Below are 115,343 nucleotides of genomic sequence, written 5' to 3'. Positions count from 1 at the left end.
TGACCTGCCACCCCTGACCATCGACTACCAGGGCACCCTGCTGGCAGGTGTCGACGAGGTTGGCCGAGGACCACTGGTTGGCGCCGTGGTGGCCGCCGCCGTGATCCTCGACCCGGCCAGGCCCATCGCCGGCCTGGCCGACTCCAAGCAGCTCACGGCAGAGCGCCGCGAAGAGCTCGACGCAGAGATTCGCGAAAAGGCCCTGGCCTTTGCCGTGGCCGAGGCGTCAGTCACCGAGATCGACGAACTCAATATCTATCACGCCACCCATCTCGCCATGCGCCGGGCTGTGGATGCCCTGCCGCTGGCCGCGGAGTACCTGCTGGTGGACGGTAATCGCCTGCCCGGGCATCATGTTCCCGGCCAGGCGGTGGTGAAGGGCGATGCTCGCCACCCGGCCATTGCCGCGGCTTCGATACTCGCCAAGGTGGCGCGCGATGCGCAGATGGTGGCGCTCGACGGCCTCTTTCCCGGCTACGGCTTCGCCCGCCACAAGGGCTATCCGACCCGCGAGCACCTGGCCGTCCTGGAGCGCCTGGGGCCGCTGCCTGAGCACCGCCGCTCCTTCGGCCCCGTCAAGCGCCAGTTGGCGCTGTTGTAGGTAGCTCCTGTTAGCGAGGGGCGCCGGGGATAGGCCGTAGGGGAGGTCCGATTCCATGGAAGGAATCGGTAGCGTACAAGGAGGTATTCACAGCGCCTCCCCGCAGGCCTATCCCTGGATCAGCCCCGAGCGAAGCAGGATGCGATAGCCTATGCCATGCCACAGGTCCAATAGCCTGGTTTTCGTACCGACCATTTACCGCCAAGCTTCGAGCCCCTTATGACCACGCCCTTCGTACATCTTCGCGTTCACACCGAATACTCGCTGGTCGACGGCCTGGTGCGGCTCAAGCCGCTGATCAAGGCCACGGCCGAGCGGGGTATGCCGGCCCTGGCCGTCACCGACGAGGCCAACCTGTTCGGCCTGGTCAAGTTCTATCGCGGTGCCCAGGGTGCCGGGCTCAAGCCGATCATCGGCGCCGACCTGTGGCTGGCCAACCCCCAGGATGAAGGCCACCCCTACCGCCTGACCCTGCTGGCCATGAACGACATCGGCTACAGAAACCTCACCGAGCTGATATCCCGTGGCTGGATGGAGGGGCAGCGGCAGGGTCGGGCACTGCTCGACCGCGCCTGGGTGCTCGAGCAGAGCGAGGGGCTGATCGCCCTGTCCGGCGCCCGCGACGGTGAGATCGGCCGTCATCTGCTCTCCGACCACCGGGACGAAGCCCGGGCGCTGCTGGACGAGTGGAACGCCGCCTTCCCGGGGCGCTTCTATCTGGAGCTGGTGCGTACCGGCCGGCCGCTGGAGGAGGAGTGCGTGCATCTGTCGGTGGCGCTGGCCATGGAGACGGGTACGCCGGTGGTGGCCACCAACGACGTGCGTTTCCTCGAGCGCGACGACTTCTGGGCCCACGAGACCCGGGTCTCCATCGGCGAGGGCCGTGCGCTCGACGACAAGCGACGCGAGCGGCGCTACACCGAGGAGCAGTACCTCAAGAGCCCCGAAGAGATGGCCGATCTCTTCTCGGATATCCCCGCAGCGCTCGAGAACAGCCTGATGATCGCCGCGCGCTGCAGCGTCGACGTGCGGCTGGGCGAGATATTCCTGCCCGAATTCGAGATTCCCGAGGGCATGACCCAGGACGAGTTCTTCCGCAAGGTCTCCCACGATGGCCTCACTGAACGGCTCGACTTCCTCTTCCCGGCCGAGCGCTACCCGCGGGACGGGGCGGAGTATGCCGAGATCGACGCCCGCTACCGCAAGCGCCTGGATTTCGAGCTCGACATCATCATCCAGATGGGTTTCCCCGGCTACTTCCTGATCGTGATGGACTTCATCCAGTGGGCCAAGGACAACAATGTCCCGGTAGGGCCGGGGCGTGGCTCCGGTGCTGGCTCGCTGGTGGCCTACGCCCAGAAGATCACCGACCTCGATCCGCTGGAGTATGACCTGCTGTTCGAGCGCTTCCTCAACCCCGAGCGGGTCTCGATGCCCGACTTCGACGTCGACTTCTGCATGGAGAAGCGCGACCGGGTCATCGAGTACGTGGCCGACCGCTACGGCCGCAACGCCGTGTCCCAGATCGTCACCTTCGGCACCATGGCCGCCAAGGCGGTGGTGCGCGACGTAGCCCGGGCCCAGGGCCGGCCCTATTCGCTCGGCGACAAGCTCTCCAAGCTGATTCCCTTCGAGGTCGGCATGACCCTGGCCAAGGCCATCGAGGCCGAGCCAGCGCTGAAGGAGTTCATCGACAACGACGACGAGGCCCAGGAAATCTGGGAGATGGCGATCAAGCTGGAGGGCATCACCCGCGGCACCGGCAAGCACGCCGGCGGCGTGGTGATCGCCCCCACCAAGCTCACCGACTTCGCACCGCTGCTGTGCGACGAGGAGGGCGCAGGCCTGGTCGTGCAGTTCGACAAGAACGACATCGAGGAGGCCGGGCTGGTCAAGTTCGACTTCCTGGGGCTGCGGACCCTGACCATCATCGACTGGGCGCTGGAGATGGTCGACAAGGTGCGTGCGGCGGCCGGCCAGGGGCCGCTCAACATCGACACCATCCCGCTGGATGACGCCCCCACCTTCGAGATGCTCAAGCGCGCCGAGACCACGGCGGTGTTCCAGCTCGAATCCCGCGGCATGAAGGAGCTCATCAAGCGCCTGCTGCCGGACTCGCTGGAGGACATGATCGCCCTGGTGGCGCTGTTCCGCCCCGGCCCCCTGCAGTCGGGCATGGTCGACGACTTCATCAACCGCAAGCACGGCCGCGCCGAGATCTCCTACCCCCACCCGGACTACCAGCACGAACTGCTCAAGCCGGTGCTCGAGCCCACCTACGGCATCATCCTCTACCAGGAGCAGGTGATGCAGATCGCCCAGGTGCTGGCAGGGTACAGCCTGGGACAGGCCGACATGCTGCGCCGCGCCATGGGCAAGAAGAAGCCGGAGGAGATGGCCAAGCAGCGTGCCGGCTTCATGGAGGGCTGTGCCGCCAACGGCATCGACAAGGAGCTCGCGGGCAATATCTTCGATCTGGTGGAGAAATTCGCCGGCTACGGCTTCAACAAGTCGCACTCGGCGGCCTACGGCCTGGTCTCCTACCAGACCGCCTGGCTCAAGTCGCACTACCCCGGCCCCTTCATGGCGGCGGTGATGTCCACCGAAATGGACAACCTCGACAAGGTGGTGCCGCTGATCGAGGAGTGCCGCCACCTGGGGCTGACCGTGACCCCGCCGGACGTCAACGTCGGCGGCTACAAGTTCACCGTCGATATCGAGGCGCGGGTGGTCTACGGCCTGGGCGCCATCCGCGGCGTGGGCGAAGGGCCCATCGGTGCCATCGTCGAGGCGCGTGAAGCCGATGGGCCCTTCAGCGATCTGTTCGACTTCTGCCGCCGGGTCGACCCCCGGCGCATGAACAAGCGTACCCTGGAGGCGCTGATCCGCTCCGGGGCGCTGGACAACCTCGGCCCCAACCGCGCGGTGCTCAGCGCGGCGATGGAAGCCGCGCTCAAGGCCGCGGCCCAGACCCAGGCCAACCAGAACCTGGGCATGATCGACATGTTCGGCGAGGCCTTCGCCGAGGAGTCTGAGGTGGATCCCTACGAGGCCTATCGACAGACCCGCGAGTGGACCGACAAGGAGCGCCTGGCCGGCGAGAAGGAGACGCTGGGGCTCTACCTCACGGGTCACCCCATCGACGAGTACGAACAGGAGCTCAAGCGCTTCGTCTCGACGCGTATCAGCGACCTCAAGCCTTCCCGTGAGCCGCAGCGGGTCGCCGGCCTGGTGGTGGGGGTGCGTACCATGAAGTCCAAGCGCGGCGATACCATGGCCTTCCTGACGCTTGATGACCGTACCGGGCGCATCGAGGCCTCGCTGTTCGGCGAGATGTTCGAGGCGCTGCGTGGCCAGCTCGACACCGAGCAGGTATTGATTGTCGAGGGGGAGGTCTCCAGCGACGACTACTCCGGCGGGCTGCGCCTGCGCGGCAAGGAGATTACCCCCATGGTGGCGGCGCGCAGCCGCTACGGCGAGGCCGTGGAGCTTTCGCTGGACGGCGACCGGGTCAATGGGCGGCTGGTCGACAACCTCCGCGACAGCCTCTCGCCCCACTGCGACGCGAGCGGGCTGCCGGTCCGGCTGCGTTATCGCAACGGCGAGGCGGTCGGCTGGCTGGAGCTGGACGAGCAGTGGCGGGTAGCGCCCTGCGACGAGCTGCTGATCGCGCTGCGTGAGGTGCAAGGGCAGGACGGCGTGAGGTTGAAGTATCGCTAGACTCTGTCCGAAAAGTGCCTGCGCTCGGTCATACGGCGTTAAAAAACGGCTTAAAATGCTCATTTACTAAAGTAAACTCCGCTTTTTCGCCGTTTTTTGCCTTGTCTGACCATCGCTCGTCGACTTTTCAGGCAGAGCCTAAGACTCACCTCACCACCTTGGCTGCGAGCGGCGCCGGGGACAGGTCGAAGCGGAGGTCCTTTTCCAGGGATGGAAAAGGTAGCGCCCAGGGACGGGTTCACAGCGCCTCCGCATAGACCTGTCGCCGGAAAAGCCGCGTTTTCACGCCTTGCGCGACTTCGTCAGGGTGCGATAATGCCGACACTCGAATTTATGGCTTCCGGGGCAAGAAGCGGTCAATGTACCCCGGCGACAGCAATGACAAGGCGGCTTAGCCACTATGAATCCCAACTATCTCGATTTCGAACAGCCCATCGCCGAGCTTCAGGCCAAGATCGAAGAGCTGCGCCTGGTCGGCAACGACAGTCAGGTCAACCTCAGCGACGAGATCAGCCGGCTCGAAGAGAAGAGCCGCAAGCTCACGGAGTCCATCTTCAAGGACCTGAGCCCCTGGCAGGTGTCGCAGCTTTCGCGCCACCCGCAGCGGCCCTACACCCTGGACTACCTCGAGCACATCTTCACCGACTTCGATGAGCTGCATGGCGACCGTCGCTTTGCCGACGACCCGGCCATCGTCGGCGGAGTGGCGCGCCTGGACGATCGCCCGGTCATGGTGATTGGCCACCAGAAGGGGCGTGAAGTGAAGGAGAAGGTTCGCCGGAACTTCGGCATGCCCCGCCCCGAAGGTTACCGCAAGGCGTGCCGGCTGATGGAGATGGCCGAGCGCTTCAAGATGCCGGTGCTGACCTTCATCGATACCCCCGGGGCATACCCAGGTATCGATGCGGAAGAGCGCGGCCAGTCGGAAGCCATCGCCTACAACCTGGCGGTGATGTCGCGACTCAAGACTCCCATCCTCGCTACCGTGGTGGGTGAAGGCGGCTCCGGCGGAGCGCTGGCCATCGGCGTCTGCGATGAGCTGACCATGCTGCAGTACTCCACCTATTCGGTGATTTCCCCGGAGGGTTGCGCGTCGATCCTGTGGAAGAGCGCCGAGAAGGCTTCCGACGCCGCCCAGGCCATGGGCATCACCGCCGAGAGGCTCAAGGAGCTGGGTTTCGTCGACACGCTGATTCCAGAGCCGCTGGGTGGTGCCCACCGGCATCCTGTCGATACCGCCGAACGGGTCAAGACGGCGCTGCTGGACAGTCTCGAGCGCTTGGAGGCCATGGATACCGAGGCCCTCCTGGAGCGCCGGTATGAGCGCCTGATGAGCTATGGCGCACCAGCATAAGAGAGAATCTCTTCAGGCTCTGATCGATGACGCCCTGGCGGAGACCCCGTCGGGGCGTGTCGTCTGGGTGGCCCTTTCCGGCGGACTGGACTCCTCGCTGCTGTTGACCCTGGCGGCGCATGCCATCCAGCGCCATCCCCGCCCGCTCTACGCGCTCCACGTGAATCATGGCCTGCAGGCTGGTGCCGATGACTTCGAGGCCCACTGCCGGCGGCTCTGCTCCCGTCTCGGGGTGCCGCTGTTCGTTGAGCGAGTTGACGTCTCGCTGTCGGGGGGGCTGGGCCTGGAAGGGGCGGCCCGTCAGGCTCGCTATTCGGCCTTCCAGCGCCGGGTCGCCTGCGGCGAGACCCTGTGGCTCGCTCAGCACCGCGACGACCAGGCCGAGACCTTCCTGCTCGCTGCCCTGCGCGGCAGCGGCGTGCGCGGCCTGGCGGGAATGCCGCCAGGCCGCGAGTGGCAGGGAAGGTGCCTGGTGCGCCCCCTGCTGGCGCGCTCCCGTGGCGAATTCGAAGCCGAGGCCCAGCGGATCGGGCTACGCTGGATCGAGGATCCCTCCAACGCCGACGAGTCACTCGATCGCAACTTCCTGCGCCGCAGCGTGCTGCCGCTGCTGCAGTCACGCTGGCCCCATGCCGGTGAGACACTGGCGCGCTCGGCAAGACAGGCTGGTGAAGCCGATGCGTTGCTCGACGAGCTGGCTGCGCTGGATCTCCAACGGCTGGGCGGGAACCCGGGGCAGCTGCCGGTGGCGGCACTCAACGCCTTGTCGCTCCCCCGCCAGCGGCTGCTGATTCGTCACGCCTGTCGTTCTCTATCGCTACCCACCCCTCCTGAGTTGCGCCTCGCTGCCCTGATGGCGCAGCTGTCGGCACGGCGCGATGCAGGGGTGCGGATCGATTGGCCGAACGGCGAAGCGCGTATCTGGCGAGAGTGGCTCTACCTGCTTAGCCCGAGCGGCCCGATGCCGGAGGGGGGGAGGATCGACTGGGACGGGTTGGCACCCCTGGAGACTCATCTGGGGCGTTGTGATCTCACGCTGCGGCGCCGTGAGGGAGGGCCGGCCGCGCTTCGGCTCTTGCTGCGCCAGGGCGGCGAGCGTCTGCGTCTGGCGGGACGCGGTTCACGTGACCTGAAGCGCCTGCTCCAGGAAGCCGACTTGCCTCCCTGGGAGCGGGGGCGGCTGCTGGTGGCCTGGCACGGTGATGTGGTCGTGGCGGTGCTGTTGCCGGAGCAGAAACGCTGGCTGTTCGTTGCGGAGGGTTGGGACGCTGGGCCGGAGTATCACTGAAGGCGGCTCAGCTCCTGTCGCCGACGAAATCGCCATTCCGCGCCATCATGTCGTAGAGCACCCCCTCCCGCAGCGCACCATCGGCGTAACGCAGCCGAGTAAGGCCGAAGCTCTCGAAGATGGCACCAAGAATGGCTACGCCGGCAGGAAAGATACGGGTACGGTCGTGCTTGAGTCCCTCCATGGCGACGTTATCGAGATGCCTAAAGGCGATCAGCCGCTGGCGCAGTTCGAGTAACCCCCGGCGTGTGATGGTTCCCTCCTCGGCACCGTCAAGATCACCGCTTGCCGCAAGGACTGAGGCGACGGCCTTGATGGTACCGCTGGAACCGACCGGGTCGGTCCAGCCGAAGGCCTGATAGGCGCGGCTGACCCGGTTGCACGCGGCTTTCGCGGCCTGCTCGGCACAGCGCATGCTGTCTTCACTGAGAGTCCCGTCCGCAAAATGTCGCCCGGTGAAGGTCACACAGCCGATGTCCAGACTCTCCAGATGCAGTGGCGCGAAGTTCTCGCCGATGGCGAACTCGGTGGAGCCGCCGCCGATATCGATGATCAGCCGCTTGCCGTTCTCGGCCAGGGCATGTGCCGCGCCCAGATAGATCAGGCGCGCCTCCTCACGGCCATCGATGATCTCGATGGGGCAGCCCAGCAATGATTCCGCGCGTTCGACGAAGGTCTGGCGGTTGCGTGCCGTGCGCAGTGCGCTGGTGCCCACGACCCGCAGTCGGCCCGGTGCGATGTCGCCCAACAGTGGAACGAAGCGAGCCAGGGAGCGCAGCGCGCGCTGCATAGCCTCCTCGCTCAATCGATTGGCCTGATCGAGTCCGGCGGCGAGCTGGACCTTCTCGCCCAGGCGTGCCACCGCCTGCAGCCTGCCCTCCTGGTAATTGGCGACCAGCAGGTGGAAGCTGTTGGAGCCCAGGTCGATCGCAGCCAGCCGCTGTCGAGGCGTGGTAGCGAGTGGCTTTTGTGGGCGAGGCCGTTCCATTGGCTGAGTCATCGAGGCATCCTGATGGCAGAGAGTCCAAGGTTGCGGCGACTCCCTTGTCGTGTCAATTAGCAGGGTGTGTCGGGTTATGGGGTTGCGTTCGTCGCCGCCCTTGACTAACATCGAGTCGTTCGCCTGTTCCGAATGCTTTCCGACCGAGACACGACGTCCGCGTCGCGGTCCTATATCAAGTCGTCAGACAGCCCCTTTTGTCGCTCGCTATCATGTGCCCGCAAGCCATGTTGGCATTTGAAGACGCCCAGGCGATTGTAGTCCAGGCGACAATTGTGCTGCTCCCTCGAACACGATACCGTTCCGGCGACCCTTCTAGTGCTGGTTAGTGCATGAAGTTAGGTCGTGATTTGCCGGTCATCACCTGCGAGTGGATGCCTTCCCAGGCTCTGAACGCACCCAAGCGGCGTACCGTTTTATCCCCCGTCACATTCACGGCGCCGTGCCGCCACGCTGACATGAGCAACTTCCGAACACACCGATGAATCTTACCGAACTCAAGCAAAAGACCGTCCCGGAGCTCCTGGAGCTTGCCCGCGAAATGGGCATCGACAACCTGGCTCGCTCGCGCAAGCAGGACATCATCTTCGCCATCCTCAAGAAGCACGCCAAGAGCGGCGAGGATATCTATGGCGATGGGGTGCTCGAAATCCTGCAGGACGGCTTCGGCTTCCTGCGCAGCGCCGACAGCTCCTACCTGGCCGGCCCCGACGACATCTATGTTTCGCCGTCGCAGATCCGTCGCTTCAACCTGCGCAAGGGCGATTCCATTTCCGGCAAGATCCGGCCGCCGAAGGAAGGGGAGCGTTACTTCGCGCTGCTCAAGGTCAGCCAGATCAACTTCGACAAGCCGGAAAACGCCAAGCACAAGATCCTGTTCGAGAACCTCACGCCACTGTTCCCCAACGAGCGGCTGCGCATGGAGATCGGCAACGGCTCCACCGAGGATCTGACGTCGCGCATCATCGATCTCACCGCACCCATCGGCAAGGGCCAGCGTGGGTTGATCGTCTCGCCGCCCAAGGCGGGCAAGACGCTGATGCTGCAGAACATCGCCACCTCGATCACGCGTAACGACCCCGACTGTCACCTGATCGTGCTGCTGATCGACGAGCGCCCCGAGGAAGTGACCGAGATGTCGCGCACGGTGCGCGGCGAAGTGGTCGCCTCGACCTTCGACGAACCGCCGGCCCGTCACGTCCAGGTCGCCGAGATGGTCATCGAGAAGGCCAAGCGCCTGGTGGAGCACAAGAAGGACGTGGTGATCCTGCTCGACTCCATCACTCGCCTGGCGCGCGCCTACAACACCGTGGTGCCCAGCTCCGGCAAGGTGCTCACCGGCGGTGTCGACGCCCACGCCCTGGAGAAGCCCAAGCGTTTCTTCGGCGCCGCGCGTAACATCGAAGAGGGCGGCAGCCTGACCATCATCGCCACGGCGCTGGTGGATACCGGCTCCAAGATGGACGAGGTGATCTTCGAGGAGTTCAAGGGAACCGGCAACATGGAAGCCCACCTGGACCGCAAGCTCGCCGAGCGACGCGTCTACCCGGCGATCAACATTCGCCGTTCCGGCACCCGCCGCGAGGACCTGATCGCCTCCGAGGACGAGATGCAGCGTATGTGGATCCTGCGCAAGCTGCTCAACCCGATGGAAGATACCGCGGCGACCGAGTTCCTGATCGACCGACTCAAGGATACGAAGACAAACCTCGAGTTCTTCGAGGCCATGAAGAGACGCTGATTCTGGCCTGCTGCGCTCGACGATACGGCGTTGGAAAACAGCTCAAGCTGCTCATTTACTAAAGTAAACTCCGCGCTTTCGCTGTTTTCCGCCTTGTCTCGTCTTCGCTCGCGACGGCCAGTTCTCAACTCTTTGAGGACTTTGTCGAGGTGAGCGGTGCCGGGGACAGGCCGGAGAGGAGGTCATTCTTCAGGGATGAAGAATGTAGCGCCCAGGGAAGGGTTTACAGCGCCTTCTCGAAGGCCTTGTCGCCGGGTAAGCCGCGGTTGCTTGACTGGCTTGGATGACGGGACGGCGGGTAAGAGAAAGGGGCGGCATGCTATGCTGCCCCTTTCGTCGTTCGGGAAACGGGATGGGATTGGTTCATGAAATACAAGGATCTACGGGATTTTATCGCCGCGTTGGAGGCTCAGGGCGAGCTGGTTCGCGTCTCGGCCGAGGTCGATCCCTACCTGGAAATCACCGAGATCTGCGACCGCACCCTGCGCGCCGGTGGCCCGGCGCTGCTGTTCGAGAACGTCAAGGGTCACGACATGCCGCTGCTCGGCAACCTGTTCGGCACGCCGAAGCGGGTCGCCCTTGGCATGGGTCAGGACAGCGTCGAGGCGCTGCGCGAGGTGGGCAAGCTGCTCGCCTTCCTCAAGGAGCCTGACCCGCCCAAGGGCATGCGTGACGCCTGGGACAAGCTGCCGATCTTCAAGCAGGTCATGAGCATGGGACCCAAGACGGTGCGCAGCGCTCCGGTGCAGGAGGTGGTGCTGGAGGGCGACGACGTCGACCTCGGCCGCCTGCCGATCCAGCACTGCTGGCCAGGTGATGTCGCCCCCTTGGTGACATGGCCGCTGGTGGTCACCCGCGGGCCGCACAAGAAGCGCCAGAACCTGGGTATCTATCGCCAGCAGAAGCTCTCCCGCAACCGACTGATCATGCGCTGGCTGTCACACCGGGGTGGAGCGCTCGACTTCCAGGAGTTCCAGCAGACGAACCCGGGCGAGCCCTTCCCGGTGGCGGTGGCGCTGGGCGCCGATCCGGCCACCATCCTGGGTGCGGTCACCCCTGTGCCGGACTCGCTCTCCGAATACGCCTTCGCCGGACTCCTGAGGGGCTCGCGCACCGAGCTGGTCAAGTGCGGTCATGCCGACCTGCAGGTGCCGGCATCGGCTGAGATCATCCTGGAGGGCTTCATCTACCCGGACGATACCGCGCCGGAAGGCCCCTACGGCGATCACACCGGCTACTACAACGAGGTCGACGAGTTCCCGGTCTTCACGGTCACGCGCATGACCATGCGGAAAGACGCCATCTACCACTCGACCTACACCGGACGGCCGCCGGACGAACCGGCCATTCTCGGCGTGGCGCTCAACGAGGTCTTCGTGCCAATCCTGCGCAAGCAGTTTCCCGAAATTACCGACTTCTATCTCCCGCCGGAGGGCTGCTCCTACCGCATGGCGGTGGTGACCATGAAGAAGCAGTACCCGGGTCACGCCAAGCGGGTGATGATGGGGGTGTGGAGCTTCCTGCGCCAGTTCATGTACACCAAGTTCGTGGTGGTGCTGGACGACGACGTCAGCGCCCGTGACTGGAAAGACGTTATCTGGGCCATCACCACGCGGATGGACCCTGCCCGGGACACCGTACTGGTGGAGAATACGCCCATCGACTACCTCGACTTCGCCTCCCCGGTGGCGGGGCTGGGTTCCAAGATGGGCCTCGACGCCACCGCCAAGTGGCCCGGCGAAACCGATAGAGAGTGGGGCACGCCCATCGTCATGGACGAGGCCGTCAAGGCCCGTGTCAGCGAGCGCTGGAACGATCTGGGCATCGCGCTGCCTTCCAACCCTGATGACAAGAGGCATTCATGACGGCAAGGACCCTGACCTGCCAGGTGACGGCAGTGGAGGATCTCACTCCCGACGTGTTCCGCGTCCGGCTGGAGGGACGCCCCGAGGCCATGGCCCACGACCCCGGCCAGTACCTCGAGCTGGCGCTTGACGATGACACCTGGGTGCCGTTCTCCATTGCCAGCGCCCATGGCGGTGACGGCACCCTCGAACTGCATATTCAGCATTGGCCGGAGCGGGAGAACTCCGAGCGCCTGCGCAACCTGGTCGTGGTTGCCCGGCACCTGACCCTGCGCATGCCGGGAGGCGACTGCGTGCTGGACAGTACCAGCCGGCGGCCGCTGTTGCTGATTGCCGCGGGGACCGGCTTCGCCCAGATGAAAGCCATCGTCGAGGCCTCGCTGCACGAGTCCCCGCAGCGGCCCATCGACCTGTGGTGGGCGGCGCGTGAACGGCGTGACCTCTATCTCGAGAGCCTGGCGCGGCAGTGGGCCGAGAGCCACGAGAATGTTCGCTTCCATGTGGTCACCGAGGTGGCGCCGGAGACGCCGGTAGCCGGCGAGCGCGTCCAGGGGCATCGGGGACGCATCGACCAGGCGCTGGCGGAGGGGCTCGACGATATCTCCGGCCATGACGTCTACCTCTCCGGGTCGCCGGGCATGGTCTACGCCTGTGTCGACGTGCTGGCCTCGCTGGGGCTAACTGCCTCCCGGGTCTTCTCCGATGTATTCGCCTATGCGCCGCGCCAGCCGCTGGTGCCTACGGCCGGCGTGCTCAGGCGGGAGGGCGGTAGGTGAGCGCCTCGCCGATCCTGATCACCGGTGGCGCGCAGCGTGTGGGGCGCCACTGTGCCGAGCGGCTGGCCGAGGACGGGCATCCCGTGATCATCAGCTACCGCCGCGAGCGGGCCGAGCTGGAAGCACTGCGCGAGCGGGGCATCGTGGCACTCGAGGCCGACTTCTCCACCGAAGCGGGTATCCTCGACTTTATCGCCCGCCTCAAGATCGAGACATCGTCGCTGAGGGCCATCGTGCATAATGCCAGCGACTGGGCGCCGGACTCGGCCGGCGCTCAGGCGGGGGCGACCTTCGAACGGCTGTTCCGCATTCATATGCAGGCGCCCTACCTGGTGAACCTGCACTGCCGTGAGCTGCTGGACGCCTGCGGGGAGCCTCAGCGCGATATCGTGCATATCTCCGATTACGTCGTGCAGAAGGGTTCGAGGAAGCACGCCGCCTATGCTGCCACCAAGGCGGGGCTGGAGAGTCTGACGCTCTCTTTCGCGGCCATGTACGCCCCGTCGATCCAGGTCAACGGCATTGCCCCGGCCCTGATCATGCTCAATGAGGGCGATGATGAAGCCTACATCGAGAAGGTGCGGGCCAAGTCCGCCATGGGCACGGTGCCGGGACCTGGCGTGATCTACCAGAGCCTGCGTTACCTGCTCGACAACCGTTATGTCACCGGGATTACCCTGCCGGTCGATGGCGGCCGGCATCTTCGCTAGACTGTCAGTCATGGACACCAAGCCCTGCCGGCGTCGTACCATGGCAGAGAGCAAACGATCTAGCTGAGGCAAAGGAGACGAACATGGCCCCACTGAAGGAGTATCATGACGACACAGGGCTACTTTGGCTGTTGCCTCTGGCGGTAGTTCTGGCGATCAACCTGCTGCCGCTAATCATTGGTGTGATGCGCGCCGTGGCGGCCTGAATCCGGGCTTGCCAAGGTTGCCGCGATGCGGCACGATGAAAGCAGACCTCAGGGAGACAACCATGACACCGAGCCTTGCTAAGCCCAGCAATTCCTTCAACCGCACTCCCGGCGCGGTGGAATTGGGTGGCGTTGGCTTGGGTGACTTCGGTGATCAGTATTGGTACTGGTTTAGCGCCGGTGTGCCGGCGGCCGGGTCCTAGGACACCGCCGCGAAGGCACACCCTAACCGGGTTGCCTCCCACCACGAACCCCCGGTCGGCAACCCGCCCGGGGGTTTTGCGTTATGCAGCCCCGAACACTATCTTTGCAACGTAGTCTTTTGCAATGCAGCAATGAGAGGAGACGCACCATGACCGCACGCTACAGCGCCTTTGCCGCCTACGCCCGGAGCCGCCAGGATTATTTTGGCTGGGGCTATGGCTGGCGATTTAGCGCTACGCGGTCGGGCCAGTGCGCCACCTCCGACCGTGAGATGACCGGTGGCACGAACACGTCACTATGTTTACCGATCTCACGGAGTTGATGACCATGAATGCCCATGCTTCCCTTGCCGAGCGCCAGACGGACCGCCGAGCCGAGTTTGACCTTGCCGCTGAAACGAGTCGGACCGAGATGACGCTGCCCACCCCTGGCGAACTGCGACACACCCTTCCTCTGGGGCCTCAGCTGGTCGAGCGGGTCCACGCCCAGCGCCAGGCTGTCCATGACATCCTGCAGGGCCGTGACGACCGGCTGCTTGTGGTGGTCGGCCCCTGTTCGATCCATGATCCCGTGTCCGCCCTGGAATATGCGCAACGCCTGGCCGAGCTGGCACCCAAGGTGTCGGACCGCCTGCTGCCGGTGATGCGGGTCTACGTGGAAAAGCCGCGGACAACGGTGGGCTGGAAGGGGCTCGCCTATGACCCAGACTTGGACGGTAGCGGCGACATGGCCCGCGGCCTTCAGCTGTCACGTCAACTGATGCGCGATATCGCCTCGCTTGGCCTGCCGGTCGCTACCGAGCTGTTGCAGCCGATGCTGGCCCCTTACCTGGATGACCTGCTGGCCTGGGTTGCCATCGGCGCGCGCACCACCGAGTCCCAGCTGCATCGCGAGCTGGCCAGTGGCCTGGACGCGGCGGTGGGTTTCAAGAATGCCACCAGCGGCGACGTCAAGGTCGCCCTGGACGCCATGCAGGCGGCGGCGCATCCCCACCAGCACTTCGGCCTTGCCGGCGACGGTCGCCCCGTGATGCGCGAGACGGCGGGCAACCCCCACACGCACGTGGTGCTGCGCGGCGGACACGGCGGCCCCAACCACGACGCCGGTTCTGTGCAAGCCTGCCGCCAGGCGCTGAAAGCCGCCGGGCTGACACCGCGGCTGATGGTCGACTGTAGCCACGCCAATGCCTGCAAGGACCACCGTCGCCAGGGTGAGGTACTGCGTGACGTGCTGGCACAGCGCCTGGCCGGTGAAACCTCGCTGATGGGGCTGATGCTTGAGAGCTACCTGGAGGAGGGGCGCCAGGCCCTCGAGCCCGCCACCCTACGCTACGGCGTGTCGGTGACCGACGCCTGCCTGGGCTGGGAAGCCACTGAGGCGCTGCTGCTGGAGGCAGCGGAACAGCTCCGCTCGACTTGATCCGGCCGGTTGGCCATGCCGACCTGGCCTCTTTGCCTGTACCGTGGCGGTGAATGACGGGATAATCCCGTACTTTCCCGCCGCGAGCCAAGCAGAGGAGGCATCGATGCCGTTCCGTTTCGAGCACCATGACCCGGAGTCCTACCGTCGCAAGGCGCGACTGATCAGCGTGGCCATGGCCGCCCAGCTGATCGTCTTCGGCCTGGTGTTCTCCCAACTGCTGACCGCTACCTTCGGCTCCAGCCTCTGGCTCAATGCGCTGGGGGTGTTTCTGGGCCTTATCGTCACCAGCCTGACCTTTGCCGTACTGCGCGAGCGTCCCTGGATGACCGAGATGCGCTATGTCTGGCAGCTCAAGCATCACCTGTCTCGTGTGAGCGGCTATCTCTCCACCCTGCGTCGCGAGGCGGAGCAGGGCAATGACGTGGCACTCGACCTGTTGACCTTTTACCACCAGGGCATGGTTCAGCTGGCTGAGCTAAATGGCCGCACCATGGATGACGACGGCGAACTCATTGCCGAGCGACAGAAGATCAGGGGACTGCGCCAAGACAGGGGCCTGGCCGAGCGGGTAGAGGGGTTCGATCCGCACGACCTGGCCGCCTTCAAGCGGAGCTAGAAGCCAGCAGCCGGGCCGCGCGCTTGGCGAAGTAGGTGAGGATGCCGTCGGCACCGGCTCGCTTGAAGCACATCAGAGACTCGAGGATCACCTCGTCGGCCTCCAGCCAGCCGTTGTCGAAGGCGGCCATGTGCATGGCGTATTCGCCACTCACCTGATAGGCATAGGTGGGGACCTTGAGCTCGTCCTTGATGCGCCGCACCACGTCGAGATAGGGCATGCCCGGCTTGACCATCACCATGTCGGCCCCCTCGGCCAGGTCGAGAGCCACTTCGTGTAGCGCCTCGTCGCCGTTGGCCGGGTCCATCTGGTAGGTGCGCTTGTCCGCCTTCCCCAGGTTGGCAGCGGAGCCCACGGCATCGCGGAAGGGGCCGTAGTAACGGGAGGCGTACTTGGCGCTGTAGGCCATGATGCGGACGTTGTGCAGGTGTTCCTGCTCGAGTACCTGGCGTATCTCGCCGATGCGGCCATCCATCATGTCGGAGGGTGCCACCACGTCGGCCCCGGCCTCGGCATGGGAGAGCGCCTGCTTGAGCAGGGTTTCCACGGTGCGGTCGTTGAGGACATAGCCGTTGGCGTCGATGATGCCGTCCTGGCCGTGGCTGGTATAGGGGTCGAGGGCCACATCGGTCATGATCCCGAGTTCGGGGACGGCCTCCTTCAGTGCCCGGACGCTGCGCTGTACCAGTCCGCTGGAGCTGTAGGCCTCTTCGGCCAGCTCGCTCTTCAGCGACTGGTCCACCACGGGGAACAGGGCGATGGCGGGGATGCCCAGCGCATGAGCGTCCCGGGCCTCATCGATCAGCAGGTCCAGCGACAGGCGCTCGACGCCAGGCATTGATGGAACGGCCTCACGGCGCTGCTCACCTTCGAGAACGAACACGGGCCAGATCAGGTCGGATGGCGTCAGGGTCGTTTCCCGCATCAGGCGACGAGAGAAGTCGTCACGGCGCATGCGACGCATGCGGGTGGCTGGAAACTGGCGTGTGGTCATGAAGCTCAAGGTTCTTCTCCGGCTGTAGGGGTCCAGGTGGTCCCGTGTCGATGCCCTTGAGTATATCAGTGCTAACGGCTGCCGGAAGCGGAGGCTTGTCGCACCCCGCGTGACTCTCTAAAGTGTTGGCTTTCAGCTGACGTGTTGGCTTCAGGATTATAGGCAGTGCTCTTCATTCGAGGCGCCTTCATTACAAGGAGAAAGACATGAGCAAACAGGTGGCGGTCATCCTGTCGGGCTGCGGCGTCCAGGACGGCTCGGAGATCTACGAGACCACCCTGACCCTGCTGCGGCTGGACCAGTTGGGTATCGGCTATCGCTGCTTCGCACCGGATATCGAGCAGCATCATGTCATCGATCATCGCAGCGGAGAGGCTGTCGAAGGTGAGCTGCGCAACGTCTTGACGGAGTCGGCTCGGCTTGCGCGAGGCGAAATCAGCTCTCTTGAAGAGCTCGAACCATCCGAGTTCGATGCCGTGATCCTGCCAGGAGGCTTCGGGGCAGCCAAGAACCTGTCCAACTTTGCCTTGGCGGGTAACGAATTGGAGATTCACGAAGGTCTGGTGGAAGCCATTGCGCCGTTTCATGAGGCACGCAAGCCCATCGGCCTGATGTGTATCACACCCGCCCTGGTGCCGAAGCTGCTGGGGCCGGGGATCGCCGTGACCATCGGACACGACCCGGGCGTCTCCGGTGCAATCAGCGCCATGGGAGGGCTGCATCGCAGCTGCGGCGTCGAGGATATTGTGGTCGATTTCGAGAACCGCGTCGTCACCACGCCTGCCTATATGCTGGCTACCCGCATCAGCGAGGCCGCCACCGGTATCTTCAAGCTGGTCGATCGTATCGATGAAATGATGGATCTCTAGGCACTGGCGCAAGCCAATGCCCCCGCCCGATTCGATCGGGCGGGGGCTTTTTAATGCCGGTCAGGATTTGTCGTGCTCCCCGGTTTCGTCTTCCGCTTGGGAGGCCTTGCGGCGACGGTAACGCACCAGGCGGCCGAACAGAATCCCCACCTCATAGAGCAGATACATGGGCACCGCCAGCAGGCTTTGGGAGATCACATCCGGCGGCGTGAGCAGCATGCCCACCACGAAGCAGCCCAGGATCACATAGGGGCGTTTCTTCGACAGACTTTCCACGGTAGTGGCGCCAGAGGCAATCAGCAGGAAGGTGGCGATGGGGATCTCGAAGGCCACTCCGAAAGCGAAGAACAGCTTGAGGACGAAATTGAGGTACTGGTTGATGTCGGTCATCACCGCCACGTTCTCCGGCCCGGTCTGGGTGAAGAACTGGAACAGCAGCGGGAACACCGCATAGTAGGCAAAGGCCGCACCGGCGTAGAAGAGGCCGACACTGGAGGCCAGTATCGGCATGGCCAGGGCCTTCTCATTATCGTACAGCCCCGGTGCGACGAAGGCCCAGGCCTGGTGGAGCACATAGGGGATGGCCACGAATACCGCCACCACCAGGGTCAACTTGAAGGGGGCGAGAAAGGGCGAAGCCACCTCGGTGGCGATCATCTGCGAGCCTTCCGGCAGCAGCGCCATCAGTGGTTGTGCCACGAAAGTGTAGATTTCGTTGGCGAAGGGGTAGAGTCCGAGGAAGATCACGAAGATCGCCACCACCGAGCGCAGCAGACGCGATCGCAGTTCGATGAGGTGTTCGATCAAGGGTGCCTGGCCGAGATCCTGCTTGTCACCGGAGTCGCTCATCGGGAAGCGGCATCCTTCTTGTCATCGTCGGGAGGAGTGGAGCGCTCGTCGGCAGGCCGCTCGTCGGGTTGACGGGCATTGGCCAGGGCGTCGTCGAGCCGGGCGGCGGCCTGCTGCGGCGGAGGTTCGTCAGCTGGGCTGTCGGGTTCGGCTTTTTCGTTGGCGTGACGGCTGGGCGTCGAGGTGGAGTAGGGCTTGGCGATACTCTCCACGTCGCGCTTTGCCCTGTCGAGGCTCTCATCGAGCTTCGACTGCTGCTCCTTGAGTTTCTGGCGCAGCTCTTCCGCCTCGAGCTGCGAGCTGATCTCCCGCTGCATGCTCGAGACGGAGCGCTTGATCTTGCCCACCCACAGGCCGACGGTGCGTGCCGCCTTGGGCAAGCGTTCCGGGCCGAGCACCAGCAGGCCCACGACACCGAGGATCAGGAGTTCGAGAAAGCCGATATCAAACATGAGGGCTTATTTGCGCTCTTCCTGATTATCCACCTTGTCCGCTGCCGCTTTTTCTTCGGCACGTACGTCATAGGTATTGGGCTGTTCGTCATGGGCGACCTTGGCCTGTGCCTTGTCCTTGTCGTCCTTCTCTTCCTCGTTCACGGCCTGCTTGAAGCCTTTCACCGCGCCACCCAGGTCGGTGCCGACATTGCGCAGCTTCTTGGTGCCGAAAATCAGGATGATGATGCCGAGTACGATCAGCAGTTGCCAGATACTGATGCCACCTAACATGAATAATTCCTCTGATGCGGGCTTCCGGTCGATCCGGAGCACCTGTTTACTTGGACCTTGCCGCCTTCTCTTCGTGCCCGGAGATACCGAAGCGACGGGCCAGTTCATCGAGTACGTCCTGGTGATCGAGCCCGAGATGCGACAGCATCACCAGGCTATGAAACCACAGGTCAGCGGTCTCGGCGACTAGCGCTTTGCGCTCTGCCTCACCGCCGGCCTCGGCATCCTTGGCTGCCAGCACTGTCTCGGTGGCTTCCTCGCCGACTTTCTCGAGTATCTTGTTCAACCCCTTGTGATGCAAGGCTGAAACGTAGGAATCGTCGGGATCCGCGGCTCTGCGTTGCTCCAGCACTTCGAAGAGTTGATCCAGAATATCACGCATGACAGGGCTTCCGTTTGCGGTGGGTCAAGTTCATTGCCAGGCCAGCAGCAGCAGGCCGATGACGGCGATCAACAGCACGGGCCATGGCTGGCCGGCGGCCCATTCGCTCAGCGGTTGCCAGGCCAGCGCCAGCCCCGCCAGGAGTACGCCCAGCCGTAGCCGACGACTACTGCGGCTGCCGTCTTTCAGCTGTCGCCGTATGCCGTCCAGGGCGAGGGCCTGGCGGTGGCGCTGGCGATGTTCATGCTCAATCCGACTAAGGGCGTGGTGCGCCACCGACGGCAGCTCGGGCAGTTGGCGTGCCAGCTCAGGGGCCTGGCGCTTGAGCGATTCCCAGAAGCCGCTGGCGCCGGCGCGTTCCTTCATCCACTGCTCCAGGTAGGGCTTGGCGGTGGTCCACAGGTCCAGGTCGGGATAGAGCTGGCGCCCGAGCCCCTCGATGTTGAGCAGGGTCTTCTGCAGCAATACCAACTGCGGCTGCACCTCCATGTTGAAGCGCCGGGCGGTCTTGAACAGCCCCAGCAGCACCTGGCCGAAGGAGATGTCCTTGAGCGGCTTCTCGAGGATCGGCTCGCATACGGTTCGAATGGCGGCGGCAAACTCGTTGGCCCGGGTGTTCTCGCCGACCCAGCCCGACTCGATGTGCAGCGCGGCGACTTCATAGTAGTCCTGGTGGAAGAAGGCGAGCAGGTTCCGCGCCAGGTAGTCCTGATCCTCTCGGGTGAGGCTGCCGACGATGCCGCAGTCTATGGCGATGTACTGCGGGTCGTGAGGGTGTTCACGGGACACGAAGATATTGCCGGGATGCATGTCGGCATGGAAGAAGTTGTCACGAAACACCTGGGTGAAGAAAATCTCCACGCCGCGCTCGGCAAGGCGCTTGAGATCTGTGCCCTGGGCCTTCAATGCTGCCAGGTCGGCGACCGGGATGCCGTAGATACGCTCCTGTACCATGACCCGACGACGAGTATGGGACCAGTGGGTCGCCGGTACGTAAAGTAGCGGTGAATTCTTGAAGTTGCGCTTCAGCTGCGAGGTATTGGCAGCCTCCTTGTGGAGATCCAGTTCGTCGAACAGCGTTGATTCGTAGTCGCGTACCACTTCCACCGGGCGCAGGCGACGGGCCTCGGGAATCCGGGCCAGTACGCCGGCCACCCGATACATCAGCGCCATGTCCTGGCGCATGATGTGCTCGATGCCGGGACGGATGATCTTGGCCACAACATCCTCGCCGGTATGCAGGCGGGCGGCATGTACCTGGGCAATGGAGGCAGAGGCCAGTGGTTCGGGCTCGAAGTGGGCGAATGCCTCGTCGATCGTCATGTGCAGTTCCGCCTCCACCAGCTCACGGGCTTCGCGACCGGGGAAGGGGGGCACCTGATCCTGAAGTCGCCGGAGTTCGTCGGCGATCTCCTCGGGTAGCAGGTCGCGACGAGTGGAGAGCAACTGACCGAACTTGACGAAGATAGGGCCGAGAGCTTCCAGCGCCAGGCGCAGGCGCTCGCCAGGCGCGCGCTTGCCGACAGGCACCAGGCGCAGTGGCGATAGGATGAACATCAGCCTGAGGTACCAGGGGAGACGCTCCAACGGCAACAGTGTGTCGAGACGGTAGCGGGTGATCACCCAGATGATGCGCAGCAGCCGAAGACTCATCACAGCGCGGCCTCGCGGTCGAGTTGTCGATGCAGCCTCGCCAGGCGCGCTTCGAGGCGGTCGGTGGTCATTTCCAGTTCGGTGAGGTGGTCACGCAGATTCTCGAGTTGGTACTTGCCAGGCAGCAGCTTCGCTTCCTCGAAAACGTACTCGGCAATATCGTTGCGCATCTCGCCACGGGCACGGCGCCCCCAGCGAGTGGCACGGCGCAACCCTTCGGCCAGGCCGTGGGCGGGTACATCGCCCAGCCAGCGGGCCATCTCACCCTCCCAGTCCAGGTCCAGATCCAGCAGCAGGTCGCGGGTTGCCTCCAGCAGATGGACCTGCCCACGTACCGAGAGCTTGCCCTGGAACATCAGCCGTTCGATGCTCTCCCCGCCCAGCAGCTTGCCCAGGGTTTCGGCATTAAGCGTGACCACGGCATCGATGGCGTCTTCGTCTTGTGCTTCCGGGCGCAGCAGGTCCAGGCCGGCAGGGTGGAAGTGAATCGCCAGCGACAAATCGGGGCGCTCGAGGCGAAGCAGCAGACGGTTTCCGCTCAGGCGGGCCAGTCGCGAAGGCGCTGCGGGGTCTTGCGCCAGCAGGGCATTGAGCGTTCTTTCTATGCCGGCCAGCAGCAGGGTGGGGGTCAATGTCATCACCGCCTCAAAGCTTGATACCGCGATGCAGGGCAACGATGCCCCCGGTGAGATTGGTATACTCGACCCGCTCCAGCCCGGCGGCCTCCATCATCTCCTGCAGCGTCTCCTGGTCGGGATGCATGCGGATGGATTCGGCGAGGTAGCGATAGCTGTCGGCGTCGCCGGCAACCATCTGACCCATCCGCGGCAGCAGGCGGAAGGAGTATTCGTCGTAGGCCTTGGAGAGCAGCGGATTGACCGGCTTTGAGAACTCCAGTACCAGCACGCGGCCACCGGGCTTGAGGGACCGGGTCATGGAGCGCAGTGCGGAGGCCTTGTCGGTGACGTTGCGCAGGCCGAAGGCAATGGTGATGCAGTCGAAGGTATTGTCGGGGAAGGGCAGGCATTCGGCGTTGGCCTGCACGTATTCGACATTGCCCCCGACGCCGTTGTCCAGCAGCTTGTCCCGGCCGACCCGTAGCATGGATTCGTTGATATCGGCCAGAACCACCCGGCCGCGTGGGCCCACCATGCGCGAGAATTTCAGCGTCAGGTCGCCGGTGCCGCCGGCGATATCCAGCACGCTATGGCCTGGACGAACGCCGGAGCGCTCGATGGTCAGGCGTTTCCACAGCCGGTGGATGCCGAAGGACATCAGATCGTTCATGACATCGTAGCGGGCCGCCACGGAGTGGAAGACATCGGCCACGCGGGAGGCCTTTTCGTCGACCGGGACTTCCTGGTAGCCGAAGTGAGTGGTGTGCTTGTCACCGGGGCTGGAAAGAGGGCTCATGCGAAAAAGGCTCCCGAATCGCTGCAGTGAGAGGAGGCCGGGGTGATTCGGCCTCGAATGGGCGCCATTGTAGCCTTGCACGACCGTACTTGTCTTGACGTCGGTCCCCTACAACTGCTTGATCTCGATGCCCAGCGGCTCTCTTGAAGCACCAGCTTCCTCCAGGCGTCGCAGGTAGTCGGCCCAGTAGGCGTCGCGATTCTCGATCAGGTCGTGAAGGTACTCCCAGCTGTACAGGCCGCTGTCGTGACCGTCGTCGAAATGCAGTTTGACGGCATAGCGGCCGACAGGCTCGATGTTCTGCAGGCCGACATCCTTCTTGCCCACCTGCAATACCGCCTGACTGGGGTTGTGGCCGCGCACCTCGGCGGAGGGGGAGTAGACGCGCAGGTACTCGACCGGGAGGCAATGGGTCTGGCCGTCGGCGTAGGTGAGCTCCAGCTCGCGGGCCTTCTTGCGGTAATGGATCTTGCTGGGGGCGGGGGTAGTCATGTGGGTGTCCTTCGCAAGAATGGGCGTCAGGCGCCGGGCCGAGCGATTTGCGACAATCAAGAGCGAAACCCTGGCCCTGCGCTTGCAGCTTGCGCGTCGGACAGGAACAAGGTCCCTCTTGCCTGTCCTCGATCGACATCCCTGTCGATCGCCGCGCGCTGCTGCGCTTGAGCCAGCGCTCTTGCTAAGGTCGCGTCACTGCTCGCCCGACGCCTTCATGACAGCTCAGATCATACGTTACCGCATCTCTTACGCTACAGAATATACCGCGACAGATCCTCGTCCATGGCCAGTTCGCCGAGCTGGGAATCCACGTAGGCGGCATCGATCTCCAGCGGCGTGCCGATATCGGCCCCCTTGAACGAGGCCTCTTCCAGCAGCCGCTCCATCACGGTATGCAGGCGGCGCGCGCCGATGTTCTCGGTGCCCTCGTTGACCTTCCAGGCGATCTCGGCGATGCGCACGATACCGTCTTCGGTGAAGCTGATATCCAGCCCTTCGGTGGCCAGCAGCGCCTTGTACTGCTTGGTCAGCGAGGCCGACGGCTCGGTGAGGATGCGCTTGAAGTCCTCCGGCGTCAGCGCATTGAGCTCGACGCGGATCGGCAGGCGCCCCTGCAGCTCGGGGATCAGGTCCGATGGGCGCGACAGGTGGAAGGCGCCGGAGGCGATGAAGAGGATATGGTCGGTCTTGACCATGCCGTACTTGGTCGAGACCGTGGAGCCCTCGATCAGCGGCAGCAGGTCGCGCTGGACCCCCTCGCGGGAGACCTCCCCGCCGCTGGACTGGCCGCTGCCCTTGGTCACCTTGTCGATCTCGTCGAGGAAGACGATGCCGTTCTGCTCTACCGCGTCGATGGCGCGGTGCTTGATCTCTTCCTCGTTGACCAGCTTGCCGGCCTCCTCGTCGCGCAGCAGGGCGAAGGCGTCCTTCACCGCCACCCGGCGAGTCTCGCTCTTCTGCCGGCCCATGTTGGAGAACAGGCTCTGCAGCTGGCTGGTCATCTCCTCCATGCCCGGCGGGGTCATGATGTCGATACCCGGCCCCTGGGGGGTGATCTCGATATCGATCTCCTTGTCGTCGAGCTGGCCCTCACGCAGCTTCTTGCGGAAGATCTGGCGCGTCGAGCTGTCGCTGCGGGCGCTCTCTTCCTGGCCCCGGGGCGGGGGCAGCAGGGCGTCGAGGATGCGGTCCTCGGCGGCGTCCTCGGCGCGGTGACTCACCTCCTCCTTGGCCTGTTCGCGGACCAGCTTGATGGCCGCTTCGGTCAGGTCGCGGATGATCGATTCGACGTCGCGGCCCACGTAGCCCACCTCGGTGAACTTGGTGGCCTCGACCTTGATGAAGGGCGCCCGGGCCAGCTTGGCCAGGCGGCGGGCGATCTCGGTCTTGCCGACGCCGGTGGGGCCGATCATCAGGATGTTCTTGGGGGTGACTTCGTGGCGCAGGTCGTCGTCGAGCTGCATGCGCCGCCAGCGGTTGCGTAGCGCGATGGAGACGGCGCGCTTGGCATCCTGCTGACCGATGATGTACTGGTCCAGGGCGTGGACGATCTCGCGGGGTGTCATCTGTGTCATGGTGGCGGCCTTAGCGTTCCTGTGAAGCGTCTTTGGCAGACAGCTCTTCGAGGGTGACGTGGTGATTGGTGAACACACAGATATCACCGGCGATCTCGAGTGACTTGCGGGTGATTTCGCTGGCAGGGAGGTCGGTGTTCTCGAGCAGGGCCCGGGCGGCGGCAAGGGCATAGTTGCCACCGGAGCCGATGGCGATGATGCCGCGCTCGGGTTCCACCACGTCACCGTTGCCGGTGATGATCAGCGATGCCTCCTTGTCGGCCACGGCAAGCAGCGCCTCCAGGCGGCGCAGGGCGCGATCGGTGCGCCAGTCCTTGGCCAGCTCCACGGCGGCCTTGACCAGGTTGCCCTGGTACTTTTCCAGCTGCGCCTCGAAGCGCTCGAAGAGGGTGAAGGCGTCAGCGGTGCCACCGGCGAAGCCCGCCAGTACCTGGCCGCGATAGAGGCGGCGCACCTTGCTGGCATTGCCTTTCATCACCGTATTGCCCAGCGAGACCTGGCCGTCACCGGCAAGGGCAACCTGGTCGCCGCGGCGCACGGATACGATCGTGGTCATGGAGAGAACTCCGTAACGGGGAGCGAGGGCTCCCGGTGACTTTCGGCGCCGCGGCGGTGCCGGGTGCCGTGAACGAGCATTCAAGGAAAGTGTGGGCGTGATCTCTCGAATTCAACCGGCAGCGTCGTTGCAGCTGGCAATTACCGTCTGTCAGTTACTGGCCCGGTGCCGCAGCGGCGTGATGCCCTGGGTGGTCATCAGGTCCTCGGCGCGGTTGAGTTCACGGGTATCATCATAAGGACCCACCATGACCCGGTGCCAGGTATCGCCATCGGCTGACTGGACCTGGCTCACCTGGGCCACCAGGCTGAGGTTGCGCAAGCGCTGTTGCAGCGCTTCGGCGTCGGCCGGCTGGCGGAAGGACGCCGCTTGCAGCATATAGCGCGTACCGTCGGGCACCGCCGTCTCACGGGCGGCTTCGCTGGCCGTGGCGTTGGCATCGTCCTGCAGGTTGGCGGCGATGACCTGGGCGATCGGGTCATCGACTCTGTCACCATCGGCAGGTGCCTCGGTGACGTCGGGCACGGGTGTGACGACCTCGGGCGGGGAGGCCGTCGAGGCGATGTCACGGGGAGCAACGACCTCTTCGGGCAGCAGCGTATAGAACTCGAAGGTCGGCATACGCGGCTCGCTGGGTTCGACCGTCGGCGTGGGAGGCACCTGCTCCGTCGTCGGCGTTCGAGGTATCAAGCTGGCCAGCGGTGAGTCGTGCCCCTCCTGCCAGGGCGCCGTACCGTGCTGATGCTGTGCCAGCAGGAAACCCGCCGCCACACCGCCCAACCCCCACACCCAGCCGGGCAGGCGGAAGCCCTCACGACCTCGTGCGGTGCGGCGCCGGGCGGTGGTGGCGCCACGTTTCTTCGGTGGGGGGCGACGGGTTGCCATGGTTTACATCTCCTCCGGGGCGCTGACGCCCATGAGGTCGAGGCCGTTGCGCAGCACCTGGCGGGTGGCGAGCCCAAGCGCCAGCCTGGCGTTGCGCAGCTCGTCGTCCTCGACCATGACCTTGACGGCGTTGTAGCAGGAGTGGAACTCGGCAGCCAGGTCCAGGAGATACTGGGCCACCTGCTGCGGCTCCCGCGACAGGGCCGCATGGGATACGACCTCCGGGAAACGAGCCAGGCGGTTCATCACTGCCTTCTCCTGCTCCGCATCCAGCCTTGCGAGGCTGACCATGGCCAGGTCGTGGTCGAAATGCAGGGATTCGGCCTCGGCGCGGCGCAGCATGCTGCAAACCCGGGCATGGGCGTACTGGACGTAATAGACCGGGTTGTCGTTGGACTGCGAGCGCGCCAGGTCGATGTCGAAGGTGAGCTGGGAGTCCGCCCTGCGGGCGGCCAGGAAAAAGCGGGTGGCGTCGCGACCTACCTCGTCGATCAGGTCGCGCACCGTGACATAGCTCCCGGCACGTTTGGACAGCTTCACCTCGACGCCGGATCGGGTCACCATCACCATCTGATGCAGCACATAGTCTGGCCAGCCCACGGGAATTCCGGCCTCCAGGGCCTGAAGACCGGCCCTTACCCGGGTGACGGTGGAGTGATGGTCGGCGCCCTGCTCGTTGATCACCGTGGTAAAGCCGCGCTGCCACTTGTTCAGGTGATAGGCCACATCGGGCAGGAAATAGGTGTAGTTGCCGTCCGACTTGCGCATCACCCGGTCCTTGTCGTCACCGAAGTCGGTGGTGCGCAGCCACAGGGCGCCGTCCTGCTCATAGGTGTGGCCGTTGGCAATGAGTCGCTCGACTGCCTCCTCGACCTTGCCCTGGTCGTAAAGCGAAGACTCCAGGAAGTAGACATCGAACTCCACCCCGAAGGCCTTGAGGTCCAGGTCCTGTTCGCGGCGCAGCCAGGCCACGGCGAATTCGCGGATCGCCTCCAGGTCGTCGGGGTCCGCCTTGGCAGTGACATGGCGGTCGTCGGCGTGGACCGTCTCGCCAGCCAGGTAGTCCTTGGCCACTTCCGCAATGTAGTCGCCACGGTAGCCGTCGGCGGGCCAGGCGGCGCTGTCTGGCTCGATGCCCTTGACCCGGGCCTGGACTGACAGCGCCAGATTGCTGATCTGGGCGCCGGCGTCGTTATAGTAAAACTCCCGGGTGACGTCGAAGCCGGTGGCTTCCAATAGGCGGCAGATGCTGTCGCCGATGGCTGCGCCGCGACCGTGGCCCACGTGGAGCGGGCCGGTGGGGTTGGCGGAAACGAATTCCACCTGCACCTTCTGGCCCTTGCCCTTGAGGCTGCGACCGAAGGTGTCGCCGGAATCGAGTACCTGGCGCACCACCTGGGCGGCGGCATCGGTGGCAGCGAAGAAGTTGATGAAGCCGGGACCGGCGATTTCGACCTGCTGTACGGCGTCGCTGTCGGGCAAGGCCGCCAGGAGCTCTTCGGCCAGCTCGCGGGGCTTCCTGCCGGCCGGCTTGGCCAGCATCAGCGCCAGGTTGGTGGCGTAGTCACCGTGGGCCTTGTCCCGGGTGGGATCGACCTTGATGGTGGGAGCGGCATCCGCGGGCAGCACACCCTGCTGCTTGAGGTTGTCGAGGGCAGTCTCGAGCAGGGAAATGATCGTTTCTTTCATGAAGTCTGTTGTCCTGTAGCGCCGGGCCCGCATCGGGTAAGGGTGACTGTGCGACTGGCGGGCGGACGCTGGCATGAAAACTCGCCCGGTGGGGCATGATCGCCCATTATCGGCAATTGTGCCTCGGCTTTAAACCCCGCGCAGGCAGGCTGTTCGCGGGGTGCCCTGACCCAGTGGCTTGAATCGTCGCCAGGAGCCTGTCGGATTTGACCGATCGTCACGAGAGATTTGGATTTCGAGACAAGTTTATCGATCTGATGAGGCGAATAGCCCGCTATTTAACGAATCAGAGCGAATGAAATTGGCCGAAAGACCGGATCTCGCAGTAGATCAGCGTTAAGTCCGACAGGCTCCTAGGATAGCGTCTGAGGGTCGATATCCAGTGACCAGCGTGCCTTGCGTGCCTCGGGCGCCGCTTCCAGCCAGGCAGTGAGCTGGGCGCAGGCCTCATGGAGCTGGCTGCGCTTGTTGCTGGCCAGCATCAGCTGCAGGTGGTAGCGATTCTGGCGCCGCTCCATGGGTGCAGGCACCGGTCCCAGGCAGTCCACGCCCGGCCCGCGTGCCTGCAGCCACTCGCGCAGAGCCGCCGAGGCAGCGGAGGCCAGGGCGTTGGCCGCCTCTTCCCGCGGGCTCTCCAGCCGCAGCAGGGCGAGGAAGCGGAAGGGGGGGAGGCCGGCTGCGTGGCGCTCGGCCAGCAGCTGTTCGGCAAGGGCATCATAGCCGGTCTCCGCCAGCAGGCGCAGGTGCGGGTCATCGTCGTGCAGCGTCTGCACCAGCACTCGTCCAGGATGGGAGGAGCGGCCGGCACGGCCAGCGACCTGGATCAGCAGCTGGGCGCTGTGCTCCAGGGCGCGAAAGTCGCTGGCGTAGAGGCCGGCGTCAGCATTAACGACCACCACCAGGGTCACATGGGGCAGGTGATGTCCCTTGGCGAGCATCTGAGTGCCCACCAGCAGGCAGGGCTCGCCGCGCTTCACCTCGCTCAGGATCGCCTCGAAGGCGTCGCGGCGTCGGGTACTGTCGCGGTCGATGCGATGCACTGGAACCCGTGGAAAGAGAGCGGCGAGGGTCTCTTCGGTGCGCTCGGTGCCGCTGCCGAGAGGGCGAAGATCGCCGCTGCCGCAGGCCGGACAGATCCCGGGTATCGGGCGTCGCTTGTCGCAGTGATGGCAGGCCAGTACGGGGGGCTGGCGATGCAGGGTCATGCGGGCATCGCAATGGTCACAGTCGGCCAGCCAGCCGCAGGCGTGGCAGGCCAGGGTGGGGGCGAATCCCCGTCGATTGATGAACACCAGCACCTGATGGCCGGCATCTAGGGTGCCCTGAATCGCCTCCAGCACGGGGGGGATCAGGCCGCCCTGGCGGGGGCGGCCGCGCAGGTCGACCAGCTCTAGCCGGGCCGGGGCGTGACGGCTGGCGCGCTGTGTCAGCCGCAGGTGGCGATAGGCGCCGCTGCGGGCATGGTGCAGGCTCTCCAGTGACGGGGTGGCAGTGCCCAGTACCAGCGGGATGCCATGGTGGTGGGCGCGGGCCACGGCCAGGTCGCGGGCGTGGTAGCGCAGCCCCTCCTGCTGCTTGAACGAGCCGTCGTGCTCCTCGTCGACGATGATCACGCCCGGGCGGGACAGCGGCGTGAAGATGGCCGAGCGGGTGCCGATGACAATGGGCGCCCGGCCGCTGGCGGCGGCTTCCCAGGCATCCAGGCGCTCGTTATCGGTCAGCCCCGAATGCAGCGCCACCACCGGTACCTGAAAGCGCTGACGAAAACGGGCCAGGGTCTGGGGGGTGAGGCCGATCTCGGGCACCAGCAGCAGTGCCTGTCGGCCGCGGTTCACCACGGCTTCAATCAACTGAAGGTAGACCTCAGTCTTGCCGCTGCCGGTGACTCCGTGCAACAGGCAGGGGTGGAAGTGGTCCAGCCGCTCGTGGATTGCCGCCAGGGCTGCCGCCTGTTCCTGTTTCAGCGGTAGGGACGGTTCCGCCAGCAGGTGGCTGCTGGCTGGCTGGGGGGAGGCCGCCACCGGGGTCTCGTGGCGCTGGATCAGCCCCTTTTCCACCAGCGCCAGCAGCTGTTCGCGGGTAAAGGATTGGGCCAGGATTGCCTGGGTCGGCAGTCCGTGAGGGTGCTGGCACAGCATTGCCAGCAGTTCGGCCTGCCGAGGGGCGCGCTTGAGGCGTTCGTCGTCCTTGTGCCGGCTTATGTCAGTGGCCTGCCACTGCTCGCGTACCCGGCCCGCCAGGGGGCGCCCTTGGCGCAGCAGCACCGGCATTGCCTGATGCAGGGTGTCGCCCAGCGAGTGCTGATAGTAGCGGGCAGTGAAGCGGCAAAGCCACAGCCAGTCGGCCGGCAGCGGTGTCGCGTCCAGCCACTCCTCTACGGCCTTCAGCTTGGCCAGTGGCAGATCACTGTCCTGGTGACAGCTCTCCACCACGCCCACCATCTGTCGCCGGCCGAACGTCACCCGAACGCGAATGCCGGGTTGCCAGCCGCCGGGCGGTGGCGTCTGGCTGGGACGGTAGTCGAACAGTCGTCGCAGCGGCGTGGGGATAGCCACGCGCAGGACGCGGGGGATGCTGCAAGATGAGTCGAGCAATTGGCCTCCGGCCTCGGTTCTGCTAGAATGCTCCGCCGTCGTGGCGCCTGGCGCACCCGGCGGCAACCGGTTAGAGACGACAGACAACCCGTATGCGGTGCCTGGCAATGGATCAGGTGGCGGCATACCGCTCCATGAGGCTCAAGATGAAACAAGGTATCCACCCCGATTACAAGATGGTCACTGCCACTTGCTCCTGCGGCGCGACCTTCGAGGTCGGCTCCACGGTCGGCCATGACCTGTCACTGGACGTCTGCTCTCAGTGCCACCCCTTCTATACCGGCAAGCAGAAGCAGGCCACCACCGGTGGCCGCGTCGAGCGCTTCAACAAGCGCTTCGGTGCCGCCATCAAGCGCGGCTGATGCGTCCGTGCCTGCGGCTGCGGCCGAGAGGAAACCCGCCCAGGTGGCGGGTTTCTTTTTGTCAGTACGCTGGGGACTGCAGCGATAAGTAATGGCTTATGACTGGCATCCTGAGCATAAGTTACAGCAAATAGCTGCGAATGGTCATGATCAGGTGATGAAAATGCGCGAACGCGCCGGTCATTGAGAAATGGAAGGTTTTTCTATATTCTGTTTTTCCATGTTCACGTTACACGGATACCGGATCACAGCATGACAGACGCCAAGAAGCAGGCCGCGCTGGACTATCACGCCAAGCCCATTCCCGGAAAACTCTCGGTGGAGCTGACCAAGCCTACCGCGACGGCTCGTGATCTCTCCCTCGCCTACAGCCCCGGTGTCGCCGAGCCGGTCCGTGAAATCGCCCGTGACCCGGAGAACGCCTATCGCTACACCGGCAAGGGTAATCTGGTCGCGGTGATTTCCGACGGAAGTGCCATTCTTGGGCTGGGTAACCTTGGGCCGCTGGCAAGCAAGCCGGTCATGGAGGGCAAGGGGGTCCTGTTCAAGTGTTTTGCCGGTATCAATTCGGTGGATATCGAGGTCAATGCCGAGAGTCCACAGGCCTTCATCGACACCGTGGCGCGTATTGCAGACACATGGGGCGGCATCAATCTTGAGGATATCAAGGCGCCCGAGTGTTTCGAGATCGAGCAGGCGCTGATCGAGCAGTGCAGTATCCCGGTGTTCCACGATGATCAGCACGGTACCGCCATCGTCACTGCGGCGGGCATGCTCAACGCGCTCGATATCGCCGGCAAGCGGCTCGAGGATGCCAGGATCGTTTGCCTGGGCGCCGGTGCGGCAGCCATCGCCTGCATGAAACTGCTGATTTCCTGTGGCGCCCGCTCCGAGAATCTGGTGATGCTCGATCGCCGTGGCGTCATCCATGCGGGTCGCGAGGGGCTCAATCCCTACAAGGCGATGTTCGCGGTGGAAACCGACAAGCGCACCCTGGATGATGCCATCGACGGTGCCGATGTCTTTATCGGGTTATCGGGTCCCAACCTGATGACGGCCGACCATATTCGCAAGATGGCACCCAACCCCATCGTCTTCGCCTGCACCAATCCCGACCCCGAGATCAATCCCGAACTGGCCCGCGAGACCCGCCCGGACGTGATCATGGCCACCGGTCGTTCGGACTATCCCAATCAGGTGAACAACGTGTTGGGCTTTCCCTTCATCTTCCGCGGCGCGCTGGACGTGCGAGCCACGCGCATCAACGAGGAGATGAAAGTGGCGGCGGTGCATGCGCTGAAGGATCTTGCTCGTGAGCCGGTGCCCCAGGCGGTGCTCGATGCCTATGAGCTCGACCACATGACATTCGGCCCCGAGTACATCATACCCACCCCGGTGGACGTTCGCCTGCTGGAGCGGATCACCTCGGCAGTGGCCCAGGCGGCAGTGGACTCCGGCGTGGCACGCCGGCCCTATCCGGCGCACTACCCGCTCAAGACCGTGGATGACGTCTACGGCAGTTGATGCGCCTGCTTGCCTCTTGTCGTCTCTTGTCCCTGTCACTGCGCCGGCCCCTTGGGGCCGGCGCAGTGCGTTGAAGTGTAGCGACTACCAGGTGTAGAGCAGCGTGACGTTGGTGGTATTGTCGGTGTCTGCCACGGCCGTCTCGGGAGGGCTGGAATTGTGCTTGACCTCATGCGAGAGCCTCAGAGAGAGACGAGAATTGAGGCGGGCGGTGAGCGACGAGAGCGAGCGTGAAGTGGTGTTCTCGTCGGTGGACTCCACCGACATTTCCTGGCGCAGGCTGGCGAATCGAGAGAGCGTCCAGTGGTAGTCAAGGGCGCTGTAGATGACGCCGAGTCCTCGGTTCTCTTCTTCATCGATACGGTCATGGCGGTACCCTGGTCCGGCTTCGAGGGACAGGCGGTGGCGTTCGCCATCGAGGATATCTCGTCCGTAGCCGCCGATGAGGGTGGACTGCTGGTCGTAGCCACTGAAACGATCCTTTTCCCAGCGGGCAAAGCCAAAGGCATAGTGGGGGCCGTCAAAATCATAGCGCTCCCGTCCCGACAGCAGGTATTGCTCCGCGCTGGTATCGCCATCACGTGTCACGTTTCGCACTTCGCCACGCAGGGTGTGGGTCCAGTTGCCGGTCAGCCAGGAGAGACGGCTCTTGCCGATCAGTGTCTGGCTGTCGGTATTGCCGGAGAGGTGGGTGTAGCCAAGCTCGGCTTCGCCGCCGAAGGTGGGGGCTTCTTCATCCGGAGGCGGTGGGGCATAAAACAGGCCGCTCGCCTGGGCGATACCGGGAACTACCAGAAAGAGGAGGGCGAGCCGGCAGGGGGCGATAGGGTGTGGCATAACAAGGCGTTCCTGCTTTTCCGTAAGACTGGGCCGCACAGACGTGCGACAGACGCGGTCGGCAAGACGGAAAGGGCGGCGTCCTTGCCGCCCGACGAAGCGACCGTGTCAGAAGATCGCTTCGTAGCTCCCACTGCCCTGGGAGCCACTGCTCTGCTCGACTTCCTGCTCGATTCGGCGCGGTTCCATGTCCGGCAGGTAGTCGGGGTGAAAGATTTCGTTGATGCCGCCAGACTGGCCATCGGCAAGTCGGCGGCCGGTCTGGCCGTCGACCCTTGCCTGCACCAGGCCCGAGGGTCTTTCTGGCCTGGCTTCGGGGCGCCCATCGAGAGCGTGTTCCATGAACTCGATCCAGATCGGCAGGGCGGCGTTACCCCCGTACTCGGCGATCGTTTCGTTATTGTCCTTGCCGATCCATACGGTGGCCACCAGGTCGCGGTTGTAGCCGGCGAACCAGCCGTCGCGCTGGTTGTTGGTCGTACCGGTCTTGCCGACCACGTCGTTGCGGTTCAGGCTGAGGGCGGCGCGGCCGGTGCCGGACTCGATCACGTCACGCAGCATGTCGGTAAGGATATAGACCGCGGTGGGGTCGGCTACCCGGTTGGCAACCTGGTAACGCCTGCCGTCTATCTCCACTTCGGTCTGGTCCTCGCGACACTCCCGGCAGGCAATCATCGGGCTTGCCTCTTCGATCAGGTTGTCGTCGCTGATGCGAGTGACGCGATCGATGAACCAGGGCGAGACCTGATAGCCGCCGTTGGCCAGCACGGCATAGGCGTTGGTCATCTCCAGCGGGGTCAGGTCGGCGCTGCCCAGCGCCAGTGACAGTCCGCGAGGGAGCCGGCTCGAGGCGAAGCCGAAGCCTTCCAGGTAGTTGATGGTGGCGTCCAGCCCCAGTGTCTGCAGTATCCGAATGGTCACCAGGTTGCGTGAACGTGCCAGGGCGACGCGCAGCCGTGTCGGGCCGAGGAAGTCACCGCTGGCATTTACCGGGCGCCAGATCTCGTTGCTGCCATCCTGCAGCACCACCGGGGCATCGTTGACCACGCTCGAGGCGGTCATCAGGCCGGTATCGAGGGCCGCCAGGAAGACGAACGGCTTGAAGATCGAGCCCGACTGCCGCTGGGCCTGCACCGCCCGATTGAACTTGCTGGCATTGAAGCTGAAGCCGCCCTGCAGGGCGAGGATGGCACCGGTGTCGGGCTCAAGCACCACGATCGAGCCTTCCGCGTCGGGGCGCTGAGAGAGTCGGAGGCTGCCGTCCTCCCGCTCCAGGAGGCGAACCAGGTCACCGGTGTTTGCAATCTCGGAGGCGGTGCTCGGCTCGGGGCCGCGCGCGCGCGGGTTGCGGTAGGCGCGAGCCCAGCTAAGGCCGTCCCACTCCACGGTGCGCAGTTCGCCGCCGCGGGTCATGACCTGCATCTCGCGCCCTTCGCTGGCAACGACGATGGCGGGTTGCAGCGGGCCGAACCCGGGGGTGCGTTCCAGCACCCTCAGCCAGTTGCTGACATCGCCATCGACACCCTCGACTTCGGTCTGGCTGCGCTCTGCCGCCTGACGGGCCGTCTCCAGTATCTCGGGGGATTCGGACAGCTCCTCCTCCAGGCCGCGACGTTCGGTGCGCGCCTGGGCCTCGGCAAGGCTGCCCGGGATGTCGGTCTCTTCCGGGCCGCGCCAGCCGTGGCGGGTATCGTAGGCGATAAGCCCGTTGGCCAGTGCGTTGCGGGCAAATGGCTGGAGCTCGCTGTCAAGCGTGGTGTGAATGCGATAGCCGCCGGTATAGGCCTCCTCGCCGAAGCGCTCGATGGCGTACTGTCGCGCCATTTCGGCGACATAGTCGGCGTCTACCTCGACCTGGGCCACATGACGGCGGGCGGTGATGGGCTCCTGCACGGCGGCTTCATAGCTGGCCTGGTCGATATTGCCGAGCTGGCGCATCCGGTAGAGGATCCAGTTGCGCCGGATCAGCGAACGCTCCGGATTGGCCAGCGGGTTGAAGGCGGAGGGTGCCTTGGGCAGGCCGGCAATCATCGCCTTCTGAGCCAGGCTGAGCTCCTCGAGGGGCTTGTCGTAATAGACCTCTGCCGCTGCCGCAATGCCGTAGGCGCGATTGCCGAGGAAGATCTTGTTGACGTAGAGCTCGAGGATTTCTTCCTTGGTCAGGATCCGCTCCATCTGCAGCGCCAGCAGGATCTCGCGAATCTTGCGGGTGAAGGTCCGGTCCAGGGTCAGCAGGTAATTCCGTGCCACCTGCATGGTGATGGTGGAGCCCCCGGTCTGGATCTCGCCACCGCTGGAGGCAAGCTCCAGCGTAGCCCGCGCCAGGCCGCGAGGATCGACGCCGCGGTGTTCGAAGAAGGAGGCATCCTCGGCGGCAAGCAGCGCCTGGATGAAGTCCTGTGGAATCTCGTCGAAGTCCACCGCCATGCGGCGCTCCTCACCATATTCGCCGATCAGCTTGCCGTCGCGGGTGAAGATGCGCAGGGGGGTGTGCAGCTCGAAATCCTGGAGCTGGCGCACGTCGGGCAGGCCGGGTGTGAAGTAGAGAGCTGCGCCGGCCACGCTGAGCAGGGCCGTGGTCGACAGCGCTATCAGCAGCCAGAAGGCCGAAAAAATCAGGGTCTTGATCCACTTCATGAAAAGGCGGTTTCCGTGATGAGGGCAGGAAGGAAAGGGCGATGATGGAACGGGCCTTCACTGGCGATAATCATTATATGAATCCAGGCCGTCGGCCACCAGCGTTGAGGTGTCAGAAGTCCAACTTTGTGTGATAAGGGCCAATATCATGTAACCTCGATCCTACAGTACAAGGTATTATCAATCTGAGCCTTGTCGTTTAGACGATCTAAGGCGCACCGATAACAAGCGGGATACCGCGACTGATTACGCAGGTATATGAATTGATACGACTCAGAGCCTCTGGCAAGGGGTTGATCGGCGTCGATATCACCTCGGCGACGGTCAAGCTGATCGAACTCAAGCGGGCGGGCTCCCATCACCAGATTGACAGCTATGCCGTCAGACCCTTGCGGGAAGGGGCCGTGGTGGAAAGACGCATTCGTGACATGGGCGAGGTGGCCGATGCCTTGCGTCGTGCCGTGGAGAGTGCGAAACCCTCCTCCAAGCTCGCCGTAGCCGCCGTTCCGGCCAGCGCCGCGATTACCAAGACACTGACGATGCCAGCTTCTCTCAATGACGATGAGATTGAGGCACGCATTCAACTTGAGTCAGACAAGCACATTCCGTTTCCGTTCAGTGAAGTGGCCTTTGACTTCCAGCGGCTGGGCCTGAACGCTCGCTATGGAGACCAGCAGGACATCCTGTTGGTCGCCTGCCGCCAGCAGGATGTCAACCAGTTGACCGACGCCCTGGTTCAGGCGGGGCTGACGCCGGCGGCGGTTGATGTCGAGACTTTTGCCATGGAGCGCGCCTTCACGGAGCTGCGCCATCAGCTGCCGTCTGTCGGCGCGGGAGACGATTGCGTGGCGTTGGTTGATATCGGGGCCACCATGAACGCCTTTCACGTCGTGCGTGAGGGGCGCATCACCTACAGTCGGGACACCGTATTCGGCGGGCGGCAGCTCACCGAGGAGATCCGCGTCCGCTATGGCTTGACCCTGGAAGAGGCTGGGCTGGCCAAGAAACGTGGCGGCCTGCCCGAGGATTACAAGACCAGCGTGCTGGCTCCCTTCCTGGATACCCTGGTCCAGCAGGTTGGCCGCTCGCTGCAGCTCTACTATACCGCCGGCCGTAAGCACGAAGTCCGGCGCATGGTATTGGCCGGTGGGTCCAGCGTGATCCCCGGCTTGGCGGAGCGGCTGGCACAGGAGAGTGGAATGGAGGTCGTGATCGCCAATCCCTTCCTGCGCATGCGGATCAATACGCGTATCGATGTCCAGACCCTGGCCAGTGATGCGCCCGCCATGCTGACGGCATGTGGTCTGGCAATGAGGTCGGTGTCATGACGATCGAGATCAACCTGCTCCCCTGGCGAGAGCGGCAGCGAGAGCGTCGCAGCCGCCGCTTCTATGTCGCCATGGCGTTAGTGGCGGTACTGGGCATGACGGGTGGGTTCGGCATGACCTACCACTACCAGGAAGCGCTGTCGGCTCAGGAGAAGCGCAATGCGCATATTCGAGAGGAGATGCAGCGCCTGGAGGGGGACATTCGTTCGATCAGTGAGTACGAAGCCATTCGTGAGCGCATGATCGGCCAGATCGAGGTCTTCAGTGAGCTGCAGCGGGGCCGCTCCCAGACGGTAGAGGTCATTCGCGACCTGGCCACCAGTCTGGTCGACGGCGTGCATTATACCGAGTTGAGTCGACAGGAGAGCCGCCTGAGGCTCTCCGGGCGCGCGGAAAGCAATCATCAAGTGTCGGATCAACTGCGAGGGTTGTCCGCTGCACCATCGCTTTCCGAGCCGGTGCTGTCCGAAGTCGAAGCCGATGGCGGCGCCAGGCGACGCTTCAGTCTCAGCGTGAACCAGCTGGTGGGCCAGCCATCGGGCTCGGATGAGGAGGCGCCATGAGTCTACAGGCTGAACTGCGTCGCTTGCGTGAACTCGACTGGCGAGAGCTGGACATCAAGGAGGCGGGCACCTGGCCGTGGTTACTGCAATTGATCTGTTGCGTGCTGATATTCGGCCTGACTTTTGCCGGTATGCATTGGTATCTCGCCAGCCCCAAGGCGCAGGAGCTGCAGCAGATGGAGGCCGAGGAGCGCCAGCTGTTGCGCGACTATCGCAACCGTGCCGCCCAGGCAGCCAGGCTGCCGGACATGCTCGAACAGATGACGGTACTCGAGTCCCGCATGGATCGACTCATGGCCATGTTGCCTTCGGGGGCCGAGATTCCGTCGCTGATCGACAGCATCAGCGAGATAGCCATCGACAATCAGCTGTCGATAGATTTCATCCGCCTGCGCGGCACCGTGGAGCGTGATTTTTATATCGAGCGGCCTTTCGATATCCAGGTGGAAGGCCAATACCACCATATCGCTGCCTTCCTGGCAGGCATTGCCTCGCTGCCGCGTATCGTGACACAGCATGACTTTACCTTGGTGCCGGTTGAGGGGAGCGATCGCTTGAGGCTATCAATGCTGGCGCGGACCTACAGCTATCTTCCAACGGCCCAGGAGGCGTCGCCATGAGCGTGAGACGACACCGCTGGCTGGCGGTTGGGGGTGCCCTGGTACTGGCGCTTGCCGGCTGTGCGGATCCGCAGTTGGCGTCGCTCGACCGCGAGCTCGCAACCATTCGAGCCAATCCCGGGATGCCGGAGCCGCTGGCGCTGCCAGAGGTGCCGCGCTACGAGCCGACGCCTTATACAGAGGGGGACCGGCGCAGCCCCTTTCGGCCTCAACTGCCGGAGCCAGAGGCAACGCCGCAAGGGGATGACGGGGTGGCGCCGGATGCCGACCGGCCTCGCGAGCCATTGGAAGACTATTCGCTGGAGGAGTTGGAGCTGGTTGGTGTGCTGTCCATGGGCGGGCAGTCCAACGCCCTCATCAAGGCGCCCGACGGTGAAGTGCATCGCCTGCAGATCGGGCGTCATATGGGGCGCGATCACGGCAGGATCGTCAGTATCACAGGGTCTTCGGTGCAGCTGGTGGAGCTGGTGCCAACGGGCGGTGGCGGTTGGGTAGAGCGCAACACGCGTATCGCGCTGGATAATGACTAGACTAGAAGGCTGCATCGCCGCGCCCCAGCAGGGGCGTGGTCTCAGGCGGGGGGAAGGGGAACCATGAAACAGATGATTCGCGCATTGGCAGGGCTCTGCCTGCTGGCAGTGTCCTCGGCGGCGCTGGCGACGACGACATTGACCGACCTGGATTTTCGGCAGGGCGAGAGCGGGGAGCTCCAGGTGGATCTCACCTTCAGTCATGGGGTGCCGGAGGTGCGTGGCTATCGGCTGGACGACCCTGCGCGATTGACCATTGACCTGGTCGATACTGCCAACCAGCTCGATCAGCGCAGGATGGAACTGGGGATCGGGGGCGTCGAGCAGGTCACCGCCCTTGAGGCCGGCTCGCGGACACGGCTGGTCTTCAATCTGGAGGGGCCGCTGCCCTATGACACCACGCAGCAGGGTGATCGGCTCAGGCTCTCCATCGGCGGTAGTGCCGCCGCGCCGACGACAGCGGTCGCGCAGCAGCCGGCGGCTCGCCAGGAGGCACCCGCGCCGGCACCCGCACCCGTCAGCGGCAGGCCGACCATCGAAGACATCGACTTTCGCCGCGGCGAAGGCGGCGCGGGTCGACTGATCGTCACCTTCGACCGCGCTGGCGTCGATGCGCGGGTGCGCGAAGAGGGTAGCAACCGTATCGTTGCCGAAATGCGCGACGTGGAGCTTCCCGCTTCCCACGACCAGGTGCTCGACGTCACCGATTTCAATACGCCGCTGCGCCGCATTACCCCGCGGACCAGTCGTGATGGCGTGACCTTCGATATCGAAGGCAGCGGTGAATTCGCCATGCTCTCCACCCAGAGTGGCCGGCAGCTGACCATCGAAGCGCAGCCGGTTACCCAGGCCGAGCGCGACCAGCGAGTGCGCCAGCAATTCCCCTATACCGGCGAGCGTATTACGCTCAATTTCCAGGATATCGAGGTCCGCTCGGTGCTGGCGGTCATCGCCGATTTCACCGGCCTCAATCTCGTCGCCAGCGATAGCGTGACCGGGCGCGTCACCCTCAACCTTCAGGACGTGCCCTGGGATCAGGCCCTCGATCTGGTGCTCAAGAGCCATGGCCTGGCCAGTCGCCAGGAAGGCAATGTCATCGTCGTGGCCCCTGCCAGCGAGCTTGCCAATATCGAGCGCCAGGAGATCGAGGCCAGGGCGCAGGTGGAGACGCTGGCGCCGCTGGTCTCGGAGTATGTGGAGGTCAAGTACGCCCGGGCCGAGGATCTGGCCCAGCTGCTACGCGGTGGCGACGGCTTCGGCCTGCTCACCGAGCGTGGTCGGGTCGCGGTGGACCAGCGTACCAACATGCTGCTGATTCAGGACACGGCCGACCAGGTGCAGGAGATTCTACGCACCCTCGACCGGCTAGACGTGGCGGTGCGTCAGGTGCAGATCGAGGCGCGCATCGTGATCGCCCGCGATGGTGTAACTCAGGAGTTGGGCGTCAACTGGGGGGCATCGTCCCGGGGCAGCAGCCGCCTGAATCTGGAGGGTGCCTCCTCGGGGAGCATGATTTCCGGGACCGGCGATGGGCTGGGCGGGCAGCGCGACAGTCGCGGCGCCTTTACCGGAGGGTTCGACGACCCGAGTGGCAGTCGGTTCCAGCGTGGTGGGCTCGCCGTCGACCTGGGTGGGGCCAACCCCATGACCAGCTTCGGCTTTGGCTACCTGTCCGGAGACATCCTGCTTGACCTGGAGCTTCGCGCGCTGGAGACCGAGAGCAGGAGCCAGACGATCTCCCAGCCCCGCATCATCACGGCCAATCAGCGCACGGCCGTTATCCGTCAAGGGGAGGAGCGTGCCTTCCAGACCATCAGTGACAACGTGCCGCAGATCGAATTCAAGGAGGCCGTACTCTCCCTTGAGGTAACACCGCAGATAACCCCGGACAACCGCATCATCATGGACCTGGTGGTGACCAATGACAGCTTCCGTGACGTGGCAGCTGGGCAGGAGCCGCCTATCGATACCAGCAGCATCGAGACCCAGGTACTGGTCGATAACGGTGAAACCGTGGTGTTGGGCGGCATCTTGACCACCGAGCAGTTGAGCCGGCTGGCGAGGACGCCCTTCTTCGGTGACCTGCCTGTGCTGGGAAGGCTTTTCCGTTATAATGAGGAGAGCAGCCAGAAAGTCGAGCTGCTGGTTTTCATTACTCCACGAATACTCGAAGACGGCCTGGCCATTCGCTGATGCAGGACTTGCCCAATCTCATACTGGTCGGCCCCATGGGGGCCGGCAAGAGTACCATCGGCCGCCTTCTGGCGGCCGAGCTGTCACGTGAGTTCTATGACAGCGACCACGAGATACAGGCTCGGTGCGGCGCCGATATCCCCTGGATCTTCGACGTCGAGGGCGAGGCCGGCTTTCGCCAGCGTGAAGCGCATATGATCGATGAGCTGACTCAGCTCGAGTCCGTGGTTATCGCGACGGGCGGTGGCGCCGTGCTGCGCGAGGATAATCGTCGCCGGTTGCGTGAACGGGGTACCGTGGTCTACTTGTTTACCACCGTCGAGCAGCAGCTCAAGCGAGTGGCCAAGGATCGCAATCGTCCCCTGCTGCAGCGTCCCGACCGGGAAGCGACGCTGCGCGAGATGTTCGAGTTGAGAGACCCGCTCTACCGCGCTACCGCCGATGTCGTGGTACGTACCGACCGGCGCAGCCCTCGCGCCGTGGTCAACGAGATCGTGCGTCGCATCCAGCGGCTGGTCGATCCCCTTCAAGCCAAGGCCTGATCCCCCATGACCCTGACGCAATCCCCCGCCCCCCAGCGCAGCCTCCAGGTCGCGCTGGGCGAGCGCAGCTACCCCATCCATATCGGCCCCGGCCTGCTGGGCGATGCCACCTGGCTGTCGCCCTATCTCGCCGGGCGTCAGGTGATGATCGTGACCAACGAGACGGTGGCGCCCCTCTATCTGGCACGCTGTCGCCAAGGGCTTCCCGAAGGGCTCGAGGTGGAGGAGCTGGTGTTGCCCGATGGGGAGGCGACCAAGACGCTGGAAAGCGTGAGTAGGATCTGGGATGCCCTGCTGGCGGCGGGATTCAATCGCCGCTGTACCTTGATTGCCCTGGGCGGGGGAGTGATCGGCGATATGGTCGGCTTCGCGGCGGCCTGCTACCAGCGTGGGGTGGCCTTCATCCAGGTGCCGACCACCCTGCTTTCCCAGGTCGACTCCTCGGTGGGCGGCAAGACCGGCGTCAACCATCCGCGTGGCAAGAACATGATCGGCGCCTTCTGGCAGCCGCAGGCGGTGCTGATCGACACCGACACCCTGCTGACCCTGCCGTCGCGGGAGCTGTCGGCGGGCCTGGCCGAGGTGATCAAGTACGGTCTTATCCGTGATGTCGGCTTCCTGGGCTGGCTTGAAGAGAACATGACGGCGCTGCGTGACCTGGATGCGTCAGCGCTGACCCAGGCCATCGAGCGCAGCTGCACGATCAAGGCGGAGATAGTCGCCGAGGACGAGACCGAGCAGGGGGTTCGTGCCCTGCTCAATCTGGGCCACACCTTCGGCCATGCCATCGAGGCGCACCAGGGCTACGGCAACTGGCTTCATGGCGAGGCGGTGGGTGTCGGCATGCTGATGGCGGCCGAGCTGTCGCAGCGCCTCGGCTGGCTCTCCGTGGCGGAGGTAGCGCGTACCGCCGCCATTATCGAGGCTGCCGGCCTGCCGCTGCTGGCGCCTGCCGACATGACGGCCGAGGACTTTCTCGATCGCATGCGGCTCGACAAGAAGAACGTCGACAGCCGCCTGCGCCTGATCCTTCTGCGTGGCCTGGGTGACGCCTGTCTCCATGACGAGACCCCGTCTGGTTTGCTGACGGAACTGCTGGCTTCCTTTCCCCGCCGCTGACTGCCCGGGGACATGCCGGCCTGCTCCTCCAGCCGGCATAAAGACGCAACAAACCGCAGGTTTTGAGTACGGCGACCCCCGTCAGCGACGGGGGTCGCTTTTTTGTGGACTGGCGGTTATGCACCGAGCCGATAAATTTGCATGCCTCATGCCGTATCGGTATGGGAGAAAATGGCCATATTAGACTAAAGTCTAAATCATGGACTCATGCCGTTTGAAAATCGTTTATGGCGAGTGCAAGTTATTGAACTACAGGATGTTTTCTTGGGGATTGATTAGGCAAGTTGCGGATTTGGCGGGAGTTTTCATGAGGCGCGGAGAGGGGTGGAATTGCGCGTAATGCCTTGGGGTGTCTATGCTGGGCGTCCTTTTTCTCACGGCAGCAGCGCGTCGATTTTTTAATCGATACAAATAAAAAACATAATAGAATATAAATTATCTGCTGCTGAGTCAATAGTCTTTTTTGAGGCACGCCCATGAACAGAGGCCTTCATCACCCCGGTGAATTTCGCGATAACTGTGGCTTCGGCCTGATCGCCCATATGGAAGGACAGGCCAGCCATGACCTGCTCCGGACTGCCATCGAGTCGCTGACCTGCATGACGCATCGCGGCGGCATCGCTGCCGATGGCAAGACCGGCGATGGCTGTGGCTTGCTGCTGAAGATGCCAGGCGCCTTCATGCGTGAAGTGGCAGCAGAGACGCTTGACGTCACCCTGGGCGAGCGCTTTGCCGTCGGCGCGATCTTCCTCCCCGACGATGATGCCAAGGAGGCGCGTGCTCGCGGGATCCTCGAGGGGGAGCTGCGTGCCTGCGGCCTGGTCATACGGGGCTGGCGCGACGTGCCGGTAGATCCCTCATTCTGCGGTCCCATGGCGCTGGCTTGCCTGCCACGCATCCGCCACCTGTTTGTCGAGCCCGGCAAGCTGAGCGATCCGGAACGCTTCGACGTCGACCTGTTCATGGCGCGTCGTCGTGCCGAGCAGATGCTGCGCGACGAGGAAGATTTCTACGTCTGTTCGCTCTCCGCCGAGGTGGTTTCCTACAAGGGACTGGTGATGCCGGTGGACCTGCCGGCCTTCTACCATGATCTCGGGGACGAGCGGCTGGAAACGGCCATCTGCGTCTTCCATCAGCGCTTCTCGACCAACACGGCGCCGCGCTGGCCGCTGGCGCAGCCGTTCCGCATGCTGGCCCACAATGGCGAAATAAACACCATCGAGGCCAACCGCGGCTGGGCCAATTCGCGGAAGGAGAATTTCGTCAACGAGCGCCTGCCCGACATCGCCGAGCTGGACGAGATCGTCAATACCGTCGGCTCCGACTCATCGAGCATGGACAACATGCTCGAGGTACTGCTGATGGGTGGCATGGAGCTGCACCGGGCGGTGCGCATGATGGTGCCGCCGGCGTGGCAGAACGTGGAGACCATGGGCGGTGAGCTGCGTGCCTTCTACGAGTACAACTCCATGCACATGGAGCCATGGGACGGCCCCGCCGGCGTGGTGATGACCGATGGCCGCCAGGCGGTCTGCATGCTCGATCGCAATGGGTTGCGCCCGGCGCGCTGGGTGATTACCAAGAATGGCTATATCACACTCGCCTCCGAGATCGGTACCTACAGCTACAAGCCGGAAGACGTCGTCGCCAAGGGGCGCGTGGGTCCGGGACAGATACTCGCCGTGGACACCCAGACCGGTGAAGTGCTGCATACCAGCGATATCGATGAGCGACTGAAGTCGGCCTACCCCTACAAGCGCTGGTTGAAAGAGGAAGCGCACTACCTGGAGTCGGCGTTGACCGAGCTTGCCAGCTTCCAGAACATGGACCAGCAGGCGGTCAATACCTGGCAGAAGATGTTTCAGGTCAGCTTCGAGGAGCGCGACCAGGTGCTGCGTCCGCTGGCGGAGAGCGGCCAGGAGGCAGTGGGCTCCATGGGCGACGACACGCCCATGGCGGTGCTTTCACGAAAGCATCGGCTACTGACCGACTATTTCCGCCAGAAGTTTGCGCAGGTCACCAATCCGGCCATCGACCCGCTGCGTGAAGCGATCGTGATGTCGCTGGAAACCTGCATCGGCCCGGAGCTCAACGTCTTCAAGGCCACGCCGGAGCATGCGCACCGTATCATCCTCACAACCCCGGTGCTGTCACCGCGCAAGTTCACCGCGCTGCTCGAGCAGGATGATCCGACCTTCGCCAGTCATGCTCTCTCGCTGGGCTACGATCCCGAGCAGGTCGGGCTCAAGGCGGCGCTCGTCGAGCTGTGCCGTCAGGCCGAAGCCGCGGTGCATGACGGCAAGGTGATCCTGGTGCTGTCGGATGCCAACCTGGAAAAGGGGCAATTGCCGATCCATGCGGCACTGGCGGTCGGCGCCGTGCATCACCACCTGGGCAAGCTGGCACTGCGCCCAAGGGCCAACATCGTGGTCGAGACCGGCTATGCCCGGGATGCTCACCAGATGGCGGTGCTCTTCGGCGTGGGTGCCACTGCGGTCTTCCCGTGGTTGGCCTATCAGGTCATGGCGGACATGCACCGTACCGGCGAGCTCACCGGCAGCCCGGCTGACGCCCGCGAGAACTATCGCAAGGGGATGCAGAAGGGTCTCTACAAGATTCTCTCCAAGATGGGCATCTCGACCCTGGCCTCCTATCGTGGCTCCCAGCTGTTCGAGGCGGTGGGGTTGCACTCCGAGGTGATGGACCTCTGCTTCAGCGGCATGGCATCGCGTATCGAAGGTGCCGGTTTCGCCGAGCTGCAGCTGCAGCAGGAGCTGCTGGCCCGGGACGCCTGGACGCCGCGCAAGGGCATCTCCCAAGGCGGCCTGATGAAGTATGTACACGACCACGAGTATCACGCCTACAACCCGGACGTGATCAAGGCACTGCAGGAGGCCGTGCAGGAGGGCGACTACGCCAAGTGGAAGAAATTCGCCGCGTTGGTCAACGAGCGCGAGCCCGCCACCCTGCGTGACTTGCTCAAGCTCAAGTCGTCCGAATCCCCGCTTTCACTGGAGGAGGTGGAAACGGTCGAAGAACTGATCCCGCGCTTCGACAGCGCCGGCATGTCGCTGGGGGCACTATCGCCCGAGGCCCACGAGGCCCTGGCCCAGGCCATGAACGAGGCCGGTGGACGCTCGAACTCCGGCGAGGGCGGGGAGGATCCCGCGCGCTACGGCACCATTCGCAGCTCCAAGATCAAGCAGATCGCTTCCGGTCGCTTCGGCGTCACTCCGGCCTACCTGGTCAACGCCGACGTACTGCAGATCAAGGTGGCACAGGGTGCCAAGCCCGGCGAGGGCGGCCAGCTGCCCGGTGGAAAGGTCAACGACCTGATCGCCCGGCTGCGCTACTCGGTGCCTGGCGTGACCCTGATTTCGCCGCCGCCGCACCATGATATCTACTCCATCGAGGACCTGGCGCAGCTGATCTTCGACCTCAAGCAGGTCAATCCTGAGGCCCAGGTGTCGGTCAAGCTGGTCTCCGAGCCCGGCATCGGCACCATCGCCACCGGCGTGGCCAAGGCCTACGCCGACCTGATCACCGTCTCCGGCTACGACGGCGGTACCGCGGCGAGCCCGCTCACCTCGATCAAGCACGCCGGCTCTCCCTGGGAGCTGGGCCTGCCGGAGGTGCATCAGGCGCTGCGCATCAACGGCTTGCGCGACAAGATCCGTCTGCAGACAGACGGCGGCCTCAAGACCGGTCTCGACGTGGTCAAGGCGGCCATTCTCGGCGCCGAGAGCTTCGGCTTCGGTACGGCGCCCATGGTGGCGCTGGGCTGCAAGTACCTGCGCATCTGCCACCTCAACAACTGTGCCACCGGTGTCGCTACCCAACACCAGTACCTGCGTGACGAGCACTTCCGCGGCACCGTGGACATGGTCAAGAACTACTTCCGCTTCATCGCCGATGAAGTGCGTGAGCTGCTGGCAATGCTGGGTGTGCGCAGGCTGACCGACCTGATCGGCCGCACCGATCTGCTCGAGGCCCTGGAAGGCGCGACTGCCTCCCAGCGCAAGCTAGACCTGAGCCCCCTGCTGACCAATGACTTCGTGCCGTCGGATGCACCGCAGTATTGCCAGGTGAGCCGCAACGTACCCCATGATCCGGGTGCCAAGAACCAGGAGGTACTCGGCGCCATCGATCAGGCCATCGCCGACAAGAGCGGCGGCGAGTTCGAATTCACCATCACCAACTGCGACCGCTCGGTGCCGGCGCTCTCCTCCGGCGCGGTGGCTAAGCGCTACGGCGAGGCCGGGCTCGAAGACGCCCCGATCACGCTGCGCTTCGAGGGCGTGGCCGGGCAAAGCTTCGGCGTGTGGAATGCACGAGGCCTTCACCTCTACCTGGAAGGTGATGCCAACGACTACGTGGGCAAGGGCATGAACGGTGGCAAGGTGGTGATCACCCCGCCGAAGGGCAGCCGCTTCGCCAGTCACGAGACCGCGATTATCGGTAACACCTGCCTGTACGGGGCGACCGGCGGCAGGCTGTTCGCCGCGGGTACGGCCGGCGAGCGCTTCGCCGTGCGCAACTCCGGCGCCCATGCGGTGATCGAGGGGGCTGGCGACCACTGCTGCGAATATATGACCGGCGGTCTGATCTGCGTGCTGGGAGAGACCGGCGTCAACTTCGGTGCCGGCATGACCGGCGGTTTCGCCTACGTGCTCGACGAGGATCGCTCCTTCGTCGACCGTTACAACCATGAACTGGTGGAGATCCACCGCGTCAATACCGAGGCCATGGAGGCCTATCGGCGTCACCTGCGGGAAATCATCGAGGAGTTCGTTGCCGAGACGGGGTCTGCCCGGGGGCGCGAGATACTCGACGATTTCAGCGACTACGTGCGTCATTTCTGGCTGGTCAAGCCCAAGGCGGCGAGCCTGGGCAGCCTGCTCGACGAATCCCGCAGGCGCCCCGAGTAAGCCGGACTTCCCAGGAGACAAGACATGGCCAATCGTTTGACCAATAACGACTTCCAGTTCATCGACGTGGGCCGCCAGGACCCGCAGAAAAAGGATGCCCGCACCCGTGCGCGGGAGTTCGGCGAGATCTACGAGCCGTACAAGCCCCAGGAGGCGGCCAGCCAGGCGCACCGCTGCCTGCACTGTGGCAACCCCTACTGTGAGTGGAAGTGCCCGGTACATAATTACATTCCCAACTGGCTGCAGCTGGTGGCGGAGGGCAATATCCTCGAGGCGGCGGAGCTGTCCCACAAGACCAACACCCTGCCCGAGGTGTGCGGCCGGGTATGCCCGCAGGATCGCCTGTGCGAAGGGGACTGCACCCTCAACGACGGCTTCGGTGCAGTGACCATCGGCTCGGTGGAGAAGTACATTACCGACACCGCCTTCGCCATGGGCTGGCGTCCCGACATGTCCCAGGTGGAGTGGACCGACAAGAGGGTCGCCATCATCGGCGCAGGCCCGGCTGGGCTCGGCTGTGCCGATATCCTGGTACGCAACGGCGTCAGGCCGGTGGTCTTCGACAAGTATCCGGAAATCGGCGGTCTGCTGACATTCGGCATTCCCGAGTTCAAGCTCGAGAAGACGGTGATGGAGCGCCGTCGTGCGGTATTCGAGGAGATGGGCATCGAGTTCCGGCTCAATACCGAGATCGGCCGTGATATCGACTTCGAGGCATTGCTGGCGGAGTACGACGCGGTGTTCCTCGGCATGGGCACCTACAAGTACATGACTGGCGGGTTCCCCGGCGAGGAGCTGCCCGGGGTGCACAAGGCGCTCGACTACCTGATCGCCAACGTCAACCACTGCCTCGGCTTCGAGAAGGATCCGGCCGACTATGTCTCGCTGGAGGGCAAGAAGGTGGTGGTGCTGGGCGGCGGTGATACTGCCATGGACTGCAATCGCACGGCGATTCGTCAGGGCGCCTCGATGGTGACCTGCGCCTACCGCCGCGACGAGGAGAACATGCCGGGCTCCAAGCGCGAGGTGAAGAATGCCCGCGAGGAGGGGGTGGAGTTCCTCTTCAACCGCCAGCCGGTGGCGGTGGTGGGCGAGGGCAAGGTGGAAGGCGTGAAGGTGGTGCGTACCCGGCTTGGCGAGCCCGATGAGAACGGTCGCCAGCGTCCCGAGGTGGTGCCGGGCTCCGAGGAAGTCCTGCCTGCCGATGCCGTGGTTATCGCCTTCGGCTTCCAGCCGAGCCCCTCGTCCTGGTTCGAGCCCGCGGGCATCGAGCTCGACGAGCGCGGCCGGGTGCTGGCGCCCGAGCATGGTACCTACGCCTTCCAGACCGCCAACGAGAAGATCTTCGCCGGTGGCGACATGGTCCGCGGCTCCGACCTGGTGGTCACCGCCATCCATGAAGGACGCCAGGCCGGCGAGGGCATCCTCGACTATCTGGGCGTATAAGCGACGAGCCACGGGCTACGAGCCTCGATACCATTCTGCTCGAGGCTCGAAGCCACCCGTGAGGGTGAGCGGCGCCGGGGACAGGTCGAAGCGGAGGTCCGATTCCAGGGAAGGAATCGGTAGCGTACAGGGAAGTATTCACAGCGCCTCCGCGAAGACCTGTCGCCGGGCAAGCCGCGGGTCAGGCTCAAGGCGGCTGAAATTGAGCCATTGGTCGTAATCTGCTAGTCTGTCGTCCCATCCTGGCGCAGCTTCCTGCCGCGCCTCATGATCACGTTTCGACAGGTTCTCCATGACACGATATATCTTCGTGACCGGCGGCGTTGTGTCCTCTCTAGGCAAGGGCATCGCGTCGGCCTCGCTGGCGGCGATTCTCGAGGCGCGCGGCCTCAAGGTCACCATGCTCAAGCTGGATCCGTACATCAACGTCGACCCCGGCACCATGAGCCCCTTCCAGCACGGCGAGGTCTTCGTCACCGAGGATGGGGCCGAGACCGATCTGGACCTGGGCCACTACGAGCGCTTCATTCGTACCAAGATGACCCAGGGCAACAACTTCACCACCGGCCGCGTCTACGAGCACGTGCTGCGCCGCGAGCGCCGTGGCGACTACCTGGGCGGCACCGTGCAGGTGATCCCCCACATCACCGACGAGATCAAGCGCCGCGTGTATGCCGGCGGCGAAGGCTTCGACGTGGCCCTGGTGGAGATCGGCGGCACCGTGGGTGACATCGAGTCGCTGCCGTTCCTGGAGTCGATCCGTCAGATCCGCAGCGAACTGGGCATGAGTCGGGCGATCTTCATGCACCTGACGCTGGTGCCCTACATCAAGACGGCGGGGGAGACCAAGACCAAGCCGACCCAGCACAGCGTCAAGGAGCTGCGCTCCATCGGTATCCAGCCCGACATCCTGATCTGTCGCAGCGAAGTCGAGCTGGAAGAGAGCGAGCGGCGCAAGATCGCCCTGTTCACCAACGTCGAGGAGCGTGCGGTCATCCCGTTGCAGGATGCCGATACCATCTATCGCATACCCCTGATGCTCCATGAGCACGGCCTCGACGAGATCGTCTGCGACAAGCTGCGCCTGGAAGCGGAAGAGGCGGACCTCAACGAGTGGGTCCATGTGCTGGATGCCAAGCTCAACCCGCTCAAGTCGATCAATATCGCCATGGTCGGCAAGTACATGGAGCTGCTGGACGCCTACAAGTCGCTCAATGAAGCGCTGATCCACGCGGGTATCCAGACCCGGGTCAAGGTCAACGTCGACTACATTGACTCCGAGGATATCGAACGCCACGGTACCGAGCGACTGGCGGGCAAGGACGCCATCCTGGTGCCGGGTGGCTTCGGCGAGCGTGGCGTCGAGGGCAAGATCGCCACCGCCCGCTTCGCTCGTGAGAACGGTATTCCGTATCTGGGCATCTGCCTTGGCATGCAGGTGGCGGTGATCGAATATGCCCGGCACGTGGCCGGCTGGGAAGACGCCAACTCCACCGAGTTCACCCACGACACCCAGCATCCGGTGGTGGGCCTGATCACCGAGTGGATCACCCCGGAGGGGAAGATCGAGCTGCGCGATGCGGCCTCGGATCTGGGCGGTACCATGCGTCTTGGCGGACAGGTCTGTCACCTGAGGACCGGCACGAAGGCCCGCGAGGCCTATGGTGCCGATGAGATCGTCGAGCGTCATCGGCATCGCTTCGAGGTCAACAATCAGTTCATCGACGAGCTGGAACAGGCGGGTCTGGTCATTTCCGGCAAGAGCGTGGACAACTCCCTGGTGGAGATGATCGAGCTGCCCGACCATCCCTGGTACGTGGCCTGCCAGTTCCACCCGGAATTCACCTCCACCCCCCGCGATGGCCACCCGCTCTTTACCGGCTTCATCAATGCGGCGCTGGAGCACAAGAACACCCGTGCCCGCCAGCAGGCCCAGGCCCAGCCGCAGGGCTGAGGGTCGAAGGAGTGTTCATGACAGACGCACAACGCATCATCACCATTGCCGGCCTTCAGGCCGGCAATTCTCTGCCCCTCATGCTGCTGGGCGGCATGAACGTGCTGGAGTCCCGTGAGCTGGCCCTGGAAGTGGCTGAGACCTATGTCGAGGTCACCGCCCGTCTGGACATCCCCTTCGTGTTCAAGGCCAGCTTCGACAAGGCCAACCGTAGCTCTATTCACTCCTTTCGCGGCCCGGGGCTGGAGAAGGGGCTGGAGATTCTGGCTGAGATCAAGTCGCGCTTCGGCGTGCCCATCATTACCGATGTGCATGAGCCCTGGCAGGCTGCACCGGTGGCAGAGGTGGCCGACATCATCCAGTTGCCGGCCTTCCTTGCCCGCCAGACCGACCTGGTGGTGGCCATGGCCGAGACCGGGGCGGTGATCAACCTCAAGAAGCCGCAGTTCCTGGCGCCTCATGAAATGCGTCATATCATCAGGAAGTGCGAGGAGGCCGGGAACGCAAGGTTGTTGCTTTGCGAACGCGGATCCAGCTTTGGGTATAATAATCTGGTGGTTGATATGCTCGGTTTTGGTGACATGAAGCGGACCGGCTATCCGGTCTTCTTCGATGTCACGCACTCCCTTCAGCGGCCCGGCGGCCGCGCGGACAGCGCCGGCGGCCGCCGCGAACAGGTTGGCGAGCTGGCCCGTGCCGGCGTGGCCGTTGGCCTGGCCGGGCTCTTCCTGGAGGCGCATCCGGATCCGGACAACGCCAAGTGCGATGGCCCCTGTGCCCTGCCCCTGGACCGGCTCGAGCCCTTCCTGGCGCAGCTCAAGGCCATCGATGACATGGTCAAGGGCTTCCCTGCGCTGGATATCACCTGATACTCACTGACTCACTCAACGCTGATTCATAAGACTGATTCATAAGAATAGGACGACACACGATGACCAAGATTGCCGATATCCTTGCCCTCGAGGTGCTCGACTCCCGCGGCAACCCCACCGTGCAGGCCGAAGTGCGCCTGGAGAGCGGTGCGGTGGGCGTGGCCTGTGCGCCCAGCGGTGCCTCCACCGGTTCCCGCGAGGCCCTCGAGCTGCGCGACGGCGACAAGGCACGCTACCTGGGCAAGGGCGTGCTGAAAGCCGTCGAAGCGGTCAACGGTGCGATTCGCAGCAAGCTCGTGGGTATGGATGCCCGGGATCAGCGCGGCCTGGACAATGCCATGCTGGCGCTGGATGGCACCGACAACAAGGCCTCGCTCGGCGCCAACGCCATTCTGGCGGTGTCGTTGGCCGCCGCCAAGGCAGCCGCGAACGCCAAGGGTGTGCCACTCTACGCGCATATTGCCGAACTCTACGGTCAGCCGGGCCGTTTCAGCATGCCGGTGCCGATGATGAATATCCTCAACGGCGGCGAGCATGCCGACAACAACGTCGACATCCAGGAGTTCATGATCCAGCCGGTGGGCGCAGCGAACTTCCGCGAAGGCCTGCGCATGGGGGCCGAGATCTTCCACGCTCTCAAGAAGGTGCTGGCCGCCCGGGGGCTCTCCACGGCAGTGGGTGATGAAGGCGGCTTCGCTCCCAATCTGGCCTCCAATGCCGAGGCACTGGCGGTAATCAAGCAGGCCGTGGCGGATGCCGGCTATACCCTGGGGGATGACATTACCCTGGCGTTGGACTGCGCCTCCTCCGAGTTCTACAAGGGCGGCCAGTACAACCTCGCCGGTGAAGGCAAGCAGTATGACGCTGCGGGCTTTGTCGACTACCTGGCCGGGCTGTGCGATGACTACCCCATCGTCTCCATCGAGGATGGCATGGATGAGTCCGACTGGGCTGGCTGGAAGGCGCTGACCGACAAGCTGGGTGACAAGATTCAGCTGGTCGGCGACGATCTCTTCGTCACCAACACCCGGATCCTCAAGCGCGGCATCGACGAGAAAATCGGTAACTCCATCCTGATCAAGTTCAACCAGATCGGTTCGCTCTCCGAGACCCTGGATGCGATCAAGATGGCCCAGGATGCCGGCTTCACTGCCGTCATCTCGCATCGTTCCGGCGAGACCGAGGACACCACCATTGCCGATCTGGCCGTTGGCACTGCGGCAGGCCAGATCAAGACCGGCTCGCTGTGCCGCTCCGACCGTGTGGCCAAGTACAACCGGCTGCTGGTGATCGAGCAGCAGTTGGGTGGGCAGGTCGACTATCCTGGGCGTGCCGCCATCAAGGGGCAGTGAATCGTTGTGACAGTACTCACTATTGAGTAGCTGGCCGACGACATTGACTACACGGCTTGTAGGAGATTGCCTACACAGTGCCGACGATCTAAGCTTAGTTTTATGCAGGAAGGCCGGCGATTTTTGTGCCGGTCTTTTTTTATGTGTCTGTTTTTACTTTGTATTTTCCTTGTGAGTAAGCAAAAGTAAAGTTAGGATCAGTCGTGGGAGGGAGTTGCGCTGTTCTGGGGAAATGCCACAATGCACGTGGGACAAGGGAGAGCGGGATGGCTCTCCGGCAGGATGCAAAACGGGATGCGTTAAAGATGGTGCGCCAGGTGCGACAGGATGTGGCTACCGGGCAGGGACGTTACCAAAAGGAATTCGGACGGAGGGATCCGTCCAAGGATGAGCTGGGAGCCGGGCGGCCTGAGGGTCGCCTTTCAGCTGTGCATGATACTTGAATATGTATGACGCATGAAGGCAAAACGCCGGACGTTATCGACGTCCGGCGTTTTCTTGTTCGCTCGATGCACTCGAATCAGCGTTCCAGATGCTGCAACTTACCCGGCTTGCCATCCCACTCTTCGGCATCGGCGGGCGGGTCTTTCTTCTCGGCAATGTTGGGCCAGACCTCTGAGAGCTCGGCGTTGATGGCGATGAACTCCTCCTGCCCCTCCGGCAACTCGTCCTCGGCGAAGATGGCCTCCGCCGGGCACTCCGGTTCGCACAGGGCGCAGTCAATGCATTCGTCCGGGTGGATGACCAGGAAGTTAGGACCTTCATAGAAACAGTCCACCGGGCAGACTTCGACACAGTCGGTGTACTTGCACTTGATGCAGTTCTCGGTGACGACAAATGTCATGCCTGTCTCCCTCCTCGGGGCCGGGGTGTGCGGTGCCCGGTCTGGTGATGATTGAGCATCAGGCTGATAGGCCTGATAGTTATAAAAAAATCCGTTTATATAATCTGCTTTCGGAGAAACGCTTCATTCTAGTCATGCGCCACCGCGGGGGCAAGCCGGCTAGACGCGTTCGCGCCATTCATAGAGTAGCTCCAGCGCCTGCCGCGGGGTCAGCGCATCGGGGTCCAGCCCCGCCAGCGCCTCGAGCAGCGGGTGCGGTGCCGTGGCGAACAGGTCGGTCTGCAGCGGGGCCGGCTCGCCGTTGCTGCGCAGTGGCAGGCGGCTGCCCTGGTCGACCTCCTGCTGCTCCAGCTGCGCCAGCTTCTCCCGAGCCCGGGCGATCACTCCCTGGGGGACACCGGCCAGTTGGGCCACCTGGAGGCCGTAGCTCTGGCTGGCGGGTCCGTCTTCCACCCGGTGCATGAAGACGATGCCGTCCCTGTGCTCGGCGGCGGTGAGGTGGACATTGGCCACCCCTTCGGCCTGCTCGGCCAGGGCGGTCATCTCGAAGTAGTGGGTGGCGAATAGCGTGAAGGCCCGGCTCCGGGTCAGGTGCTCGGCGCTGGCCCAGGCCAGCGACAGGCCGTCGAAGGTGCTGGTGCCCCGCCCGATTTCGTCCATCAGCACCAGGCTCTGCTCGGTGGCATTGTGCAGGATGCTGGCGGTCTCGGTCATCTCCACCATGAAGGTCGAGCGCCCCCCGGCGAGATCGTCGCTGGAGCCGATGCGGGTGAAGATGCGGTCCACGGGGCCGACGCGGGCCGCATCGGCGGGGATGAAGCTGCCGGTATGGGCCAGCAGGGTGATCAGGGCCGCCTGGCGCATGTAGGTGGACTTGCCGCCCATGTTGGGGCCGGTGATGACCAGCATCCTGCGGCTGTCGTCCATGATCAGGTCGTTGGGCACGAAGGGGGTGTCGCTGACCTGCTCCACGACCGGGTGCCGGCCGCCGCGGATCTCGATGCCGGGGGTGTCGAGCAGCTGTGGGCGCTCGAAGCCGAGCGCCTGGGCGCGCTCGGCAAAGGTGGCCAGCACATCCAGCGACGCCAGTGCCTGGCCGGTGGCCTGCAGCGCGCCCAACTCGGCATTGAGCGCATCGAGCAGGCTCTCGTAGAGCAGCTTCTCCCGGGCCAGGGCGCGGGACTTGGCCGACAGCGCCTTGTCCTCGAACTCCTTGAGCTCGGGAATGATGAAGCGCTCGGCATTCTTCAGCGTCTGGCGGCGGACATAGTCGACCGGGGCGTCCTGGGCCTGGGCGCGGGGGATCTCGATATAGTAGCCGTGTACCCGGTTGTAGCCCACCTTGAGGCCGGGCAGGCCGGTGCGCTCGCGCTCCCGGAGTTCCAGCTTGATCAGGTAGTCGCCGGCGTGTTCGGCCAGGCCGCGGTACTCGTCGAGTTCGGCGTCGTACCCGTCGCGGATCACGCCGCCATCACGGATCACCACCGGCGGGTTGTCCATCAAGCCGCGGCTCAGGGTGTCGGCCAGTTCGGGATAGGGGCGGATATGGTGCTGAAGATCGTCCAGCGCGGTGCCATCGCTGAAGGCACTGAGCTCCTGCTGCAGTGCCGGGAGCGCGAGCAGGGCGTCACGCAGCCGGGCGAGATCCCGGGGCCGGGCGCTGTAGAGTGCCACCCGGGCCAGGATGCGCTCCACGTCGCCGATGGCCTTGAGCAGCTCGCGCAGCGTGACGAAGGCCTCCTGGTCGAGCAGCAGGGCGACCGCCGCCTGGCGATTCTGGACCAGGGCGCGGTCGCGGAGCGGACGGTTGAGCCAGCGCTTGAGCAGTCGCGAACCCATGGCGGTGGCGGAAGTATCGAGTACGCTGGCCAGGGTGTTGTCGGCTGTGCCACCGAGGTTGGTATCGATCTCCAGGTTGCGCCGGCTGGCGGCATCGATCACCACGGCATCGTCCCGGCTCTCCACGCCCAGCGCGGTGACATGGGGCAGGCGCGAGCGCTGGGTGTCACGGGCGTATTCGATCAGCACGCCGGCGGCGGTGATGGCGGCCTCGAGATGGGCGCAGCCGAAGCCGCGCAGGTCCTGGCACTGGAACTGGTCGCACAGGGTGCGGGTGGCACCGTCGTGGTCGAACAGCCAGTCGCTCTGGCGGCGCAGGCCGCGGCGCCCGTCCAGGGCCGGTGGCAGGGTCAGGCTCTCCGGCACCAGCAGTTCGGCGGGGTCGAGGCGCTGGAGCTCGGCCAGCATCTCGCTCTCGCCTTCCACTTCGAGCACGCTGAAGCGGCCGCTGGAGAGTTCCAGCCAGGCCAGCCCCCAGCAGATACCCAGCGGATGTACGGCCACCAGCAGGTTGTCGCGGCGGGCATCGAGCAGCGCCTCGTCGTAGAGGGTCCCGGGGGTGACGATTCGCACCACCTTGCGCTCGACCGGACCCTTGCTGGTGGCCGAGTCGCCGAACTGCTCGCAGATGGCCACCGACTCGCCGGCCTTGACCAGGCGGGCGAGGTAGCCTTCGGCGCTATGGTAGGGCACCCCGGCCATGGGAATCGGCTTGCCCGCTGACTGGCCGCGCTGGGTCAGGGTTATGTCCAGCAGCGCCGCGGCGCGCTTGGCGTCGTCGAAGAACAGCTCGTAGAAATCGCCCATTCGGTAGAAGAGCAGCACCTCCGGATGCTCGCGCTTGATCCTGAGATATTGGGTCATCATGGGCGTATGCTGGGCGCTGGCCTGTGACATGGTGGTCCTGTGCTGAGCGGTCGGTTCCGGATCTCTGACGCGGCGATGGTGCCACGGCCTGCATATCGCAGACAAAGGCGCTATTGTACGCAAAAGTCTATCCCTGCGCGCGGCCGGCGTCAGGGGCCGGCCACCACTCTTGAAGGAGCGATACCATGGCTCATCGTGCGGCCAGCCTGGCCAATCTCGACCTGATCACCCTTGCCGAGCGCCTGGGACGCCGCTGCCGGGAACATGGCTTGAGCGTTACCGCTGCCGAGTCCTGCACCGGCGGGGGCGTTGCCAGCGCCATTACCGCCGTTGCCGGCAGCTCCGACTACTTCGAGACCGGCTACGTGACCTACTCCAACGCCGCCAAGACTCGCCTGTTAGGGGTGCCGGAGGCGACCATCCTCGAGCATGGTGCGGTGAGCCGCGAGGTGGTCGAGGCCATGGTCGCTGGTGCCTGCCGCGAGAGCGGCGCGAGGCTTGGCGTGGCGATCAGCGGCGTGGCCGGCCCGGGAGGTGGTTCGCCGGACAAGCCGGTGGGCACCGTGTGGCTGGCCTGGGGCAATGCCGAGGGGCAGCAGGCCGAGCAGTTGCACTACCCCGGGGACCGCCGGGCGGTACGCGAGCGCGCGGTGCGCGATGCCATCGTCGGCCTGATCCGTCATATCGAGGCCAATCACGCCAAGGACACGTAGGCGCCACGCTTGGCGTGGGGCGATTTTTTCGCCATACTACTGTCCAACCATACAGTGTCCGGGCGACCCCTTATCGGTTTCGTCCGCCATTCCGATTGTTTGGCAAGCGAACGGCACCTTGCGCCGTAAGCCCAGCAACCGAATTTCTGCCGACGAGTTCTACGAGGAGCGCCACATGGCACAGGAAGACAACCGTTCGAAGGCATTGAATGCCGCCCTTTCCCAGATCGAGCGCCAGTTCGGCAAGGGCACCGTGATGCGGCTGGGCGATACGCCCCGGGTGATCATGCCCTCGGTGTCGACTGGCTCCCTGGGCCTGGATATCGCCCTGGGCATCGGTGGTCTGCCGCTGGGGCGGGTCGTCGAGATCTTCGGGCCGGAGTCCTCGGGCAAGACCACCCTGACCCTCTCGGTGATCGCCCAGGCCCAGAAGCAGGGCAAGACCTGCGCCTTCATCGATGCCGAGCACGCGCTCGACCCCAGCTATGCCGAGAAGCTCGGCGTCAACCTCGACGACCTGCTGGTCTCGCAGCCCGATACCGGTGAGCAGGCGCTGGAGATATGCGACATGCTGGTGCGCTCCGGCGGCGTCGACGTGATCGTCATCGATTCCGTGGCCGCCCTGACCCCGCGGGCCGAGATCGAGGGCGAGATGGGCGACTCCCACGTCGGCCTGCAGGCGCGCCTGATGTCCCAGGCGCTGCGCAAGATCACCGGCAACATCAAGAACGCCAACTGCATGGTGATCTTCATCAACCAGATCCGCATGAAGATCGGCGTGATGTTCGGCTCGCCGGAAACCACCACCGGCGGCAACGCACTCAAGTTCTACGCCAGCGTGCGCCTGGACATTCGCCGTACCGGCTCGGTCAAGTCGGGCGACGAGGTGACCGGCAACGAGACCCGGGTCAAGGTGGTCAAGAACAAGGTGGCGCCGCCGTTCCGCCAGGCCGAGTTCCAGATCCTCTACGGCAAGGGCATCTACCATGCCGGCGAGGTGGTCGACCTGGGCGTGCAGTGCAACCTGGTCGACAAGGCCGGCGCCTGGTACAGCTACAAGGGCAACAAGATCGGCCAGGGCAAGGCCAATGCCGCCCAGTTCCTCGAGGACAACCCGGCGGTGATGGAGGAAATCGAAAGCCAGATCCGTGGCCAGCTGCTGGCGACGGTAGAGCCCCGGGAGAAGGAGGCCACCGCCGAGCTGGCCGATGACGCCGACGAAGGCAGCCTGCTCTAAGCCATGCTGGGCCAGCCGGCGAGCGATCGCGAGACCTCCCCCAGGGAGGATGCCATTCGCCTGCTGGCTCGGCGCGAGTATTCTCGCGCCGAGCTGGCGGAGCGGCTGGTCGCGAAGGGCCACGACTCGGCCGCCATTGGGGACTGCCTGGACGCCCTGGCCGAGCAGGGACTGCAGTCGGATAGCCGTTTTGCCGAGAGCTTTCTGCGCTCGCGGGTGGCCCGGGGCCAGGGCCCGCTGAAGATTCGTGGCGAGCTTTCCCGGCGCGGTATCGACCGCGCCACCCTGGAGGCCGCTTTTGCCGAGGCGGAGACCGACTGGTTTGCGCTGGCCTGTGATTCTCTGGCCCGGCGCTTCGACGGTCCCGGCGACTCGCCCCGCGAGCGCGCGCGGCGGGAGCGCTTCCTGGCCAGCCGAGGGTTCGATTTCGAGCATCTGCGTCACGCCCTTTCCCATGCCTGGAACTGCCATTGAAACGGCCGCTTCGGCTCGCACTCTTCAGTCGCTTGACAACTACGCTATAATACCCCCCTTTGCGAACGCCCCGGGTGGCGCTTCGGCGCGCCACGGCGCCCCTGCAGCGGCCTTTTTTCGACGGCCGCACCCGCTTTCCCGCCCGTCGGGTCATCATGCTCATCGCCACGGATATTCCATGAAAAGCGCAGACATCAGACAGGCCTTTCTGAGTTACTTCGAGGAGCACGGACATACCGTCGTGCCGTCGAGCTCCCTGGTGCCGGGCACAGACCCGACCCTGCTGTTCACCAATGCCGGCATGGTGCCATTCAAGGATGTCTTCCTGGGGCGCGACCCGCGTCCCTATGTGCGGGCCGCATCTTCCCAGCGCTGCGTGCGCGCCGGCGGCAAGCACAACGATCTCGACAACGTCGGCTACACCGCGCGCCACCACACCTTCTTCGAGATGCTGGGCAACTTCAGCTTCGGCGACTACTTCAAGCGCGATGCGATCCGCTTCGCCTGGACCTTCTTGACCGAGACGCTGGGGCTGCCCAAGGAGAAGCTGTGGGTCACGGTCCATGTCAGCGATGATGAAGCCGAGCAGATCTGGAAGGAGGAGATGGGCATCGACCCGGCGCGCTTTTCCAAGCTCGACGAGGACAACTTCTGGCAGATGGGCGATACGGGGCCCTGCGGTCCCAGCTCGGAGATCTTCTATGATCACGGCCCAGAGGTGTGGGGCGGACCTCCCGGTAGCCCGGAGGAGGACGGCGATCGCTACATCGAGATCTGGAACCTGGTGTTCATGCAGTTCGACCGCGATGCGGCGGGCAACCTGAACCCGCTGCCCAAGCCCTCCATCGATACCGGCATGGGCCTGGAGCGCATCGCTGCGGTGATGCAGGGCGTGCATTCCAACTACGAGATCGACCTGTTCCAGAACCTGCTCGGGTCGGCGGCCCGCCATACCGGCCATGCAGACACCACCACGCCTTCGCTGCGCGTGATCGCCGACCATATCCGCTCCTGCGCCTTTCTCATTGCTGATGGTGTGCTGCCCTCCAACGAGGGACGCGGCTATGTGCTGAGACGGATCATTCGCCGGGCCGTACGTCACGGCAACAAGCTGGGCGCCAAGGGCGACTTCTTCCACAAGCTGGTCGGGGCGCTGGACGCCGAGATGGGCGATGCCTACCCGGAGCTGCGCGAGGCGCGCCATCAGATCGAGCGTGTCCTGCTCAAGGAGGAGGAACAGTTCGCCCGTACCTTGGAGCATGGCATGAGCCTGCTGGAGGAGGCGCTGGAGGACCTGGAAGGCGACTTGTTGCCCGGCGAGACAGTATTCAAGCTCTACGATACCTTCGGCTTCCCCTACGACCTGACGGCAGATGTCTGCCGCGAGCGGGGCGTGACCCTCGACGCTGAGGGCTTCGAACGGGAGCTCGAGGCCCAGCGCGAGCGGGCCCGGGCAGCCAGCCAGTTCGGCGCCGACTACGGTGCCGCCCTGGAGCTCGAGGGTGAAACCCAATTCACCGGCTACGACCGGCTCGAGGACCGCGCCAACGTCACCGCCATCGTGGACCGTGAAGGCAACGCCCTGGCCAGCCTCGAGCCAGAGCAGCGTGGCCTGGTGGTGCTCGATCGCACGCCGTTCTACGGCGAGTCGGGCGGGCAGGTGGGGGATACCGGCTATCTCCACGTCGAGGGCGGCCGCTTCCTGGTCACCGATACTCAGAAGCAGGGCGGACACCACGTCCACCATGGCGTTTTACTCGAAGGCAGCCTGGCGGTTGGTGCCGAGGTCCATCCCCAGGTCGACGCCAGGCTGCGTGGCGCCACCATTCGCAACCACTCCGCCACCCACCTGATGCACAAGGCGCTGCGCCTGGTGTTGGGCGATCACGTCCAGCAGAAGGGCTCGTTGGTCACGCCGGAACGGCTGCGCTTCGACTTCAGCCACTTCGAGCCGATGACGCCGGAGCAGCTGGCGGAAGTGGAGCGACTGGTCAACGAACAGATCCTGGCCAACGCGTCCACCCGAATCGAGCAGATGACCCTCGACCAGGCCAAGGAACGGGGCGCGGCAGCGCTGTTCGAGGCCAAGTATGCCGACAGCGTGCGCGTGCTGACCATTGGCGCCGACGACTTCTCCATCGAGCTCTGCGGCGGCACCCACGTGGCGCGCAGCGGCGATATCGGCTGCTTCCATATCGTCAGCGAACAGGGTATCGCCAGCGGCGTGCGCCGCATCGAGGCGATCACCGGCGAGGGGGCACTCGCCTGGTTCCGCGAGCAGGAGGCCAGGGTCAATCGCATCGGCGAGCGGCTCAAGGCCAGGCCTGAGCAGGTGGAGGAGCGGGTCGAATCGCTGGTCGAGCGCAACCGTGCGCTGGAAAAGGAGCTCGAGCGGCTCAAGGCCAAGCTGGCCAGCGCCGCCGGCAGCGACATGCTGAGCGAGGCCCGCGAGATCGGCGGCATCAAGGTGCTTGCCACCCAGCTGGAGGGGGTTTCCGGCAAGGAACTGCGCGGCGTGCTCGATCAGCTCAAGCAGAAGCTGGGTTCCGGCGTCGTGGTGCTGGGCGTGGCCGACAGGGAGGCCGGCAAGGTGAGCCTGATCGCCGGCGTCACGGACGACCTGACCTCCCGCGTCAAGGCCGGAGAGCTGGTCAACCATGTCGCCTCCCAGGTAGGCGGCAAGGGCGGCGGGCGGGCCGATATGGCCCAGGCAGGGGGGAGCGACGTCGCAGCCCTGCCTGGAGCCCTGCAGAGCGTGTCGGCCTGGCTTGAGCAGCGTCTGCAGTAATATCCCGGGCCGGCAACAGCGAGCCCGGCCCTTTCACGCATACGAGCGCTTACACTCGAAGAACGAGGGAAAACCGCATATGGCACTATACGTTCAGAAATTCGGCGGCACCTCGGTGGGCTCCGTGGAGCGCATCAAGGCCGTGGCCGAGAAGGTCAAGGGCTTCCGCGACCAGGGCCACCAGATTGTCGTCGTCCTGTCCGCCATGAGTGGCGAGACCAACCGCCTGATCGGCCTGGCCAACGAAATCAACGACGAGCCGACGCCCCGGGAGATGGACATGCTCGTCTCCACCGGCGAGCAGGTCACCATTTCGCTGCTGGCCATGGCGCTGCACAAGCTGGGCGTGCCTGCGACCTCCTATACCGGCTCCCAGGTGGGCATTCTCACCGACAGCTCTCACACCAAGGCACGCATCCAGCGCATCGAGACTGACGAGATGCGTGAGGACCTGGACGACAACAAGGTGGTGGTCGTCGCCGGCTTCCAGGGCGTCGACGAGGAAGGCAACATCACCACGCTCGGCCGCGGCGGTTCCGATACCACCGGTGTGGCCCTGGCGGCGGCACTCAAGGCCGACGAGTGCCAGATCTACACCGACGTGGATGGCGTCTACACCACCGACCCCCGCGTATGCTCCAAGGCCCAGCGCCTGGACACCATTACCGTCGAGGAGATGCTCGAGCTGGCGAGCCTCGGCTCCAAGGTGTTGCAGATCCGCGCCGTTGAATTCGCCGGTAAATACAATGTGCCGCTGCGCGTGCTGTCCAGTTTCCAGGATGGCCCCGGTACCCTGATCGTTGCTGACTCCGACCAAGACGAGGACTCCATGGAAGAACCGCTTATCTCCGGTATCGCCTTCACCGCCAACGAGGCCAAGCTCACCCTGCTCAATACCCCCGATGTGCCCGGCGTGGCGTCACGGATTCTGGGCCCGATCGCCGATGCCAACATCGAAGTCGACATGATCGTGCAGAACGTGGCGCCGGCAGGCGACTACACCGACTTCACCTTCACCGTGGCCAAGGGCGACTACAAGCAGACGATGAAGATCCTCCAGGAGCAGGTGCTGCCTGACCTGGGCGAGGGCGAGGTGAAGGGCGACGACAACATCGCCAAGGTGTCGCTGGTGGGGGTCGGGATGCGCTCCCACGCCGGTGTAGCTTCCAAGATGTTCCGCGTGCTGGCCGACGAGAACGTCAATATCCGCATGGTTTCAACCTCCGAAATCAAGATTTCGGTGGTTATCGACGAGAAGCACATGGAGCTTGCGGTCAAGGCGCTGCACAAGGCCTTCGGCCTGGACAAAAGCGATATTGAGAGCGAATAGCTCAGAAAGCATCGAGCTTAACCTGTATCTTCTACGCTGGAGGGAGGTCGATGACACCACAACAAATCGACTTCCCTTCAACGCATCCATGGTGTCATGGTGCGCGTCGGTGGTGCATAGTGGTGTCATGCCACATAATATGTTTAGTTTAATGGCGTCGATTGGATCGTCGCGTATCCCGTTGCTAGTCGTCTGAGAAGGAGATCAGTCATGCTCATCCTGACCCGCCGTGTCGGCGAAACCCTGATGATCGGTGATGACATCACCGTGACAGTCCTTGGCGTCAAGGGCAATCAGGTCCGTATCGGTGTCAATGCACCCAAGGATGTTGCTGTACACCGTGAGGAGATCTATCAGCGCATACAGCGCGAGAAGTCTGACGAAGGGGGTGGCGGCGCAGCATCTTGAGAGAGCCATAACGAGACGCTGGCGATTCAGCCCGGAAGAAACAAATCCCTGAATACGCTAGACAAAGCGGCGCAGAGGCGATAGAGTATGCGCCGTGTCGTGAGGGAGAGGTGGCCGAGTGGCTGAAGGCGCTCCCCTGCTAAGGGAGTATGGGGTTTATAGCCCCATCGAGGGTTCGAATCCCTCCCTCTCCGCCATCGCGGCACGTGCCAAGGTATAAGTGGTAGATCGAGCAAGAAGCGTTGGAGAAAGCAACGCGCCCGTAGCTCAGCTGGATAGAGTACCTGACTACGAATCAGGGGGTCGGAGGTTCGAATCCTCCCGGGCGCGCCATGTTGCCAGAGCGCATGATGGCGACATCATCATCGAGTCCTTCGCGTAGAGCTAGTGTTCATGGCCCTGGAGCTGGTGTTCATAGCCCTAATTGGTTTAACGATAAGTGGTTTAGCGATAAGAGACGTAGCACTTATTGAATAGTGCCAAGTAATATCGTGCAAAGCGGCATGAATGTAACAGCACGGTACTACGTGTAACGTTTCAAGTATCAAGGCAAGTCACGGTTATACCGTTCGCGCCCGTAGCTCAGCTGGATAGAGTACCTGACTACGAATCAGGGGGTCGGAGGTTCGAATCCTCCCGGGCGCGCCAGATTCAGACCCGCCCTCCATGTGAGGGCGGGTCTTCTGTTTGTGGCCATTGAGCCAGCCCGCTTCTGCTAGTGGCATCGGCCTGTTCAGGGATGATTGCGCCGGCTGCGATCGTTTGGGGTGACGTTGCCTGTCGACGTCCACCCCTTTTTTATGGTTCGGCTTACACTCACGACTCAAGAGAGACGAGCCCGGACTCAAGCGGGTTCGAGAGCGGTCCTTGCGCCGGGGTCGCCGCAAGCCCGGCGAGCAGAGTATCGAGGTCGGTAATGCGCTTGAGTTGCTCGAAGCGCTGAGCCGCCATGGCATCCCGGTAGCGCATCTGGTTCAGCCACTGCTTGACCAGTGATACCACTACCCGAGCTTGCAGTTTTTCGCGCTGCGTTGCAGCATAGGCGACAAGCATCGCTGCACGGGCCTGCCAACTGGTATCGAGGAGGCGTTCGCCGGTGCATAGCCAATGACGAATGCGGGGTGCCAGCCAGGGGTCCGCAAGGGCGCCACGACCCAGCATGACATCCTGGCAGCCAGATAACGTTCTCGCTTTCCAGTAGTCTTCCAGGCTCCAGATATCGCCATTGGCGACCACGGGTATGCTCAGGTGTCGGCGTATATGTCCGATCCATTCCCAGTGGGCCGGTGGCCGATAGCCTTCGTCGCGGGTGCGGGCATGCACCACGAGCTGTGACGCGCCGCCGTCTTCGGCTGCCCCGGCGCAGGCCAGGGCGAGGCGGCGGTTGGAAAAGCCGAGACGGATCTTGGCTGTTACCGGTATGGCGTGGCCAACCGTGTCATGTACGGCAGCTACCGCCGCGTAGACCCGGCGGGGATCGCGCAGCAGCGAGGCGCCGCCATCATGGCGATTGACCAGCTTGGCCGGGCAGCCGAAATTGAGATCGATGCTGCGCACGCCCAGCTGCAGGGCCTGCCGGGCATTGGCAGCCAAGGCGCTGGGATCGCTGCCCAGCAGCTGCAGATGCACCGGTACACCAGAAGGGGTGCGGGCCGGGAGTCGGGCGAGCTCGGGGCAGATCTTGTGGTAGACCCGTGGCGGCAGGCGGGCATCGACAACGCGCACGAATTCGGTGACCGTCCAGTCGAAGCCGGGCAGTCGCGTTAGCAGGTCGCGGGTGACGGAGTCGATCACTCCTTCCATGGGGGCGAGCCCGATACGGCCCATCTCACGGCCTCCTTGTAGTAAATTAACAACGCTGGCTTCCACCATGGGGCGCTTGCAATCTGTCCTGAGTGTGGCAGTTTAGACGACCGGATTTCTACGCTATACGACCTGATGGCGGCTGTTCGTGGTCAGGTTACGGGAGAAGGCGAATGCAGGATCTGCAGCTGTTACATGACGGTCTGGCCTTGATGGGCGTCGGCATGGGATTTGTTTTTGTTTTTCTTACCGTGCTCGTGCTGACCACAAGCTTGATGTCGCTGGTCATTCGCCGCCTGGCCCCCACACCGCCTGCCGTGCAGCCCGCCGCCGGGAAAGGCGTGGCGCCCACCGCTGACAGGACCGATGATGCCGAACTCATGGCTGTCATCAGCACCGCCGTCCATCGTTACCGCCATCGCCGCTGACTCGCTACTGGCTGAGAGTGCGGCGAGGGCGCGCCATATTACTACATAACTACACTGCCATCTCTACGGGGTCATCGTCATGAGTGAGACCAAGCGCCCGCTGGGCATCACCGACGTCGTGCTGCGCGACGCCCATCAGTCGCTGTTCGCGACCCGCATGCGCCTGGACGACATGCTGCCGATCGCCGAGAAGCTCGACCGTGTCGGCTTCTGGTCGCTGGAGTCCTGGGGCGGAGCCACCTTCGACGCCTGTATCCGCTATCTCGGTGAAGATCCGTGGGAGCGGATACGGGCGTTGAAGGAGGCCATGCCCAATACGCCACAGCAGATGCTGCTACGTGGACAGAACCTGCTGGGCTATCGGCACTACGGCGACGATGTGGTCGACCGTTTCGTCGAGCGGGCCAAGACCAACGGCGTCGATGTCTTCCGCGTGTTCGATGCCATGAACGATCCGCGCAACCTGGAGCGCGCCATCAAGGCAGTGCGCGACGTGCAGGGCCACGCCCAGGGCACGATCTCCTATACCGTCAGCCCGGTGCATACCCTGGACAGCTGGGTGGAGCTCTCCGAGACCATTGCCGACATGGGGGCCGATTCCCTGTGCATCAAGGACATGGCCGGCCTGCTGACCCCCTATGACGCCTTCGAGCTGGTCTCGCGACTGAAGAAGGCGCTGTCGATCCCGATCCACATGCAGTGCCATGCCACCACCGGGATGTCCACTGCCTCGATCCTCAAGGCCGTGGAGGCCGGCATCGACAATGTCGATACCGCCATCTCTTCCATGTCGATGACCTACGGCCATAGCCCCACTGAATCAGTGGTCGCCATCCTGCGGGGCACCGAGCGCGACACCGGCCTGGACCTCGAACTGCTCGAGGAGATCGCCGGCTATTTCCGCGAGGTGCGCAAGAAGTACGCCGCCTTCGAGGGTTCTCTGAAGGGCATCGACTCCCGCATTCTGGTGGCCCAGGTGCCCGGCGGCATGCTCACCAACATGGAAGGCCAGCTCAAGGAGCAGGGTGCCGGCGACAAGCTCGACGACGTGCTGGGCGAGATACCGCGTGTCCGCGAGGATCTGGGCTATATCCCGTTGGTGACGCCGACATCACAGATCGTTGGTACACAGGCGGTAATGAACGTGATGATGGGCGAGCGCTACAAGTCGATCTCCAAGGAAGTCCAGGCGCTGCTCAAGGGTGAATACGGTGCTGCCCCCGCTCCCTTGAACAAGGAACTGCAGCAGCGCGTGCTGGAGGGTGGGGAGCCGATTACCTGCCGTCCTGCCGACCTGCTCGAGCCGGAAATGGAGAGGCTCGCCGCCGAGCTCAAGGAGAAGGCCAAGGCCGAGGGTATCCGCCTCGCTGAGGGCGAGCGCGAGATCGATGACGTTCTCACCTACGCGCTGTTCCCGCAGATCGGCCTCAAGTTCCTCAAGAATCGCGACAATCCCGATGCCTTCGAGCCGGTGCCCCAGGCGGCGGAAGCCCAGCCCGCGGCCAGCCTGCCTGCCACGACGCAGGCCAAGGTGCCGGCGCAACAGGGCGCTGCCCCGGGCGGTCCCGAGACCTACACCGTCAAGGTGAACGGCAAGGCCTATGTAGTGGAAGTGGCCGAGGGTGGCGAAATCGGCGAGGTGTCGGAGCAGGCGGGCGCAGCCCCGGCGCCGGCCACACCGGCCGGGCCCAGCGGCGCGACCATCGCCGCACCCTTGGCAGGCAACATCTTCAAGGTCAACGTCAAGCCGGGTGACGCGGTAAAGGAAGGTGATGTCGTCATCATCCTCGAGGCCATGAAGATGGAAACCGAAGTGCGTGCCTCAAGCGACGGCACTGTCTCCACGGTCAAGGTCAGCGAAGGCGACAGTGTGTCCGTCGGCGACGTGCTCATCGAGCTTTAAGGGTCCACCATCATGGAACATTTATTGACCCTGTGGGAGGGCTCGGGCCTATACAACCTGACCCTCGGCCAGGCGGTAATGATCGCGGTGGGCCTGATCCTTCTTTACCTGGCCATCGCCAAGAAATTCGAGCCGCTGCTGCTGGTGCCGATCGGCTTTGGCGGCATTCTCGCCAACATTCCAGAGGCGGGCCTGGCTATCTCCGCACTGGATCAGGCCATCGAGGTGGCGCGCCCCGCGGTGCTTCACCAGATCGCCTCGGCGCTGGGGGCAACGCTTGACCCGTTGGCCGGCGAAGAAGCCTGGCGGGCCACTCTCAAGGCGCTTATCGACAACGGCGCCGCGCCCGACCAGCTTCGTGCCGCCAAGGACGTGGCGATCAATGTCGGCTATGGCGACGGCCTGCTTTACACGTTCTATACCGTGGCCGTTGCCTCGGGGATCGCGCCGCTGCTGATCTTCATGGGCGTGGGGGCCATGACCGACTTCGGTCCGCTGCTGGCCAACCCGCGTACTCTCTTCCTGGGGGCTGCAGCGCAGTTCGGCATCTTCGCCACGGTGTTCGGCGCGGTGGGCTTGTCGGCGATGGGCTGGATGGACTTCTCCCTGGAGCAGTCGGCCGCCATCGGCATCATCGGCGGGGCCGACGGACCCACCTCGATCTATGTCTCCAGTGTGCTGGCCCCGGAGCTGCTGGGTGCAATCGCTGTGGCCGCCTACGCCTACATGGCGCTGGTACCCATGATACAGCCGCCGATCATGAAACTGCTGACCAGCAAGAAGGAACGCGAGATCACCATGACCCAGCTGCGGCCGGTGTCGAAGCTGGAAAAGATCGTCTTCCCTCTGTTGCTGTTGATGCTGGTGGCGGTGTTCCTTCCAGACGCAGCACCGCTGCTGGGCATGTTCTGCTTCGGCAACCTGATGCGTGAGTGTGGCGTGGTTGAGCGGCTTACCGACACCGCGCAGAACGCACTGATCAACATCGTCACCATCGTGCTGGGGCTCGCAGTGGGCTCGCGACTGATGGCCGAGACCTTCCTTGCCCAGGAAACGCTGGGGATCATGGCGCTTGGCATGGTGGCGTTTGCCATCGGCACTGCGGCGGGGGTGCTCATGGCCAAACTGATGAACGTCATGAGCAAGATGCCTATCAACCCGTTGATCGGTGCCGCAGGGGTCTCTGCGGTGCCCATGGCGGCTCGTGTCGCCAACAAGGTGGGCCTTGAGTCCAACCCGCACAATTTCCTGCTGATGCATGCCATGGGGCCCAACGTGGCCGGAGTCATCGGCTCTGCGGTGGCGGCGGGGGTGATGATCAAGTATCTGGGCTGATTCGTATTCTACGCATGGTGCACCAATGCCAACGGCGCCTCTTCGGGCGCCGTTGGCGTTTCATAACGTCAGCTTGGACTCTACCAGGGCAGTACGGCACCATCCGTGCGCGGCTCGGTGCCGCCGCATAGCACGCCGGTGGCATTATCGCGCAGGATGATCTGGCCACGCCCAAAGCTTAGGGTATCCGCCATCTTGACGATGTCATGGCCGCGCCGCGCCAGCGCCTGGGCGAGGTGGTCGGGAAAGTGCGGCTCTACTTCCACTGTCCTGCCCTTGGTCCATTTCCAGCGAGGCAAGTCCAGCGCTGCCTGGGGATTGAGGTGGTCGTCGAGCATGGCGGTGATCACCTGGACGTGGCCCTGGGGCTGCATGTAGCCGCCCATCACGCCGAACGGCCCCACCGCCTGGTCATCCTTGGTGATGAAGCCGGGAATGATGGTGTGGTAGGTGCGTTTGCCGGGCGCCAGTGCATTGGGGTGCGCCGGGTCCAGGGAGAACCCCCAGCCGCGGTTCTGCAGGCTGATGCCGGTGCCGGGTACTACGATACCCGAACCGAAGCCCTCGAAATTGCTCTGGATGAACGACACCATGTTGCCCTCGCCATCGGCAGTGGCGAGGTAGACGGTGCCGCCCTTGATCGGGTTGCCGTGCTTCGGGTCGAGCGCCTGCTCGCCGATCAGGCCTGCGCGTTCGGCGAGATAGTCGTCGGCCAACAGCTGGTCCACGCTCGGCCCCATGGCATCGCGCTCGGTAACGTAGCGAAGGCCGTCGACGTAGCCCAGCTTGGTGGCTTCGATTCGGCGATGCAGGGTCTCTACTGGGTCACGGCCTTCCTCGCCCATGCGCTCGAGCATGCCCAGCGCCTGCAGGGCGATCAGACCGCTGCCATTGGGCGGTATTTCCCAGATGTCGTGGCCGCGATAACGGGTGCTGATGGGGGTGACCCATTCTGGCTGGAAGGCGGCGAGATCGTCTCGACGCAGGAAGCCCCCGTGCTTGCGAGAAAAGGCATCCATACGGTCCGCCAACTCGCCATCGTAGAAGGCGCGCCCGTGGGAGGAGGCAATTGCCCGGAGGGTGGAGGCCATCTCGCCAGAGCGCCAGACCTCTCCGGCGGCGGGAGCATGGCCGGCTGGTGCGAAATGCTCGAACCAGGGGGCGAACTCAGCGCCGGCGTACTGACCGTATCGCTTGACGGCTGCATGCCATAGTTGGCTGGCTACGGGAGTCACTGCGTAGCCTTGTGTGGCGAACTCGATGGCCGGGGCAAGCAGTTCATCAAACGGTAGCCTGCCGAATCTCTCGGAGAGTTCTGCCCAGGCAGCGGGGGCGCCGGGAACGGTTACCGGAACCAGCCCATGGGCTGGCATCTTGTCGTGGCCAAGCGCCTTGACGGCCTCTGGCGAAATCCCGCCAGGGGCAGGGCCGCTGGCATTGAGGCCATGGAGCTTGCCGTTTACCCACACGATGGCGAAAGCATCGCTTCCGATGCCATTGGAAGTCGGCTCGACCACGGTCAGTGCCGCTGCGGTGGCAATCGCAGCATCCACAGCGTTACCGCCGCGCTTTAGCATGTCCACGCCGGCCTGGGCGGCAAGCGGCTGGGATGTGGCGACCATGCCGCGATGGCCGTAGGTCAGCATGCGTTGCGAAGCCGATGGGTAGAGGTGCGGATCGATATTCATGGTGTCTCCTATTCGAGTGAGGTGTTGATTCGAGAGGAAAAAGCTTTGCGCTGCCTCAAGTAGCTGAGGATGCTGTACACGATGGAGACGACAGCCAGGGTCAGGAGGATGGCGGATATGGGACGGGTAAAGAACAGCGTCCATTCATCGCTGGTCTGAAAGGCACGCCTGAGATTGGTTTCAGCGATAGGGCCTAGCACGACCCCGAGGACAAGTGGAGCGAGCGGATAGTCGAGCTTCCTGAGTACATAGCCAGCCACGCCGACGCAGGCAAGCAGGTATAAATCGGAAATGCGATTGTTCAGGGTATAGGTCCCGATGGCACAGCAGGCCAGTACCACTGGTACCACAATGTACTTGGGGACATTGAGGAGTCGCAGGAAGGCACGCATCAGGATCAGGCCGATGAACAGCATGAATACCGATGCGACTGCCATGGAGATAAACATCCCATAGACAAGGTCCGGGTTGTCGAGAATGAGTCGCGGTCCGACACTGATGCCATGCACCATGATCGCGGCCATCAAAACGGCGTCGGCTGGGGAGCCGGGAATTCCCAGGGCGATAAGGGGAATCAGGCTGCCTCCAACTGTGGAGGAGTTGCCAGACTCCGAAGCCACGACGCCTTCGGGCTCACCGTTACCGAACGTTTCGGGGTGTTTGGATGCACGCTTGGCTTGATCATAGGCCAACAGGTTGGAAATCGAACTGCCTGCCCCGGGCACCGCACCGATGAAGACACCGATCAATGATGAACGCACCACATTGACCGGTTTTAGAATCACGCGCTTCACGGTTTCGAGCAGGTGGGGGCGCATATCGCCGCTGATCAGCGAGCCTGACTGTGTTTTCCCGCCCCGGGCTGGCTCCAGTTCGGAGAGCAGCTGGCTCATGGCGTACATGCCAATCAAAACGACCAGAAAAGGAATGCCGGCAGCCAGGAATTCATGGCCGAATGTGAAGCGTTCACGTCCCATGATGGGGTCAGGGCCGACAGTGGCAAGGCCGATACCAATCAGCCCTGCAATAAGCCCCCGCAGCAGTGAATCTCCCACCAGGCTGGCAATAATCGTCAGGGCGAACACGATCAACGCGAAATACTCCCAGGGCCCCAGTTTGACTGCCATCAGCGCCAGTGGCGGAGCCGCAATGATGAGTATGACGATGGAGATGAGCGACCCCACAAAGGAGGCGAACAGGCCCAGGGAAAGCGCCTTGCCGGGATGACCCTTGCGCGCCATGGGAAAGGCATCAAAGGTGGTCGCAACTGCCGAAGGCGTCCCCGGGATGCCGAGCAATGCGGCACTGAACAGTCCGCCGCTTAGTCCGCCCACGTAAACCGAGAGCATGACCGCGACACCCTGCATTGGCGGCATGGCGAAGGTCAGCGGGAGGGTGAGGACAATGGCCATGGTGATCGTGAAGCCGGGGATAGCAGCTGACACGATACCGGCAAGGGTGGCGACTGCCATGAGGCCCAGGGTGTAGGGGGTCATGATACCACCCAGCGCCAACAGGAAAGCGTCTGTCATGATTTCACCTGATTACCATCTTGCTCTGGGTAGGTAGATGTTGAAAACCTCGGAAAAGAGGTAGTAGGGGCCGGCTGAAAAGACCGCAGCGACAATAAGTGCCAGAGCGAGGGTGGCCAGGCGTTTCGGCGCCATCATGATCTGGGCAGTCGACAGGTACAGGAAGGTGCTGGTCATGAAGCCGAGCCATGGCAGGGTGGCCATGTAGGCAATGAACAGTGCCAGGTTGGCGATGACCATTTTCAGTCTAAGAGTTCGTGCCAGATAGGTTGACCACGTGGTTCTGGGCAGGCCGTGCTTGAAGAGTTCAGTGATGAAGGCAATGGTGCAGAGTACGGCAATGGATAGAAAAATGATGCGAGGAAAGGCGCCTGCACTCATGGGCTCCCAGCGAGAGGCCGGCAGCGAGCCGGCCTTGAGGGACATGAACAGTGCGATAGAGGCTATGACGGCATAGGAGAGAAGCTGCAGCGTGGGCAGCAAGGCTTCCTCTGGGGTTCTTCGTTCCATGCGGGCCTCCCGGAAACGCCCTGCCTCAGTCGAGGAGATGGGCATTGGCCTCAATGGCCTGGTTCATGTTGTGCATGTAGTCGGCATAGTCGGCTCGACCCATGTAGCGAACGGTACCGCCGACATTGGTGACCTGGTTTTGGAAGGACTCGCTTTCGGCAATCTCGGCCAGTGCGCTTTCGAGTGTATCGAGAATCGCCTCAGGTGTGCCCTTGGGAGCCACGAGACCGCGAGTCACCAGGAACTCCAGGTCGTAGCCCAGTTCCTGAAGTGTCGGAGTATCCGGCAGTTCATCAATGCGCTCGGTAGTGGCCACGGCAAGGATGTTGATGTCGCCGTTTTCCACTAAGGAGCTGGTGGACGAGTAGTCCTCGATGGCGACGGTGATGTGGCCGCCGGCCAGTGCGCGCAGCCGCTCACCTGTGCCTTCGTAGCCGACATAGCCGAATTCGGTGCCGGTTGCTTCCTCGAACTGGACGGCCCACAGATGGGGAATGCCCCCCATGGTCACCCCCATACGGTATTCGCCCGGGCTAGCCGTGACATCCTCAAGCAGGTCGTCAAGGGTTTCCCATCCGGTATCGGCATTGACGGCAATGACGGAGTTGATGCTGGTCATCATGGAGATAACGTCGAAGTCATCCCAGTTCAGGTCCGTTACGCCAGAGTGGTGTGCGATCAACAGGCCTTCGTGTATCTGGGTGATGGTGTAACCGTCATTGTCACGTCGAGTGGCTTCTCGCAGGCCAATCGTGCCGCTCGCCCCCGGCATGTTGATGATTGGCACCGCTTCATCCAGAGTTTCCTCGAGGTGCTGCCCGACGATGCGCATCAAGAGGTCGCTACCACCGCCTGGGCCCCAGGGTACGATGAACTCGATGGGCTTTTCGGGATAGCTTTCGGTGGCCATGGCAAAGGGGGATATGGCCAGTGTGACAGCAGTCGTGGATGCTGCGATAAAGGTGTTGAGTTTCATGAAAACCTCGATTTGTCTTTGTTGTGGAACGGTTGATGTCGAGTGGCGGAAAACCGCTAGGTGATGAATAGCCCTCCATAGATCAGTGCGGCCACGATGACGAAGGCCGGATGGGTCTTGAATCGCAGCAGGGCGATGGCAGCAGCGGTGGCGATCAGGCCGGTGTGAAACGCCCCCGAGCTGTGGAGCCCCTCGAACAGGAAACCAAGGGTCAGCGCGGCCATCATCAGCGCTATGACGGGTCTGACCCACTGGCTCATGCGCTGGACGCGGGGTGAATGCCGATGGCGGTAGAGCAGACCCAGCGCGCCCAGCATCAGCAGCAGCGAAGGCGCCACTGTGGCCAGTACCGCGACTGTGGCGCCGCCCACACCGGCCACCTCAAAACCCACGTGGCCTGCCATCTTGGTGGCGATGGGGCTTGGCAGGGCGTTGCCCAGCGCCAGGGTCTCGGCGAATTCCTGGGCATTCATCCAGCCATAGCGGCCGACGACCTCGGCTTCGATCAGCGGAATGATCGCCGGTCCACCGCCGTAGCCGATGATGTTGGGGATGAAGAAGGCCAGGAACAGCTCCCAGTAGACCATCATCCTGCGGCCTCCCGCTTGGGGTTCGGGCGCAACAGCGCCGACGCCAGGATGCCGCCGATTACCCAGCCGGGATGCACGCCGAGCAGGTAGATCGTGACGCCGGCTACTCCCATCATCACGAGGCTCACCGTCCAGCCCAGGGCCAGGCGAGACTTGTTCATGAAGTCCATGGTCAGTTGACCCATCATGACCATGACCACGGGGACGACGGCCTGGCCCATGCCGTGGATCCAGGTCACGTGGCGATAGTTGCTGAAGAGGGTCAGCAGCGCGATCATTGCCACGATCATGGGCAGGATGACGGCGGCAACGGCAATCACACAGCCGGGCACTCCGGCTACCCGATAGCCGATATAGCCGGGCATTTTCGTTGCAATGGGGCCTGGAAGGGTGTTGCCGATGGCCAGGATGTCGGCAAATTCTTCATCGCTCAGCCAGGCATGGCGTTTGACCACCTCCTGCTGCACCAGGGGTATCATTGCGGGACCGCCGCCAAAGCCAAGCAGACCAATGCGGGTGAAGGCCCAGAGCAGGTCCCGAAGCGGCGGCGCGGCGGCGCTCAAGTCAGGCTCCTGGTCAGATGGATCCAAAGAATCAAAATTGATTTTCTCATGGTTAATCTTGTTTTGATAAAAAATCGATTATTGGTCAGGAAATATAGATTGCAAGCCGAAGATGGGTCAAGCTTGCAATAGATTTCGTTTCAGTCACTGGGGAAGGTGAGATGGCGATACCCGAGCGAGCGGGGCGAGAGACGACGTCCAGCCGTATCTACGACATCCTGCGTCAGGACTTGGTAAATGGCCGTTTCGAAGCAGGCGAAAAGCTGGCGATCAGCGCACTGAAAGAGCATTACGCCGTTGGCCTAAGCCCTTTGCGTGAGGCACTCAATCGCCTGGCGGCCTACGGGTTGTTGATTCAGGAGAACCAGCGAGGGTTTCGGGTGCCGAAGATGGATCGTCAAGAGCTCGATGACATAGCTGGCATGCGTCGCGAACTCGAGGGGATGGCGCTGGAGCGGGCGATTGGCCGGGGTGATGCGGAGTGGGAGTCGGAGCTATTGGCGGCAGCCCACCGCCTCAAGCGTGCCGACTTGGCAACAGGCCAGATTGATGAGTGGGAGCAGTTGCATGCACGCTTTCACAGGACCCTAGTGGCTCCCTGTGGTTCGGTGTGGTTGCTGCGCTTCATTGAACAGCTACATGACCAGTTTGACCGTTATCGGAGGCTGGCACCCGAAGCGCCCGATGTGCGTCGTATCCTGGATGCCCAGCACGAAGAGTTGGTGGAGCTGGCGCTGAAACGCAACACTCGGGCTGCACGGGCGGTGATGGAGGATCATGTGCAGCGCTCTTACGAGGTGGCGCTGCAAAGCTTTGCTGAACTCAAATAAGCGCTCTAGAAAACATCATGCGATACGCTCACTCCCATGAGGCTCGGGGCAACCTCCGCCCACCTATTCGGTAGCGGTATCTCGAACCGCTGGCAGGGTCAGATGTACAACGCGCCCGCGCAGCCGGGCTTCGAGCGGCCCGAGGTCGACAGCGGTGTCCCGGGGCCAGCCGACGGTGAGTATGACGCCATCGGCGGCGTACTCTGCGGCGGTTACGGGAACCGCCAGGCTCTCGAGCCAGGTGCGGGCCTCGGCTTCGCCGGCGAAGCCGACCTTGAGTCGAAGCGGGCTGCGTTCGGTGACCTGGTGCAGGGGCAGCTCGACCAGGGCCTGGCTCACTGCCTGTGCATAGGCACGGGCCAGGCCGCCGGTGCCGAGCTTGGTGCCGCCGAAGTAACGTATGACCACGCAGCCGACCTGGCCGAGGCCGGCGCCTTCGAGCACCTGAAACATCGGCCGACCCGCAGTGCCGCCGGGTTCGCCGTCATCGGAAAAGCCAATGGCATTCTGCTCGCCCGGTGGGCCGGCGATAAAGGCGCTGCAGTGATGGCTGGCATTGGGGTGGGCCCGGCGGGCTTCGGCAAGCAGGGCGGTAAAGCTTCCCACCCGGGGTGCATGGCAAATCCAGGTGATGAAACGACTCTTCTCGACCTCGGTCTCGGCTTCCCGGTGGGTACCGGCGGGCAGGTCGGGGACCGGATAGCGCATCAGTGAGTGATCTCGTGCTGGCGCACCACGCCCATGACCATGCCCAGCACCTGGATGTCGCTGTTCTTCAGGTAGATGGGGGGCATGCTCTCGTTGGCCGGCTGCAGGCGGACCCCGTTCTTCTCGATATAGAGTTTCTTCAGGGTGACCTCCTGCTGGTTGATCAGCACCACGGCGGTTTCGCCATTCTCGGCACTCTCCTGGCGCTCGATGATGATCACATCGCCGTCGAAGATGTTGCAGTCGATCATGGAGTCGCCGCGTACGCGCAGAGCATAGGTGTTGCGGCGTACCATGCAGGAGGGCGCATGAATGGCGCCGATGGTAGGGCAGGCCTCGATGGGCATGCCGGCCGAGACGTCGCCCAGCAGTGGTATCTCGACGAGGTCCTCGCCTTCGACGCGGATCCAGGCCTCGGCCATGGGCAGGTTGGGGCGTCGGTGCAGATAGTGCGTGGAAGCCTGTGGCATGTGGCGTTTCCCCCTCTGATCGACCCTGTGGAAATGTACAGGTATCAAGCATCATAGCAGGCGATGCCTCTCAGGCAAGTTCCCCGGTCAGGAGCAAGCCTTGACCTGCGGCAAGAGTGGCGCCGTGACGCAGGCGGATTACTAGTAGCAAAAGGCCTTTCCGTGTAGCATTTCCAACGAATTTACCATTCCTGGAGAGTGCCGTTGAGCCTGCGTCTGCAAGCGCAAAATCTCGCATGTGAGCGTGATGATCGTTGGCTGTTCCGGGGCCTGGACCTGGACATCCGCGCCGGCGAGATCGTGCGGGTGGAGGGACCCAACGGCAGCGGCAAGACGACCCTGTTGAAGATCCTGTCCGGGCAGCTTGCCGACTACGAAGGCGACCTGTTCTGGGATGATCGTCCCATGCGACAGTCGCGGGACTCCTTCCTGTCGAACCTGCTCTACCTGGGGCATGCCCCGGGGGTCAAGGCGGCGCTGACGCCGCTGGAAAACCTCACCTGGTACCAGGCCATGGCGGGGCAGCCAAAGGATGAGGCGGCACGCTATGCGGCGCTGGAGGATGTCGGCCTGGCCGGTTTCGAGGACCTGCCGGCTGGCCAGCTCTCCGCCGGACAGCAGCGCCGGGTGGCGCTGGCCCGGCTGGTGCTCACGCCGCGCCCGCTATGGGTACTGGACGAGCCCTTCACTGCCATCGACCGCGACGGCGTTGCGGCACTGGAGCAGCGACTTGTCGCCCATGCGCGCCGGGGCGGCTGTGTGCTGGTGACCACTCACCACGAGCTGACGCCCTGTGCCGAGCTGCGCCGTATCCGCCTTGGCGGGGGAGGTCTCGATGCCGGCAACTGAAGGGCTGTTGAACAAGGAGATCCCGGTGGACTTTCACGGGGAACCTGGCGGCGGGTTAGCTGTCGCATTCTGGGCAACGCTCAAGCGCGACCTGGTGCTCCTGCTGCGGCGGCGCAGCGAGGTGATGAACCCGCTGGTGTTCTTCGCCATCGTGATCACCCTGTTTCCGATCGGAATCTCCCCCGACCCACAGCTGCTTGCGGCCATTGCCCCGGGCCTGCTGTGGGTGGCTGCGCTGCTCGCGGCGCTGCTGTCCCTGGACAGCCTTTTTCGGGCCGATTACGACGACGGCTCGCTCGAGCAACTGCTGCTGACACCGCAGCCCCTTGCCTTGCTGGCCCTGGCCAAGGTGGCCGTACACTGGCTGCTGACCGGCTTGCCCCTGGCGCTGATGGCGCCAGTGCTGGGCATCATGCTGGCGCTGCCCGCGGGAAGCTATGGCGTGCTGGCGGTATCACTGGCACTGGGCAGTGCCAGCCTCAGCCTGATTGGTGCCATTGGAGCGGCGCTGACGGTGGGGTTGTCCCGCGGCGGTGTGTTGCTGTCGCTGCTGGTCCTTCCCCTATATATTCCGGTGCTGATCTTCGGTGCCGGAGCCGTACAGGCCGCCATCTTCGGCGACGGTGTCATGGCGCATCTGGCAATTCTCGGCGCGCTGTTGGCGCTCGCCCTGATTCTTGCGCCCCTGGCAATCGCGGCATCGCTGCGCATCAGTATCAACGGTTGAGAGGTTGACTAGGCATGTGGGCCTTCATAAACAAGCTGCGTTCCCCCAAGTGGTTCTATGACATCAGCGCCAGGCTCCAGCCCTGGTTCTGGGCGGCGGCGCTGATTCTCATCCTGGTGGGTAGCGTCTGGGGGCTGGCCTTCGCCCCGGCGGACTACCAGCAGGGCAACAGCTTCCGCATCATCTACGTCCATGTGCCGGCCGCCTTCCTGGCGCAGTCGATCTTCGTGTCCATGGCCATCTCGGCGCTCGCCTTCATGGTCTGGAAGATCAAGATCTGCGACATGGCGGCCGCAATGATGGCGCCGCTGGGGGCGGCCATGACCTTCATCGCGCTCTTTTCCGGCGCCGTCTGGGGCGTCCCCACCTGGGGAACCTGGTGGATGTGGGATGCGCGCCTGACCTCGATGCTTATCCTGCTGTTCCTCTACCTGGGCGTCATCGCCCTGCGCGGCGCCTTTACCAGTCGCGACAGCGCCTCACGGGCGGCCTCCGTGCTGGCCATGGTGGGGGTCATCAATATCCCCATCATCAAGTATTCGGTCGACTGGTGGTACACCTTGCACCAGCCGGCGACCTTCACCATTACCGGCCGTGCCGCCATGCCCATGGAAATGTGGCTGCCGCTGCTGATCATGGTGCTGGGTTTCTACAGTTTCTTCATCGCCCTGACGCTGATGCGCACCCGTAGCGAGATACTGCGCCGGGAAGCCAACAAGCGCTGGGTGCGCGAACTGGCCGGGGAGGCGCCGTAATGTTCTTCGACAGTTTTTCGGAACTCTTTGCCATGGGTGGCCATGCCCCCTATGTCTGGGCAGCCTGGGGCGTTACTGCCGTACTGCTCTTGGGAGCCGTGATACATGCTCGCGCCGAGCGCCGTCAGCTGCTGAATCAACTGCAGCGTCGCGTCCGTCGCGAAAGTCGCCTGGCGGGCCGTTCCGCCGAGGCGCAACCGATTCAAACTAGCAGGGGTGGAGGCACCAATGAGGCCTAAGCGTAAGCAGAAACTGTTCATGGTACTGGGGCTCGTGTCGCTCTCGGCGATCGCCATAGGGCTGACGCTCTATGCGCTTCGAGCCAATATCAACCTCTTCTTCAGCCCGATCGAGATCGCGGCGGGGGACGCGCCCTTTGAGCGCCAGATCCGTGCCGGCGGCATGGTCAGGGAGGGCAGCGTGGAGCGTAACCCGGATAGCCTGGACGTGGAGTTCACTGTCACCGACTATGTCGAGGACCTGCGTGTCTCCTACAGTGGTATCCTTCCCGACCTGTTTCGCGAGGGCCAGGGTGTGGTAGTCGTCGGTCAGTTGAAGCAGGATGGCATGTTCCGTGCTGACCAGGTGCTCGCACGCCACGACGAGAACTACATGCCGCCCGAGGTGGCCGACGCGCTTGAGGCGGCCGGCTATTCTCCCGCCGACTTCCAGACCAAGGCCGCCAAGGTGGCAAAGCGCGTCGAGGAACAGGAGTCAGGCGAAGGCGATAGCCAGAGTCAAAGCCAGAGCCAGTACTGATCCGGAGTAACCATGTCGATCCAGATGATTCCCGAAATCGGCCATTTCGCCCTGGTCATCGCCCTGTTGCTGGCGGTGGCCCAGACGGCAATGCCTCTGGCCGGTGCCACGCTGCGCCGGCCGCTGCTGATGGCCTATGCCCGCCCCATGGCAAGCGGACAGTTCCTGTTCGTGGCGATTGCCTATGCCGCACTCACGGCGAGCTACATGCTGGACGATTTCAGCGTGGCCAACGTGGCCAACAACTCCAACTCCATGCTGCCCTGGTACTACAAGTTCAGCGCCGTATGGGGCAACCATGAAGGTTCGGTGCTGCTGTGGAGCCTGATGCTGGCCGGCTGGGGCTTCTTTGCCGGCCGCTACTCCCGTGAGCTGCCGCGCGATATGGTGGCCCGGGTCCTCGGTGTGCTGGGGGCGGTCTGTGTCGGCTTCCTGCTGTTCATCCTGATCACCTCCAACCCCTTCGAGCGGCTGCTGCCCCACGTGCCCCAAGATGGCGCCGACCTCAATCCGCTGCTGCAGGACATCGGTCTGATCCTGCATCCGCCGATGCTTTACATGGGGTACGTCGGTTTCTCGGTGGTCTTCGCCTTTGCCATCGCTGCACTGCTGGGTGGTCGCCTGGATGCCGCCTGGGCCCGTTGGGCGCGGCCCTGGACCAATCTGGCCTGGGCATTCCTGACCATCGGTATTGCCCTGGGCAGCTGGTGGGCCTACTACGAACTCGGCTGGGGCGGCTGGTGGTTCTGGGACCCCGTCGAGAATGCCTCGCTGCTGCCATGGCTGACGGGCACCGCCCTGATGCACTCCCTGGCGGTGACCGAGAAGCGCGGCTCCTTCAAGAGCTGGACGCTGCTGCTGGCGATCACCACCTTTTCGCTGTCGCTGCTGGGCACCTTCCTGGTGCGCTCGGGGGTGCTGACGTCGGTACACGCCTTCGCCAACGATCCGTCCCGCGGCTTCTTCATCCTGGTGTTGCTGGGTATCACCGTGGGGATATCGCTGCTGATCTTCGCCCTGCGCGCGCCGCGGGTCAGCCACAAGACCAGCTTCAACTGGCTTTCCCGTGATGCCCTGCTGCTGATCAACAACATCATGCTGGTGATCATCACCGTCACCGTACTGATGGGTACCGTCTATCCGCTGCTGCTCGACGCCCTCAACCTGGGCAAGATCAGCGTGGGCCCCCCGTACTTCAACGCCCTGTTCGTGCCGCTCACGGTGATCATGTGCATCTTCATGGGACTCGGCCCCATCGCACGCTGGAAGCAGACCGAGGTCCGCTCGCTGGTCAAGCGGCTCTGGCTCGCCGGTGTCGCAGCGCTGGTGATCGGCGTCACCATGCCCTTCATCTTCGGGCAGGAGTGGAACGCCTGGGTCGCTATCGGCCTGGTAACCGCCATGTGGATCGTGCTGCCGATGTTCCGGGACATCTATGAAAAGACCCGGCATGCATCGACGCGCATCGCCGGACTCAAGAAGCTGTCCCTGGCCTACTGGGGCATGCAGCTTGGCCACCTTGGCGTGGCGGTGACCATCATCGGCGTGGCGGTGGTCTCCAACTACAACATCGAGCGCAACGTGCGCATGGGCGTGGGGGACAGCGCCCAGGTCGCGGGCTACACCTTCACCATGACCGAGCTCACCAGCCGTCGCGGCGCCAATTTCCTGGCCGACCGGGCGGTGATCGAGGTTCAGCGTGATGGCAGCAGCCGCAGCTTCACCATGAACCCCGAAAAGCGCCTCTACATCGCCCGCGGCATGCCCATGACCCAGGTCGCGCTGCGCCCCGGCCTGTTCCGTGACCTCTACGTGGCCATGGGCGAGGACCTCGGCGACAACACCTGGGCGATGCGGGTGCAGTACAAGCCCTTCGTGCGCTGGCTCTGGCTGGGTGGCCTGCTGATGGCCGGTGGCGGCATCCTTGCAGTGGCCGATCGCCGCTATCGGCGCCTGGCCACGTCGGAGGATCCGGAAATGGCACCGGGGCCCGCGGCGTCGAAGGAGGCCACGGCATGACGCGGCGCCTGATACTGCTGTTGCCACTGATCGGCTTCCTGGTGCTGTCGGTGTTTCTCTACCAGGGGCTGTCGCTGAACCCGTTCCACCGCGACTCCGCGCTGATGGCCCGGGACTTCCCGGCCTTCAACAAGGAAACCCTGAAGGATCCGGAGCAGCGGGTGGATGAGTCGCTGTTCCTAGGCCAGGTCACCCTGGTGAACGTCTGGGGCGAGTGGTGCCCGGAGTGCAAGCGCGAGATGCCCCAGCTGCTCGACCTGGCCGATCGCGGCATCCGCCTGGTGGGGATCAGCTACAAGGACACCCGTGAGAAGGGCATGGGTTTCCTGCAGGACTTCGGCGACCCCTTCGAAGTCAATATCTTCGATCCGGAAGGCGACCTGAGCTTCGAGCTCGGTGTCTACGGGGCGCCCGAGACCTTCCTGGTGGATCGCGACGGTATCATCCGCTATCACCACACCGGCTATATCTCGCCGGAAGACATTCGTAAACACATCCTGCCGGAGGTGGGAAAATGGCAGTGATTCGACTGACCCTCACTGGTTTCTTTTTGCTGCTGATGGCCGGCATGGTGCATGCCGGAGCCATCGAGGTAAGAGAATTCGACGACCCGGTCATGGAGCAGCGCTATCGTAGCCTGACCGCCTCGCTGCGTTGTCCGACCTGCGAGAACCAGGCCATCAACGACTCCGACGCGCCGGTCTCCCGGGACATGCGTGACCGGGTCTACGAAATGCTGATGGCCGATAGGGCAGACATGGAAATTCGCGACCACATGGTCGAGCGTTTCGGCAACTATGTGCTCTACAACCCGCGCCTGGAAGGCCGTACCTACCTGCTGTGGGGGCTGCCGGCCGGGCTGGTGGTACTGGGCGGCATTCTGGTGGTGCTGGTGGTGCGCGCCCGGCGCAATGCCTCGGCCCGTGCCCTGAGCGACGAAGAGCGTGCGCGTCTCGACGCCCTGATCAACCGCGGGAGAACCCCATGAGTCTGTTGTGGCTTGCCTTTGCTCTTCTCCTGCTGCCGGCGCTGTGGTTTCTGGTGGCTCCTCTGCGGCGGGCGCGCCTGGTATACGATGCCCAGGTCAGCTTCGAGGAAAACGACAAGTCCGCGGAACAGAACGTGGCGATCTATCGCCGCCGCCTGGCCTCGCTGGAAGCGGCGCTGGAGCGGGGCGATATCGACCAGGCCCGTTTCGAGGAGGATCGCCTGGAGCTCGATCGCAGCCTGCTGGAGGATACCGAGGACCTTAAGCGTTCTCCGTTGCACTCGCCCGCCTCCGGCCGTCTTGTCGTCCCGCTGGTGGCGGTGGCGGTGGTGATCGGGTCGGTGGCCTGGTACCTGCAGCACGGCGCCGAAGGCGACCTGGCAATCTACGAGGCCTTCCAGGAGAGCGACTCCATGCCGACGCTGGTGGAGCGCCTGGAACAGCAGGCAGAGCGCCAGCCGAACAACCCCAATGTCTGGGCCTCTCTCTACCCCATCTACCGCGATTCCGGTCAGGGCACCGCGGCACTGAATGCGCTGGAGAACCTGATCGAACTCGAGGGGCGGCAGGCCTCGCTGCTGGCGCAGAAGGCCCAGTTGAAGTTCTTCATGGCCAACCGCAGTGTCACCGGCGAAGTGCAGGCACTGGTCGACGAGACCCTGGAGCGTGACCCCCGCGAGCCCACCATCCTCGGCATGCTTGGGGTCCAGGCGTTCGACGGCGGTGATTACGAGCTGGCCATCGATCGCTGGCGTCGCGCTATCGCCGGCATGTCAGACTCCAGCTCCTCGGAAGCCCTGCGGGAAGGCATTCGCATCGCCCAGCAGCGCCTCGGCGTTGCCCCGGAAGAGCAGGAGCCCATCGCCCAGGGGCCCGGCATCCACGTCAGTGTTCGCCTGGACGAGAGCCTGCAGGGAATGCTCGATGACGATACTCGTGTCTTCATCATTGCCCGCGACATGGCAGGTGAGCTACCCCCGCTGGCCGTGGCCCGTGTCACGCTCGGCGACCTGCCCACGAGCCTGGTGCTCGACGACCGCCATGCCATGTCCGATGAAGCGAGCCTGTCGCAGGTGAGCGAGGCCAGGCTGCTGGTACGCGTTACCTCCAGCGGCGACGCCACGCCGGCACCCGGGGACATGTTCGGTGATCTCGATGGGGTCGCCGTGGGCAGCGTCGACGGTGAACCCACGGAGGTTGTCATCGACCGTCTCGTCGAGTAGTCGGGATGCGACTCACCTCGATTCGCCTGAGCGGGTTCAAGTCCTTCGTCGACCCGGTCACGGTGCCCTTCGATGGAAACATGACCGCCATCGTCGGGCCCAACGGCTGCGGCAAGTCGAATATCATCGACGCCGTGCGCTGGGTCATGGGCGAGTCCTCGGCCAAGACCCTGCGCGGCGAATCGATGACCGACGTCATCTTCAACGGCTCCACCGCGCGCAAGCCGGTGGGGCAGGCCGCCATCGAGCTGCGCTTCGACAACAGCGACGGCAGCATGGGCGGCCTCTACGCCCAGTACGCCGAAATCGCGGTCAAGCGTCAGGTCTCCCGCGACGGCCAGTCCGCCTACTTCTTCAACGGCCAGAAGTGTCGTCGCCGTGATATCGCCGACCTCTTCCTGGGCACCGGCCTGGGTCCGCGTTCCTACGCCATCATCGGGCAGGGCATGATCTCGCGCTTGATCGAGGCGCGTCCCGAGGAGCTGCGCGCCACCCTGGAAGAGGCCGCCGGGATCTCCAAGTACAAGGAGCGCCGCCGGGAGACCGAGAACCGCATGCGGCGCACCCGCGAGAATCTCGAGCGGCTGGACGACATTCGCGAAGAGCTCGACAAGCAGCTGGAGCGCCTGCGGCGGCAGGCCGAGGCGGCGCGGCGCTACCAGACCCTCAAGACGCAAGAGCACCGGCTCAAGGGTGAGCTGGCGCTCTTGCGTGGCCGCGCGCTGCGCGCACGGCAGGGCGAGGAGGAGGGCCGTGTCCGCGAACTGGAAACCGCGGTGGAGCGCGAGATCCTCGGCATGCGCCAGTGCGAGACCCGCCTCGAGGAGGCTCGGGCCGGCCATGACCGCCTGGCCGAAGAGCTGGAAGCGTGTCAGGCGCGGTTCTTCGAGACCACCGGCGCCATCGCCCGGCTGGAGCAGAACCTGGAGCACGCGCGCAGCCGGGAAACCCAGCTGGGGCGCGACCTGGAGAGTGCCCATCGCGAGCTGGCCGAGCTGGACCGGCTGGGTGAAGAGGACCAGGCGCGGCTGGCAGGGCTTGACGAGCGGCTCGAGCGCCTGGGCCCCGAGCAGGAGGAAGTCGCCGAACAGTTGGCCGAGATGGAGGCGATGCTGGAAGACGCTGAGCCGGCTGCCGAGGAGGCCGAACTCGCCTATGAGGCCTTCAGCGAGGGCTGGCGGGAGGCCAGCCGCGCAGCCGAGCGCGCGCAGGATCGCCTGCGCGAACTGGAAGAACGTCTGGCACGGCTGGACGCCGACGAGCAGCGCCGCCGCCAGCAGCAGCAGGAGCTGCCGGACCTGGCCGAGCTGCAGGCCCGGCGGGGCGAACTCCAGGAGCGACTTGCCGAGTTCCAGCTGGAGCAGGAGAGCGCCGAGGCGCGGCGCGAGCAGCTGCAGGAACAGCGCGACACGGCCCGCGCCGCCGCCGCCGCGCTGGAGCAGGGACGCGAAGAACAGCGTGCCCGGCGCAGCGTGCTCCAGGGTGAGCTCGCCTCGCTGGACGCGCTGATCCAGGCCGCTCTGACCGATCCGGACGAAGCGCTGGCAAGCCACCTGGCCGACCACGGCCTGGGCGATGCCCCCCGGCTGGGGGAGTCCCTGACGGTCGACCCCGGTTGGGAAGCCAGCGTCTCCTGGGTGCTGGCGCCGTGGCTCAAGGCGCGGCTGGCCACACCCGACACCTTTCAGGCCGCAAGCGCTGCGCCGCCCGCCGAACTGGGTGCGCTCTCCCCTGATACCGTTGGTGAGCCGCAGTCCCATAGCCTGGCGGCAAGGGTGCGTGGCGCCGGAGCCGCTACGGCCTGGCTGGAGGCGATTCGCTGCGTGGAAAGCGATGCCCAGGCCTGGGGGGAACGCGAAGGCCTGGCCGCAGGCGAGAGCCTGATCACGCCGCAGGGGCTATGGCTGGGGCGTGACTGGATACGCCACCGCGGCCAGGGCGCAGGCCCTGACGCACTGCTGGTCAGCCGGCGGCGTCGGGAAGAGGTCGCCGCGGAGCTGGACGAGGTCGAGACCCGACTGGTCGCCCAGGACGCCGAACTGGCCGTCGAGCGCGAGCGGGTCGAGCAGGCCGAAGGCGCCCTGGAAGGCGTACGCCACGATGAGCGCCGCCTGGCCACTGAGCATCAGCAGCTGGCGGTCCAGGACAGCGGCCTGGCCAGCCGGCTCGAGCATCTGCAGGGGCGTGCCGCTGAACTGGTCGAAGAAGTCGAGCGGCTGCGCGAGAGCGGTGAAGAGACGCGGCTGGCCATCGAGGAGGCCCGTGAACAGTGGCAGCAGGCCATGGCGAGCCTCGAAGAGGGCGCCGAGCAGCGCGAGCGGCTGGAGCGCGAGCGCAGCCAGAGCCGAGAGCGGCTTGCCTCGCTGCGTGCCCGCCAGCGCCCGCTCAACGAGCGCGCACAGCAGCTGGCACTGGAACACCAGCGGCTCTCCACCGAGCGGGCGGGCCTGGCGGAACAGCAGGGGCGTGCCGGCGATGTCCGCCAGCGCCTTGCGGACCGCTGTAGCGAACTGAGCGATGCGCTGGAACAGCTGCGAGAGCCCGACGAGGAGCAGCGCGAACGCCTCGACGACCTGCTGCACCGGCGTGAAGGCGACGAGCGAGCGCTCAATGAAGTGCGCGGCCGTGCCGCCGAGCTGGCCGAACGGCTGCGCGAAGACGAGCAGGCTCGCCAGGGGCACGAACGCAACCTGGAAGGGATCCGCGAGCGCCTCCAGGAGTCACGCATGCAGGTCCAGGCCCTCGCCCTCAAGGCGGAAACCCAGGACGAGCAGCTCAAGGAGCTGGGTCATGAGGTTGCTGCCCTGCTGGAGGTGCTGGACCCCGAGGCCACCGAATCCGCCTGGCAGGCCCGGCTGGAGGAGGTCGCCGAGCGAGTCCGCCGATTGGGTGCGATCAACCTCGCCGCCATCGAGGAGTACGACCAGCAGGCCGAGCGTCGCGACTACCTGGAGGCCCAGCAGGCTGAATTGAACGAGGCGCTGGAGACGCTGGAGAAGGCGATCCGGCGTATTGACCAGGAAACCCGTACCCGTTTTCGCGACACCTTCGAGCGGGTCAACCAGGGACTGCAGACGCTTTTCCCCCGAGTCTTCGGCGGTGGAACCGCATGGTTGACGCTCACCGGGGATGATTTGCTGGACACCGGCGTGGCGATCATGGCACGCCCTCCCGGCAAGAAGAACAGCACCATTCACTTGCTCTCGGGGGGCGAAAAGGCACTGACTGCCCTGTCCCTCGTCTTCGCTATCTTTCAGCTCAATCCTGCCCCTTTCTGCATGCTCGACGAAGTGGATGCACCGCTGGATGATGCCAATGTGGGACGCTATGCCAAGTTGGTGAAGGACATGTCGGATTCGGTGCAGTTTATCTATATCACCCATAATAAGATCGCCATGGAGGCGGCGGAAAGGTTGATGGGTGTTACCATGCAGGAGCCCGGCGTTTCACGTCTGGTTGCGGTAGGTGTCGAGGAGGCCGCCGCGCTGGCCGAGGCCTGACAGGGCTTGCAAGCGTGGAAGAAACGCGATATCAGAATGTATATCATGGTCTGATCACACTATCGAAGTGTGAAATGACAGGGAAAGGCGCAGGGTCGATTGGACTCTCAAGCGATAATGCCGGGGCTTGACAAATAAAAAAAGTGGCCCTTTTTTAGGCAATCGCGCTATGCTGTTGACGGACATCCATCCGGCATGGCGCCCTAGTGATAGGCAAGACGACCCATGGAACTTAGAGAATGGCTGATCATTCTGGGGCTGGCACTGGTGACTCTCATCGTAGTTGATGGGGTACGTCGCCTGAAACGCCAGCGCCGAGTGCCCCGCCTGGACCAGGTAGGGGAACAGAGCAACCACGGTATCGATGACGCAACAGCATCGTCCGAGGCTGACACCAATTGGGAACTGCCCAACGGTGGGGCGCGTGTCATCAGCCCTGCCAGCTATGACCAGGGGCAGAGCAAACCCAAGCCCAAGTTGAAGCGCCAGGAGCACCCCGGCCCTTCTCGGGTGCTGTCTGGCCTGAAGGCTGCGAGGCACGCGCCCGAACGGCCCGTGGCAAGCCCGCCGCCGGCAGCGGCGTCGCCACCGCGTGACGACGTCCAGACGCCCGCTCGGGCCGAGTCATCGCTCGATGCGACAAGCACCAGGGGTGCGTCGCCGTTGCCCAGCGAGCCCACTCGTCGCGACACTGCACTCACACGCGATCAGCACGAACGAACGCCTGCCGCCAGCACCGAGCCCACGCTCGGTGAACCTGCGCCCAAGGAAGTGGAAGCGCCAGCCGAGCCCAGCGTGCAACCGACCATGCAGGCGCGTCAGCCAGATCCTGCTGCCGCTACGTCGCAGCCCTCTGACGGTGCCGAAACGGATGTGCCGCGTCGCGAGCCGACGCTCTCGGCGCTGGACGATGCCGAGCCCCCCGCCGCCATGGCAGCCGAACCGCTGGCAGCCGATCCTCACGATCACGAAGCGTTGCATGATGACGACGAGCGCTACCGCCTTGTCGACCTGGAGGGCATGACGGATTCGCTCAAGAGCCGCTCGCGGCGCATGGGTCATTCAATGCAGCGCTTCGGCGCGTCCATGCAGCAGCGCCTGGCCAAGCGGCGGGAAGAGAAGCAGCTGGAAAAGTCGCGCCGTGAGCAGGCGCGTGCAGAGAAGGCCGCCCAGGATGCCCAGCGTCGCCGTGAGGCCGAGGCCGAGCAGGCCGCCAGGGACGCCGAGCGCCGCCGCCTCGAAGCCCAGGCGATCGAGATGGCCGACGACGACGATCCACTGTTCGCACCCCCGCGGGCGCGGCAACAACAAGTGGCAGAGCGTGACGATCTCACCTTCGAGCCGCAGCCGTCCGCTGCCGAGCAAGACTGGAACGGCGAGCCGGATGGTGCCATGTTCGACGATGACGTGGTGCGAGCCCACCCGACCCTGGCCAAGGCCCTGCGGCACGACGTCAATGCCGAGCGCGCCCGGGAAACCCTCAGCCATTCCGATGAGGTTATCGTCATCAGCGTGCTTTCCCGTGACGAGCAGGGCTTCTCCGGCGAGGCGCTGCTGGACCTGATGCTGGCCTGCGGCCTGCGCTACAGCAGTGAGATGGGTATCTTCCATCGTTTCGAGACCGAGGACCCGGAGAGCGAGCTGCAATTCTCCATGGTCAACGTGATCAAGCCCGGGACCTTCCCCATCGAGGCCATGGATGCGTTCCGCACGCCTGGCGTCACCCTGCTGATGCCGCTTCCCGGCGCGCTGGACACGGCGGCAGCCTTCGAAGCGATGGTGGAAACCGCCATGGTTATCGTGCGCAACCTGGGTGGCGAGCTGAAGGACGAGAATCACAGCGTCATGACGGCCCAGACCGTGGAGTTTGCCCGCCAGCGCGTGCAGGAGTTCGAGCGCCGCAACCGCCTCAATCGCTACCAGGTAAATTGACGCCTGACCGAGTACCATGCCGCACCCACCGACAACCCCGTGAGCAATCACGGGGTTGTCGTGTTCACGGCGGCAGGAAATCAGCTTCGAGATACAGAGACGCATGAACCAGCCCGAAAAGAAAATCCTTGATGAAGTCGCCACGCTGCGCGCCGAACTCGACGACGCCAACTATCGCTACTACGTGCTCGATGAGCCGCGCATGACCGACGCCGACTACGACCGTCGGCTGCGTCGGCTCCAGGAACTTGAGGAGGCCTACCCCAAACTGGTCAGACCCGACTCGCCCACCCAGCGAGTCGGCGCTGCCCCCGCTGAAGGCTTTCCTAAAGTGGCGCACGCCGTGCCTATGCTGTCGCTGAACAATGCCTTCGCCGAAGCGGAACTCAAGGCCTTCGTCAAGCGCCTTGGCGATCGCCTGGAGAGGGACGGCGACGAGCTGGCCTTCTGCTGTGAGCCCAAACTGGACGGCGCCGCCGTGTCGCTGGTCTACGAGCGGGGCCAACTGACCTCGGGTGTCACCCGGGGCGATGGTCGTACCGGTGAGGGCATTACCTCCAACCTCAAGACTTTGAAATCAATCCCCCAGAAGCTGCGTGGCAAAGAGTGGCCCGAACGACTGGAAGTCCGTGGCGAGGTCACCATGCGCCACGCCGAGTTCGAGGCCATGAATGACAAGGCGAGGGAAGAGGGCGGCAAGGTCTTCGCCAACCCGCGCAATGCCGCCGCCGGCAGCCTGCGCCAGCTCGACCCGCGTATCACCGCCACCCGCCCCCTGGAGTTCACCGCCTATCAGCTTGTTCAAGAGATGGCGAGCCTTGCTAATATCGATACTCCTACTCACAGTGAGCAAATGTCGCTTCTCCGTGAGTGGGGGTTCCGTGTCAATCCCGAGTTCAAGGTGGTGAAGGGCGCCTGCGGGGTGATCGATTACTGCCGGGATCTCGGCGAAAGGCGCGATGCCCTTGGCTACGATATCGACGGAGCGGTGATCAAGGTCGACAACCTGCGCCTGCAGCGCGAGCTGGGCTTCGTCGCCCGGGCGCCGCGCTGGGCGATCGCCTATAAGTACCCGGCTCAAGAGAAGCAGACCACCCTGAAGGATGTGAAATGGCAAGTGGGGCGGACTGGTGCATTGACACCGGTGGCTAAGCTGGAACCTGTAGAAGTGGGTGGTGTTACGGTCAGTAACGCCACCCTGCACAACATGGGAGAAATCCTTCGGCTCGGCCTGCGGATAGGTGATGTCGTCAACGTTTACCGGGCCGGTGATGTTATTCCTAAAGTTGTCCGTAAAGTGTCGCCTTCACGTGATATTTCCCGGAATCTACAACGGCGTGGGACTTCGCTTCGACGGCAGGGCCCTTCGCTACGCCGGAGTCGGCCCGCTTTGCGGCGCTGGCTGAAGCATGGCTCTCGAAAGCCCCCCGTTATTGCCGGTTTGATGCGTATCACATCGCCCTCAAGGTGCCCGGTGTGCCATTCGCAAATCGAACGTCTCAAGGGCGTAGCAGTGGCACGCTGCTCCGGTGGGCTCTACTGTAGTGCCCAGCGCAGGGAGGCGCTGAAGCATTTCGCCTCGCGTCGGGCAATGGATATCGACGGCCTGGGCGAGAAGCTGATCGATCAATTGGTCGAGCTCGATTGGGTCAAGACACCGGCTGACCTTTTCCGGCTCAAGGCCGAGGATCTGGCAACGCTTCCTCGCATGGCGCAGAAATCCTCCGACAACCTGGTGGCGGCGTTGGAAAAGGCCAAGCAGACCACTCTGCCGCGTTTCATCTTCGCCCTGGGCATTCGCGAGGTAGGCGAGGCCACCGCCGCCAACCTGGCGCGCCACTTCGGCACCCTGGATGCCCTGATGGAGGCCGAGGTTGCCGACCTGGAGGCCGTCGAGGACGTGGGCCCCGTGGTTGCCTCCCACGTGTACACCTTCTTCCGGCAGCCCCACAATCGCGAGACCATCGAGGAGCTGCGCTCCCTGGGCCTGACCTGGAAAGAGGAGGTGGTCGGCGATCGTCCCCAGCCCCTGGCCGGCCAGACCTGGGTGCTGACCGGCACACTGGAAAGCATGACCCGCGATGAGGGCAAGGAGCGCCTCCAGGCGCTCGGCGCCAAGGTGGCCGGCAGCGTCTCGAAGAAGACCGCCGCCGTGGTGGCAGGACCCGGCGCCGGCAGCAAGCTCGCCAAGGCGGAACAGATGGGGGTGCCGGTGCTCGACGAGCAGGGCTTCCTGGAACGCCTCGAAGCCTGGGAGAGCGGCAAGGAGGCAGCGCAATGAACGACGGCCGCTTCATCGAGGTGCCTTACCGCATGCTGCCGCCCGAGACCCTGGAGGCCCTGCTCGAGACCTTCGTCACCCGGCAGGGCTACGACACCACCGACACTGGCGAGGGCATGCGCGGCTGGGTCGGTGAACTCAGGCAGCAGCTGGAGCGGGGCGAGTTGCTGATCGCCCACGACCTGCAGACCGAAACCACCGAGGTGATGACCCTGGCCCAGTGGCGCGCCTTCGGCCGCGACCTGGCGGATGACGAAGAGGAGGGGTGACGTCTTGCGACCATTGTTCAGTCTCGGTGGGCGAGAAATGTAACAGGGAATTGATCCAAATCATTTGATCAATATTCTCAACACCTCGGATGATATTTCTAGTACTTCAGCCGAAATCTCTCAACTAGGGTAGTGGTTTGCTGGCTCCTGTCTCGAAGGATGGGTTTGCAATGCTGACCATGGCTCGATCGCTTTTCACCTGCTTCAGGACCCTCAAGGGGTTCGTGCTGATGGCCATCCTGTCGGCCTCGCTGGCGGTTTTCCTGGGGGTGACCCTGGTGGCCACGCTGCTCTACGAGGATATCCTGGCCCGTCAGGCCGAACAGACTTCCGAGACCCTTGCTCGACAGAGCTTCAATGCCATGCTGCAGGTCATGCGGCAGGGCTGGAACCGGGAGCAGATGGAAGCCTTCGTCGAGGAGACCCGGCGTGCCCACGAAGGCTCCGGCTATCGCTTCGAATTCTATCGTGGCGACCGGGTCGCGGAGCGTTACGGCGAAGTCGAGCAGCCCGACATGGATATCGTCATTCTTTCTGCGCTGGCTTCGGGCGGCGAGCGGGTATGGCGTGAAGATGGTACGGTGCGGCGTATCATGCCGCTGATCGCCCGCTCCGACTGCCTGACATGCCACCAGAACGCGGCCAGCGGCGATGTACTGGGTGTCATCGACATCCAGCACGACATGGCACCAATCAGCCGTGAGATGCGCCAGAACTACGTGGCCATGTTCATCGTCGCCTCCCTGCTGATCCTGCTGCTGGCGGCGGCGATCTCGACCCTTTTCGCCGGTCGCATCCGTGACTCCCTGGATGCCTTCCGCTCACGCCTGGCGGCGGTCAATTCCGTGGAGGATTTCCGACAGCTGGATGTCAGCGATATCGACGTCCACTTCCGCGAACTCGATAGCGCCTACCAGCACGTCAATGCCCTGGTCGGCCGGCTCAAGGACGTGGCTGTCGACAAGGATATCCTCGAGTTCGAGATTCGCCTGCTCAGCAAGTTCATCATCACCTCTGAAGTCGTGCGCGACTGGCGCGAGTTCATCAAGGAGCTGCTGGCGGAGATCAATACCATCATGCCGGCCCACACTCTGGTGACGATATTCCAGGTGGAGGAGGAGGGCTATGAGCTGGAGGTCTTCTGGTATCACGAAGTCGTGGTGGAAACCCGCGAGACCTTCGAACGGATCCTCACACAGCTGGTGGAAGCCAAGCCCCACGGTGTGGGACCCACCGTACTCAAAGTGATTCACCATTCCGTTCACCCCTGTGGTGAAGGGGTTCCCTTGGCGGCGGAACTCACTGCCGAGGATATCCGGCTTCAGACCAAGTCGCTGTTACTGGAGGCACCCAAGATCGGCGGCATCGTGGGTATTGGCGTGCAGTCCGACCTGGCACAGGACCCGATCCGCCACATCGTCATCGAAGGCATCCTGTCGACGCTGCTCAACCTGGTCGGCTCGGTCAAGGCGATCTACAAGTACACCAGGGATCTGGAGTTCTACGCCACCCGCGACCCGCTCACCCAGCTGCACAACCAGCGCATCTTCAAGGACATGCTCAACTACGAGGTGGGCCGCTCGACCCGGCACCAGGATCATTTCAGCCTGCTGATGCTCGACCTCGACAACTTCAAGCACGTCAACGATCGTCACGGGCATGCCTTCGGCGATCAGTTCCTGCAGGCCGTTGCCGAGACACTGTCGGCATCGGTGCGCCCCGGCGACTTCCTGGCCCGCTATGGTGGCGACGAGTTCACCATTATCCTGCCCGAGACCGAGCAGCAGCAGGCCTACTCCGTGGGGCTGCGTATCGCCGACAGTCTGACCAGCCAGGTACTGACCGCCCCGGACGGCTCCACGGTCAGGGCGACCACCTCGATCGGCATCGCCAGCTACCCGAACCATGCCAGCAATCCCCATGACCTCTTCCTGATGGCCGACAACATGATGTACAAGGCCAAGCGGAAGGGGAAGAACTGCATCGCACTGCCGGACAGCGAGGAGGTGGCGGCGGTGTTCCGCGAAGTGGGAGAGAAGAACCAGATGGTGCTCAGTGCGCTCGAGGAGCAGCGCATCGTGCCCTATTTCCAGCCCATCGCCGACGTACGCACCGGCGAGGTGAATATCCACGAGCTACTGATGCGAATCCAGGTCGATGATCGCATCGTGCCTGCCGGGGAGTTCATCGATATCGCCGAGAGCATCGGCGTCATCCACAAGATGGACTACCTGCTGATTGAGAAGGCCTTTGCCCAGATCCATGAGCAGGGCTACGAGGGCATGCTGTTTATCAACTTGTCGCCCAAGTCACTGATAATAGGTGAGTTCATTGGTCATATTCACCAGTTGGCCATCGACTACGACATCCTGCCAGAGCGCATCGTCTTCGAGCTGACCGAGCGCGAGACCGTCAGCAACCTCAAGCTGCTGGAGAAGTTCGTACTCGACCTCAAGCTCGAGGGCTTCAATTTCGCCATCGACGATTTCGGCTCGGGCTATTCGTCCTTCCGCTACCTGAAGCAGTTCCCCATCGATATGATCAAGATCGAAGGGGAGTTCATTCGCAACATGCTCAATGACGAGAAGTACATGGCCTTCGTCAAGAGTATCGTGACCCTGGCCCAGAGCCTGGGAGTCAGCACCGTCGCCGAGTTTATCGAGGATGAGGAGGTGCTGGCCGCCGTAGCGGCGCTGGGTATCGACTTCGGTCAGGGCTATCACCTGGGGCGCCCCGCACGGGACTTCGCCAGGACCTGCCAGGTCCGGGACAGCACCCACGCTGTGGGAACGCCCGGCAATGATGTCATGGACCAGGCTTGCCCTGGATCAGGTCGCGAATGACGCGCCGCCCCGGATGCAGGTGATCCACCAGCGGCCACTCCAGCGGCAGCGGCTCGTCGCAGATTCGCGAGGCGATCAGCTCGGCACACAGCGGCGCGCTGGCCAGGCCGCGTGAGCCGTGGGCAGCGCTGATCCACAGCCCCAGGTGGTGGCGCCCGGGAGTGTCCGGCACCCGAGTGGCGTCCTTGGCCATGGTGGCGTAGTCCTCACTCCAGGCGGCGGCATCGGGCACCGGGCCGCAGTAGGGCGACTTGTCGGGGCTTGCCGCCCGCACCCCCACGCGGCCGGCGAGCCGCTGGGGCGACAGGTCGGCACCGGCCTCGCGTAGCGCCGCCACGAAGTGGGGCAGGCCCCGCTCCAGCTCCGCCAGGTTGGCGGCGTGGTCGGCCTCGCGCTCTGCCGGTTCGGTATCGCCGGGCCCGAAGGTGGCGCCGAAATTGAGCACCCCATCCGCCGCCGGTGGCACATAGCCGCCGGCGCACACCACGCGACCCAGCGCAGGGGCCCCTTCGGGCAGCGCCAGCTGGCTGACCTGGCCGCGTACCGGCTGCAGCGGCAGCGCCGATGTCTGGGGAAACCTGCCAGCCTCGCTGGCGGTGGCGACCACCACCTGGTCGGCCTCGATGCGCTCGCCGTCGGCCAGGGTCAGCGTCCAGCCCGCATCAGAACCCACCAGCTCCGTCACCTCGCCGCGGCGAAAGCCGATGCCGGGTGTCCTGGCCAGCTTCACACACAGTTCCAGCGGCTTGACCCAGGCGGCACCGGGGTAGTCCAGCGCAGGAGTGTCGATCCTGATGCCTGCGGCGGCGCTGGCCCCCTCGGCATCGAGCCCGCGCACCACGCTTTCCGGCAAGGGGTGGTTGTCCAGGAAGCGTGCCTGGCGGGCCTGCTCCTTCTCGCTCAGCGCCAGCTGCAGCACGCCACTGGGTCGCCACAGCGCCTGCCGCGGGTCGAGATTGGCCAGCCAGCGCCGGCTGTGGAGCAGGCCGGCCAGGTAAGCGCGACTCTGCAGGTTGGTCTCCACGGCCAGCTTGACGTAGAGCGCCCCCTGCAGGTGAGTAATGCCCAGCTCGGCCCGGTCGAAGCGGTCGATCAGCGTGACCGAAATGCCGCGCCGAGCCAGGGCGGCGGCGGTGCTGGCGCCGGCGATACCGGCACCGATCACCGCCACGTGGCGCGTCGGGTGTGGCGGCGGGGGAGTGAACCAGGGGGCAGGCTCCCGGCGGGTGTCGACGGGCGGCAAGGCGATCTCGCCGGCGAGCATTTCCCGCTTGCGCCCGATGCCCGGCACCTTGCGCCAGGCGAAGCCGGCATCAACCAGCCCGCGCTTGACGACACCGGCACAGGTGAAGGTGGCGAAGGTCGCCCCGGGCCGGGAGCGTGCCGCCATGGCGGCGAACAGCTCGGGGCGCCACATCTCGGGGTTCTTCGACGGCGCGAAGCCGTCCAGGAACCAGGCGTCTATCCGGCCCTCGAGAAGCGCCAGGCGCTCGGCAGCGTCGCCGAAGTGCAGGTCCAGCGTGACCCGTTCGTCGAGCCAAAGCCGATGCACGCCGGCCACCGGCTCGGGCCATTGGCGAATCAAGCGCTCGGCGCGCCCGGCCAGGTCCGGCCAGGCGGCCAGCGCCCGTTCCAGCTCGCCACGGCTCAGCGGGTAGCGCTCGGTGGACACCAGGTGCAGCCGTGCTTCGGCCGGGGCGTGGGCATCGAAGCAGGCCCAGGCGCAGAGCATGTTGAGCCCGGTACCGAAGCCCGTCTCGCCGATGACGAAGGGCCTGCCGGCGGGCCAGCCGGCGAAGCGGCGGGGCAGGTCGTTGCCGGCGAGGAAGACGTGCTCGGTTTCCGCCCGGCCGTCGTGGCGGGAAAAATAGACATCGCCAAACCGGGTCGACAGCGGGCTGGCTTCGCCGTCCTCGTTGGTCGTCCAGTCGAGGTGGGCGGTCTCGAGACCGGCGAGAGGGGGGAGGGTGGACACGGCATCTCCTGACCAAGCGGGCAGCGCGCCAGGCCTGGCCCGCGCTGCTCAATATGTGATCGATTTCATTTCAGCGGGCTGCCATGGGGGATAGCGGCAGGCATCCGCGGCGTTTCAACAGTGTTATCCACAGGAGCTGTGGGTAATGCGCTGTGGGTAAGCGCTGTGGATAGCACCGCCTCTGTACGTCAGGAGACGCTCATGTCGTTATTGGATGCGGGTCAGGGCATCACCTTCTTGAACGGCTTGACGGTCACCTTGGCGTAGACGCCGGCGATCATGTAGGGGTCGGCGTCGGCCCAGGCCTTGGCCGTCTCCAGGCTGTCGAATTCGGCCACCACCAGGCTGCCGGTGAAACCGGCTTCGCCGGGGTCTTCGGCGTCTACGGCTGGGTGGGGGCCGACCAGTACCAGGCGACCTTCGTCCCGCAGCTTCTCCAGGCGTGCCAGGTGGTCCGGGCGGGCGGCCAGCCGGCGTTCCAGGCTGTTCTTGACGTCTTCACTGATGATTGCGTAGAGCATCGCCGTGTTTCCTCGGTCGTGCGCGGCGTGAGCCGCAGGTCTCCAACGGGGTGCTGACGTTGACCGGCTATCGTCGGGCGCGCACCATGGGACCATTATTCTGACAAAGTCGCCCCTCCTCGTCATGCCCATGCTTTCATTACCTGCCAGTTTCTCGGGCGACCCCACGCCACTCGGGGTCGACCTGCATATGCATTCCACCGCATCCGATGGCGCCCTGGCGCCCGCCGATGTGGCCACCCTGTGCGCCGAGCGCGGCGTTCGGCTGATGGCGCTTACCGATCATGACAGCATGGCCGGCATTGCCGAGGCCCAGGCGACGGCCAGCCGGCTGGCCGTTCGCCTGCTGCCGGGGACCGAACTCTCGACCCTGTGGTCCGGCATCGGTATTCATGTGGTGGGCCTGCTGCCGCGGGGCGCCAGTGGTGCCCTGGCCGAGGGGCTGCTGGCACAGGCTGAGGCCCGGGAGAACCGGGCCGTGGTGATCGGTCAGCGGCTCGAGAAGATCGGCCTGCCCGACGCCCTGGCCCGCGCCCGGGAGCTTGCCGGGCCGCACCGGCCGCTGGGGCGGCCCGATTTCGCTCGCGTACTGGTGGCGGCGGGCGTGGTGCCGGACATGGCGACCGCCTTCAAGAAATACCTGGGTAGCGGCAAGGCCGGCGACGTCAAGGCGCACTGGCCCGCCCTGGCCGAGGTCGTGGACTGGATTCTCGAATCCGGCGGTGTCGCGGTGCTGGCGCATCCGCTGCGCCACGGGCTGACCCGCCGCAAGCGGGGGCTGTTGCTGGACGCCTTCGCCGAGGCTGGCGGCCAGGCGGCGGAGCTGGTCAGCGGCTTCCAGAACGCCGACGTGACCCGCGACCTGGCCCGGCAGCTCGCCGACCGTGGGCTCTTCGCCTCGGTGGGAAGCGACTTCCACTTTCCCGGCGGCCACCTGGCGCCGGGCAGCATGAGCCCGGTACCGCGTACCGCGGTGGCGCCGGTATGGACCCACCCGCGGATCGCGGCCTTCATCGAGGCATCCCCTGGCGACGACGTCCCGCCCGTCGGCAGCGTTGCCGCGCCGTGAGTCGCACAGGCCCCGGTCGCAGGATAAACTGATGGTTTGAGCGATCGGGTGAAGCCCGCTTTGAACGCAGACCAACAGGGAGTGACCATGAGCCAGTATTTCCAGCTGCACCCGGAGAACCCCCAGAAGCGTCTGATCGACCAGGCCATTCAGATCATTCGCGATGGTGGTGTCGTGGCCTATCCCACCGACTCCGGCTACGCCCTGGGCTGCCACCTGGGCGACAAGAAGGCCGTCGAGCGGATCAAGCGACTGCGTTCGCTGGACGACAAGCACAACTTCACCCTGGTGTGCTCCGACCTTTCCGAGATCGGCACCTACGCCAAGGTGGACAACGCCGTCTTCCGCCTGCTCAAGGCGCACACGCCCGGGGCCTATACCTTCATTCTCAACGCCACCAACGAAGTGCCGCGGCTGCTGCTGCATCCCAAGCGGCGCTCCATCGGCGTGCGCGTGCCGGACCATCGCATCACCCATGCGCTGCTCGACGCCCTGGGCGAGCCGCTGATGAGCGTGACGTTGATTCCGGTAGGCGAAGAGCTGCCGATGACCGATGCTGAAGAGATCCGGGACCGTTTCGGTAACCAGCTCGACCTGATCATCGATGGCGGCGCCTGCCACCTGGAGGCCACCAGCGTCGTCGACCTGCGCGAGCTGCCGCCGACCATCGTGCGTGAAGGCCGGGGCGACCTGACGCCGTTCAGGACGTGACGGGCGGTGGAATCCGGTTCGCCGCTAGTCATCCGTCTCTGGCGCATTGGGGTCCTGCGTTTCTTCGTCCAGCCAGGTGCCGCATTTCAGGCAGTACCGGGCGCGTTTCTCGTGGCGGTCGTGTCCGCAGCCGGGGCAGGCCTGCTCGGAGTAGCGGTCCTCGCGTAACGAGCGGATCACCTGGGCCGAGAACACCCCGGTGGGCACGGCGATGATCGAATAACCGGTGAGCATGAGTATGACCGTGATTGCCTGGCCTAGAGGTGTGGCAGGGACGATATCGCCATAGCCTACCGTGGTCAGGCTGACGATGGCCCAGTAGATGGCGGTAGGAATGCTGGTGAACCCCGCCTCGGCGGACTCGATCACATACATCACCGAGGCGAAGATGGTGACCAGCATGAAGATGCTGAACAGGAACAGGAAAATGGGACGCGTGCTGCGCTTCAGGGCATCCAGCAGCAGCTGTGCTTCACCGACGAACTGCATCAGCCTCAGCACGCGAAAGATGCGCAATATCCGCAGTAGACGCACCACTACAAGGGTCTGGGCGCCGGGGATCAGCAGCAGCAGCCAGGTGGGCAGCACGGCGATGATGTCGACGACACCGTAGAAGCTCCTCAGGTAGCGCAGCGGCTTGTCCAGAATGTAGATGCGCACGGCTAGTTCGATGGTGAAGGCGATGGTGAAGCCCCACTCCAGCCAGTAGAAGAGGTCGCCATAGGCGGCGTGCCAGCCCTCCACGCTATCCAGCATCACCACCAGTACGCTGATCAGGATCACTGCCATGAGGGCGATATCGAAGCCCTTGGCCAGCGGGGTGTCCGACTCGAAGATGATCTGGAACAACCGGGTGCGCAGGCCTCCGTCGGCGGGCTGAAGAGGTTCGTTCACGGTGAGGCTCCTTCGGTGCTATCGAGGCGACGAGCAAGGCGCAGGGCGGCCTGACCGAAGGCAGGGGTTAGCCAGCAGGGGTCCGCCAGGGCCGCGCCGAGTTCGGCAGCGTCGCCCTCGCCGGTATCATCGGCGGCCAGCCGCTGCATGGCCTCGGCGGCCACTGGGCGCCAGGCCTCGTCCCGGGTGTCGGCCAGGGCATCCAGCGCCATGATGGCACGGTGTAACCACTCCGCGGGGGTATTGCCTCGGGGCAGTCGCCAATGGCCGCTCAGCAGGGCTCCACCCCGGGCGGCCTTGCTGGTATCGGCGGGGCGCAGCGGAATCGTCCCGGCCAAGGCCTGCGCCAGGTCCCACAGCGCCGCAGGGGCGCCCGCCTTGAGCTCCAGTTCCAGCTCACGGATCGGCACTGCATGGCCGGCAGTGCGAATCTCGCCCTGGTCGAGTGCCACCTCGATGGTGGCCCCGGCGTGGTCGAGCAGCCAGAGGCGGCGCTCGAAGTCCGTGGTGAAGCGGGCCTCCAGCCGTTCGAGTACACCGTCGCCCAGTTCGGCCATGGGCGGCAGGGCGGCAAGCCCTTGCCGGTCCAGCGCGGCCTCATCCGGCACGCCTCCATCCACGACACCCACAGTCACCGGCCACTCCCACTCGCCGCGCCGGCTCATGCCGCCACTGCCTTCGCCGCTGGTCTTCAGGGTCTGTACCCAGGTGTCGTCGGATCGGCGCAGCCGAAGTGCCATCCTGGCGGCTTCAAGCTCACCCCGGGGCGTGTCGAAGTAGGTGTTGGCGAGCCGGTGTGTCGCTGCCGGCCGGCCTTTCAGCAGCGGGTGGCGGCAGAGTCGTTCGGGGCCATCCCTGCCCAGTGCCAGCTTTAACTCGACCTCTTGGCTCATGTCGCACACTCCTTGTTCACGCCGTCGTCCGGTGGCGAGTGTAATTTTTTCATGACGTAACAGCTTGCCAGTCTTTATACTGGCGCCGCCATTTCACAAGCGCATGATACGCCATGGTAAAGCCCAATCCGTTTTCCGCGATGTTCGGCCGCTCGCCGTTCCAGCCGCTGCTGGCCCACATCGTCAAGGCCCACGAGTGTGCCGGGCAGTTGCTGCCCTTCTTCGAAGCCAGCCTCATCGGCGACTGGGAGGACGCCGCCAGGATTCGTGAAGAGGTCACCCGGCTGGAGCATGAGGCCGACAGCCTCAAGACCGAGCTGCGTCTCAACCTGCCCAATACGTTGTTCCTGCCCGTCTCGCGCAGCGATCTTCTCGACCTGATCACCGTCCAGGACAAGATCGCCAACAAGGTGCGCGACATTACCGGCATCATGCTGGGTCGCAAGATGCAGGTACCCAGCGAGCTGGCCCAGCCCATGCGCGACTACATGCGCACCGCCGTGGCCTGTGTCGCCCAGGCCCGCCAGGCCCTGGAAGAACTGGAAGACCTGCTGGAGTCCGGCTTCGGCCGACACGTTTCGGACGTGATGCATAACATGATTCGCGAGCTCCACACCCTCGAGCAGCAGGCGGACAACCAGCAGATCGCCATTCGCCGTGAACTCTTCGATCTCGAAGACCGACTCAAGCCGGTAGACGTGGTCTTTCTCTACAAGATCATCGACTGGGTAGGTGAACTCTCCGATCGTGCCGAGCGCGTTGGCAGCCGCCTGCAGATACTCACTGCTCGGTAGGGCAGCGTCCTGTCCGGCGATCCCGGACTAATGACTCCTTTCTGACAGCCACATAGGAACCACCCCCTATGTCGATCATCGCGCAGCACGGTGAAATCTTCATCATCCTTGCCTGCCTTTTCGGGTTCTTCATGGCCTGGGGTGTCGGCGCCAACGATGTCGCCAACGCCATGGGTACCTCGGTGGGGTCCAAGGCGATCACCATCAAGCAGGCGATCATCATCGCCGTGATCTTCGAATTCCTTGGCGCCTGGCTGGCCGGTGGCGAGGTGACCGCGACCATTCGCGGCGGGATCGTTGACCCGGACCTGCTCCAGGCCGACCCCCAACTGCTGGTCTACGGCATGCTCTCGGCATTGCTGGCGGCGGCCATCTGGCTGTTGATCGCCTCGGCCAAGGGCTGGCCGGTCTCCACCACCCATTCCATCGTCGGCGCCATCGTCGGCTTCGGTGCGGTGGGGCTGGGCATGGAGGCAGTGGCCTGGGGGCGGGTCGGCACCATTGCCTCGAGCTGGGTCATTTCGCCGCTGCTGGCGGGCACCATCGCCTTCGTGCTGTTCAAGTCGGTGCAGTACCTGATCTTCGAGGCCCGCGACCCGCTCCTGGCCGCCAAGCGCACCGTGCCGTTCTATATCTTCCTGGTCGGCTTCATCATTGCCATGGTGACCCTGACCAAGGGCCTGACCCATGTGGGCCTCAACTTCACCTTCGGCCAGAGCCTGCTGTTCTCGGTGCTGCTGGGCATAGGGGTCATGGGCATCGGTATCATCCTGGAGAACCGGATCAAGATCGTGCGTCGTGCCGACGACCAGTTCGGCTACGACAACGTCGAGCGGGTCTTCGGCGTCCTGATGATCTTCACCGCCTGTGCCATGGCCTTCGCCCATGGTTCCAACGACGTGGCCAACGCCGTGGGGCCATTGGCCGCGGTGATCAGCGTGGTGCGCAGCGACGGCGTCATCGACGCCTCGGCCCTGGTGCCCTGGTGGGTGCTGGTGCTGGGCGGCGGCGGCATCGTTGCCGGCCTGGTCACCTATGGCCACAAGGTGATCGCCACCGTGGGCACCGGCATCACCGAGCTGACCCCCAGCCGGGGGTTTGCCGCCACCCTGGCGGCCGCCACCACCGTGGTGCTGGCCTCGGGCACCGGCCTGCCGGTCTCCACCACCCACACCCTGGTGGGGGCGGTGCTGGGCGTGGGCCTGGCCCGCGGCATGGCGGCGCTCAACATGCGGGTGATCGGCACCATCGTCATGTCCTGGCTGATCACGCTGCCGGCCGGTGCCGGCCTCGCAATCATGTTCTTCTTCCTGTTCAAGGCGATCTTCGGCGGCTGACGCAGATACAACGGCCCGGCAAGACGGCGGCAGAGTGCCGCCGTTTTCCCGGCTCTGATATAGTCGAAGGCGAATACACCCTCCCTTTCACCTGCTGCCGGAGAGCGGCCTTGGATACTCGTTTCCCGTTCGTCGACTGGTTCCGCAACTCATCGCCCTATATCAACGCACACCGTGGGCGAACCTTCGTGATTCTCATCGAGGGCGAAGCCATGGCGCGCGGACGAGGCGAGCAGCTGATCCAGGACCTGGCGCTGCTGCATACGCTCGGCGTTCGTCTGGTCGTTGTCTTCGGCATTCGCCCCCAGGTACAGCTGGCCCTGGACGAGGCCGGCATCGAACCGCTGCGGCACGACGGCCGCTGGGTGGCGGATGCAGACATCATGCAGTGCGTCCAGCGTGTCGCCGCCGAGCAGCGGCTGTGGCTGGAGGCGCGGCTCTCGTTGGGGCTGCCCAATACGCCGCTGCATGGTGTCGAACTGACCGTGGTGTCGGGCAATCTCGTCATGGCCAAGCCGCTGGGCGTTCGGGAAGGCATCGACTTCGACCACAGTGGCGAGGTGCGCAGGGTGCGTACCTCCGCCGTCCAGGGGTTGCTGGATCGCAACTCCCTGGTGCTATTGCCGCCGCTGGGCTTCTCCAGCACCGGGGAGGTATTCGACCTGGATGCCTCCGAAGTGGCACAGCATGCGGCCATGGCGCTGGGCGCCGACAAGCTGATCCTGCTGGGCGAAGCCGACGGCCTCTACGACGAGAGCGGCGCGCTTCAGCGCCAGCTTACCCCCGGCGAGGCCGAGCCCTTGCTGGCGCAGGCCGTGCCCGGCAGCGAATCGGCACGTCACCTGGCGGCGGCCTGTGCCGCCGCCCGCCACGGCGTGGCACGTACCCACCTGCTGTCATGGCATAACCACGACGCCCTCCTGGGTGAGCTATTCACCCGGGATGGCGTAGGCACCATGATCACCCAGCACCGCTACGAGCAGCTGCGCCCTGCTGAACTGAGCGATATCGGCGGCCTGCTGGAACTGCTCGAGCCGCTGGAGCACCGTGGCATGCTGGTGCCTCGCTCCCGCGAGCGCCTGGAGCACGAAATCGACGACTACCTGGTGATCGAGCGCGACGGCATGGTCATCGGCTGTGCCGCACTGCACTGCTTCGGCGAGGCCGAGATGGGCGAACTGGCCTGCGTGGCGATCCATGTGGACTACCGTGGCGGTGCCCGCGGCGCGCTGCTGCTGTCCGGCCTGGAGCGTCGTGCGCGCAGGCTAGGGCTCACATCGCTGTTCGTGCTTACCACCCACACCGCCCACTGGTTCGTCGAGCACGGGTTCCGCCCCTCTGATATAGAGGCGCTGCCTCCGCTGAAGCGCGACACCTACAATCACGCCCGCAAGTCCAAGATTCTCGTCAAATCCCTCCCTTGATTGCCCCTATAGCCGCGCCGGCATTTCCTGTCGGTAGCGGCCTGTCGCTTCGTAGCTACGTCGCGGAAAAAGTTGTCTCAAAAAGGATACGAAGCAAGTAATTGATTTTTAGAGACCTTCTCTAGGGATCCAGTTTTGGTGTCGTCAAATGGTGACACCTTTGCGAGTGAAGACCTCGTTTTTCGACCGATATTTCGATCCGCTGGGCATTCGCACGCTCTTTCTTCATTGCAAGCGATTGTTTTTGCTTAATTAGCAAGATTTCTGGCACGACTCTGGCAATGTACAGGGTGAGCAACGGAAGTGGTTCAAACGGCTCGAACCACTTTTGATCATCGGGAAGCTCGGGTACCCCCCCCCATGCCCTGTGCATCCGGGCCAACGATGATCGGCGTCTGCTCCGCGATGTGTAACTTAGGTTGCGATGAGACGGGTACCGCCAACAGGCAAGGAATGGTACCGGAAGGGCAAGGATGCCCCGGCAAGGAAGCCTCATCCCCTTCGGGGGATCGAACAGAACGGCATCGCCAGCGGTACGATTCACGGCGGTGACGACACGGTAAGCGAAGTCGGGCGGTTCGCCGCCCCCCGTGCCGAACGCTCCTGGTAGCCAAGGGTCGGTACGGTGCTTCGGGGCCCCCAGGCCCATGGAAAATATGGACATGGTTCGACCAGGTGATCGATGCCCATATTTTTCAATCCCTTCAGTTCCCTGCGTACTTGGGCCGGCTATGCCGGCCTCTTTTTTTCTTTGACCTGATACGTACTGAGGACTGGCCAGGCGCGGTTGGAGCGTGGAATCTGTTATCCTGCAGGCATGAACCAATGACGGTCCCCTCTCTACTGAATAGAACACTGGTCATGACCAAACGGGTCTCGCGCCGTTGGCGCCCGCGCTCCCTGCCTCAGTTGGTGATGTTGGCATTTCTTGTGGTGATGCTGCCGCTGGGTATCCTGATGTTTCAGGCCGGTCAGGCACTCTCAGAGCTGTCTCGCCTGGCCGATGTCAGCGCCCGGCAGGCCATCGAAGAAACGCGCCGCGCGCGCCAGCTCAGCAGCCTTGCCCTGGAGATGGAGCGCAGCGCACGCCAGTACGCTGTGGTGGAGCAGGAGAGCCTGCTCGACATCTATGCCGAACGTCACGCCGAGTTCGCTGAGCTGTTGGCCCAGCAGCGCCGCCTGTTGCCCGGCAACAGCGATGTGCTGGCGCTGGAAGAGCAGATGCTGCTGCTGTCTCAATTGCCGGTTCTGGAGCCGGAGGCGCTGGACGTCTGGCTTTCCCTGTTCGTGCCTTTCGCCGAGCACACCAATGCCATGCGCCAGGCAACCAACCAGCACATCGATGACCGTATCGAGATGATTCGTTACCAGGCCGAGGCCGTTCAGTCCCGGCTCTGGCTGCAGACCGGTGCGCTGGTGTCGGCCAGCCTGCTGCTGATGATGCTGTTCAGCTGGCTGATCATTCGCCCGGTTCGCCAGCTCGAGCGGCGTATCCTGAGCATCGGCAGCGGTGTCGAGGGGCCTCTGGTAGAGGATATCCAGGGGCCTGCAGAGCTGGTCCAGCTGGGTGATCGGCTCGACTGGCTGTCAACCCGGTTGAGCGACCTGGAGGCACAGAAGCAGCAGTTCCTGCGCCATATGTCCCACGAACTCAAGACCCCCCTGGCCAGCGTCCGCGAAGGCTCCGCTCTGCTCTCCGATGGCGTGGCGGGCGAACTCAGCCCGCGCCAGCGCGAGATCCTCTCGCTGATCGACAGCAGTGGCCGTGAGCTGCAGCGGCTTATCGAACAGCTGCTCGATTACAATCTGCTGCAACACAACCAGCGCGTTGCCCTTGCCCAGGTGGACGTGGCTACACTGGTCATGAACACCCTCACCAAGCATCGCCTGGCACTGGAGCAGAAGCGCATGCGAGTGACGTCCTTCGAGGGCCCCCTGGAGTGGGTGATCGACTCCAAGGCGGTAGGGCGCATTCTCGATAACCTGGTGTCCAACGCCATCGCCTATGGCCAGGACGGCGGCGATCTGCTGATTCGCGCCCACGCCGGCCATGATCGGCTGGTACTGGATGTGGCCAATAGCGGCGATCCCATTGCGGAGGATGACCGGCCCAGGCTATTCGAACCTTTCTACCAGGGACGTTCCCGACGCAAGGGGCCGCTGAAGGGCTCCGGCATTGGACTGTCGGTAGCCGCGGACTGTGCCCGGCTGCACAACGGCCAACTGCAATTGGTTGAGGATCGGGAGCTGGAGGTGTGCTTTCGGCTGACGCTGCCGCGCCAGTCTCTGCCCCTCTACAGCAGCGATAGAAATAGGAGGCCCGTGGAAGCGGGCATGGACGCAAGGAGCGACTAACCATGAAGGTCAGAATTCTATTCGCCTGTGCCGCTGCGCTATGGATGGCAGGCTGCGAGTTTCTGCCCGAGCAGGGGCGTGCCGAAGCCACGGAGGAGGAGGAGGTCATAGCGACCGTGGACTGCCCCGGTGGTGTACCTACCTTCGAGGCGGATGCTTGCCTGCTGCCCGACTGGATCGCCCTGGGGCTGGCGTCCCAGCGTGGTGACAGTGATTGGCGCAGTGCCAAGCTGACCGAGCTGGAGCAGGCGCTGGCGGATAATGAGGATGAACACCATCTGGCCCGCGCCATCACACTGGCCTGGGGCAGCGAGCGCCAGTGGACCCAGGCCGCCGAACTGTTCGAAACGCACCTGCGTGCTGCGCCGGAGCAGCTACAGCCACTGCTTCGCTACTGGCGTAATGAACTGGAGGGGCGTCGCGCCATGTCGGGCCGACTGACTCGCACACAGGGCGAGCTCGTCGCCCAGCGCGAAGAGAACGAGCAACTTGCCGAAAAGCTCGAGGCGCTCACGGCCATCGAGCAGAACATCAACCTGAGGCAGCAGTCGCCCTGAGCGACATGGGAGGCTTGACGTGATGGATGTGGCCCGACAAACGGAAACCCGTAGCCCGGAGGTTCGCAAGGCCGGTTCGCGGACGGCCGGCAGCAAGGTGACCGGCGCTCACATTCTGCTGGTGGACGACGATGTCAGCCTGCTGCGTCTGCTGGGAATGCGTCTGGAGAGCCGTGGCTTTCGGGTGACCACGGCAGAGAGCGGCCAGGAAGCGCTGCGCTGCCTGGATGCCGAGTGCCCCGACCTGGTGTTGTCCGACCTGCGCATGGACGAGATGGACGGCATGGCGCTGTTCCAGGCCATTCAACGGCAGATACCGGGCCTGCCCGTCATCATCCTCACCGCCCATGGCTCGATACCCGATGCCGTCAGTGCCACTCAGCAGGGGGTCTCCAGCTTCCTCACCAAACCGGTGGATCGCGACCAACTGTTCAGCGCCATCGACGAGGCCCTGGCTCAGGGCGCACCCACGGGGGGTGGAGAGGGCGACGACGCCTGGCGCGCCAGCATCATCACCCGCAGCCCGGACATGGAACGGGTGCTGGAGCAGGCACGCATGGTGGCCTCGTCCGATGTCAGCGTGCTGGTCACCGGCCCTTCCGGCTCGGGCAAGGAGCTGCTGGCGCGGGCCATTCATGACGCCAGCCCCCGGGCCGACAAGCCCTTCGTGGCGATCAACTGTGGCGCGCTGCCGGAACAGCTGCTGGAAAGCGAGCTCTTCGGCCACGCCAAGGGAGCCTTCACCGGCGCGGTCAGCGATCACAAGGGTCTGTTCCAGGCCGCCGACGGCGGCACCCTGTTTCTCGACGAGATCGGCGACATGCCGCTGGCGCTGCAGGTCAAGCTGCTTCGCGCCCTGCAGGAGCGCCAGATACGGCCGCTGGGCTCCACCACCTCGTTCCCGGTCAACGTGCGGATCCTCTCGGCCACCCATCGCGATCTGAGCCAGGCCATGCAGCAGGGCGAGTTCCGAGAAGACTTCTTCTACCGCCTCAACGTGGTGAACCTTCGCCTGCCACCGCTCAAGGATCGTGCCGAGGATGTTCCGCTGCTGGCGCGCCACCTGGTTGCCCAGGCGGCGGCCCGGCACAAGCCGTTCGTCAAGGGGTTCTCGCCGGAGGCACTCAATGTGCTGGCGACCAGCGCCTGGCCGGGTAACGTGCGCCAGCTGGTCAACGTGGTGGAGCAGTGCGTCGCCTTGACCCGTTCGCCGATGATTCCCGAGGCCCTGGTGTCCCAGGCGCTGGCGGCGGAGGAGAGCGCGCTGCCCACCTTCAACGATGCCCGGGCCACCTTCGAGCGCAGCTACCTGGTCAAGGTGCTCAAGATCACCGAGGGCAACGTGACCCAGGCGGCACGCATCGCCGGGCGCAACCGCACCGACTTCTACAAGCTGCTCTCCCGCCACGAGCTGGAGCCGAGCACCTTCAAGCCCGTCTCCTAGGAGCGGGCTCCTGGTTGGATTGGGCTCCTGGGTGAAATGCCTATTCCAGGCGCTTTTTGACTTCCACGCGCAACTTGCCTTTACCCAGGCGGGCGGTCAGCGCCTGACCGGGCTGGGTATCTGCGGCGCGACGCACCACCTGCCCCTGATCGTCTTCCAGAATCGCATAGCCCCTTCCCAACACCGCCAGCGGGCTGACCGCCTGTAGTTGTCGCACCAGGCCGGCCAGTCGCTCTCGCTGCCGGGTTTGGGCGTGCTGCATGGCCTGTTCGAGCCGGCCCCGGGCGGCGGCGAGCCTTATCCCGGCCTGCTCCACTTCGCGGCGCGGCGGGCGTGCCACCAGCCGCTGGCGCAGCTGGGCGAGGCGGCGTTGATCGTCTGCCAGGCGGCGCTGCATGGCCCTGGTCAGCCGGGCATCGATCTCACCCAGGGTAATTCGCTGGCGATTCAGCACCTCGCCGGGGTGGCGCAGCCGTGCCCGCAGGTGGTCCAGCCGCTGGGCCTCGCGGTTCAGGCGGGCCTGGGTGGTGCGCTGCAGCTGGCGCTCCAGGCTCACCAGGCGGCGCAGCAGGTCCTGTCGGTCCGGTACCAGCTGCTCCGCGGCGGCGGAAGGGGTCGGCGCCCGCACGTCCGCGGCCAGGTCGGAGAGGGTGGTGTCCACCTCATGCCCCACCGCCGACATCACCGGCAGTCGCGAATGGAAGATCGCCCGCGCCAGATGCTCGTCATTGAAGGCCCAGAGGTCCTCCAGGCTGCCGCCGCCGCGGGTGATCAGGATCACGTCGCGGGCCGGGTCCAGCGCCTGCTGACGATTGAGCAGCCCGAGGGCAGCGATAAGTGCCGGGGCGGCCTCGCGGCCCTGGACCGGCACCGCAATCAAGGTGACCTTGGCCAGCGGCCAGCGCGCCGCCAGCACGGCCATGACATCGCGGATCGCCGCGCCGGTAGGGGAGGTGAGAACCAAGAGGTGGCGGGGCGGGTAGGGTAGCGGACGCGCGTTGGCGAAAACCCCCTCGGCGGCCAGGCGCTGCTTGAGCCGCTCCAGCGCCGCGAGCAGTTCGCCTTCGCCCACCGCCTGCACCGCCTCGGCGATCAGCTGATAGTCGCCGCGGGCTTCGAACAGGGAAACCCGGCCACGCATCTTGACCCGGTCGCCGTCGCGCATGGGGGAGGCGACAAAGCGTGCCCGGTTGCGAAACAGGGCGCCGCGCAGCTGGGCAGAGGCATCCTTCAGGGTGAAATAGATGTGCCCCGAAGCGGGCCGCGACACCCCGGACAGTTCGCCCTCCACCCAGACTTCGCCGATGCCCTGCTCCAGCAGCGAGCGGGCACGGCGGTTCACGTCGCTGACGGACAGGGTGGGGCTATCGGCTGGCGGCATGGCGGTATGTTCCTGATCAATCCCTGGCTTCTGGTGAAACGAGGTTCGGGTGCAACTCTGGCGCTACTCTAGCATGGCCATATTGCGGACTAGAAAAGGATAACTGTCGAACAACAAAAGGCGCCGAGCCCTGTCAGGGCCCGGCGCCATTCACCTCTTGCATTTACGTCATGCAATCACGATCAATCGAAATCGTCCTCGATATCCTCATCGGTGTACTCGGCATCGTTATCGTCGCGATCACGGTCGTCGTCGGTCATGCCGTCGCCATCACCGACAGTGCCGGTGCCGGCTGTGCCAGAGGTTCTCCAGGCGCTTTCGCGGTCGCCATGCTCTTGAGCGCGGCGGTCACGTTCGGTGGTGAACCACTCCTCCTCATACTCCGGGAAGGTCTGGAGCTCATCTTCGGTGGCATTGACCAGGATTCGATGGCTGACGTCATCCTGACCGAAGATGCCGCCGTCATCACGATGCGTTTCCATGGTGAAATGCTCGATGCCAACGACAACATCGTCGCCGCCCATGCCCCACAGGCCGCCAGCGCTTACGATGAGAGCGGCCACCTTGCCTTCTTCATCCAGCAGGATGTTCTCGACGGTGCCGACTTCCTCATCAGGGTCTGCGGCGTGATACACATCGGCGCCGATGATGTCATTCGCAGAGTAGAGGCCTTGTGCGGCGCTTGCGTCCTGATCCTGTTGAGCATGGGCACCGAAGGTGAGACCACCGGCGATAGCTGCAACGGCAATAGTCAGAATATGTTTTTGCATGGTTCAATCTCCTTAAACCTGTCCATAGACTTAGGATCTTGGCTTGCTGTCGACATCAGATAATGGGATCTGATAGTGAAACAGCGGATCAGAGCCCCTTGGCCCAATCGTCGGCCTGGCGTTCTGCTTCCTCGCGCTCCAGGCCATATTTTTTCTGAATCTTGCCGACCAGCTCGTCCTTCTTGCCGCCGACCTGATCCAGCTCGTCGTCGGTGAGCTTGCCCCAACTGTTGCGGGCCTTGCCCTTCATTTCCTTCCACTGGCCTTCGATCTGGTCCCAGTTCATGTCTTCACTCCTATCCTTAGAGCGTCTTCGTAACGCACTCTTCAAGCTAGTTCACCTTTGGAGGGTTGTAAGTAACATCTAGGTATTCTTATGTGTCCAAGTGTGCGGGATCGGTCAGAGCGCCGACCCGCACGGGTGCCCGACACGCATTGCCCCACCCCGAGCCGGCCCGTTATAATGGTCGATTAACTTCGCTCCCCTCCCACCAGCGCACTGGGTGTTGCCGATTATGCTACGTATGGCACAAGAAGCTCTTACGTTCGATGACGTCTTGCTCGTACCCGGCTACTCGGAGGTCCTGCCCAAGGATGTCAGCCTCCGGACCCGCCTGACCCGCGATCTCTACCTCAACATTCCGCTCATCTCCGCCGCCATGGATACCGTGACCGAAGCCCGCCTGGCCATCGCCATGGCCCAGGAAGGCGGCATCGGCATCATCCACAAGAACATGACCATCGCCCAGCAGGCGGCAGAGGTACGCAAGGTCAAGAAGCACGAGAGCGTCATCGTCAAGGACCCGGTCACCGTGAGCCCCAAGGCCAAGCTGGAAGACCTGCTGGCCATGGCCCAGGAACACGGCTTCTCCGGCTTCCCGGTGGTGGAGGGCGAGACCCTGGTGGGCATCGTCACCGAGCGCGACATGCGTTTCCAGCCCAACCACGGCGACAGCGTGGCCGACATCATGACCTCCCGCGAGCGTTTGGTAACGGTGCTGGAAGGCACCCCGCTTTCGCAGATCAAGGCCAAGATGCAGGAGCACCGCATCGAGAAGATGTTGGTGGTCAACGACAGCTTCCACCTGCGCGGCCTGGTCACCTTCCAGGACATCGAGAAGGCGCGCACCTTCCCCAACGCCGCCAAGGACAGCGACGGCCGCCTGCTGGTCGGCGCCGCCGTGGGCACCGGCCCCGAGACGGTAGACCGCGTCACCGCCCTGGCCGAAGCCGGCGTCGATGCCATTATCGTCGACACCGCCCACGGCCACTCCCGCGGCGTGATCGACCGCGTGGCCTGGGTCAAGGAGCACTTCCCGCAGATCCAGGTGATCGGCGGCAACATCGCCACCGCCGATGCCGCCCGTGCCCTGGCCGAAGCCGGCGCCGATGCGGTGAAGGTCGGTATTGGCCCCGGCTCCATCTGCACCACCCGTATCGTTGCCGGCGTCGGTGTGCCGCAGATCACCGCGGTCTCCAACGTGGCCGAGGCGCTCAAGCCCTATGACATCCCGCTGATCGCCGACGGCGGCGTGCGCTTCTCCGGCGACCTGGCCAAGGCCATTGCCGCCGGTGCCAGCTCGGTGATGGTGGGCGGCCTGCTGGCCGGCACGGAGGAAGCTCCCGGCGAGATCGAGCTCTACCAGGGCCGTACCTACAAGGCCTACCGTGGCATGGGCTCCATGGGCGCCATGTCCCAGAGCCAGGGCTCCTCCGACCGCTACTTCCAGGACAAGTCCGAGGGCGCCGAGAAGCTGGTGCCGGAAGGCATCGAAGGCCGCGTGCCCTATAAAGGTGTGATGAGCGCCATCGTCCACCAGCTGATGGGCGGCCTGCGCGCCTCCATGGGCTACACCGGCTGCACCGACATCCTGCAGATGCGCACCAAGCCGGAATTCGTGCAGATCACCGGTGCCGGCTTCGCCGAATCCCATGTGCATGATGTGCAGATCACGAAAGAAGCGCCCAACTATCGAGCGGGATGACCGCTCGCTGAGTATCGACCGCGGCGGAGGCTAACTCCGCCGCTCGTCTTTTCAGACGACTTGCCCTTGGCCCGCCGCATTACGTTGCCAGCAGAGACGCCCAGATGACCGACATTCACGCCCACAAGATCCTGATCCTCGACTTCGGCTCCCAGTACACCCAGCTGATCGCCCGCCGCGTTCGCGAAATCGGCGTCTACTCCGAGGTTCGCGCCTTCGACATCACCGAGGAGGAGATCCGCGAGTACAAGCCCAACGGCATCATCCTCTCCGGCGGGCCGGAGTCCACCGTGGCCGAAGGCTCGCCCCGGGCGCCGCAGTGCGTGTTCGAGCTGGGCCTGCCGGTGCTGGGCATCTGCTACGGCATGCAGACCATGGCCGAGCAGCTTGGCGGCGCCGTGGAAGGCTCCAACAAGCATGAGTTCGGCTACGCCCAGGTCACCATCGACAGCAGCGACGACATGTTCCGCGACATCAAGGACCATGTGGACCACGACGGCAAGGCGCTGCTCGACGTGTGGATGAGCCACGGCGACAAGGTCGCCCGTGCGCCGGACACCTTCACCGTGACCGCCTCCACCCCGAGCTGCCCCATCGCCGCCATGAGCTGGGCCGAGAAGCACTTCTACGGCGTGCAGTTCCACCCCGAAGTGACCCACACCCTGCAGGGCCAGCGCATCCTCGAGCACTTCGTCGTCGGCATCTGCGGCGCCGAGAAGCTGTGGACCCCGGCCAAGATCATCGAAGACCAGATCGCCCGGGTGCGCGACCAGGTGGGCGACCGCCACGTGCTGCTCGGCCTCTCCGGCGGCGTCGACTCCTCCGTGGTGGCAGCACTCCTGCACCGCGCCATCGGCGACCAGCTGACCTGCGTGTTCGTCGACAACGGCCTGCTGCGCAAGAACGAAGGCGGGCAGGTGATGGAGACCTTCGCCAAGCACATGGGCGTGAAGGTGATCCGCGTCGACGCCGAAGCGCTGTTCCTCGACAAGCTCAAGGGCGTTGCCGACCCGGAAGCCAAGCGCAAGGCGATCGGCAACACCTTCATCGAAGTGTTCGACGACGAGGCCAGCAAGATCGAAGGCGTCGACTTCCTGGCCCAGGGCACCATCTACCCCGACGTGATCGAATCCGCCGCCAGCAAGACCGGCAAGGCCCACGTGATCAAGTCGCACCATAACGTCGGCGGCCTGCCCGAGACCATGAAGCTCAAGCTGGTCGAACCGCTGCGCGAGCTGTTCAAGGACGAAGTGCGCCGGCTCGGCGTCGAGCTCGGCCTGCCCTACGACATGGTCTACCGCCACCCCTTCCCGGGGCCGGGCCTGGGCGTGCGCATCCTCGGCGAAGTGAAGAAGGAGTACGCCGACATCCTGCGCGAAGCCGACGCCATCTTCATCGAGGAGCTGCACAACGCCGACTGGTACCACAAGACCAGCCAGGCCTTCGCCGTCTTCCTGCCGGTGAAGTCCGTCGGCGTGGTCGGCGACGGCCGCCGCTACGAATGGGTCATCGCCCTGCGCGCCGTGGAAACCATCGACTTCATGACCGCCCGCTGGGCGCACCTGCCCTACGAGCTGCTGGAGAAGGTCTCCAACCGCATCATCAACGAGATTAGCGGCGTATCGCGCGTGACGTATGACGTGAGCAGCAAGCCGCCGGCGACGATTGAGTGGGAGTAGTTCTGAATGCTCAAATCACTCGGTAAACGCATATATTCTGAGGTTTGTAGGCAACGAAATTGCCCAAGTATCGTCGAGAGGGAGCTGAACCCTTCGGCTCATACTACTTGTCAATTTTGCTGCAATTTTTGTGCAGAATATTGAAAACACAGCGCCACGGCGCAACAGGACCTAGCCATGGAATTTGATTTCGAGACAGAGCTCTCCAAGCTCTCTCGTGAAGAGCTCGAGCGGCTTGTGAAAAGCATGATGACCAGCGGCGTGGCTCTTAGTTTTCACGGAAAGCGCTCGGCTTTACAGATTGCGAAAAAGGTTCGTCCTAGGCAAACTCGTCGCGAACCTAAGTTGCACGTTGGCTCGTCTGATGAGCAGTCCAAGAACATGCTCATCGAGGGGGAAAACCTTCAGGCGATGGTGACCCTCTATAAGTATCGCGGGCAGGTTGATCTTATCTTAACTGACCCACCATACAATACGGGACAATACTTTCGCTACAATGATCGTTGGGATGTCGATCCGAACGACCCAGAGCTAGGTGTAGGGTTCCGGATGATCGGATCGCCTATAGAAGTTATCCTCTGCTAG

General features: G+C 64.1%; 95 protein-coding genes, 3 tRNA genes and 1 pseudogene (1 of these 99 running past the window's edge). 64 read left to right on the top strand and 35 right to left on the bottom strand.

What is annotated here, in order from left to right:
• The 4 genes from rnhB to tilS form a co-directional block, all read left to right on the top strand.
• Positions 1 to 601 carry the 3' portion of a ribonuclease HII gene (rnhB, locus tag KZO25_RS07590; protein WP_223136489.1) on the top strand. It extends 11 nt beyond the left edge of the window, so 601 of the gene's 612 nt are visible here — the last part of the coding sequence; the start codon falls outside the window, past its left edge; it ends in the stop codon at positions 599 to 601.
• Between the two features lie 219 nt (positions 602 to 820).
• Positions 821 to 4,321 carry a DNA polymerase III subunit alpha gene (gene dnaE / locus KZO25_RS07585; RefSeq protein ID WP_223136488.1) on the top strand — a complete coding sequence of 1,167 codons (3,501 nt, stop codon included), beginning with the start codon at positions 821 to 823 and terminating at the stop codon, positions 4,319 to 4,321.
• Between the two features lie 400 nt (positions 4,322 to 4,721).
• Entirely contained in the window at positions 4,722 to 5,675 is a 954-nt protein-coding gene (gene accA / locus KZO25_RS07580; protein WP_066450955.1) for an acetyl-CoA carboxylase carboxyl transferase subunit alpha, read from the top strand.
• Positions 5,659 to 6,963, top strand: coding sequence for a tRNA lysidine(34) synthetase TilS (tilS, locus tag KZO25_RS07575; protein WP_223136487.1), 1,305 nt, complete (start codon positions 5,659 to 5,661; stop codon positions 6,961 to 6,963). Before accA ends, tilS begins: the two co-directional genes overlap by 17 nt.
• Positions 6,964 to 6,997: 34 nt before the next feature.
• Here the strand turns inward: tilS and ppx are convergent.
• A pseudogene (gene ppx, locus KZO25_RS07570) lies at positions 6,998 to 7,963 on the bottom strand (exopolyphosphatase); the annotation flags it as partial.
• Positions 7,964 to 8,444: 481 nt separating this feature from the next.
• On the opposite strand from ppx, the gene rho reads away from it, so the two are divergent.
• From rho to KZO25_RS07540, 7 genes are all read left to right on the top strand, one after another.
• Positions 8,445 to 9,704 carry a transcription termination factor Rho gene (gene rho, locus KZO25_RS07565; protein WP_066450947.1) on the top strand — a complete coding sequence of 420 codons (1,260 nt, stop codon included), beginning with the start codon at positions 8,445 to 8,447 and terminating at the stop codon, positions 9,702 to 9,704.
• A gap of 365 nt (positions 9,705 to 10,069) precedes the next feature.
• The gene (gene ubiD / locus KZO25_RS07560) at positions 10,070 to 11,569 is read left to right on the top strand and encodes a 4-hydroxy-3-polyprenylbenzoate decarboxylase (RefSeq protein WP_223136485.1); all 1,500 of its coding nucleotides are present in this window, start codon (positions 10,070 to 10,072) and stop codon (positions 11,567 to 11,569) included.
• The gene (locus KZO25_RS07555) at positions 11,566 to 12,345 is read left to right on the top strand and encodes an NAD(P)H-flavin reductase (RefSeq protein WP_223136484.1); all 780 of its coding nucleotides are present in this window, start codon (positions 11,566 to 11,568) and stop codon (positions 12,343 to 12,345) included. The genes ubiD and KZO25_RS07555 overlap by 4 nt, the downstream gene beginning before the upstream one ends.
• Entirely contained in the window at positions 12,342 to 13,055 is a 714-nt protein-coding gene (gene folM / locus KZO25_RS07550) for a dihydromonapterin reductase (RefSeq protein ID WP_066450938.1), read from the top strand. Before KZO25_RS07555 ends, folM begins: the two co-directional genes overlap by 4 nt.
• Positions 13,056 to 13,138: 83 nt before the next feature.
• A complete protein-coding gene (locus KZO25_RS19965) occupies positions 13,139 to 13,261 on the top strand; it encodes a hypothetical protein (RefSeq protein ID WP_256379981.1) in 123 nt (40 codons plus the stop codon).
• 531 nt (positions 13,262 to 13,792) lie between these two features.
• Entirely contained in the window at positions 13,793 to 14,884 is a 1,092-nt protein-coding gene (locus KZO25_RS07545) for a 3-deoxy-7-phosphoheptulonate synthase (protein ID WP_223136483.1), read from the top strand.
• 106 nt (positions 14,885 to 14,990) lie between these two features.
• The gene (locus KZO25_RS07540) at positions 14,991 to 15,503 is read left to right on the top strand and encodes a DUF3087 family protein (protein WP_066450935.1); all 513 of its coding nucleotides are present in this window, start codon (positions 14,991 to 14,993) and stop codon (positions 15,501 to 15,503) included.
• Here KZO25_RS07540 and hemB read toward each other — a convergent pair.
• On the bottom strand, positions 15,490 to 16,497 hold the full coding sequence (hemB, locus tag KZO25_RS07535) for a porphobilinogen synthase (RefSeq protein WP_410505379.1): 1,008 nt from the start codon (positions 16,495 to 16,497) through the stop codon (positions 15,490 to 15,492). The two genes, KZO25_RS07540 and hemB, sit on opposite strands and share 14 nt — an antisense overlap.
• A gap of 206 nt (positions 16,498 to 16,703) precedes the next feature.
• Here hemB and elbB point away from each other — a divergent pair, with 206 nt between their 5' ends.
• A complete protein-coding gene (elbB, locus tag KZO25_RS07530; RefSeq protein ID WP_223136482.1) occupies positions 16,704 to 17,366 on the top strand; it encodes an isoprenoid biosynthesis glyoxalase ElbB in 663 nt (220 codons plus the stop codon).
• A 60-nt stretch (positions 17,367 to 17,426) separates the two neighbouring features.
• Here elbB and tatC read toward each other — a convergent pair whose 3' ends face one another.
• From tatC to KZO25_RS07465, 13 genes are all read right to left on the bottom strand, one after another.
• Positions 17,427 to 18,215, bottom strand: coding sequence for a twin-arginine translocase subunit TatC (tatC, locus tag KZO25_RS07525; protein WP_066450923.1), 789 nt, complete (start codon positions 18,213 to 18,215; stop codon positions 17,427 to 17,429).
• Positions 18,212 to 18,667: a Sec-independent protein translocase protein TatB gene (gene tatB / locus KZO25_RS07520; protein WP_223136481.1), complete on the bottom strand. Its 456-nt coding sequence runs from the start codon at positions 18,665 to 18,667 to the stop codon at positions 18,212 to 18,214. Before tatB ends, tatC begins: the two co-directional genes overlap by 4 nt.
• Positions 18,668 to 18,673: 6 nt before the next feature.
• Positions 18,674 to 18,940 (bottom strand): Sec-independent protein translocase subunit TatA, encoded by a 267-nt coding sequence (gene tatA / locus KZO25_RS07515; protein ID WP_043513931.1) that lies wholly within the window; start codon positions 18,938 to 18,940, stop codon positions 18,674 to 18,676.
• A 46-nt stretch (positions 18,941 to 18,986) separates the two neighbouring features.
• Entirely contained in the window at positions 18,987 to 19,322 is a 336-nt protein-coding gene (locus tag KZO25_RS07510; protein WP_223136480.1) for a phosphoribosyl-ATP diphosphatase, read from the bottom strand.
• 30 nt (positions 19,323 to 19,352) lie between these two features.
• On the bottom strand, positions 19,353 to 20,975 hold the full coding sequence (ubiB, locus tag KZO25_RS07505) for a ubiquinone biosynthesis regulatory protein kinase UbiB (RefSeq protein ID WP_223136479.1): 1,623 nt from the start codon (positions 20,973 to 20,975) through the stop codon (positions 19,353 to 19,355).
• Positions 20,975 to 21,613 carry an SCP2 domain-containing protein gene (locus KZO25_RS07500; RefSeq protein WP_223136478.1) on the bottom strand — a complete coding sequence of 213 codons (639 nt, stop codon included), beginning with the start codon at positions 21,611 to 21,613 and terminating at the stop codon, positions 20,975 to 20,977. Before KZO25_RS07500 ends, ubiB begins: the two co-directional genes overlap by 1 nt.
• 7 nt (positions 21,614 to 21,620) lie before the next feature.
• Positions 21,621 to 22,388 carry a bifunctional demethylmenaquinone methyltransferase/2-methoxy-6-polyprenyl-1,4-benzoquinol methylase UbiE gene (gene ubiE / locus KZO25_RS07495; protein ID WP_223136477.1) on the bottom strand — a complete coding sequence of 256 codons (768 nt, stop codon included), beginning with the start codon at positions 22,386 to 22,388 and terminating at the stop codon, positions 21,621 to 21,623.
• Between the two features lie 108 nt (positions 22,389 to 22,496).
• Entirely contained in the window at positions 22,497 to 22,880 is a 384-nt protein-coding gene (locus tag KZO25_RS07490) for a gamma-butyrobetaine hydroxylase-like domain-containing protein (RefSeq protein ID WP_223136476.1), read from the bottom strand.
• Between the two features lie 254 nt (positions 22,881 to 23,134).
• Positions 23,135 to 24,457: an ATP-dependent protease ATPase subunit HslU gene (hslU, locus tag KZO25_RS07485; RefSeq protein ID WP_066450898.1), complete on the bottom strand. Its 1,323-nt coding sequence runs from the start codon at positions 24,455 to 24,457 to the stop codon at positions 23,135 to 23,137.
• Between the two features lie 10 nt (positions 24,458 to 24,467).
• Entirely contained in the window at positions 24,468 to 25,013 is a 546-nt protein-coding gene (gene hslV, locus KZO25_RS07480; RefSeq protein WP_043513922.1) for an ATP-dependent protease subunit HslV, read from the bottom strand.
• Positions 25,014 to 25,163: 150 nt separating this feature from the next.
• Positions 25,164 to 25,898 carry an SPOR domain-containing protein gene (locus KZO25_RS07475; protein ID WP_066450896.1) on the bottom strand — a complete coding sequence of 245 codons (735 nt, stop codon included), beginning with the start codon at positions 25,896 to 25,898 and terminating at the stop codon, positions 25,164 to 25,166.
• Positions 25,899 to 25,901: 3 nt separating this feature from the next.
• Complete coding sequence (argS, locus tag KZO25_RS07470; protein WP_223136475.1) at positions 25,902 to 27,587, bottom strand: arginine--tRNA ligase; 1,686 nt, start codon at positions 27,585 to 27,587, stop codon at positions 25,902 to 25,904.
• Positions 27,588 to 27,940: 353 nt separating this feature from the next.
• Positions 27,941 to 30,307, bottom strand: coding sequence for a primosomal protein N' (locus KZO25_RS07465; RefSeq protein WP_223136474.1), 2,367 nt, complete (start codon positions 30,305 to 30,307; stop codon positions 27,941 to 27,943).
• 20 nt (positions 30,308 to 30,327) lie between these two features.
• On the opposite strand from KZO25_RS07465, the gene rpmE reads away from it, so the two are divergent.
• Both rpmE and KZO25_RS07455 read left to right on the top strand, forming a co-directional pair.
• A complete protein-coding gene (gene rpmE / locus KZO25_RS07460) occupies positions 30,328 to 30,543 on the top strand; it encodes a 50S ribosomal protein L31 (protein WP_043514107.1) in 216 nt (71 codons plus the stop codon).
• Positions 30,544 to 30,795: 252 nt separating this feature from the next.
• On the top strand, positions 30,796 to 32,067 hold the full coding sequence (locus KZO25_RS07455) for a malic enzyme-like NAD(P)-binding protein (protein WP_223136473.1): 1,272 nt from the start codon (positions 30,796 to 30,798) through the stop codon (positions 32,065 to 32,067).
• Between the two features lie 84 nt (positions 32,068 to 32,151).
• Here KZO25_RS07455 and KZO25_RS07450 read toward each other — a convergent pair whose 3' ends face one another.
• Together KZO25_RS07450 and KZO25_RS07445 are read right to left on the bottom strand one after the other, a co-directional pair.
• Positions 32,152 to 32,904 carry a YdiY family protein gene (locus tag KZO25_RS07450; RefSeq protein WP_223136472.1) on the bottom strand — a complete coding sequence of 251 codons (753 nt, stop codon included), beginning with the start codon at positions 32,902 to 32,904 and terminating at the stop codon, positions 32,152 to 32,154.
• A 108-nt stretch (positions 32,905 to 33,012) separates the two neighbouring features.
• A complete protein-coding gene (locus tag KZO25_RS07445; protein WP_223136471.1) occupies positions 33,013 to 35,541 on the bottom strand; it encodes a penicillin-binding protein 1A in 2,529 nt (842 codons plus the stop codon).
• 266 nt (positions 35,542 to 35,807) lie between these two features.
• Between KZO25_RS07445 and pilM the strand changes: the two genes are divergently transcribed.
• From pilM to eno, 12 genes are all read left to right on the top strand, one after another.
• Complete coding sequence (gene pilM / locus KZO25_RS07440; RefSeq protein ID WP_223136553.1) at positions 35,808 to 36,869, top strand: type IV pilus assembly protein PilM; 1,062 nt, start codon at positions 35,808 to 35,810, stop codon at positions 36,867 to 36,869.
• Positions 36,866 to 37,432 carry a PilN domain-containing protein gene (locus KZO25_RS07435; protein ID WP_223136470.1) on the top strand — a complete coding sequence of 189 codons (567 nt, stop codon included), beginning with the start codon at positions 36,866 to 36,868 and terminating at the stop codon, positions 37,430 to 37,432. The genes pilM and KZO25_RS07435 overlap by 4 nt, the downstream gene beginning before the upstream one ends.
• The gene (locus KZO25_RS07430) at positions 37,429 to 38,052 is read left to right on the top strand and encodes a type 4a pilus biogenesis protein PilO (protein ID WP_223136469.1); all 624 of its coding nucleotides are present in this window, start codon (positions 37,429 to 37,431) and stop codon (positions 38,050 to 38,052) included. Before KZO25_RS07435 ends, KZO25_RS07430 begins: the two co-directional genes overlap by 4 nt.
• Entirely contained in the window at positions 38,049 to 38,582 is a 534-nt protein-coding gene (locus KZO25_RS07425; protein WP_066450862.1) for a pilus assembly protein PilP, read from the top strand. Before KZO25_RS07430 ends, KZO25_RS07425 begins: the two co-directional genes overlap by 4 nt.
• 63 nt (positions 38,583 to 38,645) lie before the next feature.
• Positions 38,646 to 40,775 carry a type IV pilus secretin PilQ gene (gene pilQ, locus KZO25_RS07420; protein ID WP_223136468.1) on the top strand — a complete coding sequence of 710 codons (2,130 nt, stop codon included), beginning with the start codon at positions 38,646 to 38,648 and terminating at the stop codon, positions 40,773 to 40,775.
• Positions 40,775 to 41,317, top strand: a complete 543-nt coding sequence (aroK, locus tag KZO25_RS07415; RefSeq protein ID WP_066450858.1) for a shikimate kinase AroK — start codon at positions 40,775 to 40,777, stop codon at positions 41,315 to 41,317. The genes pilQ and aroK overlap by 1 nt, the downstream gene beginning before the upstream one ends.
• A gap of 6 nt (positions 41,318 to 41,323) precedes the next feature.
• Positions 41,324 to 42,436: a 3-dehydroquinate synthase gene (gene aroB / locus KZO25_RS07410; RefSeq protein ID WP_223136467.1), complete on the top strand. Its 1,113-nt coding sequence runs from the start codon at positions 41,324 to 41,326 to the stop codon at positions 42,434 to 42,436.
• A 476-nt stretch (positions 42,437 to 42,912) separates the two neighbouring features.
• A complete protein-coding gene (gene gltB, locus KZO25_RS07405; protein ID WP_223136466.1) occupies positions 42,913 to 47,364 on the top strand; it encodes a glutamate synthase large subunit in 4,452 nt (1,483 codons plus the stop codon).
• 24 nt (positions 47,365 to 47,388) lie between these two features.
• A complete protein-coding gene (locus KZO25_RS07400; protein WP_316935573.1) occupies positions 47,389 to 48,810 on the top strand; it encodes an FAD-dependent oxidoreductase in 1,422 nt (473 codons plus the stop codon).
• 292 nt (positions 48,811 to 49,102) lie between these two features.
• The gene (locus tag KZO25_RS07395; protein WP_223136465.1) at positions 49,103 to 50,764 is read left to right on the top strand and encodes a CTP synthase; all 1,662 of its coding nucleotides are present in this window, start codon (positions 49,103 to 49,105) and stop codon (positions 50,762 to 50,764) included.
• 17 nt (positions 50,765 to 50,781) lie between these two features.
• Positions 50,782 to 51,633, top strand: a complete 852-nt coding sequence (kdsA, locus tag KZO25_RS07390) for a 3-deoxy-8-phosphooctulonate synthase (protein ID WP_223136464.1) — start codon at positions 50,782 to 50,784, stop codon at positions 51,631 to 51,633.
• A gap of 62 nt (positions 51,634 to 51,695) precedes the next feature.
• Complete coding sequence (eno, locus tag KZO25_RS07385; protein WP_223136463.1) at positions 51,696 to 52,988, top strand: phosphopyruvate hydratase; 1,293 nt, start codon at positions 51,696 to 51,698, stop codon at positions 52,986 to 52,988.
• Positions 52,989 to 53,508: 520 nt separating this feature from the next.
• Here the strand turns inward: eno and fdxA are convergent.
• Positions 53,509 to 53,832, bottom strand: a complete 324-nt coding sequence (fdxA, locus tag KZO25_RS07380; protein WP_043514074.1) for a ferredoxin FdxA — start codon at positions 53,830 to 53,832, stop codon at positions 53,509 to 53,511.
• Positions 53,833 to 53,991: 159 nt separating this feature from the next.
• Positions 53,992 to 56,568 (bottom strand): DNA mismatch repair protein MutS, encoded by a 2,577-nt coding sequence (gene mutS, locus KZO25_RS07375; protein ID WP_223136462.1) that lies wholly within the window; start codon positions 56,566 to 56,568, stop codon positions 53,992 to 53,994.
• Between the two features lie 155 nt (positions 56,569 to 56,723).
• Here mutS and KZO25_RS07370 point away from each other — a divergent pair, with 155 nt between their 5' ends.
• The 9 genes from KZO25_RS07370 (at position 56,724) to KZO25_RS07330 (ending at position 64,136) form a co-directional block, all read left to right on the top strand.
• Positions 56,724 to 57,251: a CinA family protein gene (locus KZO25_RS07370; RefSeq protein ID WP_223136461.1), complete on the top strand. Its 528-nt coding sequence runs from the start codon at positions 56,724 to 56,726 to the stop codon at positions 57,249 to 57,251.
• 175 nt (positions 57,252 to 57,426) lie between these two features.
• Positions 57,427 to 58,488 (top strand): recombinase RecA, encoded by a 1,062-nt coding sequence (recA, locus tag KZO25_RS07365; RefSeq protein ID WP_066445047.1) that lies wholly within the window; start codon positions 57,427 to 57,429, stop codon positions 58,486 to 58,488.
• A gap of 3 nt (positions 58,489 to 58,491) precedes the next feature.
• Positions 58,492 to 58,962, top strand: coding sequence for a regulatory protein RecX (locus KZO25_RS07360; protein ID WP_066445044.1), 471 nt, complete (start codon positions 58,492 to 58,494; stop codon positions 58,960 to 58,962).
• A 178-nt stretch (positions 58,963 to 59,140) separates the two neighbouring features.
• Positions 59,141 to 61,750, top strand: a complete 2,610-nt coding sequence (gene alaS, locus KZO25_RS07355; RefSeq protein WP_223136460.1) for an alanine--tRNA ligase — start codon at positions 59,141 to 59,143, stop codon at positions 61,748 to 61,750.
• A gap of 79 nt (positions 61,751 to 61,829) precedes the next feature.
• Positions 61,830 to 63,080, top strand: coding sequence for an aspartate kinase (locus KZO25_RS07350; protein WP_066450799.1), 1,251 nt, complete (start codon positions 61,830 to 61,832; stop codon positions 63,078 to 63,080).
• 210 nt (positions 63,081 to 63,290) lie between these two features.
• A complete protein-coding gene (gene csrA, locus KZO25_RS07345) occupies positions 63,291 to 63,488 on the top strand; it encodes a carbon storage regulator CsrA (protein ID WP_066450796.1) in 198 nt (65 codons plus the stop codon).
• 104 nt (positions 63,489 to 63,592) lie between these two features.
• Positions 63,593 to 63,685, top strand: a tRNA-Ser gene (locus tag KZO25_RS07340).
• 59 nt (positions 63,686 to 63,744) lie between these two features.
• Positions 63,745 to 63,821, top strand: a tRNA-Arg gene (locus KZO25_RS07335).
• A gap of 238 nt (positions 63,822 to 64,059) precedes the next feature.
• Positions 64,060 to 64,136, top strand: a tRNA-Arg gene (locus tag KZO25_RS07330).
• Positions 64,137 to 64,304: 168 nt separating this feature from the next.
• Here KZO25_RS07330 and KZO25_RS07325 read toward each other — a convergent pair.
• Entirely contained in the window at positions 64,305 to 65,315 is a 1,011-nt protein-coding gene (locus KZO25_RS07325) for a tRNA dihydrouridine synthase (RefSeq protein ID WP_262488894.1), read from the bottom strand.
• A 149-nt stretch (positions 65,316 to 65,464) separates the two neighbouring features.
• Between KZO25_RS07325 and KZO25_RS07320 the strand changes: the two genes are divergently transcribed.
• The 3 genes from KZO25_RS07320 to KZO25_RS07310 all read left to right on the top strand — a co-directional run bounded on the left by KZO25_RS07320 (position 65,465) and on the right by KZO25_RS07310 (position 68,957).
• The gene (locus KZO25_RS07320) at positions 65,465 to 65,719 is read left to right on the top strand and encodes an OadG family protein (protein WP_066450788.1); all 255 of its coding nucleotides are present in this window, start codon (positions 65,465 to 65,467) and stop codon (positions 65,717 to 65,719) included.
• 79 nt (positions 65,720 to 65,798) lie between these two features.
• Positions 65,799 to 67,622 carry a sodium-extruding oxaloacetate decarboxylase subunit alpha gene (gene oadA, locus KZO25_RS07315; protein ID WP_223136459.1) on the top strand — a complete coding sequence of 608 codons (1,824 nt, stop codon included), beginning with the start codon at positions 65,799 to 65,801 and terminating at the stop codon, positions 67,620 to 67,622.
• 12 nt (positions 67,623 to 67,634) lie between these two features.
• On the top strand, positions 67,635 to 68,957 hold the full coding sequence (locus KZO25_RS07310; RefSeq protein WP_066450782.1) for a sodium ion-translocating decarboxylase subunit beta: 1,323 nt from the start codon (positions 67,635 to 67,637) through the stop codon (positions 68,955 to 68,957).
• An 80-nt stretch (positions 68,958 to 69,037) separates the two neighbouring features.
• Here the strand turns inward: KZO25_RS07310 and KZO25_RS07305 are convergent, their stop codons facing one another.
• From KZO25_RS07305 to KZO25_RS07280, 6 genes are read right to left on the bottom strand one after another with little or no spacing between them, the layout of a single operon-like run.
• The gene (locus KZO25_RS07305; RefSeq protein WP_223136458.1) at positions 69,038 to 70,645 is read right to left on the bottom strand and encodes a gamma-glutamyltransferase family protein; all 1,608 of its coding nucleotides are present in this window, start codon (positions 70,643 to 70,645) and stop codon (positions 69,038 to 69,040) included.
• An 8-nt stretch (positions 70,646 to 70,653) separates the two neighbouring features.
• A complete protein-coding gene (locus KZO25_RS07300; protein ID WP_223136457.1) occupies positions 70,654 to 72,177 on the bottom strand; it encodes a tripartite tricarboxylate transporter permease in 1,524 nt (507 codons plus the stop codon).
• A gap of 12 nt (positions 72,178 to 72,189) precedes the next feature.
• Positions 72,190 to 72,687 carry a tripartite tricarboxylate transporter TctB family protein gene (locus tag KZO25_RS07295; RefSeq protein ID WP_223136456.1) on the bottom strand — a complete coding sequence of 166 codons (498 nt, stop codon included), beginning with the start codon at positions 72,685 to 72,687 and terminating at the stop codon, positions 72,190 to 72,192.
• Positions 72,688 to 72,712: 25 nt separating this feature from the next.
• Positions 72,713 to 73,663 carry a tripartite tricarboxylate transporter substrate binding protein gene (locus KZO25_RS07290; protein WP_223136455.1) on the bottom strand — a complete coding sequence of 317 codons (951 nt, stop codon included), beginning with the start codon at positions 73,661 to 73,663 and terminating at the stop codon, positions 72,713 to 72,715.
• A gap of 56 nt (positions 73,664 to 73,719) precedes the next feature.
• Complete coding sequence (locus KZO25_RS07285; protein ID WP_223136549.1) at positions 73,720 to 74,250, bottom strand: chromate transporter; 531 nt, start codon at positions 74,248 to 74,250, stop codon at positions 73,720 to 73,722.
• A complete protein-coding gene (locus KZO25_RS07280; RefSeq protein WP_262488893.1) occupies positions 74,250 to 74,816 on the bottom strand; it encodes a chromate transporter in 567 nt (188 codons plus the stop codon). The genes KZO25_RS07285 and KZO25_RS07280 overlap by 1 nt, the downstream gene beginning before the upstream one ends.
• A 161-nt stretch (positions 74,817 to 74,977) precedes the next feature.
• Here KZO25_RS07280 and KZO25_RS07275 point away from each other — a divergent pair, with 161 nt between their 5' ends.
• Complete coding sequence (locus KZO25_RS07275; RefSeq protein ID WP_223136454.1) at positions 74,978 to 75,646, top strand: GntR family transcriptional regulator; 669 nt, start codon at positions 74,978 to 74,980, stop codon at positions 75,644 to 75,646.
• Positions 75,647 to 75,709: 63 nt separating this feature from the next.
• On the opposite strand, the gene KZO25_RS07270 is transcribed toward KZO25_RS07275, so the two are convergent.
• On the bottom strand, positions 75,710 to 76,354 hold the full coding sequence (locus KZO25_RS07270; RefSeq protein ID WP_223136453.1) for an IMPACT family protein: 645 nt from the start codon (positions 76,352 to 76,354) through the stop codon (positions 75,710 to 75,712).
• On the bottom strand, positions 76,354 to 76,824 hold the full coding sequence (locus tag KZO25_RS07265; protein WP_066450727.1) for a LexA family protein: 471 nt from the start codon (positions 76,822 to 76,824) through the stop codon (positions 76,354 to 76,356). Before KZO25_RS07265 ends, KZO25_RS07270 begins: the two co-directional genes overlap by 1 nt.
• Positions 76,825 to 77,028: 204 nt before the next feature.
• Between KZO25_RS07265 and ccmA the strand changes: the two genes are divergently transcribed.
• The 14 genes from ccmA (at position 77,029) to KZO25_RS07190 (ending at position 94,969) form a co-directional block, all read left to right on the top strand.
• Complete coding sequence (gene ccmA / locus KZO25_RS07260; protein ID WP_066450726.1) at positions 77,029 to 77,673, top strand: cytochrome c biogenesis heme-transporting ATPase CcmA; 645 nt, start codon at positions 77,029 to 77,031, stop codon at positions 77,671 to 77,673.
• The gene (gene ccmB / locus KZO25_RS07255) at positions 77,660 to 78,400 is read left to right on the top strand and encodes a heme exporter protein CcmB (protein ID WP_066450724.1); all 741 of its coding nucleotides are present in this window, start codon (positions 77,660 to 77,662) and stop codon (positions 78,398 to 78,400) included. Before ccmA ends, ccmB begins: the two co-directional genes overlap by 14 nt.
• Positions 78,401 to 78,414: 14 nt before the next feature.
• Positions 78,415 to 79,155, top strand: a complete 741-nt coding sequence (locus tag KZO25_RS07250; RefSeq protein WP_223136452.1) for a heme ABC transporter permease — start codon at positions 78,415 to 78,417, stop codon at positions 79,153 to 79,155.
• Complete coding sequence (gene ccmD / locus KZO25_RS07245) at positions 79,155 to 79,394, top strand: heme exporter protein CcmD (protein ID WP_066450721.1); 240 nt, start codon at positions 79,155 to 79,157, stop codon at positions 79,392 to 79,394. The genes KZO25_RS07250 and ccmD overlap by 1 nt, the downstream gene beginning before the upstream one ends.
• The gene (gene ccmE / locus KZO25_RS07240; RefSeq protein ID WP_066450719.1) at positions 79,384 to 79,914 is read left to right on the top strand and encodes a cytochrome c maturation protein CcmE; all 531 of its coding nucleotides are present in this window, start codon (positions 79,384 to 79,386) and stop codon (positions 79,912 to 79,914) included. The genes ccmD and ccmE overlap by 11 nt, the downstream gene beginning before the upstream one ends.
• 12 nt (positions 79,915 to 79,926) lie before the next feature.
• A complete protein-coding gene (locus tag KZO25_RS07235; RefSeq protein WP_066450717.1) occupies positions 79,927 to 81,933 on the top strand; it encodes a heme lyase CcmF/NrfE family subunit in 2,007 nt (668 codons plus the stop codon).
• Complete coding sequence (locus KZO25_RS07230) at positions 81,930 to 82,457, top strand: DsbE family thiol:disulfide interchange protein (protein ID WP_223136451.1); 528 nt, start codon at positions 81,930 to 81,932, stop codon at positions 82,455 to 82,457. Before KZO25_RS07235 ends, KZO25_RS07230 begins: the two co-directional genes overlap by 4 nt.
• On the top strand, positions 82,448 to 82,921 hold the full coding sequence (locus tag KZO25_RS07225) for a cytochrome c-type biogenesis protein (protein ID WP_223136450.1): 474 nt from the start codon (positions 82,448 to 82,450) through the stop codon (positions 82,919 to 82,921). The genes KZO25_RS07230 and KZO25_RS07225 overlap by 10 nt, the downstream gene beginning before the upstream one ends.
• Positions 82,918 to 84,144, top strand: a complete 1,227-nt coding sequence (ccmI, locus tag KZO25_RS07220; protein WP_223136449.1) for a c-type cytochrome biogenesis protein CcmI — start codon at positions 82,918 to 82,920, stop codon at positions 84,142 to 84,144. The genes KZO25_RS07225 and ccmI overlap by 4 nt, the downstream gene beginning before the upstream one ends.
• A gap of 5 nt (positions 84,145 to 84,149) precedes the next feature.
• A complete protein-coding gene (gene smc / locus KZO25_RS07215) occupies positions 84,150 to 87,644 on the top strand; it encodes a chromosome segregation protein SMC (protein WP_223136448.1) in 3,495 nt (1,164 codons plus the stop codon).
• Between the two features lie 225 nt (positions 87,645 to 87,869).
• Positions 87,870 to 89,576, top strand: coding sequence for a cell division protein ZipA (gene zipA / locus KZO25_RS07210; protein ID WP_223136447.1), 1,707 nt, complete (start codon positions 87,870 to 87,872; stop codon positions 89,574 to 89,576).
• 103 nt (positions 89,577 to 89,679) lie between these two features.
• Entirely contained in the window at positions 89,680 to 91,857 is a 2,178-nt protein-coding gene (ligA, locus tag KZO25_RS19960) for an NAD-dependent DNA ligase LigA (RefSeq protein WP_262488892.1), read from the top strand.
• Positions 91,854 to 92,126, top strand: coding sequence for a YheU family protein (locus KZO25_RS07195; RefSeq protein ID WP_066449532.1), 273 nt, complete (start codon positions 91,854 to 91,856; stop codon positions 92,124 to 92,126). Before ligA ends, KZO25_RS07195 begins: the two co-directional genes overlap by 4 nt.
• 170 nt (positions 92,127 to 92,296) lie before the next feature.
• Positions 92,297 to 94,969, top strand: coding sequence for a putative bifunctional diguanylate cyclase/phosphodiesterase (locus tag KZO25_RS07190; protein ID WP_223136446.1), 2,673 nt, complete (start codon positions 92,297 to 92,299; stop codon positions 94,967 to 94,969).
• On the opposite strand, the gene mnmC is transcribed toward KZO25_RS07190, so the two are convergent.
• Both mnmC and KZO25_RS07180 read right to left on the bottom strand, forming a co-directional pair.
• Positions 94,932 to 96,944, bottom strand: a complete 2,013-nt coding sequence (mnmC, locus tag KZO25_RS07185) for a bifunctional tRNA (5-methylaminomethyl-2-thiouridine)(34)-methyltransferase MnmD/FAD-dependent 5-carboxymethylaminomethyl-2-thiouridine(34) oxidoreductase MnmC (protein WP_223136445.1) — start codon at positions 96,942 to 96,944, stop codon at positions 94,932 to 94,934. The two genes, KZO25_RS07190 and mnmC, sit on opposite strands and share 38 nt — an antisense overlap.
• Before the next feature lie 221 nt (positions 96,945 to 97,165).
• Positions 97,166 to 97,465 (bottom strand): YciI family protein, encoded by a 300-nt coding sequence (locus KZO25_RS07180; protein ID WP_066449520.1) that lies wholly within the window; start codon positions 97,463 to 97,465, stop codon positions 97,166 to 97,168.
• Between the two features lie 124 nt (positions 97,466 to 97,589).
• Here KZO25_RS07180 and KZO25_RS07175 point away from each other — a divergent pair, with 124 nt between their 5' ends.
• Positions 97,590 to 98,534, top strand: coding sequence for a PHP domain-containing protein (locus tag KZO25_RS07175; protein ID WP_223136444.1), 945 nt, complete (start codon positions 97,590 to 97,592; stop codon positions 98,532 to 98,534).
• A gap of 87 nt (positions 98,535 to 98,621) precedes the next feature.
• Positions 98,622 to 99,245 carry an L-threonylcarbamoyladenylate synthase gene (locus KZO25_RS07170; protein ID WP_066449512.1) on the top strand — a complete coding sequence of 208 codons (624 nt, stop codon included), beginning with the start codon at positions 98,622 to 98,624 and terminating at the stop codon, positions 99,243 to 99,245.
• A gap of 24 nt (positions 99,246 to 99,269) precedes the next feature.
• On the opposite strand, the gene KZO25_RS07165 is transcribed toward KZO25_RS07170, so the two are convergent.
• On the bottom strand, positions 99,270 to 100,139 hold the full coding sequence (locus KZO25_RS07165; protein WP_316935563.1) for an ion transporter: 870 nt from the start codon (positions 100,137 to 100,139) through the stop codon (positions 99,270 to 99,272).
• Positions 100,136 to 101,032 (bottom strand): CYTH domain-containing protein, encoded by an 897-nt coding sequence (locus tag KZO25_RS07160; protein ID WP_223136443.1) that lies wholly within the window; start codon positions 101,030 to 101,032, stop codon positions 100,136 to 100,138. The genes KZO25_RS07165 and KZO25_RS07160 overlap by 4 nt, the downstream gene beginning before the upstream one ends.
• 113 nt (positions 101,033 to 101,145) lie before the next feature.
• Between KZO25_RS07160 and KZO25_RS07155 the strand changes: the two genes are divergently transcribed.
• From KZO25_RS07155 to glrR, 6 genes are all read left to right on the top strand, one after another.
• Positions 101,146 to 101,826 (top strand): TIGR00153 family protein, encoded by a 681-nt coding sequence (locus KZO25_RS07155; RefSeq protein WP_223136442.1) that lies wholly within the window; start codon positions 101,146 to 101,148, stop codon positions 101,824 to 101,826.
• A gap of 68 nt (positions 101,827 to 101,894) precedes the next feature.
• Positions 101,895 to 103,163 carry an inorganic phosphate transporter gene (locus KZO25_RS07150; RefSeq protein ID WP_223136441.1) on the top strand — a complete coding sequence of 423 codons (1,269 nt, stop codon included), beginning with the start codon at positions 101,895 to 101,897 and terminating at the stop codon, positions 103,161 to 103,163.
• Between the two features lie 110 nt (positions 103,164 to 103,273).
• Positions 103,274 to 104,587 (top strand): amino-acid N-acetyltransferase, encoded by a 1,314-nt coding sequence (gene argA / locus KZO25_RS07145; protein ID WP_066452183.1) that lies wholly within the window; start codon positions 103,274 to 103,276, stop codon positions 104,585 to 104,587.
• An 861-nt stretch (positions 104,588 to 105,448) separates the two neighbouring features.
• Entirely contained in the window at positions 105,449 to 106,942 is a 1,494-nt protein-coding gene (locus KZO25_RS07140) for a sensor histidine kinase (protein WP_223136440.1), read from the top strand.
• Between the two features lie 2 nt (positions 106,943 to 106,944).
• Positions 106,945 to 107,499: a hypothetical protein gene (locus KZO25_RS07135; RefSeq protein WP_223136439.1), complete on the top strand. Its 555-nt coding sequence runs from the start codon at positions 106,945 to 106,947 to the stop codon at positions 107,497 to 107,499.
• A gap of 22 nt (positions 107,500 to 107,521) precedes the next feature.
• Positions 107,522 to 108,943: a two-component system response regulator GlrR gene (glrR, locus tag KZO25_RS07130; protein ID WP_262488900.1), complete on the top strand. Its 1,422-nt coding sequence runs from the start codon at positions 107,522 to 107,524 to the stop codon at positions 108,941 to 108,943.
• A gap of 40 nt (positions 108,944 to 108,983) precedes the next feature.
• On the opposite strand, the gene xseA is transcribed toward glrR, so the two are convergent.
• From xseA to KZO25_RS07115, 3 genes are all read right to left on the bottom strand, one after another.
• Positions 108,984 to 110,324, bottom strand: a complete 1,341-nt coding sequence (gene xseA / locus KZO25_RS07125) for an exodeoxyribonuclease VII large subunit (protein ID WP_223136438.1) — start codon at positions 110,322 to 110,324, stop codon at positions 108,984 to 108,986.
• A 182-nt stretch (positions 110,325 to 110,506) separates the two neighbouring features.
• Positions 110,507 to 111,094 (bottom strand): PRC-barrel domain-containing protein, encoded by a 588-nt coding sequence (locus KZO25_RS07120; RefSeq protein ID WP_223136437.1) that lies wholly within the window; start codon positions 111,092 to 111,094, stop codon positions 110,507 to 110,509.
• An 88-nt stretch (positions 111,095 to 111,182) separates the two neighbouring features.
• Positions 111,183 to 111,380 carry a CsbD family protein gene (locus KZO25_RS07115; protein WP_223136436.1) on the bottom strand — a complete coding sequence of 66 codons (198 nt, stop codon included), beginning with the start codon at positions 111,378 to 111,380 and terminating at the stop codon, positions 111,183 to 111,185.
• 229 nt (positions 111,381 to 111,609) lie between these two features.
• Here KZO25_RS07115 and guaB point away from each other — a divergent pair, with 229 nt between their 5' ends.
• The 3 genes from guaB (at position 111,610) to KZO25_RS07100 (ending at position 115,343) form a co-directional block, all read left to right on the top strand.
• Positions 111,610 to 113,079, top strand: a complete 1,470-nt coding sequence (gene guaB, locus KZO25_RS07110) for an IMP dehydrogenase (protein WP_223136435.1) — start codon at positions 111,610 to 111,612, stop codon at positions 113,077 to 113,079.
• Positions 113,080 to 113,183: 104 nt separating this feature from the next.
• Positions 113,184 to 114,758: a glutamine-hydrolyzing GMP synthase gene (guaA, locus tag KZO25_RS07105; RefSeq protein WP_223136434.1), complete on the top strand. Its 1,575-nt coding sequence runs from the start codon at positions 113,184 to 113,186 to the stop codon at positions 114,756 to 114,758.
• Positions 114,759 to 114,935: 177 nt separating this feature from the next.
• Positions 114,936 to 115,343, top strand: coding sequence for a site-specific DNA-methyltransferase (locus tag KZO25_RS07100; protein WP_223136433.1), 408 nt, complete (start codon positions 114,936 to 114,938; stop codon positions 115,341 to 115,343).

The sequence above is a fragment of the Halomonas sp. ANAO-440 genome (assembly GCF_019915905.1).
Classification (GTDB): Bacteria; Pseudomonadota; Gammaproteobacteria; order Pseudomonadales; family Halomonadaceae; genus Halomonas; species Halomonas chromatireducens.
This window is presented reverse-complemented; position numbering and strand designations above follow the sequence as displayed.

Bases quoted from the DNA above. Each gene is read 5' to 3' on its own strand.
- guaA (WP_223136434.1), top strand. From the start codon at position 113,184: ATGACCGACATTCACGCCCACAAGATCCTGATCCTCGACTTCGGCTCC.
- smc (WP_223136448.1), top strand. From the start codon at position 84,150: ATGCGACTCACCTCGATTCGCCTGAGCGGGTTCAAGTCCTTCGTCGAC.
- ccmI (WP_223136449.1), top strand. From the start codon at position 82,918: ATGAGTCTGTTGTGGCTTGCCTTTGCTCTTCTCCTGCTGCCGGCGCTG.
- KZO25_RS07150 (WP_223136441.1), top strand. From the start codon at position 101,895: ATGTCGATCATCGCGCAGCACGGTGAAATCTTCATCATCCTTGCCTGC.
- elbB (WP_223136482.1), top strand. From the start codon at position 16,704: ATGAGCAAACAGGTGGCGGTCATCCTGTCGGGCTGCGGCGTCCAGGAC.
- KZO25_RS07230 (WP_223136451.1), top strand. From the start codon at position 81,930: ATGACGCGGCGCCTGATACTGCTGTTGCCACTGATCGGCTTCCTGGTG.
- KZO25_RS07370 (WP_223136461.1), top strand. From the start codon at position 56,724: ATGGCTCATCGTGCGGCCAGCCTGGCCAATCTCGACCTGATCACCCTT.
- ubiB (WP_223136479.1), bottom strand. From the start codon at position 20,975: ATGAGTCTTCGGCTGCTGCGCATCATCTGGGTGATCACCCGCTACCGT.
- KZO25_RS07305 (WP_223136458.1), bottom strand. From the start codon at position 70,645: ATGAATATCGATCCGCACCTCTACCCATCGGCTTCGCAACGCATGCTG.
- KZO25_RS07120 (WP_223136437.1), bottom strand. From the start codon at position 111,094: ATGCAAAAACATATTCTGACTATTGCCGTTGCAGCTATCGCCGGTGGT.
- recA (WP_066445047.1), top strand. From the start codon at position 57,427: ATGGCACAGGAAGACAACCGTTCGAAGGCATTGAATGCCGCCCTTTCC.
- dnaE (WP_223136488.1), top strand. From the start codon at position 821: ATGACCACGCCCTTCGTACATCTTCGCGTTCACACCGAATACTCGCTG.
- KZO25_RS07400 (WP_316935573.1), top strand. From the start codon at position 47,389: ATGGCCAATCGTTTGACCAATAACGACTTCCAGTTCATCGACGTGGGC.
- zipA (WP_223136447.1), top strand. From the start codon at position 87,870: ATGGAACTTAGAGAATGGCTGATCATTCTGGGGCTGGCACTGGTGACT.
- pilQ (WP_223136468.1), top strand. From the start codon at position 38,646: ATGAAACAGATGATTCGCGCATTGGCAGGGCTCTGCCTGCTGGCAGTG.
- tatA (WP_043513931.1), bottom strand. From the start codon at position 18,940: ATGTTAGGTGGCATCAGTATCTGGCAACTGCTGATCGTACTCGGCATC.
- KZO25_RS07325 (WP_262488894.1), bottom strand. From the start codon at position 65,315: ATGGGCCGTATCGGGCTCGCCCCCATGGAAGGAGTGATCGACTCCGTC.
- KZO25_RS07170 (WP_066449512.1), top strand. From the start codon at position 98,622: ATGAGCCAGTATTTCCAGCTGCACCCGGAGAACCCCCAGAAGCGTCTG.
- csrA (WP_066450796.1), top strand. From the start codon at position 63,291: ATGCTCATCCTGACCCGCCGTGTCGGCGAAACCCTGATGATCGGTGAT.
- KZO25_RS07270 (WP_223136453.1), bottom strand. From the start codon at position 76,354: ATGCGCTATCCGGTCCCCGACCTGCCCGCCGGTACCCACCGGGAAGCC.
- rpmE (WP_043514107.1), top strand. From the start codon at position 30,328: ATGAAACAAGGTATCCACCCCGATTACAAGATGGTCACTGCCACTTGC.
- KZO25_RS07160 (WP_223136443.1), bottom strand. From the start codon at position 101,032: ATGAGCCAAGAGGTCGAGTTAAAGCTGGCACTGGGCAGGGATGGCCCC.
- KZO25_RS07285 (WP_223136549.1), bottom strand. From the start codon at position 74,250: ATGGTCTACTGGGAGCTGTTCCTGGCCTTCTTCATCCCCAACATCATC.
- KZO25_RS19965 (WP_256379981.1), top strand. From the start codon at position 13,139: ATGGCCCCACTGAAGGAGTATCATGACGACACAGGGCTACTTTGGCTG.
- KZO25_RS07300 (WP_223136457.1), bottom strand. From the start codon at position 72,177: ATGACAGACGCTTTCCTGTTGGCGCTGGGTGGTATCATGACCCCCTAC.
- KZO25_RS07310 (WP_066450782.1), top strand. From the start codon at position 67,635: ATGGAACATTTATTGACCCTGTGGGAGGGCTCGGGCCTATACAACCTG.
- KZO25_RS07140 (WP_223136440.1), top strand. From the start codon at position 105,449: ATGACCAAACGGGTCTCGCGCCGTTGGCGCCCGCGCTCCCTGCCTCAG.
- accA (WP_066450955.1), top strand. From the start codon at position 4,722: ATGAATCCCAACTATCTCGATTTCGAACAGCCCATCGCCGAGCTTCAG.
- KZO25_RS07190 (WP_223136446.1), top strand. From the start codon at position 92,297: ATGCTGACCATGGCTCGATCGCTTTTCACCTGCTTCAGGACCCTCAAG.
- fdxA (WP_043514074.1), bottom strand. From the start codon at position 53,832: ATGACATTTGTCGTCACCGAGAACTGCATCAAGTGCAAGTACACCGAC.
- ubiE (WP_223136477.1), bottom strand. From the start codon at position 22,388: ATGAGCCCTCTTTCCAGCCCCGGTGACAAGCACACCACTCACTTCGGC.
- hemB (WP_410505379.1), bottom strand. From the start codon at position 16,497: ATGACCACACGCCAGTTTCCAGCCACCCGCATGCGTCGCATGCGCCGT.
- KZO25_RS07235 (WP_066450717.1), top strand. From the start codon at position 79,927: ATGTCGATCCAGATGATTCCCGAAATCGGCCATTTCGCCCTGGTCATC.
- KZO25_RS07180 (WP_066449520.1), bottom strand. From the start codon at position 97,465: ATGCTCTACGCAATCATCAGTGAAGACGTCAAGAACAGCCTGGAACGC.
- gltB (WP_223136466.1), top strand. From the start codon at position 42,913: ATGAACAGAGGCCTTCATCACCCCGGTGAATTTCGCGATAACTGTGGC.
- KZO25_RS07155 (WP_223136442.1), top strand. From the start codon at position 101,146: ATGGTAAAGCCCAATCCGTTTTCCGCGATGTTCGGCCGCTCGCCGTTC.
- mutS (WP_223136462.1), bottom strand. From the start codon at position 56,568: ATGTCACAGGCCAGCGCCCAGCATACGCCCATGATGACCCAATATCTC.
- guaB (WP_223136435.1), top strand. From the start codon at position 111,610: ATGCTACGTATGGCACAAGAAGCTCTTACGTTCGATGACGTCTTGCTC.
- alaS (WP_223136460.1), top strand. From the start codon at position 59,141: ATGAAAAGCGCAGACATCAGACAGGCCTTTCTGAGTTACTTCGAGGAG.
- KZO25_RS07510 (WP_223136480.1), bottom strand. From the start codon at position 19,322: ATGCGTGATATTCTGGATCAACTCTTCGAAGTGCTGGAGCAACGCAGA.
- KZO25_RS07455 (WP_223136473.1), top strand. From the start codon at position 30,796: ATGACAGACGCCAAGAAGCAGGCCGCGCTGGACTATCACGCCAAGCCC.
- tatB (WP_223136481.1), bottom strand. From the start codon at position 18,667: ATGTTTGATATCGGCTTTCTCGAACTCCTGATCCTCGGTGTCGTGGGC.
- KZO25_RS07290 (WP_223136455.1), bottom strand. From the start codon at position 73,663: ATGAAACTCAACACCTTTATCGCAGCATCCACGACTGCTGTCACACTG.
- KZO25_RS07225 (WP_223136450.1), top strand. From the start codon at position 82,448: ATGGCAGTGATTCGACTGACCCTCACTGGTTTCTTTTTGCTGCTGATG.
- oadA (WP_223136459.1), top strand. From the start codon at position 65,799: ATGAGTGAGACCAAGCGCCCGCTGGGCATCACCGACGTCGTGCTGCGC.
- KZO25_RS07500 (WP_223136478.1), bottom strand. From the start codon at position 21,613: ATGACATTGACCCCCACCCTGCTGCTGGCCGGCATAGAAAGAACGCTC.
- KZO25_RS07555 (WP_223136484.1), top strand. From the start codon at position 11,566: ATGACGGCAAGGACCCTGACCTGCCAGGTGACGGCAGTGGAGGATCTC.
- KZO25_RS07545 (WP_223136483.1), top strand. From the start codon at position 13,793: ATGAATGCCCATGCTTCCCTTGCCGAGCGCCAGACGGACCGCCGAGCC.
- KZO25_RS07135 (WP_223136439.1), top strand. From the start codon at position 106,945: ATGAAGGTCAGAATTCTATTCGCCTGTGCCGCTGCGCTATGGATGGCA.
- ligA (WP_262488892.1), top strand. From the start codon at position 89,680: ATGAACCAGCCCGAAAAGAAAATCCTTGATGAAGTCGCCACGCTGCGC.
- KZO25_RS07265 (WP_066450727.1), bottom strand. From the start codon at position 76,824: ATGCCACAGGCTTCCACGCACTATCTGCACCGACGCCCCAACCTGCCC.
- KZO25_RS07450 (WP_223136472.1), bottom strand. From the start codon at position 32,904: ATGCCACACCCTATCGCCCCCTGCCGGCTCGCCCTCCTCTTTCTGGTA.
- ccmB (WP_066450724.1), top strand. From the start codon at position 77,660: ATGCCGGCAACTGAAGGGCTGTTGAACAAGGAGATCCCGGTGGACTTT.
- KZO25_RS07350 (WP_066450799.1), top strand. From the start codon at position 61,830: ATGGCACTATACGTTCAGAAATTCGGCGGCACCTCGGTGGGCTCCGTG.
- KZO25_RS07475 (WP_066450896.1), bottom strand. From the start codon at position 25,898: ATGGCAACCCGTCGCCCCCCACCGAAGAAACGTGGCGCCACCACCGCC.
- KZO25_RS07540 (WP_066450935.1), top strand. From the start codon at position 14,991: ATGCCGTTCCGTTTCGAGCACCATGACCCGGAGTCCTACCGTCGCAAG.
- KZO25_RS07115 (WP_223136436.1), bottom strand. From the start codon at position 111,380: ATGAACTGGGACCAGATCGAAGGCCAGTGGAAGGAAATGAAGGGCAAG.
- hslV (WP_043513922.1), bottom strand. From the start codon at position 25,013: ATGACCACGATCGTATCCGTGCGCCGCGGCGACCAGGTTGCCCTTGCC.
- KZO25_RS07465 (WP_223136474.1), bottom strand. From the start codon at position 30,307: ATGCCGCCACCTGATCCATTGCCAGGCACCGCATACGGGTTGTCTGTC.
- glrR (WP_262488900.1), top strand. From the start codon at position 107,522: ATGGATGTGGCCCGACAAACGGAAACCCGTAGCCCGGAGGTTCGCAAG.
- aroK (WP_066450858.1), top strand. From the start codon at position 40,775: ATGCAGGACTTGCCCAATCTCATACTGGTCGGCCCCATGGGGGCCGGC.
- eno (WP_223136463.1), top strand. From the start codon at position 51,696: ATGACCAAGATTGCCGATATCCTTGCCCTCGAGGTGCTCGACTCCCGC.
- ubiD (WP_223136485.1), top strand. From the start codon at position 10,070: ATGAAATACAAGGATCTACGGGATTTTATCGCCGCGTTGGAGGCTCAG.
- KZO25_RS07490 (WP_223136476.1), bottom strand. From the start codon at position 22,880: ATGACTACCCCCGCCCCCAGCAAGATCCATTACCGCAAGAAGGCCCGC.
- kdsA (WP_223136464.1), top strand. From the start codon at position 50,782: ATGACAGACGCACAACGCATCATCACCATTGCCGGCCTTCAGGCCGGC.
- KZO25_RS07175 (WP_223136444.1), top strand. From the start codon at position 97,590: ATGCCCATGCTTTCATTACCTGCCAGTTTCTCGGGCGACCCCACGCCA.
- KZO25_RS07275 (WP_223136454.1), top strand. From the start codon at position 74,978: ATGGCGATACCCGAGCGAGCGGGGCGAGAGACGACGTCCAGCCGTATC.
- KZO25_RS07430 (WP_223136469.1), top strand. From the start codon at position 37,429: ATGAGTCTACAGGCTGAACTGCGTCGCTTGCGTGAACTCGACTGGCGA.
- KZO25_RS07425 (WP_066450862.1), top strand. From the start codon at position 38,049: ATGAGCGTGAGACGACACCGCTGGCTGGCGGTTGGGGGTGCCCTGGTA.
- KZO25_RS07295 (WP_223136456.1), bottom strand. From the start codon at position 72,687: ATGGAACGAAGAACCCCAGAGGAAGCCTTGCTGCCCACGCTGCAGCTT.
- KZO25_RS07250 (WP_223136452.1), top strand. From the start codon at position 78,415: ATGTGGGCCTTCATAAACAAGCTGCGTTCCCCCAAGTGGTTCTATGAC.
- xseA (WP_223136438.1), bottom strand. From the start codon at position 110,324: ATGCCGCCAGCCGATAGCCCCACCCTGTCCGTCAGCGACGTGAACCGC.
- hslU (WP_066450898.1), bottom strand. From the start codon at position 24,457: ATGACACAGATGACACCCCGCGAGATCGTCCACGCCCTGGACCAGTAC.
- KZO25_RS07435 (WP_223136470.1), top strand. From the start codon at position 36,866: ATGACGATCGAGATCAACCTGCTCCCCTGGCGAGAGCGGCAGCGAGAG.
- ccmE (WP_066450719.1), top strand. From the start codon at position 79,384: ATGAGGCCTAAGCGTAAGCAGAAACTGTTCATGGTACTGGGGCTCGTG.
- KZO25_RS07195 (WP_066449532.1), top strand. From the start codon at position 91,854: ATGAACGACGGCCGCTTCATCGAGGTGCCTTACCGCATGCTGCCGCCC.
- KZO25_RS07445 (WP_223136471.1), bottom strand. From the start codon at position 35,541: ATGAAGTGGATCAAGACCCTGATTTTTTCGGCCTTCTGGCTGCTGATA.
- ccmD (WP_066450721.1), top strand. From the start codon at position 79,155: ATGTTCTTCGACAGTTTTTCGGAACTCTTTGCCATGGGTGGCCATGCC.
- KZO25_RS07395 (WP_223136465.1), top strand. From the start codon at position 49,103: ATGACACGATATATCTTCGTGACCGGCGGCGTTGTGTCCTCTCTAGGC.
- tilS (WP_223136487.1), top strand. From the start codon at position 5,659: ATGGCGCACCAGCATAAGAGAGAATCTCTTCAGGCTCTGATCGATGAC.
- KZO25_RS07100 (WP_223136433.1), top strand. From the start codon at position 114,936: ATGGAATTTGATTTCGAGACAGAGCTCTCCAAGCTCTCTCGTGAAGAG.
- aroB (WP_223136467.1), top strand. From the start codon at position 41,324: ATGACCCTGACGCAATCCCCCGCCCCCCAGCGCAGCCTCCAGGTCGCG.
- argS (WP_223136475.1), bottom strand. From the start codon at position 27,587: ATGAAAGAAACGATCATTTCCCTGCTCGAGACTGCCCTCGACAACCTC.
- tatC (WP_066450923.1), bottom strand. From the start codon at position 18,215: ATGAGCGACTCCGGTGACAAGCAGGATCTCGGCCAGGCACCCTTGATC.
- KZO25_RS07320 (WP_066450788.1), top strand. From the start codon at position 65,465: ATGCAGGATCTGCAGCTGTTACATGACGGTCTGGCCTTGATGGGCGTC.
- rho (WP_066450947.1), top strand. From the start codon at position 8,445: ATGAATCTTACCGAACTCAAGCAAAAGACCGTCCCGGAGCTCCTGGAG.
- KZO25_RS07360 (WP_066445044.1), top strand. From the start codon at position 58,492: ATGCTGGGCCAGCCGGCGAGCGATCGCGAGACCTCCCCCAGGGAGGAT.